General features: G+C 72.1%; 112 protein-coding genes, 3 tRNA genes and 2 pseudogenes (1 of these 117 running past the window's edge). 34 read left to right on the forward strand and 83 right to left on the reverse strand.

Features of this window, described 5'->3' with window-relative positions; all coding sequences use genetic code 11:
• From paaC to FFT21_RS05250, 4 genes are all read right to left on the reverse strand, one after another.
• Positions 1-540: the 5' portion of a 1,2-phenylacetyl-CoA epoxidase subunit PaaC gene (gene paaC / locus FFT21_RS05235; protein ID WP_137812593.1), read on the reverse strand. 390 nt of this gene lie to the left of the window's left edge; 540 of the gene's 930 nt are visible here — the first part of the coding sequence; its start codon is at positions 538-540; its stop codon lies off the left edge, out of view.
• An 8-nt stretch (positions 541-548) separates the two neighbouring features.
• Positions 549-827 carry a 1,2-phenylacetyl-CoA epoxidase subunit PaaB gene (paaB, locus tag FFT21_RS05240; RefSeq protein WP_137812594.1) on the reverse strand — a complete coding sequence of 93 codons (279 nt, stop codon included), beginning with the start codon at positions 825-827 and terminating at the stop codon, positions 549-551.
• Positions 824-1,783 (reverse strand): 1,2-phenylacetyl-CoA epoxidase subunit PaaA, encoded by a 960-nt coding sequence (gene paaA / locus FFT21_RS05245; RefSeq protein WP_137812595.1) that lies wholly within the window; start codon positions 1,781-1,783, stop codon positions 824-826. Before paaA ends, paaB begins: the two co-directional genes overlap by 4 nt.
• Before the next feature lie 70 nt (positions 1,784-1,853).
• Positions 1,854-2,432, reverse strand: a complete 579-nt coding sequence (locus FFT21_RS05250) for a DUF3592 domain-containing protein (RefSeq protein WP_307722899.1) — start codon at positions 2,430-2,432, stop codon at positions 1,854-1,856.
• A gap of 63 nt (positions 2,433-2,495) precedes the next feature.
• On the opposite strand from FFT21_RS05250, the gene FFT21_RS05255 reads away from it, so the two are divergent.
• Complete coding sequence (locus FFT21_RS05255) at positions 2,496-3,764, forward strand: isochorismate synthase (RefSeq protein WP_137812596.1); 1,269 nt, start codon at positions 2,496-2,498, stop codon at positions 3,762-3,764.
• Between the two features lie 15 nt (positions 3,765-3,779).
• On the opposite strand, the pseudogene FFT21_RS05260 reads toward FFT21_RS05255, so the two are convergent.
• Together FFT21_RS05260 and menD are read right to left on the reverse strand one after the other, a co-directional pair.
• A pseudogene (locus tag FFT21_RS05260) lies at positions 3,780-5,271 on the reverse strand (M1 family metallopeptidase).
• Positions 5,272-5,494: 223 nt separating this feature from the next.
• Positions 5,495-7,162 carry a 2-succinyl-5-enolpyruvyl-6-hydroxy-3-cyclohexene-1-carboxylic-acid synthase gene (gene menD, locus FFT21_RS05265; RefSeq protein WP_137812597.1) on the reverse strand — a complete coding sequence of 556 codons (1,668 nt, stop codon included), beginning with the start codon at positions 7,160-7,162 and terminating at the stop codon, positions 5,495-5,497.
• A 55-nt stretch (positions 7,163-7,217) separates the two neighbouring features.
• On the opposite strand from menD, the gene FFT21_RS05270 reads away from it, so the two are divergent.
• The 3 genes from FFT21_RS05270 (at position 7,218) to FFT21_RS05280 (ending at position 10,270) form a co-directional block, all read left to right on the forward strand.
• Entirely contained in the window at positions 7,218-8,129 is a 912-nt protein-coding gene (locus tag FFT21_RS05270; RefSeq protein WP_137812598.1) for a 1,4-dihydroxy-2-naphthoyl-CoA synthase, read from the forward strand.
• A 2-nt stretch (positions 8,130-8,131) separates the two neighbouring features.
• Complete coding sequence (gene menE, locus FFT21_RS05275) at positions 8,132-9,328, forward strand: o-succinylbenzoate--CoA ligase (protein WP_137812599.1); 1,197 nt, start codon at positions 8,132-8,134, stop codon at positions 9,326-9,328.
• Positions 9,329-9,400: 72 nt separating this feature from the next.
• Positions 9,401-10,270: a 1,4-dihydroxy-2-naphthoate polyprenyltransferase gene (locus tag FFT21_RS05280; protein ID WP_137812600.1), complete on the forward strand. Its 870-nt coding sequence runs from the start codon at positions 9,401-9,403 to the stop codon at positions 10,268-10,270.
• 4 nt (positions 10,271-10,274) lie between these two features.
• On the opposite strand, the gene cds1 is transcribed toward FFT21_RS05280, so the two are convergent.
• From cds1 to FFT21_RS05295, 3 genes are read right to left on the reverse strand one after another with little or no spacing between them, the layout of a single operon-like run.
• Entirely contained in the window at positions 10,275-11,372 is a 1,098-nt protein-coding gene (gene cds1, locus FFT21_RS05285) for an L-cysteine desulfhydrase Cds1 (RefSeq protein ID WP_137812601.1), read from the reverse strand.
• A gap of 19 nt (positions 11,373-11,391) precedes the next feature.
• A complete protein-coding gene (locus tag FFT21_RS05290; protein WP_371856715.1) occupies positions 11,392-11,721 on the reverse strand; it encodes a DUF4229 domain-containing protein in 330 nt (109 codons plus the stop codon).
• A 42-nt stretch (positions 11,722-11,763) separates the two neighbouring features.
• Positions 11,764-12,222, reverse strand: a complete 459-nt coding sequence (locus tag FFT21_RS05295; protein ID WP_137812602.1) for an Lrp/AsnC family transcriptional regulator — start codon at positions 12,220-12,222, stop codon at positions 11,764-11,766.
• A gap of 174 nt (positions 12,223-12,396) precedes the next feature.
• Here FFT21_RS05295 and FFT21_RS05300 point away from each other — a divergent pair, with 174 nt between their 5' ends.
• From FFT21_RS05300 to FFT21_RS05330, 7 genes are all read left to right on the forward strand, one after another.
• On the forward strand, positions 12,397-12,630 hold the full coding sequence (locus FFT21_RS05300; RefSeq protein ID WP_137812603.1) for a BldC family transcriptional regulator: 234 nt from the start codon (positions 12,397-12,399) through the stop codon (positions 12,628-12,630).
• Positions 12,631-12,836: 206 nt separating this feature from the next.
• A complete protein-coding gene (locus tag FFT21_RS05305; RefSeq protein WP_137812711.1) occupies positions 12,837-13,028 on the forward strand; it encodes a hypothetical protein in 192 nt (63 codons plus the stop codon).
• Positions 13,029-13,464: 436 nt separating this feature from the next.
• Positions 13,465-14,421, forward strand: a complete 957-nt coding sequence (locus FFT21_RS05310; protein WP_137812604.1) for a hypothetical protein — start codon at positions 13,465-13,467, stop codon at positions 14,419-14,421.
• A 378-nt stretch (positions 14,422-14,799) separates the two neighbouring features.
• On the forward strand, positions 14,800-15,015 hold the full coding sequence (locus tag FFT21_RS05315) for a hypothetical protein (RefSeq protein ID WP_137812605.1): 216 nt from the start codon (positions 14,800-14,802) through the stop codon (positions 15,013-15,015).
• Between the two features lie 59 nt (positions 15,016-15,074).
• The gene (locus FFT21_RS05320) at positions 15,075-15,524 is read left to right on the forward strand and encodes a hypothetical protein (RefSeq protein ID WP_137812606.1); all 450 of its coding nucleotides are present in this window, start codon (positions 15,075-15,077) and stop codon (positions 15,522-15,524) included.
• Entirely contained in the window at positions 15,521-15,784 is a 264-nt protein-coding gene (locus tag FFT21_RS05325) for a hypothetical protein (protein WP_137812607.1), read from the forward strand. Before FFT21_RS05320 ends, FFT21_RS05325 begins: the two co-directional genes overlap by 4 nt.
• A 234-nt stretch (positions 15,785-16,018) precedes the next feature.
• Positions 16,019-16,852: an SAM-dependent methyltransferase gene (locus FFT21_RS05330; protein WP_137812608.1), complete on the forward strand. Its 834-nt coding sequence runs from the start codon at positions 16,019-16,021 to the stop codon at positions 16,850-16,852.
• Between the two features lie 19 nt (positions 16,853-16,871).
• Here the strand turns inward: FFT21_RS05330 and FFT21_RS05335 are convergent, their stop codons facing one another.
• From FFT21_RS05335 to hemL, 7 genes are all read right to left on the reverse strand, one after another.
• Positions 16,872-18,299, reverse strand: a complete 1,428-nt coding sequence (locus tag FFT21_RS05335) for a MinD/ParA family ATP-binding protein (protein ID WP_225978099.1) — start codon at positions 18,297-18,299, stop codon at positions 16,872-16,874.
• A 134-nt stretch (positions 18,300-18,433) separates the two neighbouring features.
• The gene (gene ccsB, locus FFT21_RS05340) at positions 18,434-19,411 is read right to left on the reverse strand and encodes a c-type cytochrome biogenesis protein CcsB (RefSeq protein WP_137812609.1); all 978 of its coding nucleotides are present in this window, start codon (positions 19,409-19,411) and stop codon (positions 18,434-18,436) included.
• A gap of 82 nt (positions 19,412-19,493) precedes the next feature.
• Positions 19,494-21,017 carry a cytochrome c biogenesis protein ResB gene (resB, locus tag FFT21_RS05345; protein ID WP_137812713.1) on the reverse strand — a complete coding sequence of 508 codons (1,524 nt, stop codon included), beginning with the start codon at positions 21,015-21,017 and terminating at the stop codon, positions 19,494-19,496.
• A 62-nt stretch (positions 21,018-21,079) separates the two neighbouring features.
• On the reverse strand, positions 21,080-21,856 hold the full coding sequence (locus FFT21_RS05350; RefSeq protein WP_137812610.1) for a cytochrome c biogenesis CcdA family protein: 777 nt from the start codon (positions 21,854-21,856) through the stop codon (positions 21,080-21,082).
• A gap of 81 nt (positions 21,857-21,937) precedes the next feature.
• Entirely contained in the window at positions 21,938-22,519 is a 582-nt protein-coding gene (locus FFT21_RS05355; RefSeq protein WP_137812714.1) for a TlpA disulfide reductase family protein, read from the reverse strand.
• A gap of 50 nt (positions 22,520-22,569) precedes the next feature.
• Positions 22,570-23,199, reverse strand: a complete 630-nt coding sequence (locus FFT21_RS05360) for a histidine phosphatase family protein (protein WP_137812611.1) — start codon at positions 23,197-23,199, stop codon at positions 22,570-22,572.
• 28 nt (positions 23,200-23,227) lie between these two features.
• The gene (gene hemL, locus FFT21_RS05365) at positions 23,228-24,556 is read right to left on the reverse strand and encodes a glutamate-1-semialdehyde 2,1-aminomutase (RefSeq protein WP_225978100.1); all 1,329 of its coding nucleotides are present in this window, start codon (positions 24,554-24,556) and stop codon (positions 23,228-23,230) included.
• A gap of 52 nt (positions 24,557-24,608) precedes the next feature.
• Here hemL and FFT21_RS05370 point away from each other — a divergent pair, with 52 nt between their 5' ends.
• Positions 24,609-25,364 (forward strand): DUF72 domain-containing protein, encoded by a 756-nt coding sequence (locus tag FFT21_RS05370; RefSeq protein WP_137812612.1) that lies wholly within the window; start codon positions 24,609-24,611, stop codon positions 25,362-25,364.
• A gap of 15 nt (positions 25,365-25,379) precedes the next feature.
• On the opposite strand, the gene FFT21_RS05375 is transcribed toward FFT21_RS05370, so the two are convergent.
• The 12 genes from FFT21_RS05375 to FFT21_RS05430 form a co-directional block, all read right to left on the reverse strand.
• Complete coding sequence (locus tag FFT21_RS05375; protein WP_137812613.1) at positions 25,380-25,781, reverse strand: hypothetical protein; 402 nt, start codon at positions 25,779-25,781, stop codon at positions 25,380-25,382.
• Between the two features lie 188 nt (positions 25,782-25,969).
• A complete protein-coding gene (locus FFT21_RS05380; RefSeq protein ID WP_137812614.1) occupies positions 25,970-26,344 on the reverse strand; it encodes a hypothetical protein in 375 nt (124 codons plus the stop codon).
• A 14-nt stretch (positions 26,345-26,358) separates the two neighbouring features.
• Entirely contained in the window at positions 26,359-26,814 is a 456-nt protein-coding gene (gene mce1N, locus FFT21_RS05385) for a transport-regulating membrane protein Mce1N (protein ID WP_137812615.1), read from the reverse strand.
• A gap of 89 nt (positions 26,815-26,903) precedes the next feature.
• Positions 26,904-27,398 carry a hypothetical protein gene (locus FFT21_RS05390; protein ID WP_137812616.1) on the reverse strand — a complete coding sequence of 165 codons (495 nt, stop codon included), beginning with the start codon at positions 27,396-27,398 and terminating at the stop codon, positions 26,904-26,906.
• A gap of 51 nt (positions 27,399-27,449) precedes the next feature.
• Positions 27,450-27,962, reverse strand: a complete 513-nt coding sequence (locus FFT21_RS05395; RefSeq protein WP_137812617.1) for a hypothetical protein — start codon at positions 27,960-27,962, stop codon at positions 27,450-27,452.
• A gap of 29 nt (positions 27,963-27,991) precedes the next feature.
• A complete protein-coding gene (gene hemB, locus FFT21_RS05400) occupies positions 27,992-28,969 on the reverse strand; it encodes a porphobilinogen synthase (protein ID WP_137812618.1) in 978 nt (325 codons plus the stop codon).
• Positions 28,970-29,089: 120 nt separating this feature from the next.
• Positions 29,090-30,622 carry a bifunctional uroporphyrinogen-III C-methyltransferase/uroporphyrinogen-III synthase gene (locus FFT21_RS05405; RefSeq protein WP_137812619.1) on the reverse strand — a complete coding sequence of 511 codons (1,533 nt, stop codon included), beginning with the start codon at positions 30,620-30,622 and terminating at the stop codon, positions 29,090-29,092.
• 19 nt (positions 30,623-30,641) lie between these two features.
• The gene (hemC, locus tag FFT21_RS05410; RefSeq protein ID WP_137812620.1) at positions 30,642-31,610 is read right to left on the reverse strand and encodes a hydroxymethylbilane synthase; all 969 of its coding nucleotides are present in this window, start codon (positions 31,608-31,610) and stop codon (positions 30,642-30,644) included.
• Positions 31,607-32,980: a glutamyl-tRNA reductase gene (locus tag FFT21_RS05415; protein ID WP_137812621.1), complete on the reverse strand. Its 1,374-nt coding sequence runs from the start codon at positions 32,978-32,980 to the stop codon at positions 31,607-31,609. Before FFT21_RS05415 ends, hemC begins: the two co-directional genes overlap by 4 nt.
• Positions 32,981-33,080: 100 nt before the next feature.
• On the reverse strand, positions 33,081-33,896 hold the full coding sequence (locus FFT21_RS05420; RefSeq protein ID WP_137812622.1) for a redox-sensing transcriptional repressor Rex: 816 nt from the start codon (positions 33,894-33,896) through the stop codon (positions 33,081-33,083).
• Positions 33,897-34,096: 200 nt separating this feature from the next.
• Positions 34,097-34,339, reverse strand: coding sequence for a glutaredoxin family protein (locus FFT21_RS05425; RefSeq protein ID WP_137812623.1), 243 nt, complete (start codon positions 34,337-34,339; stop codon positions 34,097-34,099).
• Positions 34,340-34,378: 39 nt separating this feature from the next.
• Complete coding sequence (locus FFT21_RS05430) at positions 34,379-35,902, reverse strand: AMP-binding protein (RefSeq protein WP_137812624.1); 1,524 nt, start codon at positions 35,900-35,902, stop codon at positions 34,379-34,381.
• A 328-nt stretch (positions 35,903-36,230) separates the two neighbouring features.
• Between FFT21_RS05430 and FFT21_RS05435 the strand changes: the two genes are divergently transcribed.
• The 3 genes from FFT21_RS05435 to FFT21_RS05445 all read left to right on the forward strand — a co-directional run bounded on the left by FFT21_RS05435 (position 36,231) and on the right by FFT21_RS05445 (position 39,440).
• Entirely contained in the window at positions 36,231-36,872 is a 642-nt protein-coding gene (locus FFT21_RS05435) for a sigma-70 family RNA polymerase sigma factor (RefSeq protein WP_371856723.1), read from the forward strand.
• 231 nt (positions 36,873-37,103) lie between these two features.
• Positions 37,104-38,342: a DUF5667 domain-containing protein gene (locus tag FFT21_RS05440; protein WP_137812626.1), complete on the forward strand. Its 1,239-nt coding sequence runs from the start codon at positions 37,104-37,106 to the stop codon at positions 38,340-38,342.
• A 144-nt stretch (positions 38,343-38,486) separates the two neighbouring features.
• Positions 38,487-39,440, forward strand: a complete 954-nt coding sequence (locus FFT21_RS05445; protein WP_137812627.1) for an HAD family hydrolase — start codon at positions 38,487-38,489, stop codon at positions 39,438-39,440.
• Positions 39,441-39,446: 6 nt separating this feature from the next.
• Here FFT21_RS05445 and FFT21_RS05450 read toward each other — a convergent pair whose 3' ends face one another.
• The 17 genes from FFT21_RS05450 to FFT21_RS05530 all read right to left on the reverse strand — a co-directional run bounded on the left by FFT21_RS05450 (position 39,447) and on the right by FFT21_RS05530 (position 56,019).
• Positions 39,447-40,436, reverse strand: a complete 990-nt coding sequence (locus FFT21_RS05450; protein ID WP_137812628.1) for a lysophospholipid acyltransferase family protein — start codon at positions 40,434-40,436, stop codon at positions 39,447-39,449.
• Between the two features lie 22 nt (positions 40,437-40,458).
• Positions 40,459-41,496, reverse strand: coding sequence for an NAD-dependent epimerase/dehydratase family protein (locus FFT21_RS05455; protein ID WP_137812629.1), 1,038 nt, complete (start codon positions 41,494-41,496; stop codon positions 40,459-40,461).
• Positions 41,497-41,778: 282 nt separating this feature from the next.
• Positions 41,779-41,880, reverse strand: coding sequence for a 30S ribosomal protein bS22 (locus FFT21_RS05460; RefSeq protein ID WP_018684825.1), 102 nt, complete (start codon positions 41,878-41,880; stop codon positions 41,779-41,781).
• A 191-nt stretch (positions 41,881-42,071) separates the two neighbouring features.
• The gene (locus tag FFT21_RS05465; protein WP_137812630.1) at positions 42,072-42,290 is read right to left on the reverse strand and encodes a helix-turn-helix domain-containing protein; all 219 of its coding nucleotides are present in this window, start codon (positions 42,288-42,290) and stop codon (positions 42,072-42,074) included.
• A gap of 250 nt (positions 42,291-42,540) precedes the next feature.
• On the reverse strand, positions 42,541-43,353 hold the full coding sequence (gene proC, locus FFT21_RS05470; RefSeq protein ID WP_137812631.1) for a pyrroline-5-carboxylate reductase: 813 nt from the start codon (positions 43,351-43,353) through the stop codon (positions 42,541-42,543).
• 121 nt (positions 43,354-43,474) lie between these two features.
• Positions 43,475-44,326, reverse strand: a complete 852-nt coding sequence (locus FFT21_RS05475) for a thioesterase family protein (RefSeq protein WP_225978101.1) — start codon at positions 44,324-44,326, stop codon at positions 43,475-43,477.
• Positions 44,323-45,249: a proline dehydrogenase family protein gene (locus FFT21_RS05480; protein WP_137812632.1), complete on the reverse strand. Its 927-nt coding sequence runs from the start codon at positions 45,247-45,249 to the stop codon at positions 44,323-44,325. Before FFT21_RS05480 ends, FFT21_RS05475 begins: the two co-directional genes overlap by 4 nt.
• A gap of 18 nt (positions 45,250-45,267) precedes the next feature.
• Positions 45,268-46,044, reverse strand: a complete 777-nt coding sequence (locus FFT21_RS05485) for a sugar phosphate isomerase/epimerase family protein (RefSeq protein WP_371856716.1) — start codon at positions 46,042-46,044, stop codon at positions 45,268-45,270.
• Between the two features lie 20 nt (positions 46,045-46,064).
• Positions 46,065-47,117, reverse strand: a complete 1,053-nt coding sequence (locus FFT21_RS05490) for an Rv0497 family membrane protein (RefSeq protein WP_137812634.1) — start codon at positions 47,115-47,117, stop codon at positions 46,065-46,067.
• Entirely contained in the window at positions 47,117-48,112 is a 996-nt protein-coding gene (locus tag FFT21_RS05495; protein ID WP_137812635.1) for a Ppx/GppA family phosphatase, read from the reverse strand. Before FFT21_RS05495 ends, FFT21_RS05490 begins: the two co-directional genes overlap by 1 nt.
• A 129-nt stretch (positions 48,113-48,241) precedes the next feature.
• Positions 48,242-48,922 carry a response regulator gene (locus FFT21_RS05500; RefSeq protein WP_137812636.1) on the reverse strand — a complete coding sequence of 227 codons (681 nt, stop codon included), beginning with the start codon at positions 48,920-48,922 and terminating at the stop codon, positions 48,242-48,244.
• Positions 48,919-50,208 carry a sensor histidine kinase gene (locus FFT21_RS05505; RefSeq protein WP_225978102.1) on the reverse strand — a complete coding sequence of 430 codons (1,290 nt, stop codon included), beginning with the start codon at positions 50,206-50,208 and terminating at the stop codon, positions 48,919-48,921. Before FFT21_RS05505 ends, FFT21_RS05500 begins: the two co-directional genes overlap by 4 nt.
• A gap of 168 nt (positions 50,209-50,376) precedes the next feature.
• Positions 50,377-51,123 carry a phosphoglyceromutase gene (locus tag FFT21_RS05510; protein ID WP_137812637.1) on the reverse strand — a complete coding sequence of 249 codons (747 nt, stop codon included), beginning with the start codon at positions 51,121-51,123 and terminating at the stop codon, positions 50,377-50,379.
• Positions 51,124-51,244: 121 nt separating this feature from the next.
• Entirely contained in the window at positions 51,245-52,819 is a 1,575-nt protein-coding gene (locus FFT21_RS05515; RefSeq protein WP_137812638.1) for a 4-coumarate--CoA ligase family protein, read from the reverse strand.
• A 443-nt stretch (positions 52,820-53,262) separates the two neighbouring features.
• On the reverse strand, positions 53,263-53,796 hold the full coding sequence (locus FFT21_RS05520) for a type III secretion system chaperone family protein (protein ID WP_137812639.1): 534 nt from the start codon (positions 53,794-53,796) through the stop codon (positions 53,263-53,265).
• Between the two features lie 55 nt (positions 53,797-53,851).
• A complete protein-coding gene (mshA, locus tag FFT21_RS05525) occupies positions 53,852-55,177 on the reverse strand; it encodes a D-inositol-3-phosphate glycosyltransferase (protein WP_137812640.1) in 1,326 nt (441 codons plus the stop codon).
• Positions 55,144-56,019 carry an alpha/beta fold hydrolase gene (locus FFT21_RS05530; protein ID WP_137812718.1) on the reverse strand — a complete coding sequence of 292 codons (876 nt, stop codon included), beginning with the start codon at positions 56,017-56,019 and terminating at the stop codon, positions 55,144-55,146. Before FFT21_RS05530 ends, mshA begins: the two co-directional genes overlap by 34 nt.
• A 111-nt stretch (positions 56,020-56,130) precedes the next feature.
• Here FFT21_RS05530 and FFT21_RS05535 point away from each other — a divergent pair, with 111 nt between their 5' ends.
• Positions 56,131-56,871, forward strand: a complete 741-nt coding sequence (locus FFT21_RS05535) for an SDR family NAD(P)-dependent oxidoreductase (protein ID WP_137812641.1) — start codon at positions 56,131-56,133, stop codon at positions 56,869-56,871.
• Here the strand turns inward: FFT21_RS05535 and FFT21_RS05540 are convergent, their stop codons facing one another.
• Complete coding sequence (locus tag FFT21_RS05540; RefSeq protein WP_137812642.1) at positions 56,872-57,876, reverse strand: hypothetical protein; 1,005 nt, start codon at positions 57,874-57,876, stop codon at positions 56,872-56,874. It lies immediately after the preceding gene.
• 313 nt (positions 57,877-58,189) lie between these two features.
• Positions 58,190-59,281: a UDP-N-acetylmuramate dehydrogenase gene (locus FFT21_RS05545; RefSeq protein ID WP_137812643.1), complete on the reverse strand. Its 1,092-nt coding sequence runs from the start codon at positions 59,279-59,281 to the stop codon at positions 58,190-58,192.
• A gap of 25 nt (positions 59,282-59,306) precedes the next feature.
• Here FFT21_RS05545 and FFT21_RS05550 point away from each other — a divergent pair, with 25 nt between their 5' ends.
• From FFT21_RS05550 to purU, 4 genes are all read left to right on the forward strand, one after another.
• Positions 59,307-59,816 carry a DUF2505 domain-containing protein gene (locus FFT21_RS05550; protein ID WP_137812644.1) on the forward strand — a complete coding sequence of 170 codons (510 nt, stop codon included), beginning with the start codon at positions 59,307-59,309 and terminating at the stop codon, positions 59,814-59,816.
• Positions 59,816-60,631: a class I SAM-dependent methyltransferase gene (locus tag FFT21_RS05555; protein WP_137812645.1), complete on the forward strand. Its 816-nt coding sequence runs from the start codon at positions 59,816-59,818 to the stop codon at positions 60,629-60,631. The genes FFT21_RS05550 and FFT21_RS05555 overlap by 1 nt, the downstream gene beginning before the upstream one ends.
• Before the next feature lie 52 nt (positions 60,632-60,683).
• Complete coding sequence (locus tag FFT21_RS05560) at positions 60,684-61,436, forward strand: maleylpyruvate isomerase family mycothiol-dependent enzyme (RefSeq protein ID WP_192909392.1); 753 nt, start codon at positions 60,684-60,686, stop codon at positions 61,434-61,436.
• A 116-nt stretch (positions 61,437-61,552) separates the two neighbouring features.
• A complete protein-coding gene (gene purU / locus FFT21_RS05565; protein WP_137812646.1) occupies positions 61,553-62,419 on the forward strand; it encodes a formyltetrahydrofolate deformylase in 867 nt (288 codons plus the stop codon).
• Positions 62,420-62,734: 315 nt separating this feature from the next.
• Here the strand turns inward: purU and FFT21_RS05570 are convergent, their stop codons facing one another.
• The 7 genes from FFT21_RS05570 to FFT21_RS05600 all read right to left on the reverse strand — a co-directional run bounded on the left by FFT21_RS05570 (position 62,735) and on the right by FFT21_RS05600 (position 66,503).
• Positions 62,735-63,295, reverse strand: coding sequence for a YbaK/EbsC family protein (locus FFT21_RS05570; protein WP_137812647.1), 561 nt, complete (start codon positions 63,293-63,295; stop codon positions 62,735-62,737).
• A gap of 74 nt (positions 63,296-63,369) precedes the next feature.
• A complete protein-coding gene (locus FFT21_RS05575; RefSeq protein ID WP_137812648.1) occupies positions 63,370-63,783 on the reverse strand; it encodes a VOC family protein in 414 nt (137 codons plus the stop codon).
• 5 nt (positions 63,784-63,788) lie between these two features.
• Entirely contained in the window at positions 63,789-64,214 is a 426-nt protein-coding gene (locus FFT21_RS05580) for a helix-turn-helix transcriptional regulator (protein WP_137812649.1), read from the reverse strand.
• Positions 64,215-64,245: 31 nt separating this feature from the next.
• Positions 64,246-65,019, reverse strand: a complete 774-nt coding sequence (locus FFT21_RS05585; RefSeq protein ID WP_225978104.1) for an alpha/beta fold hydrolase — start codon at positions 65,017-65,019, stop codon at positions 64,246-64,248.
• Positions 65,013-65,306: a DUF2516 family protein gene (locus tag FFT21_RS05590; protein WP_192909393.1), complete on the reverse strand. Its 294-nt coding sequence runs from the start codon at positions 65,304-65,306 to the stop codon at positions 65,013-65,015. The genes FFT21_RS05585 and FFT21_RS05590 overlap by 7 nt, the downstream gene beginning before the upstream one ends.
• Before the next feature lie 93 nt (positions 65,307-65,399).
• Positions 65,400-66,029, reverse strand: a complete 630-nt coding sequence (locus FFT21_RS05595; RefSeq protein ID WP_137812650.1) for a hypothetical protein — start codon at positions 66,027-66,029, stop codon at positions 65,400-65,402.
• Between the two features lie 6 nt (positions 66,030-66,035).
• A complete protein-coding gene (locus tag FFT21_RS05600) occupies positions 66,036-66,503 on the reverse strand; it encodes a helix-turn-helix domain-containing protein (protein WP_137812651.1) in 468 nt (155 codons plus the stop codon).
• Positions 66,504-66,694: 191 nt separating this feature from the next.
• On the opposite strand from FFT21_RS05600, the gene FFT21_RS05605 reads away from it, so the two are divergent.
• The gene (locus FFT21_RS05605; RefSeq protein WP_225978105.1) at positions 66,695-68,749 is read left to right on the forward strand and encodes an NACHT domain-containing protein; all 2,055 of its coding nucleotides are present in this window, start codon (positions 66,695-66,697) and stop codon (positions 68,747-68,749) included.
• On the opposite strand, the gene FFT21_RS05610 is transcribed toward FFT21_RS05605, so the two are convergent.
• Complete coding sequence (locus FFT21_RS05610) at positions 68,746-69,258, reverse strand: hypothetical protein (protein ID WP_137812652.1); 513 nt, start codon at positions 69,256-69,258, stop codon at positions 68,746-68,748. The two genes, FFT21_RS05605 and FFT21_RS05610, sit on opposite strands and share 4 nt — an antisense overlap.
• Before the next feature lie 133 nt (positions 69,259-69,391).
• Here FFT21_RS05610 and FFT21_RS05615 point away from each other — a divergent pair, with 133 nt between their 5' ends.
• Positions 69,392-69,937, forward strand: a complete 546-nt coding sequence (locus FFT21_RS05615; RefSeq protein WP_371856719.1) for a CGNR zinc finger domain-containing protein — start codon at positions 69,392-69,394, stop codon at positions 69,935-69,937.
• Here FFT21_RS05615 and FFT21_RS05620 read toward each other — a convergent pair.
• On the reverse strand, positions 69,934-71,142 hold the full coding sequence (locus tag FFT21_RS05620; RefSeq protein ID WP_137812724.1) for a DUF445 domain-containing protein: 1,209 nt from the start codon (positions 71,140-71,142) through the stop codon (positions 69,934-69,936). The genes FFT21_RS05615 and FFT21_RS05620 overlap by 4 nt on opposite strands.
• 137 nt (positions 71,143-71,279) lie before the next feature.
• Between FFT21_RS05620 and FFT21_RS05625 the strand changes: the two genes are divergently transcribed.
• The 4 genes and pseudogenes from FFT21_RS05625 to ligD all read left to right on the forward strand — a co-directional run.
• Positions 71,280-72,455: a pyridoxal phosphate-dependent aminotransferase gene (locus FFT21_RS05625; RefSeq protein ID WP_137812653.1), complete on the forward strand. Its 1,176-nt coding sequence runs from the start codon at positions 71,280-71,282 to the stop codon at positions 72,453-72,455.
• Between the two features lie 488 nt (positions 72,456-72,943).
• Entirely contained in the window at positions 72,944-73,780 is an 837-nt protein-coding gene (locus FFT21_RS29085; protein ID WP_192909394.1) for a hypothetical protein, read from the forward strand.
• A 378-nt stretch (positions 73,781-74,158) separates the two neighbouring features.
• Positions 74,159-74,989 carry a hypothetical protein gene (locus tag FFT21_RS05635; RefSeq protein ID WP_137812654.1) on the forward strand — a complete coding sequence of 277 codons (831 nt, stop codon included), beginning with the start codon at positions 74,159-74,161 and terminating at the stop codon, positions 74,987-74,989.
• A gap of 118 nt (positions 74,990-75,107) precedes the next feature.
• Positions 75,108-76,028: pseudogene (gene ligD / locus FFT21_RS05640) on the forward strand (non-homologous end-joining DNA ligase); the annotation flags it as partial.
• Positions 76,029-76,076: 48 nt separating this feature from the next.
• Here the strand turns inward: ligD and FFT21_RS05645 are convergent.
• Positions 76,077-76,652 carry a class I SAM-dependent methyltransferase gene (locus FFT21_RS05645; protein WP_137812655.1) on the reverse strand — a complete coding sequence of 192 codons (576 nt, stop codon included), beginning with the start codon at positions 76,650-76,652 and terminating at the stop codon, positions 76,077-76,079.
• 443 nt (positions 76,653-77,095) lie between these two features.
• Between FFT21_RS05645 and FFT21_RS05650 the strand changes: the two genes are divergently transcribed.
• Positions 77,096-79,366 (forward strand): transglycosylase domain-containing protein, encoded by a 2,271-nt coding sequence (locus FFT21_RS05650; RefSeq protein ID WP_137812656.1) that lies wholly within the window; start codon positions 77,096-77,098, stop codon positions 79,364-79,366.
• 591 nt (positions 79,367-79,957) lie between these two features.
• Here the strand turns inward: FFT21_RS05650 and FFT21_RS05655 are convergent.
• From FFT21_RS05655 to FFT21_RS05665, 3 genes are all read right to left on the reverse strand, one after another.
• The gene (locus tag FFT21_RS05655) at positions 79,958-80,281 is read right to left on the reverse strand and encodes a hypothetical protein (RefSeq protein WP_137812657.1); all 324 of its coding nucleotides are present in this window, start codon (positions 80,279-80,281) and stop codon (positions 79,958-79,960) included.
• Positions 80,282-80,330: 49 nt separating this feature from the next.
• The gene (locus tag FFT21_RS29550) at positions 80,331-80,822 is read right to left on the reverse strand and encodes a hypothetical protein (protein ID WP_225978106.1); all 492 of its coding nucleotides are present in this window, start codon (positions 80,820-80,822) and stop codon (positions 80,331-80,333) included.
• 844 nt (positions 80,823-81,666) lie between these two features.
• Entirely contained in the window at positions 81,667-82,422 is a 756-nt protein-coding gene (locus FFT21_RS05665) for an HdeD family acid-resistance protein (protein WP_137812658.1), read from the reverse strand.
• A gap of 183 nt (positions 82,423-82,605) precedes the next feature.
• On the opposite strand from FFT21_RS05665, the gene FFT21_RS05670 reads away from it, so the two are divergent.
• A complete protein-coding gene (locus FFT21_RS05670; RefSeq protein ID WP_503826164.1) occupies positions 82,606-82,896 on the forward strand; it encodes a hypothetical protein in 291 nt (96 codons plus the stop codon).
• A gap of 253 nt (positions 82,897-83,149) precedes the next feature.
• Here the strand turns inward: FFT21_RS05670 and FFT21_RS05675 are convergent, their stop codons facing one another.
• The 13 genes from FFT21_RS05675 to FFT21_RS05735 all read right to left on the reverse strand — a co-directional run bounded on the left by FFT21_RS05675 (position 83,150) and on the right by FFT21_RS05735 (position 91,329).
• Complete coding sequence (locus FFT21_RS05675) at positions 83,150-84,307, reverse strand: tyrosine-type recombinase/integrase (RefSeq protein WP_225978107.1); 1,158 nt, start codon at positions 84,305-84,307, stop codon at positions 83,150-83,152.
• Positions 84,280-84,504: a helix-turn-helix domain-containing protein gene (locus FFT21_RS05680; protein ID WP_137812660.1), complete on the reverse strand. Its 225-nt coding sequence runs from the start codon at positions 84,502-84,504 to the stop codon at positions 84,280-84,282. The genes FFT21_RS05675 and FFT21_RS05680 overlap by 28 nt, the downstream gene beginning before the upstream one ends.
• A complete protein-coding gene (locus FFT21_RS28755; RefSeq protein WP_153816534.1) occupies positions 84,504-84,779 on the reverse strand; it encodes a hypothetical protein in 276 nt (91 codons plus the stop codon). Before FFT21_RS28755 ends, FFT21_RS05680 begins: the two co-directional genes overlap by 1 nt.
• Positions 84,772-86,127 carry a replication initiator gene (locus FFT21_RS05690; protein ID WP_137812661.1) on the reverse strand — a complete coding sequence of 452 codons (1,356 nt, stop codon included), beginning with the start codon at positions 86,125-86,127 and terminating at the stop codon, positions 84,772-84,774. Before FFT21_RS05690 ends, FFT21_RS28755 begins: the two co-directional genes overlap by 8 nt.
• On the reverse strand, positions 86,124-86,528 hold the full coding sequence (locus FFT21_RS05695) for a hypothetical protein (protein ID WP_137812662.1): 405 nt from the start codon (positions 86,526-86,528) through the stop codon (positions 86,124-86,126). Before FFT21_RS05695 ends, FFT21_RS05690 begins: the two co-directional genes overlap by 4 nt.
• Before the next feature lie 5 nt (positions 86,529-86,533).
• Positions 86,534-86,869 carry an HAD family acid phosphatase gene (locus tag FFT21_RS05700; protein WP_225978108.1) on the reverse strand — a complete coding sequence of 112 codons (336 nt, stop codon included), beginning with the start codon at positions 86,867-86,869 and terminating at the stop codon, positions 86,534-86,536.
• 314 nt (positions 86,870-87,183) lie between these two features.
• On the reverse strand, positions 87,184-88,395 hold the full coding sequence (locus tag FFT21_RS05705) for a helix-turn-helix domain-containing protein (RefSeq protein ID WP_137812663.1): 1,212 nt from the start codon (positions 88,393-88,395) through the stop codon (positions 87,184-87,186).
• Positions 88,388-88,702, reverse strand: coding sequence for a putative quinol monooxygenase (locus FFT21_RS05710; RefSeq protein ID WP_137812664.1), 315 nt, complete (start codon positions 88,700-88,702; stop codon positions 88,388-88,390). Before FFT21_RS05710 ends, FFT21_RS05705 begins: the two co-directional genes overlap by 8 nt.
• Positions 88,703-89,627: 925 nt before the next feature.
• Positions 89,628-89,701: transfer RNA gene (locus FFT21_RS05715), tRNA-Phe, on the reverse strand.
• Positions 89,702-89,735: 34 nt separating this feature from the next.
• Positions 89,736-89,809: transfer RNA gene (locus tag FFT21_RS05720), tRNA-Asp, on the reverse strand.
• A gap of 17 nt (positions 89,810-89,826) precedes the next feature.
• A tRNA-Glu gene (locus FFT21_RS05725) sits at positions 89,827-89,899 on the reverse strand.
• A 158-nt stretch (positions 89,900-90,057) separates the two neighbouring features.
• On the reverse strand, positions 90,058-90,675 hold the full coding sequence (locus tag FFT21_RS05730) for a ScbR family autoregulator-binding transcription factor (RefSeq protein WP_137812665.1): 618 nt from the start codon (positions 90,673-90,675) through the stop codon (positions 90,058-90,060).
• 414 nt (positions 90,676-91,089) lie between these two features.
• Positions 91,090-91,329 carry a hypothetical protein gene (locus FFT21_RS05735; protein ID WP_137812666.1) on the reverse strand — a complete coding sequence of 80 codons (240 nt, stop codon included), beginning with the start codon at positions 91,327-91,329 and terminating at the stop codon, positions 91,090-91,092.
• Positions 91,330-91,902: 573 nt separating this feature from the next.
• On the opposite strand from FFT21_RS05735, the gene FFT21_RS05740 reads away from it, so the two are divergent.
• Both FFT21_RS05740 and FFT21_RS28760 read left to right on the forward strand, forming a co-directional pair.
• Positions 91,903-92,175 (forward strand): hypothetical protein, encoded by a 273-nt coding sequence (locus FFT21_RS05740; protein ID WP_225978109.1) that lies wholly within the window; start codon positions 91,903-91,905, stop codon positions 92,173-92,175.
• 188 nt (positions 92,176-92,363) lie between these two features.
• Positions 92,364-92,534: a hypothetical protein gene (locus tag FFT21_RS28760; protein WP_153816535.1), complete on the forward strand. Its 171-nt coding sequence runs from the start codon at positions 92,364-92,366 to the stop codon at positions 92,532-92,534.
• Between the two features lie 144 nt (positions 92,535-92,678).
• Here the strand turns inward: FFT21_RS28760 and FFT21_RS05745 are convergent, their stop codons facing one another.
• A complete protein-coding gene (locus FFT21_RS05745) occupies positions 92,679-92,882 on the reverse strand; it encodes a cold-shock protein (protein WP_137812668.1) in 204 nt (67 codons plus the stop codon).
• Between the two features lie 557 nt (positions 92,883-93,439).
• Here FFT21_RS05745 and FFT21_RS05750 point away from each other — a divergent pair.
• On the forward strand, positions 93,440-94,636 hold the full coding sequence (locus tag FFT21_RS05750) for a L,D-transpeptidase (protein ID WP_225978110.1): 1,197 nt from the start codon (positions 93,440-93,442) through the stop codon (positions 94,634-94,636).
• 74 nt (positions 94,637-94,710) lie between these two features.
• On the opposite strand, the gene FFT21_RS05755 is transcribed toward FFT21_RS05750, so the two are convergent.
• Positions 94,711-95,544, reverse strand: coding sequence for a glutamate ABC transporter substrate-binding protein (locus FFT21_RS05755; protein ID WP_137812670.1), 834 nt, complete (start codon positions 95,542-95,544; stop codon positions 94,711-94,713).
• 566 nt (positions 95,545-96,110) lie between these two features.
• Between FFT21_RS05755 and wecB the strand changes: the two genes are divergently transcribed.
• Both wecB and FFT21_RS05765 read left to right on the forward strand, forming a co-directional pair.
• Complete coding sequence (wecB, locus tag FFT21_RS05760) at positions 96,111-97,334, forward strand: non-hydrolyzing UDP-N-acetylglucosamine 2-epimerase (RefSeq protein WP_137812671.1); 1,224 nt, start codon at positions 96,111-96,113, stop codon at positions 97,332-97,334.
• Positions 97,335-97,653: 319 nt separating this feature from the next.
• Positions 97,654-98,997, forward strand: coding sequence for an MFS transporter (locus FFT21_RS05765; protein ID WP_225978111.1), 1,344 nt, complete (start codon positions 97,654-97,656; stop codon positions 98,995-98,997).
• Positions 98,998-99,063: 66 nt separating this feature from the next.
• Here FFT21_RS05765 and FFT21_RS05770 read toward each other — a convergent pair whose 3' ends face one another.
• The 5 genes from FFT21_RS05770 to FFT21_RS05790 all read right to left on the reverse strand — a co-directional run bounded on the left by FFT21_RS05770 (position 99,064) and on the right by FFT21_RS05790 (position 102,831).
• Positions 99,064-99,747 (reverse strand): hypothetical protein, encoded by a 684-nt coding sequence (locus FFT21_RS05770; protein ID WP_137812672.1) that lies wholly within the window; start codon positions 99,745-99,747, stop codon positions 99,064-99,066.
• Between the two features lie 186 nt (positions 99,748-99,933).
• Complete coding sequence (locus FFT21_RS05775; RefSeq protein ID WP_137812673.1) at positions 99,934-100,212, reverse strand: hypothetical protein; 279 nt, start codon at positions 100,210-100,212, stop codon at positions 99,934-99,936.
• 142 nt (positions 100,213-100,354) lie between these two features.
• Entirely contained in the window at positions 100,355-101,185 is an 831-nt protein-coding gene (locus FFT21_RS05780; protein WP_137812674.1) for an aldo/keto reductase, read from the reverse strand.
• 104 nt (positions 101,186-101,289) lie between these two features.
• Positions 101,290-101,733, reverse strand: coding sequence for an SRPBCC family protein (locus tag FFT21_RS05785; RefSeq protein ID WP_137812675.1), 444 nt, complete (start codon positions 101,731-101,733; stop codon positions 101,290-101,292).
• A gap of 111 nt (positions 101,734-101,844) precedes the next feature.
• On the reverse strand, positions 101,845-102,831 hold the full coding sequence (locus FFT21_RS05790) for a C40 family peptidase (RefSeq protein WP_225978112.1): 987 nt from the start codon (positions 102,829-102,831) through the stop codon (positions 101,845-101,847).
• 483 nt (positions 102,832-103,314) lie between these two features.
• On the opposite strand from FFT21_RS05790, the gene FFT21_RS05795 reads away from it, so the two are divergent.
• Positions 103,315-105,276 carry an aconitate hydratase gene (locus tag FFT21_RS05795; RefSeq protein WP_137812677.1) on the forward strand — a complete coding sequence of 654 codons (1,962 nt, stop codon included), beginning with the start codon at positions 103,315-103,317 and terminating at the stop codon, positions 105,274-105,276.
• A gap of 151 nt (positions 105,277-105,427) precedes the next feature.
• Here the strand turns inward: FFT21_RS05795 and FFT21_RS05800 are convergent, their stop codons facing one another.
• The 3 genes from FFT21_RS05800 to FFT21_RS05810 form a co-directional block, all read right to left on the reverse strand.
• Positions 105,428-106,543 (reverse strand): class I SAM-dependent methyltransferase, encoded by a 1,116-nt coding sequence (locus tag FFT21_RS05800; protein ID WP_137812678.1) that lies wholly within the window; start codon positions 106,541-106,543, stop codon positions 105,428-105,430.
• Between the two features lie 78 nt (positions 106,544-106,621).
• Complete coding sequence (locus tag FFT21_RS05805) at positions 106,622-108,217, reverse strand: monocarboxylic acid transporter (RefSeq protein ID WP_137812679.1); 1,596 nt, start codon at positions 108,215-108,217, stop codon at positions 106,622-106,624.
• Positions 108,214-108,561: a DUF485 domain-containing protein gene (locus FFT21_RS05810; protein ID WP_225978113.1), complete on the reverse strand. Its 348-nt coding sequence runs from the start codon at positions 108,559-108,561 to the stop codon at positions 108,214-108,216. The genes FFT21_RS05805 and FFT21_RS05810 overlap by 4 nt, the downstream gene beginning before the upstream one ends.
• Between the last annotated feature and the right edge of the window lie 482 nt (positions 108,562-109,043).

The following is a 109,043-nucleotide window of genomic DNA, read 5'->3' on the forward strand; positions in this document are numbered from 1 at the left end:
GGCCACCGCGGCCAGCACCGGGTCGGTCGAGGAGGTCAGTCGGGACAGCAGCGCCAGCCGCCAGGAGGAGAACACCAGCAGCCGGGCGATGGTGGCGGCGAAGTCCCCGCCGGGCCCGGGGCCGCAGTCGATCTCCACCAGCCGCACGTTGCGGAAGGCGTGCTCGTCCCGGAAATAGGCCAGCGCGTCCTCGTCCGGCACGTGGCGGGGCACCCCGGCCGGCCGGCCCGCCGGGTACACCTCGCCCGCCCTGGTGTAAAGCGGTCGGGCCTGGCCGAGCAGGTCGAGCCCGATGTTGGCCAGCGCGACGTCCTCCTCCAGTTCGGGCGCGCGCGAGCACCACTCGGCCAGCCGCTGGGCCAGCACCAGCGCGTCGTCGCCGAGCATCAGGCAGTACGCGAAGAGGTCGGCCGGGTCGGCGCCGGCGGGCAGCGCGTGGGCGACCCCGGCCATGGTGTCGGCGAAGCCCGTGCCGTACGCCCAGCGAGTCTCCTCGCCGTGCTCCTCGGTCAGCGACTCGTACGCGTTGTCGAACGCCATGGCAGGTCTCACAGGTGCGGTACGTCGTCGGGGATGACGTAGAAGGTGGGGTGCCGGTACACCTTGTCCCCGCTGGGCGCGAAGAACGGGTCCTTCTCGTCCGGGCTGGACGCGGTGATGGCGCCGGCGGGCACCACCCAGATGCTCACGCCCTCGTTGCGCCGGGTGTAGACGTCCCGGGCGTGGCGCAGTGCCAGTTCGGCGTCCGGCGCGTGCAGCGAGCCCACGTGCACGTGGTTCAGCCCGCGCTTGCCGCGCACGAACACCTCCCACAGCGGCCAGCTCATGCCGCCCCCTTCCGCTCGGCGGACCGCCTGGCGGCGTAGGCGGCGGCTGCCTCGCGCACCCAGGCGCCGTCCTCGTGGGCCTTGCGGCGGTGCGCCAGCCGCTGCGCGTTGCACGGGCCGTCGCCGGAGACCACCCGCTTGAACTCGGCCCAGTCAGGCGTGCCGAAGTCGTAGTGGCCGCGTTCGGGGTTCCAGCGCAGCTCGGGATCGGGCAGGGTGACGCCGAGCCGCTCGGCCTGCGGCACGGTCATGTCCACGAACTTCTGCCGCAGCTCGTCGTTGGTGTGCCGCTTGATCCGCCAGGCCATGGACTGCCGGGTGTTCGGCGAGTCGCCGTCCGGCGGTCCGAACATCATCAGCGACGGCCACCACCAGCGGTTGGTCGCGTCCTGCACCATCCGCCGCTGCTCCTCGGTGCCGCGCATCATGGTCATCAGCAGCTCGTAGCCCTGCCGCTGGTGGAACGACTCCTCCTTGCAGATGCGGATCATCGCGCGCGCGTACGGGCCGTACGAGGTACGGCACAGCGGCACCTGGTTACAGATCGCCGCACCGTCCACCAACCAACCGATGACACCCACGTCGGCGAAGGTCAGCGTGGGGTAGTTGAAGATCGACGAGTACTTCTGCCGGCCCTCGATCAGGTTCCGGGTGAGTTCCTCGCGGTCGGCGCCGAGGGTCTCGGTGGCCGAGTACAGGTACAGCCCGTGCCCTGCCTCGTCCTGCACCTTGGCCAGCAGGATCGCCTTGCGGCGGAGCGAGGGGGCCCGGGTGATCCAGTTGCCCTCCGGCTGCATGCCGATGATCTCGGAGTGCGCGTGCTGGGCGATCTGCCGGATCAGCGTGCGGCGGTAGCCGTCCGGCATCCAGTCCCGCGGCTCGATCCGCGCCTCCGCGGCGACCGTCCGCTCGAACTGCCGCTCCAGCTCACCCTCGGGTGTGGTCCGCTCTGACACACCACCCACCTCCCGACGCAGATGTTACACCTTCTCCTCGAATCCGAGGAGAAGTGTCACACCTGGCCGCTCACGAGGCGCGGGACGGGCGGCGCAGCCACCACAGCCCGGGCAGCACCACGGCCCACACCCCGAGCAGCGTCGACCCGGCGGGCAGGTAGGTGAGGTAGGCGCCACGGCCGGCGACCCGGACGAGGTCGGGGTTGTTCGTGTCGTACTCGACCCGGACGAGTTGGCCCTGCTCCAGGCCCTCCGGGTAGAGCACGCCGTCGGGCGGGATGCGCACCGCGCCGTCCGGGGTGTCGAAGCGCACCACCGTGCGGTTGAACGCCACGGAGACCACCTCGGCGGTGGCCCGGCCGGTGCGCGCGTTGATCGACGCGTCCTCCAGCCAGGCGGAGACCACCAGCAGCACGCACAGCAGCGAGACCAGCGCGGCGAGGCCGATCAGCACGAGCGCGGCGATCCGCCGGGCGCGGCCCAACCCGTGCCAGCCGAACCGCGCGCGGCGCCCGCCGCCGGGCGTGCCGGCTGGGCCGTTGCCGTCCATCTCGGCGGCCGGCGCGGTGGCGACCCCCGTGGCGGCCTCGACGCCGGCCGGTCTCGGGTCCGCTGCTGCCGCGTTCGCCACGGCTGAGTTCTCCGCCACGTCGCCCGAGTCTAGAGCCGGGGCGGGAGCGCGGCCTGCGCCTTTGCGACATACCCTCAGCGGGTGACCTCACCTGCATCTTCGCGAAGTAGCCGCTGGCTGCGTGTGCGTACCCGCGAGGTCTCCTGCCCGGTCGAACTACTCGACCTGCTGCCGGGGCCGGATGACGCCCTGGCGTGGGTGAGCGGCGGCGAGGGCCTGGTCGGCTGGGGAGAGGCCGCCAGGGTCGAAGCCTCCGGACCCGACCGGTTCGCCGAACTCGACCGCTGGTGGCGGAGATTCGCCAGCGAGTTCGACGTGCAGGACGACGTCAGACGCCCGGGCACCGGCCCGGTGGCGTTCACCAGCATCGCCTTCGCCGACGAACCCGGCCGGTCGGTGCTGGTCGTGCCCAGGGTCGTGGTCGGCCAGCGGGACGGCGTGACATGGATCACCGAAATCGGCGGTCCGGGGGATGGCGCCGCCCAGGTCCCCATGCAGCGGGTGCGCCCGGTGCGGCGGCCCACCGTGGACCGCTACACCGCCGGCCAGCTCCCGGTGGTGGGGTACCGCGACGCCGTGCACAAGGCAGTGCACCGGATGCGCACCGGCGAGCTGGACAAGGTGGTCCTCGCGCACGACCTGCTCGCCGTCACCGACGGCCCGGTGGACGCCCGGTTCCTGCTGCGCCGGCTGGCCGACCGGTACCCGAACTGCTGGGCGTACGCGGTGGACGGCCTGGTCGGCGCCACCCCGGAGCTGCTGCTCCGGCGCACCGGCCGGCGGGTGTCGTCCCGTGTGCTGGCCGGGACCACCTGGCCCCGCCCGGGCGTGGACGCCGACGAGCTGGCCGCCGGGCTGCTCGGCTCGGCCAAGGACCGCGAGGAGCACCGGTTCGCGGTGCGGTCGCTGGCCGCGACGCTGTCGCCGTACTGCGCCGAACTGCGGGTGCCGGAGGCGCCCACCGTGATGCGGCTGCCCAACGTGTTGCACCTGGCCAGCGAGGTGCACGGGCGGCTGCTCGACGGCACCCCGTTACTGCGGCTGGCCGAGGCGGTGCACCCGACGGCGGCGGTCGGTGGTTTTCCGACCGCCGCCGCCGTGCGGTTGATCGCCGAACTGGAGCCGATGGACCGCGGCCGCTACACCGGTCCAGTCGGCTGGCTGGACGCCGAGGGCGGCGGTGAGCTGGGCATCGCCCTGCGCTGCGCCGAGCTGGGGGACGGCGCGGTGCGGCTGTTCGCCGGCTGCGGCATCGTCGCCGACTCCGATCCGGACAGCGAGGTGCGCGAGGCCGCGGCCAAGCTCGTCCCGATGCGCGAGGCGTTGGAGGACGGCACCACCCTCGGCTGACCCGGCGGGCGCCGGTCAGCCACCCGAGCGCGCGAGCAGCTCGTGCGTGCGCCGGAGCACCGGGTAGGACGCCGGCTCCGGAGCGGGCCGCACCGCGCCGAACGACAGCCCGGTGGCCGGGCCGAGCGCCGGCTTACCTCGGGTAAACAGCCAGGTTTCGAAGAGCGGATCAAGGCGCTTACCAGAGACGCGGTCCGCCAGGGCGATGAAATCCGCGATCGTGCCGTTGCCGTACCGGTGCTCGGCCACCCACGCGCGCAGCAGGCGGAACATCGCGTCGTCGCCGATGACGTTGCGCAGCGCCTGCAGGGTCATCGCGCCCCGGTCGTAGACGGCGACGTCGAACTGCTTCTCCGGCCCGGGCGCCCGGCAACACCTGCCAGAACGGGTCCTCCGCCGGGTGCTGGGCGTAGGTGTGGTCGAAAAGCTGCTGGGCGGTGCCCTCGTGCTCGTGCTCGGACCACAGCCACTCGGCGAAGGTGGCGAAGCCCTCGTTCAGCCAGATGTCCCGCCAGTGCGCGACGGACACCGCGTCGCCGAACCACTGGTGCGCGTTCTCGTGCACCACCACGTACGTGTTCGCGCCCCTGGCGAAGAACTTCGGGCTGTACACCGGCCGGGTCTGGTTCTCGAGCGCGAAGCCCAACCCCTCCGAAGCCACCACGCCGCCCTGCGCCTCGAACGGGTACGGGCCGAACAGGCCGGACAGGAACTCCAGCGCCTCCGGGGTGCGCTCCACGCTGGCCCTGGCCGCGTCCGCGCTGTCGCCGAGGCCGGTGCCGTACGCGGTGACCAGTGGTTGCCCGGCGAGCCCGGTGGCCCGCCGGACATCGAAGTGGCCGATTGCCAGGAACGCCAGGTAGCTGGCCTGCGGCCGGCTGCTGCGCCAGTTCCACCTGGTCCAGCCCAGCCGGCTGGTGGTGCCGGTGAGCACCCCGTTGGAGATCACCTGGGTGCCGTCCGGCACCGCGACCGACACGTCGTAGCTGGCCTTATCCAGCGGATGGTCGTCGCTCGGGAACCACCAGCGGGCGATGTGCGGCTCGTCGACCGCGAGCGCGCCGTCCGCGGTGCGCTTCCACGCCTGCTCGCCGCCCACGGTCACCTCGGACGGGACGCCGTCGTAGCGCACCACCACGGTGGCCGGGCGGCCCTGGGCGAGCGGCGCCGCCGGGGTGATCACGAGTTCGCCGTCACCCTCGGTGAACCGTGCCGGCACGTTGTCCACCAGCACCGAATGCACGGTGAGCGCGAAGTCCAGGTTGAACCGGCTGAGGTCCTGGGTTGGGGTGAGCAGCACGGTGGTGCTGCCGTCGAGGTGGTCGGTGCCGGGCTGGTAGGTGAGCCGGATGTCGTAGTGGGTGGCGTCGTAGCCGGTGTTGCCATCACCCGGGTAATAGCTGTCGCCGATGCTCGGCCCACCCGGTAGGGGGGTCGCGCTCGCGGCGCCGGCCGGGGCGCCGATCAGGGTGGCGGCGCACAGCGCGGCAGCCGTGCAGAGGCGCAGACTGGATCTTCCCGACACGTCTCGACCTCCTGTCGATCGGGAGAACAGTGCGCCGAGCGTAAGTAGGCAGCCACTCTGCGTACTACCGACGACGGTCGGGTCTCACCGGGCCGGGCTTCACCCGGTCGAGCGGCACCGATTCCCGCATTCAGCGGGCTGAACGGCGGTTTCGGGCGCCGCGGAACTGCCGTTGCGCCCGCTGAACGCGGGGAGAGGGAGGCGATCAGGCGAGCGCGGCGGCGACGGCGGAGCGCAGCCTGGCATGCAGGGCGCGCAGGCCGTCGCGGCGGCCGCGCACCTCGACCACCCGCAGCCCGGGGGCGGGGCGCAGCGCCGCGCGCAGCGTGTCGGGGTCGCCGGCCAGCGTGTGCGGCACCCGGTGCGCGGCGCACAGCGCGGCCAGGTCGACGTCGTGCGGGGTGCCGAAGACCCGTTCGAAGGCCGCCTCGTGCTCGGCCGCGCCCTGCTCCAGCAGCGAGAAGATGCCGCCGCCCGAGTCGTTGAACACCACGACGGCGAGGTCCGGCCGGGGCTCGCCGGGCGGGATCAGTAACCCGTTCCCGTCGTGCAGGAAGGTCAGGTCGCCAAGCAGTGCGTAACCGGGGCCGCCGTGCGCCAGGGTCGCGCCGACCGCGGTGGACACCGTGCCGTCGATGCCGGCCACGCCGCGGTTGCGCAGCACCCGCACGTCCGGCCGGGCGCGGGCGGCCAGCGCGACGTCCCTGGTCGGGTTGGACGAGCCGATCACGAGCAGCGCATCCGGGGGCAGCGCGTCCACCAGCGCGCGGGCCAGGTGCGGCCCGGTGGGCCAGTTCTCGGCGTCCAGCGCGGCGTGCACCGCGACCGCGGCCTGCTTGCCGGCCTGCTGCCAGGCGGCCAGCCACGCCGGGTCACCCGGCTCGGTGGGCTCGCCCAGCGACGCGCCGACCTGGGCGACCCGGTGCGCGGGGTTCGGCCACCCGGCGGTGTCGCGGTGCACCAGCAGCACCTCCACACCCTCGTCCGCGAGCAGCCGCGCCACCTGCCGGAACACCGTCGGCCTGCCAAGGCAGACCACCTGATCGGGACGGTGCCTGCGGAGGAACTCGTCGACGCCGAGCAGCCACATGCCGGCGCTGATCGCGTTCGGGCCGCCGAACCCGGCGCCGCCGGTCTCCGCCAGCAGCGGCCAGCCGTGCCGCTCCGCCCATGCCGCCGCCGCGCGCGCGTCACCCTCTGCGGCCAGCAGCAGGCCGCGCCGCGCGGTCGGGCGCAGCACGCGCGCTGCCCCGCCGGGCGCGACGACCTCCGTCCACCGCGCGCCGCCTGGCCGGCCGTCCAGCGGTTCCGGCCAGTCCGCGTCGCCGCCGGGCACCAGCGGCTCCCGGAACGGCAGGTTCAGGTGCACCGGGCCGGCCCAGCCCTGGCCGAGCGCTGCCTGCCAGGCCCGGCACGCCTGAGCGCGCCAGTACGCGACCTGGCCGGCACGCCGCTCGGCCACGCTCAACTCGTCGTACAGCCGCACCGCCGGCCCGTACAACCGGTCCTGGTCGATCACCTGGCTGGCGCCGGCCGCGCGCAGCTCGGGCGGCCGGTCCGCGGTGAGCACGACCAGCGGCACGCCCGCCCGGTCCGCCTCGACCACCGCCGGGTGCAGGTTCGCCGCGGCCGTGCCGGAGGTGCAGGTCACCAGGGTGGGCACGGCGGAGCGGGCGGCCAGGCCGAGCGCCAGGAAACCGCCGGAACGCTCGTCCACCCGCACGTGCAGGGTCAGCCGGCCCGCCTCGGCGGCCTCATGCAGCGCGAAAGACAGCGGGGCGTTGCGCGAGCCGGGGCACACCACGGCGTGCCGCAGCCCGTTGCGGACCAGCTCGTCGACCAGCACGCGGGCCTGCGCGGTGGACGGGTTCATGGCGTAGGCCTCACGGGGTGGGGGTGGGCGGGGCTGCTGCGCATATCCTCGCAGCGTGCCAGACCAGCGGATCTCCGAGCTGTTCGACCCCAAGGCGTGGCGTGAGGTCGAGGGCTTCGACTTCACCGACATCACCTACCACCGCGCGGTGGACCAGGGCACCGTGCGCATCGCGTTCAACCGGCCCGAGGTGCGCAACGCCTTCCGCCCGCACACCGTGGACGAGCTGTTCCGGGCGCTGGACCACGCGCGGATGACCTCGGACGTCGGCTGCGTGCTGATCACCGGCAACGGACCGTCCCCGAGGGACGGCGGCTGGGCGTTCTGCTCCGGCGGCGACCAGCGCATCCGCGGCCGGGACGGCTACCGGTACGCCTCCGGGGACACCGCGGAGACCGTGGACCCGGCCCGGGCCGGCCGGCTGCACATCCTGGAATGCCAGCGGCTGATCCGGTTCATGCCCAAGGTGGTGATCGCCGTGGTACCCGGCTGGGCCGCCGGCGGCGGGCACAGCCTGCACGTGGTGTGCGACCTCACCCTGGCCAGCGCCGAGCACGCCCGGTTCAAGCAGACCGACGCGGACGTCGGCAGCTTCGACGGCGGCTACGGCTCCGCCTACCTGGCCAGGCAGGTGGGCCAGAAGTTCGCCAGGGAGATCTTCTTCCTGGGCCGGCCGTACACCGCCGAGCAGGCACACCGGATGGGCATGGTCAACGCGGTCGTACCGCACGCCGAACTGGAGGCCACCGCGCTGGAGTGGGCGCGGGAGATCAACGGCAAGTCGCCGACCGCGCAGCGCATGCTCAAGTACGCCTTCAACCTGATCGACGACGGGCTGGTGGGCCAGCAGGTGTTCGCCGGTGAGGCCACCCGGCTGGCGTACATGACCGACGAGGCGGTCGAGGGCCGGGACGCCTTCCTGCAGAAGCGGGAACCGGACTGGAGCCGGTTCCCCTGGTACTTCTAGCCATGCGCGAACTGCTGCCGCTGCCGGTGCCGGCCGGGGCGGGCGTGCTGGACCTGCTCGACCCGCTGCGCCGGGCGCTGGCCGGCGAGGGACCGGCATGGCTGCCGGTGCCGGTGGACGAACCCGGCCGGGCGGCCCGGCTGACCGAGGCGCTGGCCGGGCCGCTGGACGACGGCGAGGACGACGCCGGCGACCCGACCGCGCTGGTGATCGCCACCTCCGGCTCGACCGGCGAACCGCGCGGCGTGCTGCTGGCGTCGGGTGCGCTGCGCGCCTCGGGCACGGCCACCCACGCCCGGCTCGGCGGGCCCGGCCGGTGGCTGCTCGCGCTGCCGGCCACGCACATCGCCGGCATGCAGGTGCTGCTGCGGTCGCTGCTCGCCGGCACGGTGCCCGCGGTGCTCTCGGGTGCCTTCCGGCCGGACGCCTTCGCGGCGGCGGCCGCACCGGTGCTCGCCGGGGACGGCCCCCGGTACACCGCGCTGGTGCCGACCCAGTTGGTGCGCCTGGTGGCGGACGGCGGGGCGGGCCTGGCCGCGCTGCGCGCCTTCGACGGCGTGCTGCTCGGCGGCGCGGCCACCCCGCCGGCGTTGCTCGGCCGCGCCCGGGACGCCGGGGTGCGGGTGGTCACCACCTACGGGATGAGCGAGACCGCCGGCGGCTGCGTGTACGACGGGACACCGCTTGACGGTGTGCGGGTGTCGGTGACCGGCGGTGATCCGGGGCGGATCGAGTTGGCCGGGCCGGTGCTGGCACGCGGCTACCGGCGGCGGCCGGCGGACACCGCGGCGGCGTTCGTCTCCGGCCGGTTCCGCACCGGCGACCTCGGCCGGCTACACCCGGACGGGCGGCTGGAGGTGCTCGGCCGGGTCGACGACCTGATCAACACCGGCGGCGCCAAGGTGGCCCCCGCCGAGGTGGAGCGGGTACTCGCCGCGCAGGCCGGGGTGCTGGAGGCGTGCGTGGTCGGGGTGCCGGACCGGGAGTGGGGCGAGGTCGTGGTCGCCGCGCTGGTCCCCGCCGACCCGGCCACACCGCCGGGTGAGGACGCGCTGCGCGCCGCGGTGCGTGACCGGCTCGGCCGGGCCGCGGCACCGAAGTCGCTGCGCTTCGTGGCGGAACTGCCGCTGCGTGGCCCCGGCAAGATCGACCGCCGGGCGGTGCGCTCGCTGTTCGACTCCTCGTCGGTGGACGCGTAGGTCGGCTACGTGACGTGTGTGTTCGTCACACCGATGAGCGAAAGGGGCCTCCCGTACCGGAGTATTGGACGCATGGCCACAGTCGCGCAGTGGGTCGAGGGAGCGCGGCCGCGCACGCTGCCCAACGCGATCGCCCCGGTGCTGGTCGGTTCCGGGGCGGCCGCGGAGATCGGCGGGTTCGTCTGGTGGCAGGCCGGGCTGACGCTGGTCATGACGATCGCGCTGATCATCGGGGTGAACTTCGCCAACGACTACTCGGACGGCATCCGGGGCACCGACGAGCACCGGGTCGGCCCGCTGCGCCTGGTCGGCTCCGGCATCGTGCGGCCGGTCGTGGTACGCAACGCCGCGTTCGCCGCCCTCACCGTGGCCGGGCTCACCGGGCTGCTGCTGGTCACCGCCACCGGCCGGTGGTGGCTGCTGGTCGCAGGTGGGATGTCCATCGTGGCGGCCTGGTACTACACCGGCGGCAAGCGGCCGTACGGCTACGCGGGCCTCGGCGAGATCGCGGTGTTCGTGTTCTTCGGGCTGGTGGCCGTACTGGGCACCACGTACCTGCAGGCGGGCACGGTGACCGCGACCGCGCTCGGCTGCGCGGTGGCGGTCGGGGCGTTCTCCTCGGCCGTGCTGGTGGCCAACAACCTGCGGGACATCCCCACCGACGCGCAGACCGGCAAGCGCACGCTCGCGGTGATGCTCGGCGAGGCACGTACCCGGCGGCTCTACCGGGTGCTGGTGATTACGCCGTTCGTGGTCAGCGTGGTACTCGCGGTCGCCAGGATCCCGCTGGCCGCGGGCCTGCTCGCGCTGCCGCCGGCGGTGCTCTCCGCCCGCCGGGTGTCCTCCGGCGCCGCGGGGCTGTCGCTGGTGCCGGTGCTGCGGGACACCGGGATCGCCATGCTGCTGTGGGCCGTGCTGACCGGGGTGGCGCTCGCCGTCTGACCGGTCACGGCTCGGCCGGCCACTCGCCGGTGCTCAGGAACTTCTCCAGGATGTCGTGGTACGGCGCGAGGTCCAGGCCCTCGGCGGCCACCCAGGCGTCGTCGTAGTAGGTGTGCGCGTACCGCTCGCCGCCGTCGCAGAGCAGCGTCACCACGCTGGCCCGGCGGCCGGCCCGGCGCAGTGCGGCGACGACCTGGAAGGCACCCCACAGGTTCGTCCCGGTCGACCCGCCGACCCGCCGACCGAGCAGCGGTTCCACCGCCCGGATCGCGGCGATCGAGGCGGCGTCCGGCACGTTGACCATCCGGTCGATCACCTGGCCGACGAAGGACGGTTCCACGCGTGGCCGGCCGATGCCCTCGATCCGGGAGCCGAGGCACCCGGTGCGGGCCGGGTCCCCGTCGCGCCACGCCTCGAAGAACACCGAGCGCTCCGGGTCCACCACGGCCAGCCGGGTGCGCAGCCGCCGGTACCGGATGTACCGGCCGATGGTCGCGCTGGTACCGCCGGTGCCGGCGCCGACCACGATCCACTCCGGCTCCGGGTGCGGCTCGAAGGCCATCTGCTCGAAGATCGACTCGGCGATGTTGTTGTTGCCCCGCCAGTCGGTGGCCCGCTCGGCGTGGGTGAACTGGTCCATGAAGTGGCCGCCCAGTTCCGCGGCGAGCCGCCGGGACTCGGCGTAGATCGCACCGGGTGCGTCGACGAAGTGGCAGCGCCCGCCCTGCCGCTCGATCAGCGCGATCTTCTCCCGGCTGGTGGACGACGGCATCACCGCGATGAAGGGCAACCCGAGCAGACCGGCGAAGTACGCCTCGGACACCGCGGTCGACCCGGAGGACGCCTCGATCACCGGGGTGCCCTCGCACACCCAGCCGTTGCAGATCGCGTACAGGAACAGGGATCGGGCCAGCCGGTGCTTGAGCGAGCCGGTCGGATGGGTGGACTCGTCCTTGAGGTAGAGGTCCACGCCCCATTCGGCGGGCAGCGGGAAGCGCAGCAGGTGCGTGTCGGCGCTGCGGTTGGCGTCCGCCTCGATGATCCGCACCGCCTCGCACACCCAGTCCCGGGTGGACTCACTACACCTGTCGACCACGGCCACGGTCGACCAGCCTACGAGGTCAGGGGCTGTCCGGCGGATCCTCACCGCGCAGTTGGGCGCGCAGCCGCTCGCGTTCCGCCCGGCGCCGCGCGGCACGCTCGGCCATGCCGGCGGCCACCCGGGTGCGCAGCCCGCGGAAGACGAACAGGGACAGCGGCATGGCCACCACCACGGCCACCGCGAGCGCGACCAGCAGCGGCACGTGCGCGACAACCAGCACGGCGGCGATCGCGGCCAGCAGGCCCAGCCTGGCCACCGTGTACAGCGCGAGGTCGCGGGCCAGGGCACCGCCGGGCGGCGGGGTGCGCACCGGCTCGCCCGCGTCGACGTCGTTCCGGTCGACCTGCACGGACCCGAGGGTACGCGGCCGGCCGGGCACCTTCTGCGCGGCCTACCCGGGTGCCACCTCGGCGTTGTTCGGGCGGCCCTCGAACCGGGTGGACAGCACGACCGTGGTGCGGGTCCTGGCCACCCCGTCGATCCGGCGCAGCCGGCCGAGGGTGCGTTCCAGCTCGTCCACCGTGGGCACCCGCACCTTCACCACGAAGGCCTCGTCGCCGGCGACCGCGTAGCACGACTCGACCTCGGGCAACTCGGCCAGCGCCTCGGCGATCTCCTCGTTGTCGCCGGTGTCCGTGGGCACGATGCCGACCAGCGCGGTGACGCCCAGGCCGACCGCGGTCGGCTCGACCACGGCGTGGTAGCCGGTGATCACACCGGTCGACTCCAACTTGCCCACCCGCTCGTGCACAGCGGACGCGGACAGGCCCACCTGCCGGCCGAGATCGGCATACGTTGCCCTTCCGTTGACTCTCAGCGCGGCGATGATCTGCCGGTCGACAGCGTCCACGGCGCCAAGCGTAGGACCACGCCTTTCGGGGTCCCGACGGTGTCCGAACCGCGGCTTTTGCCCCTTACTCCCCCTTTACTATCACCCAAGTGTTCGAGTACCCACCGGGTGAGATGCAACGATGCGGCCGGTACGCCGGACCCCCGCTGGCATAACTCAGCAAGGAGGACGAGAGTGACCGCGTCCGTTCACCAACCCCGACAGCATGTGAGCGAGCGGCTCCTCACCCCGGGTGAGGTCGCGTCCCTGTTCCGTGTCGACCCCAAGACGGTAACCCGCTGGGCCACCGCCGGCCGGATCGGCTCGATCCGGACTCCGGGCGGGCACCGCCGGTTCCGCGAGTCCGAAGTCAAGGCCCTGCTGGCCGAGTTGACAACAGAGGCGACCGAGCCGGTCCGCAATCTCTGACATATCCGCTCCGCGGCCGGCTGGCCGGTCATCCGAGACCCCCTGACGCGCCGCCACGGGCCGCGCGAGAAACACCCCGGCCAACGCCTCTTCCGCACCCGCCGGCCCCGTGGTGACCTGCGGCTCCGGCACAATCGTCGAAGATCCGGCATGCTGGTGTCCGTCTGGCCCCGCCAGCGGCGATCTTGGAGGAGGTGGCGGCCATGCTGCTGTACCTGCTCGCGACCATCGGCGCGGTGACGGTTGCCGTGCTGCTGTGGCGCGCGTTCGGTTCCGAGCACGTCGGCGTGGGTTCGCGCCGCAGCGTCGCCCCCGACGACGACCCGGAGTTCCTCCGCAAGCTCGGCGAGCAGGCCCGCCGCCCACGCAAGCCGGGTGACTCCGACTCGAACGAATAACGCTCTCCCGCGAGTGCGTGGTGGCGCCCCTGGCGCCGGCTACGCACTCGCGGTGTATCCGGCCCACGTCGCCCGGCGCTCCGCCACCAACCCGCCCGCTTCGAACGCCGTCGGCACAGCGAGCGCCACCACCAGGTAGGGCCGTCCTCACCATCCCGAGCGCTTTCATCTCGTGCCCCAGCACAGTGGTGAGCTGCGGAGGGGTGAAGACGGACACCAGGTCGAAGGAGTTCCGGAGCGGTCACCCGCTGCTCGTCGTCCTCGTCCACCAGGGGCGAACAGCTCCTTCAACTCCTGCATTCCAACGTCTCGTCTTCCGATACTCCCGGTCCGGCTGGGAGCTTGCCGCCGGCCAAGATTTCCCTGCTGGACGGGAAACGCCTGTGTGGTGATGGAGGGGCGCTACGGTCTGGCCCACCGCTGAGAGGAGCCTTCGATGCCGACCGCACTCCGAAGCCTGCGGCAGGAGCAACGGCAACTGTCCGCAGAGTTGCGCACACAGCACAAGACGTGGGGAGAGATCGCTGCCGTCTTCCGTCAGCGCTACAACGTCAACGCTAGAGTTGCGCTTCGGCTAGCGCATAGCTGGAGCCAACGGGAGGCGGCCGATCGCTGGAACGATCGTTGGCCAGCCGACCCGAAGACGTTCAAGAACTCCTCCTATTGGGAGCTGTGGCCAAGCGCGACTGGCCATGCTCCCTCACTCGCCGTGCTCACCAAACTAGCCGAGCTGTACGAGTGCAGTATTTCGGACCTGGTGGCAGACTGTGCGGACTTCCGTGACCGTGACGCGCAGTGTCACGGAGGTGCCGACGGTATACCGATGTTGGCTGAGACTCCCGGCTTACTGGGGCTCGGCAGCCCCAATGTGCCCGAACCACGCAACGGCGGTCTCGCCGAGTTCGTGGGCAAGTTGCAGGACCTCGATGTGCATGAACTGGCCCGCCTCGCAGCTACGTGGGCAGACCGTGTCGGGGTTGGTGTCGATCGGCGGTCGTTGTTGCTCAAGCTTAGCGCGAGCCTGTCATTGGCGGCGGCATCGCCGTTGCTCGGCATTGAGGCAGAAGCCGCACCAGTTCGTAGGACGGAGTCGCCCAACAATATCTTTTCCGGAATATGGCACAGCCGTTATGTCTATCCCAGCACAGGTCGCGACGCGGAACTGGTCGGCGAGCACTATGTTGTCATTCGTCAGCAAGGCGACCGTCTGATTGGCGAAAGCGTTCCCGCATCGAACGGGTCCATACTCAGACTAGATCTCGCGCTCAGTGGTCCGGTTGCCACAGGCACTTGGTCAGAGCGCACTTCGCCTGCGGGATACTACCGTGGCTCCATCTACCACGGCGCCATCCAACTTGTCATCGACCCACCAGGCAAGACCACGAGGGGCTGATGGGTGGGTTTTGATCGTGAATTCAAGGTGAACAGCGATATCTGGGAACTCGCCTGGGTCGAGGATTCCTCAACGAAAACGGTCCAGCGAAGCTATCACTTCAAAGCTTAGCAAGCTTCCGCCGCTAAACAGATTGCGCGCACACCGCGCTCGTTGTCGCCAGACACGCGGCGTGGTGCGAACGGTGGCGCGCACCGTTCGCCCGTTCCAGTTCTCCTTGCTGATCCGGGAAATCATGCAACACAAGATCACAGCAGCACGGGGTGGTTCGCGATCCCGACCTACGATTCCCTTGCCGAAGAGCAGGCCAGATCGGGCTTGTAGACAGGCAAGAAATCAGCACAGGGAGATGAGTTGTGAATGAATCCTCCTGTGGGAGTGGCCGGACACGACAGCCGGGATCGGGAGTTGCTGGCGGCTCTTGCTTCTTTGAACAAGCAACTTGTGCGCTACATGTGCGCCGAACTCGACGCCGACTCCGGCCTGACGGGGTACCGCTGGCCGGCCGAGGATCAGCGGAGGCTCGGTGCGCGGATGGTCGAACTCGGCCGAGCGGTGCGGGAGCGTGCCGCGCTTTCCCTCTCCACGGACTGACGAGGGCGACATGCTACCGAACATCACGGTCACCTGTGGTGACTGCAAGGGCAAGGGCTGTGGCAACTGCGATGGCACTGGAACCATCACCATTGTGGAGGATTAGCGCCAGCACGGAGATTGGCGGCGGAATACGGATACCCGACGGTGGCACGGCTTCCATCGAAAAACTCCGGGACGGTACCACGTACGAGCGGATCACCGTTCCATTCCCCGAGTACGGCCCCGCGTTCGAAACGGTCGACTCGGGGATCGCTGCCATCGTCTACGGTTACGGTGGTTTCTCCTTCACATGGCGGAAGAGTGCGGTATCCGTGGTCATCACCCATGGGCGCGATCTGCTCATATCCCAGGTGACCGTGCCGGACGGTACGCGCTGGGAACCGGACTCCATGGTGACCTTCGCCCGCACCTGGGTGCATCAGCGCCTGGACTGGGCCGCGGAGCAGTCGCGGGCTTACTACCGCCGCCGCCACCGATCCGACGACCAGCAGGAGACGGCCGAATGACAGCAGCGGAGGGATTCGCGGTGGGTGCCCAACACATGTTCCGGGAGGGCAACCAGTGGGGCGTGACGGTGCGGGAACTGATCTCGCGGATGCGCCGGGAGGGGTTGGCCGTCTGCCTGGCGTGGCCGGCGGACGAGGCGGCCGGACGGCTGGCGCCGGACGACTACCCGACCGCCGTGCTGCCGCCCGTGCGACTCCCGGACGAGCCGAGACATGCCCTGAGAACTCCTTTCACTCCGGGTGTCCCGACCCCGGAGTGAAAGGACGCGCGGCGGGGGCCGTCGCCTTCCCCAGGGATCACCCAGGCCCTCGCCGCGCACCCACCATTCAGCGATGACTGGCGCGGAAACGCAGCGCCGGGCGCAGGCTCGTTCCCGCCCCGATCGGCCACAGCCGAGTTCGGCAGCGGCCCGAGGTCCGCAGGTACCTTGCGAATCCGATCGCCTACGCTGGGCGGCAGCGAACCCTTCCGCTACGACGCGAGCGAGGACCGGATGTCCGTTGTCGGCGAATCGGACGGCGTGCTACCCACGGAGATCGACACCAGCCAGCCCAGCATCGCCCGCGTCTATGACGCCTTCCTGGGCGGCAAGGACAACTACGAGGTCGATCGGGCGGTGTACCGGCAACTGCTGGAGATCGCTCCGGAGACCCCGCAGGTCGCGCGGCAATGCCGGGCGTGGCTGACCAGGGTGGTCCGGTTCCTGGCGGGGCACGCCGGCGTCGACCAGTTCCTGGACTGCGGCTCCGGGCTGCCCACCGCGGAGAACACCCACCAGGTCGCGCAGCGGTACAACCCGGAGGCGCGCGTGGTGTACGTGGACAACGACCCGGTGGTCGCCGCGCACGGCCGCGCACTCCTGGAGGAGAACGAGTTCACCCACTTCGTCGCGGCGGACCTGCGGCACCCGGCGGAACTACTGCGCAGCCCCGCGGTGGCCGAGCGCCTGGACTTCGAGCGGCCGATCGCGCTGATCCACTCGAACACGCTGCACCACGTCGCCGACGCCGAACGGCCGCGCGACATCATATCGTCCTATGTGGACGGTCTGCCGAGCGGCTCCTACGTGGCCATCAGCCACCTGTACGACCCGGCCGACGGAAGCCCGCGCAGCGAACTCGCAAGGGAGGCGCAGCAGCGGTTCATCAACCTGATGGGCACCTGCTTCTTCCGCACCCGCGACGAAATCACCGCGTTCTTCGACGGCCTGGAGTTCGTCGAGCCCGGCCTGACCTACCTGTTCGAGTGGTGGCCCGAGGGGCCGCGCCTGACGCCGCCGGCCGACGGGGAACACCTGCTGCTCGGCGGCGTGGCACGCAAGCCGTGAACCGGCACCAGCCGCCGCTCTAGCGGCGACGGCCGGTGTCGTTGGGGAAGTCGTCGGCGACGGTGGCGGCGAGTTCCAGCAGGGCAAGCCTGGTTGCCGGAGCCAGCCGGTCCAGTTCGATCTCCGCACCCTCCTCCAGATGCGGGTCGAACGGGACGCGGCAGACCGCCCGGCAGCGCGCGGCGAAGTGCTCGGCAAGCCGGTCCAGGTTGACCTTGCCGGACCGTGGCCGCACCGAGTTGATCACGGCGACCGAGCGGGACACCAGGTCGCGGTAGCCGTGCGCGTCCAGCCAGTCGACGGTGGCCGACGCGCTGCGGGCGCCGTCCACCGAGCCGGACGACACGATGATCAAAGAGTCGGCCAGGTCGAGCACGCCCTTCATGGCCGAGTGCATCAGTCCGGTGCCGCAGTCGGTGAGCACGATGTTGTAGAAGTGCTCCAGCAGGGCGACGGTGCGCCGGTAGTCGTCCTCGCTGAACGCCTCGGACACGGCCGGGTCCTGCTCGCTGGCCAGCACCTCGAGCCGGCTCGGCCCCTGCGAGGTGTACGCCCGGACGTCGCTGTACCGGGTGATCCGCTTGGCGTCGCGCAGCAGGTGCCGCACCGTGGCGGTGGTCTCCAGCGGGATCTTCTGGGCCAACGTGCCCCGGTCCGGGTTGGCGTCCACGGCGATCACCCGGTCACCGCGCAGCGAGGCGAACGTGGCGCCCAGGCTGGCCGTGGTCGTGGTCTTGCCGACGCCGCCCTTGAGGCTGAGCATCGCGATCCGGTAGCAGCCCCGCAGCGGCTGGTTGATCCGCGCGATCAGGTCACGGCGGCGCAGGTCGGCCGGGCTCTCGCCGAGGTTCACCAGGTGGCCGGTGGCCACGTAGACGGCGCGGCGCCAGCCGGACTGCGGCGGTCGCTTCTGCTGCCGGAGCAACTGCGCCGAGGACAGTTCCTGGTTGCCCTGCCGACCCTGCTGCGGCGCCTGATGCGGGTACGGCTGCGCCTGCTGCGGCCCGGACGGGCCGGACTCCACGTACTGCGACCCGTCCACCCGGTGCGGGCCGGAGGCACCGCCGGCGACCTGGTAGGGGCCGGACGGGCCACCACCGACGGAATGCGGCCCGGACGGGCCACCGGAAACCTGGTGCGGCCCGGAGTAGCCGCCACCGACCTGGTACGGACCGGAGGACCCGCCGGACACCTGGTACGGACCCGAAGTGCCGCCACCGACCTGGTACGGGCCGGACGGGCCACCGCCGAGCTGGTATGGCCCGGACACCGAGGGATCGACGTACAGCGGCGCGGGCGCGGCGGGGTCGGCCTGCTGCTCCGCATGGCTGGCATGCCCACCCGGGCCGGCCGTCCCGTTCGGCTGCTGGGCGTTGCCGCCCGCCCCCACCGTCGACTGCCATGTCGCGTCATGGCGCGGCTCAGGCTCTTCGTAGCGACCAGTCACCGCACGATCCTCCCCGGCAAGCGGTTGGAAAGCTCCCCGATCTCCGGGAGCGACGGTAGCCGCCGAATCACCGCGGGTCGACACCAGGTGCCGTGTCGTAATCGACGTTCCCCCAGGTGAAGCACAGCACCCGATCAGCCGTTGACGCCGGCGTACGAATGCAGGCCGGAGACCACGAGGTTGATGAAGAAGAGGTTGAACACCATCACCGCGAAGCCCAGCACGTTGATCACGGCGGCGCGGTTGCCCCGCCAGCCCGCGGTCGCCCTGGCGTGCAGGTAGGAGGCGTAGACCACCCAGGCGACCAGCGCGGTGGTCTCCTTGGGATCCCAGCCCCAGAACCGGCCCCACGCGGACTCCGCCCAGATGGCGCCGCACACGATGCCGAAGGTGAACAGCGGGAAGGCGAAGATCGTGGTCCGGTACGCCAGCCGGTCCAGCATGTCCGCCCCGGGAAGCCGGGGAGCCAGCCGGGCGAACCGCCGCGGGTTGTGCTCGTTGGCGGTGCGCACCAGGTAGAGCAGGCTGGCCACGCCGGGCAGCAGCAGGATGCCGCTGGAGGTGGCCGCGGCGGAGACGTGGATCACCAGCCAGTAGGACTGCAACGCCGGCTGCAGCGGGGCGGCGTTCGCGTAGAGCACCGTGCCGCCGAGGAACAGCAACACCACGATCGGCAGCAGCACGAAGCCGGTGAGCCGGCGGATCGGGAACCGGCGCATCAGCACCAGCCAGGTGACCATGGCCGCCAGGCACACCGCCGAGCCGTACTCGTACATGTTGCCCCACGGCACCCGGTGCACGGCCAGCCCGCGCGTCAGCACCGCGGAGGCGTGCAGCGCCACGCCGAGCACGGTGAGCGCCACGCCCATCCGGCCCAGCCGCTCCGGTAGCGGCCGCCCGGCCGGGGTCACCCGGGGCGGCGCCGGCCGGTCCAGCACGGCGGTACCGCCACCAGAGCCACCCACGGTGGCCGCCTCGACCCGCTCGGAGCGCCGCGCGAACCGGCCGAACGCCTGCTCGGCCAGGTAGAACAGCATGGACAGGACATAGATCGCGATGGCGGTGGCGTAGGTCCAGTCGCTGTACGTCGCCAGCGTCGTGTTGACCGTCATGTGCTGTCCCTCTTCTCCGCGGCTTCGCGCGGCCGGCCCCGGCACGCGCCGTGGTCGGTACGGGTGCCGCGGCTCGCCGGGATCATTCGGGGTCCTGCTCCGCCCGCTGCCGAGGCGCCGCGAGCAACTCGCCGGAGAGCCTGGTGAACTCCTCGCCGTAACCCGCCTGGTCGGTGCGTGCCAGCCCGCCGACCTCGACAACGGTACGACCGCCGCCCTCGGCACCGCTCTCCGGGGTGGCGCGCACCCACACCCGGCGCCGCTTCACGGTCAGCGAGGTGACCAGCCCGCCGATGATCAGGATGGCGAACACCAGCACCAGGTCCTGCGTCGGATCGTGGGAGACCTGGAGGTTGACCCACGGCACCACGCCGTCGAAGCGCACCGTGGTGCCGTCGTCCAGCCGCAGTTGCTGGCCCAGCCCGAGGTTCTGCGAGGCGACCTTCTTCAGCCGGCCGTCCGCGATCATCTGGTGGTCGACGGAGAAGATCGACTGCCCGCGGCCGGAGTCGGTGCCCAGGTCGCCGCGGTACACCTGGACCGCGACGGCCGGGCTGGTCAGCGCCGGGAACCCGGAGGAGAGGACCTTCCCGTCGTAGACGGCGGTCGGCGCGAACAGGCCGGTGACCGCGATCTGCTGCTGGCGGCGCAGCACCGGGTCGGTGACGTCCGGCGGGTCGAACTTGGTGGCGCCCTGGGACAGCTTGGTCTGCTGGTCCACCGGCTCCCACTGCACGTGGCCAGTGCGCTGCTGCCCGTTCGGGAAGGTCACGGTGAACACCGGAGAGTAGCCGTTGCCCAGCAGGTAGACCCGGTCGCCGGCGGTGCGCAGCGGCGAGTTGACCCTCAGGTCGTACGGCTTCCAGGTGTTCGTCTCCAGGTCCGCGCCGGACTGGTACTGCACGTCGGCCTGGTACGACTCGGCCTGGCCGTCCGGCAGGTACCGGGCCGTGAAGCCGTTCACCTTGACGCAGAACGGGTCCAGTTGGGTGCCGTCCACCCGCAGGCCGGGCCGGAACGAGTCGTAGTTGAGCACCCCGGAGTTGCAGAACTGGGAGCCGTCGGCCTGCACGATGACCTGGCCCTCGTAGCCGTACATCTTGCCCACCGCGTACGCGACCAGCAGGCCGAGCAGGGCGAAGTGGAACAGCAGGTTGCCGGTCTCGCGGAGGAAGCCGCGTTCGGCGCTGATGCTGCGCGCCCCACCGTCCTCCTCGCGCTCCACCGCCCGCCAGCCGCGCAGCTTCGGCCGCACCGCGGCCAGCACGTCCGCCGGCGAGGCGTCCACTGTGGACGTCGCGTAGTGCGGCATGCGGCCGAGGTTGCGCGGCGTGAGCACTGGCTTGGCCACGGACTGCCTGGCGTACTCGACGCTGCGCGGCACCAGGCAGCCGACCAGCGAGACGAACAGCAGCACGTAGATCGCGGCGAACCAGACGCTGCCGTACACGTCGTAGAACTGCAGCTTGTCCAGCACCCGGCCCCACCAGCCGTGCTCGGTGATGTACTGGCCGACCTTGGGGGCGTTGAGGGAGCGCTGCGGCAGCAGGGCCCCGGGCAGCGCGCCGAGGGCGAGCAGGAACAGCAGGGCCAGCGCGGTGCGCATGGACGTGAGGCCGCGCCAGGTGTTGCGCAGCAGCGCGAGCACGGCACCGATCCGCGAGCCGGTCAAAGCGGCAACCTCGTGTCGTCCACCACCGCGCTCTGCAGGAGCGCCACCATCTCCCCCCACAGGCCGGTGACCAGCAGCACGCCCACCACGACCAGCAGCGCACCGCCGGTGAGCTGCACCGCGCGGACGTGCCCGCGCAGCCAGCCGACCGCCCGCAGCGCCCACCGAGCGCCGAGCGCGAGCAGCACGAACGGCAGGCCCAGGCCGAGGCAGTAGGCCAGCACCAGGAGCACCCCGCGCAGCGTGCTCGAGCCGACCTGGGTGCCGCTGGCCACCGCGACCACGCCGACCAGCGTGGGCCCCAGGCACGGCGTCCAGCCCAGGCCGAACACCGCGCCGAGCAGCGGGGCGCCGAGCAGCCCGGCGCGGGGCACCCGGTGCAGCCGCACATCCCGCTGCAGCACCGGCACCAGGCCGACGAACACCAGGCCCATGACGATGGTGACCACGCCGCCGACCCGCTGCAGCAGCGTCTCGTTGGTGAACACCACGTCGGAGACGCCGAGGACACCGATCACCCCGGCCGCGAAGACGACGGTGAAACCGAGCACGAACAGCAGGGCGGCGCTGGCCACCCGCCACCGGCCCCGCCGGGCCGGCTCGCGCTCGCCGACCGCCGGCGCCTCGGCGCCCACCAGCCCGGCCAGGTAGGCCAGGTAGCCGGGGACCAGCGGCACGCAGCACGGGGACGCGAAGGACACCGCACCGGCGAGCAACGCGACCCCGGCGGCCAGCACCAGCGGCCCCGACGTGGCGAGCTCGGTGGGATTCACGCCACCGAGCGTAGGTAACCCCGGTGCGGAGCCAGGCACCGGTATCCCCTCCCGGCGGGCTGGGTCACAGGGGCCCGCCGGTCAGGCGCGTTCCGCGGTGAGCCGCTGCACCTCGGGCAGAATGTCCGAGGCCAGGATCGACTCCAGGTAGATGGCGGCCACCCGGTGCTGGCGGTCCAGCACGATGGTGGACGGCACCACGGACCGGGGGTAGCCCTTCAGTGCGAACAGCGACCGGCCGGGCGGGTCGTAGACGGACGGGTAGCTGAGCCCGCGGTCCCGGACGAAGTCGGTGGGCGCGCTGCGGTCCGCGTCCCGCAGGTCGATGCCGATCAGCTGCACCCCGGACGCCTTCGTCTGGTCGTACACCTGCTGGAGCTGGGGCATCTCGGTGCGGCACGGCCCGCACCAGGATCCCCACAGGTTGAGCACGATCACCTGGTTCGGGTAGTCGGACAGCTTGATCTGCCTGCCCGGCTCCAGCAGGCTCTCCCCGCCGATATCGGGGGCCCTGCCGCGCTTGTCCGGCGGGTAGAAGATCCGGGTCTGCCCGCCGGGCGAGACGAACTGGAAGTCGCCGCCCTGGGACACCGCGTCCTTGCCGGTCGAGCAGCCGGCCAGGGCGAGCACCGCGACCAACGCGACCAGCGCGCCCCGCACCATCCTGGTCGTCGTCGTCCGGCGGGTGCGCGTGGGACCGCGGTCGTGGCCGGTCATGCTCCCGTCACCGTGGGGTCGCTGGAACCGGCGGGCTCCCGGTAGGTGATCCGGACCAGTTCCTCGTCGGCGAACTCCAAGCTGGTCAGCGAGGCCAGCGAGCACTGCCGGCGGCGCGGGTCGTGCCACAGCCGCCGGCCCTCCAGGAACCGGCGCACCGTCCAGATCGGCAACTGGTGCGACACGCACACCACCTCGTGCCCGGCGGCCTCCTCCCGGGCCCGGTGCACCGCGGCCAGCATCCGGTGCGCGATCTCCAGAAAGGGCTCGCCCCAGGACGGGCGGAACGGGTTGCGCAGCTTGATCCAGTGCTTCGGCGAGCGCAGCGCCCCGTCGCCGACCGAGACCCGCTGACCCTCGAAGAGGTTGTCCGCCTCGATCAACCGGTCGTCCACGACGACCTCGAGCCCATGCGCCTCGGCCACCGGGGCCGCCGTCTGCCTGGCCCGCTCCAGCGGCGAGGACAGCACCCGGACGATGTCGTGGTCGGCCAGATCCTCGGCCACGGTGAGCGCCTGCTTCTCGCCGACGGTGGACAGCCGGAACCCGGCCATCCGGCCGTAGAGGATCCCGTCCGGGTTGTGCACCTCACCGTGCCGCAGCAGGTGGACGACCGTCCGGGTCACCGTTCCTCCCTCCGCCGGGTTGCTTCGGTCACTGGCGCCCCTCCTCGGTCGCCGCCGCGGCGGCCGCCGCCGCGTGCGGCAGCGCCTCGGCGATCACCGCGAACGCGGCGTCGTCCATGGCCGCGTTGACGAACATGCACTCGAACCCGCTGGGCGGCGGGTAGACCCCGCGGGCCAGCAGCGCGTGGAAGAACACCGGGAACCGCCAGGTCTGGGAGGCCTGCGCGGCGGCGTAGTCGCGCACCGGCTCGTCGGTGAAGAACACGCTGAGCATGTTGCCGGCGTACTGCACCTGGTGCGGCACACCCTCGGCGGTGAGCGCGTCGCCGATCAGCTCGCCCAGCCGCCGGGCGTTGCGGTCCAGCAGCCGGTACACCTCGTCGTCGGCGGCGCGCAGGGTGGCCAGTCCGGCGGCCACCGCGACCGGATTCCCGGCCAGCGTGCCGGCCTGGTAGACGGGCCCGGACGGGGCGAGGCGGGCCATCACGTCGGCCCGGCCGCCGAACGCCGCCGCGGGCAGCCCGCCGGACATCACCTTGCCGAACGTGTAGAGGTCGCCGGCCACCCCCTCCAGGCCGTACCAGCCGGAGCCCGACACCCGGAAGCCGGTCATCACCTCGTCCATCACCAGCAGCGCGCCGGAGGCGTGGCACAGCTCGCGCAGTTCGGCGTTGAACCCGGGCTCGGGGGGCACCGCGCCCATGTTGCCGGCGGCCGCCTCGGTGATCACGCAGGCGATGTCCGCGCCGTGCTCGGCGAACGCCGCGCGCACCGCCTCGACGTCGTTGTACGGCAGCACCATGGTGTCCCCGGTCTGCGCGCCGGTCACCCCGGGTGTGCCGGGCAGCGCCAGGGTGGCCACCCCAGAGCCGGCCTCGGCCAGCAGCGCGTCCACGTGACCGTGGTAGCAGCCGGCGAACTTGACCACCTTGCTGCGGCCGGTGAACCCGCGGGCCAGCCGGATCGCGCTCATCGTGGCCTCGGTGCCGGAGTTGACCAGCCGGACCTGCTCCACCGGCGGCACCCGGCGGATGATCTCCTCGGCCAGCTCCACCTCGCCCTCGGTGGGGGTGCCGAACGACAGCCCGGCCCCGCTGGCCCGCCGCACGGCGGAGACGACGTCCGGGTGGGCATGGCCGAGGATCATCGGCCCCCAGGAGGACACCAGGTCGACGTACCGGTTGCCGTCGGCGTCCCAGAGGTAGGGGCCCTCGCCGCGGGCCATGAACCGGGGGGTGCCGCCGACCGCGCGGAACGCCCGCACCGGCGAGTTGACCCCGCCGGGGGTGGCGGTGGAGGCGCGGGCGAAGAGCGCCCGCGAGCGGGTGACTGCTGCGTGCTCCACGTTGGCTGTCACGTCCCCAAGTCTCGCAGGTGCGTCCGAGCGGTTCTCGGCCGACACTAACGGCGTGGCGGTGTACGTGGGGACCTCCGGCTGGCAGTACCCGCACTGGCGGGGTGTCTGCTACCCGGCCGGGCTGCCGCAGCGGCTGTGGCTGGAGGAGTACACCCGGCTCTTCCCCACCGTCGAGCTGAACAACGCCTTCTACCGGCTGCCGACCCGGGAGGCGTTCGAGGCGTGGCGGCAGCGCACCCCGCCGGGGTTCGTCATCGCGGTCAAGGGCAGCCGCTACCTCACCCACATCAAGCGGCTGCGTGAGCCGGCGGAGCCGGTGGAGCGGCTGATGGGCCGCGCGGCCGGGCTGGGCGACCGGCTCGGCCCGGTGCTGCTGCAGCTGCCGCCGACGCTGCGGGCCGACGCCGCGCTGCTGGACGACTGCCTCACCCGGTTCCCGGCCGGGGTGCGGGTGGCCGTCGAGCCGCGGCATACGAGCTGGTGGACCGAGGAGGTGCGGCGGGTGCTCCAGGCCCGCGGCGCCGCGCTGTGCTGGGCGGACCGCGCCGGCCCGATCACCCCGCTGTGGCGCACCGCCGACTGGGGCTACCTGCGCTTCCACGAGGGCCGGGCGCGGCCGTTCCCCCGCTACGGCCGGCAGGCCCTGCGGTCCTGGGCGGCGCGGACCGCCGAGGCCTGGCCGGCCGACTCCGACGTGTACGCGTACTTCAACAACGACACGGGCGGCGCGGCGGTGGCCGACGCGGAGGCGTTCACCCGCGAAGCCGAGTCGCTCGGCCTCTCAGTCGTCCACCCCGTCGCCGCCTGACTCGTTCTCGGCGGATTACGCCGGGGAGCAGAGCCGGTGCGTGCGGAGGCGACCGATCTGCGCGGCGGTGCCGGAGATCGGGCTGGTCAGCGTGGCTGTGGCCAGGTTCTGCCGCGCGGCGAGCAGTTCCGCGTTGGCCGCGTCCACGGCCGCCTGGTCGGCGGCGATGCTGGCGGCCGTCGCGGGCTGGCCGCTGCCGCCATGGGACGCCGAGCCGGCGCCGCCGACCGTCGGCGGGGTGCCGCCGCGGCCGACCGAGGACGAGCCCGCCGACCCGGACGACGATCCCGCCGGCGCCGACGCGGCGCCTGCCTGCTGCACCACCTGGTTGAGCACGGCGGTCAACGAGCTTTCGGCCTTGGTCAGCGTCTGGACGTCGCTCGCCGTCGGGTTCTGGTCGTCCGCGACCTGGTCCACCGCCGGCTGGCAGCTGGGCCCGTCCGCGTAGCTGGACGGCGAGGTCGTCTCGGACGGGTGGGCGGCGGGGGCGTGCTCGACGGCGTCGACGAGCTTGACCCCGCGGACGGATCCGGCGCGGGAGACGGCGGCATTCGGACAAAAACGGGCAGCGGCTCGCCGAAGAGATCGCCGGAAGGGACCGCGGGTCAGCCGGGAAACCGGTCGGGGCCGATGCGCACCGCGAGCACGAGTTGGCGCACCGCGTCCACGACCAGCAGTGCGGCGAGCGTGCCGAGGGCGACCGCCCCGGTCATCCAGTTGCCGAGGTAGCGGGTCGAGTCCTCGGCGGGCAGCCCGTCCGCGGCCGGATAGTGGATCGTCACCACGCCCTGCCGCCAGCACCACACCGCGGCCGCCACGGCCAGCACCGCGAGCACGGCGTCGCCGAGCACCCGGAACATCCGCCACGGGTGGTGCAGCGTGATGCGGCGCGACCCGACGCGCACCGACCTGGGCGCGGGCCGTTCGTCCACGCTGGCGGTGCTCGCCGGTGGATCAGCCGGATAATGCGGACCGGTCACGGCCGTTCAGCCTCTCACGTCCGGACCAGCGGGCGCAGCGCCTCGCGCAGCGCGTCCACATCCCTGGCCCAGGCGAGCACCACGCTGCCGTCGTCCAGCCGCACCGGCAGCGCGGTGGTGCCGCGCGGCGGCGCCCAGCCACCGCCGAGCACCCTGGCGCCCACCGGCGCGCCGACGTCGTCCACCTCGGCCACTCGGGCCACCGGCAACTCCTCCCGACCCTGCCGCAGGGCGACCGGGGTGAGCCGGACCGCGTACACCTTGGACCGGGCATTCACCCAGACCGCGGCGGCCACCGCGAGCGCCAGGCCGACGAGCAGCCAGCCGGCCACGTGCGGCGCCCCGGCCACCACCTCGGCACCCAGGCCGATCAGTGCGAACGCCGGCCCCCACAGCACCGGCCACCAGGTGGATCCGCGCTCGGTGTACAGCGTGGGCTGCGGCTCGTCGGATGCGGTCGGGGTACTCATCCTGGTCCTTCCTCGGCTGACTGGGTTCGTCGCGCGCGGCCCGGCCCAGTCCATCACCCGAGCCGGCGCGGTTTCCACTCCCGCCGCCGTCAGCCGGCCCGCCGCTCGGCCAGCCAGCGCGAGGTGGTGCCCCGCCAGGTGAGCAGCAGGCCGGCCAGGATCAGCACGGCGACCAGCACGTTCTGCACGGTCCGGCCGCCGGCGACCAGGGTGAGCGCGAGGTGCAGGCCGGCCACCGCGGTGAGGCCGAGCCGGGCCCAGGACCGCCCGGTGCGCAGCAGCACGGCCAACGCGGCGTAGACCACGGCGAGCAGCACCGCGGTGACGGTGTTGTCCACCAGGAGTTGGTGGGTCAGCCCCGGCGCGTCGTCCGGCCGCACATGCTGCTGCTCGATCAGCAGCCGGCGCACGCTGTCCCGCAGCAGCCACAGGTAGCCGGCGTTGGCCAGGCCGAAGATGGCCAGGGCCAGCCAAACGCCGACGGCGCCGCGCAGCGCCAGGGGGGCGTCCTCGGCGGGTTCCGCGTCCCCAGTGCCCTCCGGCTCGTCGGGCGCCGCGTTGTCCGGGTCGACCGTGTCGCTCATCGGCTCATCCTGCCCACAACCGCGCGGCCGGGCGCGGGTGCGGCTTCCGGGTCAGCGGAGCGGGCCCGGGCGGCGCTGGAAGTACCCAGCGGCCGCCGGCACGAACATCAGGGTCAGCGCGGCGGCGTCGAGCAGCAGGCCGGCCACGCCCACCACGACGTCCAGCGCGCCGAACTGGAAGCCGAGGTCGGTGGTCACGCCCGCGCCGAAGGCGGCCAGGCCGACCGCGCCGAACAGCACGCTGGCGCCGCCGAACACGCCGAGCACGATCCGCGCCCAGTTCGCCCCGCGCGCCATCCGGTTGGCCAGCAGCACGTACCCGCCGAGCACAAGCGCGCAGAGCAGCAGGCCGAGCAGCACCGTGCCGGACACGGCGGCGTCCACCTCGTCCTGGCCGAGTTGGGGCACGGCCTGCGTCAGGTCGTCCACCAGCGCGCGACGGTCGGCGAGCCGGACCACCGAGCGGCCGGCGGACAGCACCGCGCCGCCGATCCACAGCCACCGCGACACCACCACCGGGCGGGGCGGCGCGGCGACCCCCGGTCGATCCTCCGGCCGGTTCATCACATCCATCGGCGCGCGTTTCCCGTGGCTCAGCCGGAGGCCAGCCAGCGGGCGGCGTCCACCGCCCAGTAGGTGAGGATCACGTCGGCACCGGCGCGGCGCAGCGAGGTCAGCGACTCCAGCACGGTGAGCCGGCGGTCCAGCCAGCCGTTCGCGACCGCCGCCTCGATCATCGCGTACTCGCCGGACACCTGGTAGCTGGCCACCGGGACCGGCGACATCTCGGCCACCGCGCGCAGCACGTCCAGGTAGGGCAGGCCGGGCTTGACCATCACCAGGTCGGCGCCCTCGGCGAGGTCCAGTTCGGTCTCCCGGAGCGCCTCCCTGGCGTTGGCCGGGTCCTGCTGGTAGGTGCGGCGGTCGCCCTTGAGCTGGGAGTCCACCGCCTCGCGGAACGGGCCGAAGAACGCCGAGGCGTACTTGGCCGAGTAGGCCAGCAGCCCGGCGCCGGTGTGCCCGGCGGCGTCCAGCGCCTCGCGGATCGCGCCGATCTGGCCGTCCATCATCCCGCTCGGCCCGATCAGGTGGGCGCCCGACTCGGCCTGGGCCACCGCCATGTCCCCGTAGCGGGCCAGGGTGGCGTCGTTGTCCACGGTGCCGTCCGGGGCGAGCACGCCGCAGTGGCCGTGGTCGGTGAACTCGTCCAGGCAGCAGTCGGACATCAGCACGGTGGCGTCGCCCAGTTCCTCGCGCAGGTCGCGCAGGGCCACGTTGAGCACGCCGTCCGGGTCGGTGGCGCCGCTGCCCACGGCGTCCCGGTGGGCGGGCACGCCGAACAGCATCAGCCCGCCGACGCCGGCGTCCACCGCCTCCACGGCGGCCTTGCGCAGCGAGTCCCTGGTGTGCTGCACCACGCCGGGCATCGACGAGATCGGCGCCGGCTCGGTCGCGCCCTCCCGGACGAACATCGGCAGCACAAGCTGCCTCGGCGCCACGGTGGTCTCGCTGACCAGCCGGCGCAGCGCCGGGGTGCGGCGTAGCCGGCGTGGCCGGTGGGTGGGGAACACGGTGCTCCCTCCCTTCGGGAAAGCCTTCGCGAAAGCGTCAGCGTCGGGAAAGCACCCGTGCGCCCGCCACCGGCGGGCGCACGGGTCTCATCGTTGTCAACGCGCGCCGCGGTCGGAACGTCACGAGCGGCGGGCCCGCTTCGTCTTCCTTGGCGGCGGCAGGGCGCCCTCGGCGCGCAGCCGGGCGGCGTGCTCGGCAAGCGCGTCCACCAGCGCGGGCACCTGCGCCAGGTCCGGCTGCACGTCCACCCGCAGGCCGAACTCGCGCGCGGTCTCCGCGGTCTTCGGGCCGATGCAGGCGACCAGCGTGCGGGCGTGCGGCTTGCCGGCGATGCCGACCAGGTTGCGCACCGTGGAGGACGAGGTGAAGCACACCGCGTCGAACCCGCCGGTCTTGATCATCTCGCGGGTCTCGGCGGGCGGCGGCGCGGCGCGCACCGTGCGGTACGCGGTCACGTCGTCGATCTCCCAGCCGCGCTCGCGCAGACCGGCGGCCAGCGTCTCGGTGGCGATGTCCGCGCGCGGCAGCAGCACCCGGTCCACCGGGTCGAGCACGTCGTCGTGCGGCGGGAAGTCGGCGAGCAGGCCCTCGCTGGACTGCTCGCCGGAGGGCACCAGCTCCGGGTTGATGCCGAAGGAGCGCACCTTCTCCGCGGTGGACTCGCCCACGCAGGCGATCTTCACGCCGGAGAAGGCCCTGGCGTCCAGGCCGAACTCCTTGAACTTCTCCCATACCGCGCGGACCGCGTTGGTGGAGGTGAACACCACCCACTGGTAGCGGCCGTCGACCAGGCCCTTGACCGCCCGCTCCATCTGCGCCGGGCTGCGCGGCGGCTCGACGGAGATGGTCGGCACCTCGACCGGGATGGCCCCGTGCGCGCGCAGCCGCTCGCTCATCGCGCCGGCCTGCTCCTTGGTGCGCGGCACCAGCACCTTCCACCCGTACAGCGCGCGGGACTCCCACCACGACAGCTTCTGCCGCCCGGCGACCGTGGCGCCGACGGTGACCACCAGCGGACCGGACAGCTCGCCGGCGTCCGCGGCCAGCGACGCCAGCTTGGTGTCGATGGTGCGCTGGTTGGCGCCGGTGCCCTCGACCGTGACCGCGACCGGGGTCTGCGCCGCGACCCCGTGCTCGACCAGCGCGGACGCCGCCTCGGCGAGGTGGCTGCCGGTGGCGTGTAGCACCAGGGTGCCGGACGCCGCGGCCAGGCCGGCCCAGTCCACTCCAGCCCGCACGTCGGCCTCGGTGTGCACCGCGCCGAGCGCCACGCCCGCGTAGGCGGGCACGGCGGTGCCGGCGGGCACCCCCGGCACCACGTCGAAGGCCACCGCGAGGGTGGACACCGCCTCGGCCTCGCGGACCACCGCGTCCTGGGTCAGCGGGTCGCCGGCGACCAGCCGGACCACCTCGCGCCCGGACTTGGCCTCACCGGCCAGGTCCCTGGCCACGTCGGCGGGGTCGCCGACCGCGGGACGAACCTCGACACCCTCCGGGACGAGCGCGACCACGTCGGCCGGCACGTCCGGGTCGGTCACCACCAGCTCGGCCCTGGTGAGCAACTCGCGGGCCCGGACGGTGAGCAGCCCGGCGTCGCCGGGGCCGGAGCCCACGAAGGCGACGCGTCCTGGCGTCTTCGCTGCACGGGTCATCAGGGCACTCCCCATCCATCTAGGCCCCGGGGCCGGGCACCGCCGCGGCCCCGAGGTCGAGCAGTTCGGCCGCCACCTGCCGGCCGAGCCGCTCCGCTGCGGTCAAGTCACCGGTGGCCGACGCGCGGAGAAGCGCCACGTCGCCCCCGGCCGCGTCGCGCGTTTCGGTCGCGTAGGTCGCGGCGACCCCTCGCAACGACAGCCGGATGACCACGCCGGAGCCGTCGTCCGCGAGGTCTTCCACCACATCGGCCAGCGCGCCGACGGGTGCGCTGCAACCCGCCTCGAGCGCCGCCAGCAGGGCGCGCTCGGCGGCAACCGCCGCTCGGCTGGCCTGATCATCCAAAGTGGACCGGAGCAGATGTTCGGTGTCAACATCGTCGATCCGGCACTCCACGGCGAGCGCGCCCTGCGCGGGCGCGGGAAGCATCTGGAGCGGGTCGAGCACCTCGGTGGCATCGGCGAGCCGGCCGGTGCGGGCCAGGCCGGCGCGGGCCAGCACCACGGCGTCCAGCTCGCCCTCGGCGACCCTGCGGATCCGGGTGTCGATGTTGCCGCGTACGCCGACCACCGAAAGGCCGAGGCCGAGGGCGTCGAGCTGGGCCTTGCGCCGGGGCGAGCCGGTGCCCACCCGGGAGCCGGCGGGCAGCTCGCCCAGGGTGAGCCCGTCCCGGGCGACCAGCACGTCCCTCGGGTCCTCCCGGGGCGGCACCGCGGCGATGACCAGTCGCCGGTCCGGCGCGGTGGGCAGGTCCTTATAGGAGTGCACCGCGACGTCCACCCGGCCGTCGGCCAGCGCGTCGCGCAGCGCCGAGGTGAACACGCCGACGCCGATCTCGGTGATCGGCTTGGTGGAGCGGTCGCCGGGAGTGGAGACCGTGACGATCTCCACGTCGACACCGGCGCGCTCCAGCGCGTCGGCCACGGTGCCGGTCTGCGCGAGCGCGAGTGCGCTTCCCCGGGTGCCGATCCGCAGGGTGCGGTTCACCGGTCGTCATCCTCCACGGGTGTCTCGTCGTCCCGCACGGTGCGGGGCGTGCTCACCGCCGCGGGCGCCTGCGGGTCGAGGCCGAACAGCTCGCGCAGCGCGTCCGCGTAGCTGGCCCCGCCCGGCGCCGAGGCAAGCTCCTTGACCCGCACGGTCGGGGTGTGCAGCAGCTTGTCCACCACCCGGCGCACCGTCCTGGCCAGCTCCTCGCGGACCTTGGGGTCCACCTCGGGCAGCCGGGACGAAAGGCGCAGCAGTTCGGCGTCGACCACCTCGGCGGCCCGCTTGCGCAGCGCGGTCACCGTCGGCGTGACCTCGGCCGAGCGCTGGCCGGCGAGGAAGGCGCGGACCTCCTCGGCGACGATCGCGGTGGCCCGCTCGATCGCCGGCCGGGTGGCCAGCTCAGCGCCGCCGCCGTCCGGCTCGCCGCGCAGCCGCTGCTGCAGGGTACGCAGGTCGATCAGGGTGACACCGGGCAGTTCGGCGACGCTCTCGTCGACGTCCCGGGGCAGCCCGAGGTCGCAGACCGCCAGCGGGCGGTCCGCGGCTCGGCCGGCGAGGGCCCGCTCCACCACGTCCGCGCCGACCACGGTTTCGGCCGCGCCGGTGCAGCAGAACAGCAGGTCGGCGGCGCCGATGTGGCCGGAGAGGTCGGCCAGGTCCACCGCGCTGGCCGGCACGCCCTCGGCGCGCAGTGACTCGGCCAGCCGCTCGCCGTTGGCCGCGGTCCGGTTGGCGATCAACACCTCGCCGATACCGGCGCGGCGCAGGTGCGCCACGGCCAGGCCGCCCATCGAACCGGCGCCGACGATCAGCGCCCGCCGGCCGGTCAGGCCGCCGAGCACGCCGTCGGCGTCGGCGAGCGCCTCGGCGACCACCGATGTCCCCGCGTGGTCGATGTCGGTCTCGCTGTGCACCCGCTTGCCCACCCGGAGCGCGTGCCGGGCCAGGTCGTGCATGGCGCGGCCGACCGTGCCGGCGGCGTCGGCGTCGGTGTAGGCGGCGCGAAGCTGGCCGAGGATCTGCGGCTCGCCGACCACCATCGAGTCCAGCCCGGCGGCCACCGAGAACAGGTGCTCCACCGCGGCCGCCGCGTAGTGCACGGAGAAATACTCGGCGAGATCCATCACATCCGCGCCGGCATGCCGGGCCAGCACGTCGGAGACGTCACCGAGACCGCCGTGGAACGCCTCGACGACGGCGTAGACCTCGACGCGGTTGCAGGTGGACAGCAGCATCGCCTCGGAGATGTTGTCGCAGGCGAGCAACTCGTCCAGAACCTTGGGAAGATCCGCTCCGGACACCGCGACCCGCTCCAGCACGCGTACCGGTGCCGTGCGGTGGGAGATGCCGACGACCAGCAGGTTCACGCGGCCGCCCCCCTGTCCGCGAGCGGTTCCACGCTGTGGTCTCCTTGCCAGCCGCGGCCGGACCGACGCATTGGCTCCAGGGACCGCACGCCCCGCTGGCTCACGGGCGCATCACCATCCCGTCCACTTCCGACATGCCGGTCCCGTTCACCGCGCCGTCCGGCCCGGCCGCTGTCGACTCCGTCGACCCCTCGTCGGCCCGGCGGGCAACGTGGAAGGACAGGATCTGCATCTCCACTGCCAGGTCCACCTTGCGCACCTCGACGTGGTCCGGAACCTGGAGCACGACGGGTGCGAAGTTCAGGATGCATTGCACGCCGGCCGAGACCAAACGGTCGCAGACCTCCTGCGCGGCCGACGGCGGCGTGGCGATCACGCCGATGGTGATGTCCCGATCGGCGACGACCTGCGGGATGTCGTCGATGTGGTCCACCGGGATGCCGCCGACCGGTACCCCGATCAGGTCAGGGTCCACGTCGAACAGCGCCGTCACCGGAAAGCCGCGGCCGGGGAAACCGTTGTAGTTCGCCAGCGCATGTCCCAGGTTACCGATTCCGACCACCGCGACGCTGTGGTTGCGGGTGAGCCCGAGGATCCGCTCCACCTGGCCGATCAGCACGCCGACGTCGTAGCCCACGCCGCGGGTGCCGTAGGACCCGATGTAGGACAGGTCCTTGCGCAGCTTGGCGGAGTTCACCCCGGCCGCGATGGACAGTTCCTCGCTGGACACCGTGCCGACACCCTGCTCGGACAGCTCGGTCAGGGCCCGCAGGTAGATCGCCAGGCGGGCGACGGCGGCCTCCGGGATCGCCCTCGCCCGCTCGCGCACGGCGGGCTCATCGGCCGGGTGCGGCACGGCGGGGGGCTCGGCCGGGGTGGTCACGACCTCGTCACCCTGGCCTGGCTCTGCCACCACGCTTGTTCTCCTCGTCGACACCGACTCGCATCGAATCCGCCCGCGCGCGGCGGAGTCGGATAGGCTCCACGAGTGCCCCGGGCGGTGTGATGGGAACACGGTAGCCGCTTGTGAACGCAGGCACAAAGTCGCACGACGGCCGCGTAACGAGCGGCACAGTCCCGGGTGTACCTGGCGAAACTGATCAGCCTCGGTGCGCGTCACTCGGCGAGGGCCCGGCGCAGCCGGCCCTCCTCGACCGACCAGTAGCCGTGCTCGACGCCGTCGACCAAGATCACCGGGACCCGGTCGCCGTACTCGGCGCGCAGTTCAGGGTCGGCGTCCACGTCCTCGGTGGACCACGGCACGCCCAACTCCCCGCAGATCCGCCGCAGGTCGGCCGCGGCCTGCTCGCAGGAGTGGCACTCCGCCCGGGTGATCAGCGTGACGTGGTGTGACGACACCGCGCTCCCTCCTCAGTCGGCCAACCCACCATCCTGCCGCTACGCGGTGCGCAGCCGGCGGCGGGCCAGCTTGCCGGTGGGGGTGTGCGGCAGCGCCGAGGCGAACTCCACCGCGGTGGGCACCTTGAACTTGGCCAGCCGCTCGGCGCAGTGCGCGACCACCGCCTCCTCGGTCAGCGAGGCGCCGTCCCGCAGCACGATCACCGCCTTGACCGACTCCCCGGTGCGCTCGTCCGGCACGGCGACCGCGGCGGCCTCGGCCACCTCGGGCAGTTCGCACAGCACCTGCTCCACCTCGCGCGGGTAGACGTTGAACCCGCTGACGATGATCAGGTCGTTGAGCCGGTCGACGAGGTGCAGGTCGCCGTCGGCGTCGAGGTAGCCAACGTCGCCGGTGCTGAACCAGCCGTCCGCGTCCGGACCGCCGTGACCGTCCGGCCAGTACCCGCTGAACAGGTTCCGGCCGCGCACCGAGACCAGCCCGGTACCGCCCGGTTCCTCGCCGAGTTCGTCCTCGTCGACCAGTTCCGCCAGGTCCTCCAGCGGCTCGCCGGCGGCGTCCACCAGGCGCAGCTCCACGCCCGGCACGGGCCGGCCCACCGAACCCGGCTTGGGTTGGCCGCCGGCCAGCGTGGTGGTCAGCACCGGACCGGTCTCGGACAGCCCGTAACCCTCGTACACGCCCAGGCCGGTGACCTCGCGGATGCCGTCCAGCACCTCCGGCGGCAACGGCGCCGCCCCGGAGGTGAACAGCCGCACCGTGGCCAGCCCGGCGTGCAGCCGCTCGGTCGGCAGTTGCAGCAGTGCCCGGTACATGGTCGGCACGCCGATCACGGTGGTGACCAGGTGCCGCTCGATCGCGGCGAGCGCGGCGGCCGGCTCGAACCGGTCCAGCAGCACCGCGCACGCCCCGGCGTGGCAGACCTGCAGCAGCCCTGGGCCGAGGCCGTAGGCGTGGAACAGCGGCAGCGCGAGCAGCACCCGGTCGGCCGCGGTCACCGGGGCGGGACGCAGCGCGGCGCACTGCTCCAGGTTGGCCAGCAGCGCCCGGTGGGACAGCATCACGCCGCGCGGCACGCCGGACGCCCCGGACGTGTAGACCAGCACGGCGAGGTCCTCACCGCCGGTCCCGGCGGCGACCTCGGGTTGCTCGCCGACATCCAGTGCGGGCGGGTCGAGCACCGTCACCCCGGCCGCGCCGGTGGCCGGGTCGGTCTCGCCGACCAGCAGCCGGGCGCCGCTCTCCGTGAGGATCCGCCCGGTCTCCCGCGCGGTCATGCCCGGGCCGATCGGCATGGCCACGCAGCCGGCGCGCAGCGCGCCGAGCGCGGCCACGCAGAACTCGGGCCGGTTGGGCAGCCGGACGGCCACCCGGTCGCCCGGTTGGGCGCCGCGCACGGCCAGCCGGCGGGCCTCGGCATCGACCGCCCGGTCCACCTCGCTCCAGGAGTAACCGCGCCCGCTGGTCGCCTCGATCAGCGCCGGCTGATCGGGCGAGCGCCGGGCGGCCGACCGGACCAGGTCGGCGACGTTGCGGGCGGCGGCGCTGCCGGCATCGGTCATCCGGAAACCTCCTGGTCGACGGGGGCGGCCCGGCACAGCAATGCAGGTTGCGGCTCGCCGCGAGTGTGGCACGCGGCACCCTCGAGGCGCACCGAATCCGTGCTCTTCGCCCCGTCAAACCACGGGCAGCTACCTACTACGTAGTAACAACCCGTATGCTGCACCACGCCCCCGGCTGGAGGCGCGACCGCCAGGCGCGAAGGACGAGGGAGTGGCGCATGCCCCGACCAGTGGGTTCGTCCTGGTCACCAGGCTGCGTACGGTACGGGTACCGCGGGGCCCTGCTGGGCGCCCGGTGGACGCGCACGGATCGGGGAGGTGTCGCAGCCTGATGACCACCCCGGCACACCCGAACGCAGCCGAGCACGCCCACCGTTCGAACGACGACCGGGTCACCCCGCCGGTCGAGGTGACCGATCCGGCCCACGACGAGGCGTGGCGGCTGGTCACCGCCGCGCAGGACGGCGACACCGACGCGTTCGGGCTGCTCTACGACCGGTACGTGGACTCGGTCTACCGGTACGTGCTGTTCCGCGTCGGCGACCGCAACCTCGCCGAGGACGTCACCAGCGAGACCTTCCTCCGCGCGCTGCGCCGCATCACCTCGGTCAGCTACCAGGGCCGGGACGTGGGCGCGTGGTTCATCACCATCGCCCGCAACATCGTGCTCGACCACGTGAAGTCCTCCCGCTACCGGCTGGAGGTCACCACCTCCGAACTGGACGACAACAGCGAGGTGACCGCGGGCCCGGAGCAGGAGGTGCTGAATGAGGCGACGTACTCGGAGTTGCTGCGCTGCGTCACCATGCTCAACAATGACCAGCGAGAATGCATCGTGCTGCGTTTCCTGCAGGGACTCTCCGTGGCCGAGACGGCGAGCCTGATGGGGCGCAACGAGGGAGCGATCAAGGCGTTGCAGCATCGGGCGGTTCGCCGGCTGGCCCAGCTGCTACCGGCGGAGCTGCGCTGACGACCGCTCCACCGGGCTACGGGCCGACATCGTGGTCGGTCCGTAGCCAGACGCGCCCATCACGGCGCGCCACGGGGGTCGGCGCCTGAGGCGGCGCCGGGAGGCGGCGTGGCGAGCGCTGACAACCGGCAGTGACGCTCGTGACAACACACTGCCGGGTGACGGTGCTGTGCGTAACCAGGTACGAAACGGCTCGTTGCTCGGTGCAGGATCGATGAGGCGGTGCGGGAGTTGACGGGATTCAGGAGGCGCCTCGGGCGAAGCGAACAGTTCGCCCGCGCGGTCGAGGCCCTGCCGGAGGACGGCGGGTCGCTCGACCGTCATCCGGTTACCCCACCGCCCGGCCCGGTCGACGAGGTGCTCGCCGGCGAACTCGCCCTGGTCGGGCTGCTGCGAAGAGCCGCCGCCACCGCGGGACCGGACCCGGAGGCGCGCGGCCGCATCCGCCAGCGGGTGCTCGACGGGCTGGCCGAGCGCCCGCCGTCCCGGGCACCGCTTCCGCCGACCACCGCCTGCCGCCAGGGCCGGGCCGGCCGGGCCAGCCACGGCAAGCATTCCTCCCGGCGCCGGCCGCCGAGCAGGGACGACGCTTACGCAAGAACGCGGGGCCGGCTGCTCGTCGCCCTCGCCGCGGCGCTCTGCCTGGTGCTCTCCCTCGGCGCCACCAGCCTGCTGCTCTCCCGCGACGCGCTGCCCGGTGACTCCCTGTACTGGGTCAAGCGCACCGCCGAAACCGCCTCGCTCGGCCTGAGCTTCGGCGACGCGGCGAAGGGACGCCGGCACCTCGGCTTCGCCTCATCCCGGCTCGACGAGATCCAGACCATGGTGACCAGGGACAACGCCTCGGGCGCCGAGCAGGCCAACCGCTACCTGGGGGTGCTGGCCGACTTCGAGGCGGACAGCGCGGCCGGGGCCAGGGAACTGGCCGCCTCCGGCACCAACGGCGACGACACCGTGCTCGCCTCCCTGCGGGACTGGGCGAACGCGCAGGCCCAGCGGCTGGACGCGGTGCGCGCCGAACTGCCGGCCCTGGCGGCGACCAGGTCGGCGAACTCGCTGGCGCTGCTGGACCGGATCCGCGACCGGGTCGCCGTGCTGCTCGCCCGCACGCGCTGCCTGACCGTCACCTCGGGGACCAGCGACGACCTCGGCCCGCTGCCGGCCGCCGACCCGTGCACCCCCCGGCCCACCACCGCCGGCGTCACCTCGTCGGCCGGGCCGGGTGGCGCCAGGAGCGGCGCTCCGGCGGGTTCGGCCGGGGCACCGGCCGCCATCCCGCCGGCGCCGGCACCGGCGCCCTCGGGTGGCGAGCACCCGCCCGGCAACCTGCTCCCGCTGCCCGGACTCTCCGTGCCGCAGCCGACGGCCGGCGGCCCGGCCACGGCCACGCCGTCCACCGCGCCGGCACCGTCGGTGCCGATCCGCGTCCCGCCGCTGCCCTCGCTGCTTCCCGGACTGCTCGGCGGCTGATCGTGGGTCGGACGGCGGGGCCGGCGGGCAGGCCGGCGGCGCTGCGTACCGCTGTGCCGGGCGGGCGGCCGCTGGCCACCAACCCGGTCACATCAACCGCTCGGCGTCCTGGCCAGGAGCTCTTCGGTCGCTACGCTGTGGCGGATGGCAGCGGCAGCTACCGGACCGGGAGGCGCGGCCGTGTTGCGACGGCAGAGCGAAGGTAACGGCGTGGAGCGGGAGCGGCTCGCCGAACTGGCCGGCGAGGCTTCGGCGCAGGCCGCGGTAGCCTCGACGGCGCTCGCCGCGCTGCCCGACCTGGACGCCTCGCTGGCCGTGCCCACCGACCTCACCGCGGCCGCCTTCTTCGACGTGGACAACACGATGATGATGGGCGCGTCGATCTTCCACTTCGCCCGCGGGCTGGCCGCGCGCAAGTACTTCACCACCTCCGACCTGGCCGCCTTCGCCTGGCAGCAGGTCAAGTTCCGGGTGGCCGGCAAGGAGAGCCACGACAGCATCCGGTCCAGCCGGGAGCAGGCACTGTCCTTCGTGGCCGGCCGCAGCGTCGAGCAACTGGTCCAGCTCGGCGAGGAGATCTACGACGAGCTGATGGCCGACCGGATCTGGTCCGGCACCCGCGCGCTGGCCCAGATGCACCTGGACGCCGGCCAGCGGGTGTGGCTGGTCACCGCGACGCCGGTGGAACTGGCCCAGATCATCGCCCGCCGGCTGGGGCTCACCGGGGCGCTGGGCACGGTCGCGGAGAGCGTCGACGGCGTCTACACCGGACGGCTGGTCGGCGACATGCTGCACGGCAGAGCGAAGGCGCACGCGGTGCGCGCACTCGCCGCCCGGGAGGGGCTGGACCTGCGCCGCTGCACCGCGTACTCGGACTCGATCAACGACGTGCCCATGCTGTCCGTGGTGGGCACCGCGGTCGCGGTCAACCCGGACGCCGGGCTGCGCGACGAGGCCAGGGCACGCGGCTGGGAGATCCGCGACTTCCGCACCGGGCGCAAGGCCGCCCGGATCGGCGTGCCGTCGGTGCTCGGCGCCGGCGCGCTGGCCGGCGCGGTCGCGGCGGGCATGGCCTACCGCCGCCGCGACCGCAGCTAGCCCGGGTCAGCCCAGGAACACGTTGCGGCGCTGGGTGAGCAGCCGGTACAGGGTCTGCTGGATTGTCTCGCGCACCTGGTCAGTCAGGTTGAACACCAGCATCGGGTCGTCCGCCGCGCCCGCTTCGAAGGTGTCGGTGCGGATCGGCTCGCCGAACTCGATGTACCACTTGGACGGCAGCGGCACCATGCCGATCAGGCCGAACCACGGGAACAGCGGCGTCACCGGGAAGTACGGGAAGCCGAACAGCCGGGCCAGCGGCTTGATGTCACCGATCTTCGGATAGATCTCCTCGGCGCCGACGATGGCGCACGGGATGATCGGCGCGCCGGTGCGCAGCGCCGCGGAGACGAACCCGCCGCGGCCGAAGCGCTGCAGCTTGTACCGGTCCCGGTACGGCTTGCCGATGCCCTTGAACCCCTCCGGCCACACCCCGGCGAGTTCGCCGGAGCGCAGCAGCCGCTCGGCGTCCGGGTTGCACGCCAGGGTGTGCCCGGCCTTGCGGGCCAGCGGGCCGAGCACGGGCAGCCGGAAAACCAGGTCCGCGCCGAGCATGCGCAGGTGCCGGTGCCCCGGATGGTGCTCGTGCACGGCGTACCCGGTGATCAGCGCGTCCAGCGGGATGGTGCCGGAGTGGTTGGCCACCAGCAGCGCACCGCCGTCGGCGGGCACGTTGTGCATGCCGATGGTCTCCACCCGGAACCACTTGTCGTACAGCGGGGCCAGCAGCGGCAGCAGTACGTTGTCGTTGAGTTCGACGTCGAAGCCGAACTCGTCCACCTCGTAGTCGCCGCTGATCCGCCGGCGCAGGAACGCGAGCAGGTCGGCGAGTTGCTTCTCCCAGTCCGGGATGCCCTCGCCCAGCTCGGCGAACTCGTCGCCGGGTGCCCGCCCCCGGTGGGCGGCCGGCTCGGCGCCCCGGTCGCCGGGGCGTCCCGCGACGGGTGGGAGCGAGTGCTCCGGCCCATGCAACGGGATGACGCGTGCGTCGGGCATGGCAGCCACCTCCCTCACCTCCTCATCGCAGCTTCGCGGCCATGTCGAGGATTTCCCGCTCGACCGCGGCCACCCGGTCCGGATCGATGAACGGGCACAACCCGCGACCGTTCACGAAGTCGTCGAACGCCTCCCGGGTCGTCCACCGCGGCGTCAGACCGAACTCCTGCTTGAGCCGCGTGGTGTCAACGACCCGACCGAAGTTGAGGAAACGCATCTGGTCCGGGGAGAAGTCCACCAGCCGGGCACTGCGGATCACCGTGCCCACCGTGGGCACCATCAGGCTGGGCACCGGCAGCGGGATGCGGCCGGCGCGGCGGATCGCCTGGGAGAGCATGAGAACGCCGTCGCCGCCGGCGTTGAACACGCCGGGCAGGTCGTGCAGGGTGGCCCGCTCCAGGATGGCCAGCGCGTCCTCGGCGTGCAGCAACTGCACCCTGGCGTCGTAGCCGAGCACGGTCGGCACGATCGGCAGGGAGAAGTAGCGGGTCATCACCGTGTCGATGCGCGGGCCGATGAAGTTGGCGAAGCGCAGCGTGGTGATCTGCACGTCGGGCCGGCGCCGGCCGAAGCCGCGCACGTAGCCCTCCACCTCGACGGCGTCCTTGGCGTACCCGCTGGACGGCAGGTCCTTCGGGCCCATCTCCTCGGAGAACACCGCGGGATCGCGCGGGCTGGCCCCGTACACCGCGGTGGTCGACTTGACCACGAGCTTGCGCACCAGCGGCGACTTCTGGCACGCGGCCAGCAGCTGCATGGTGCCGATGACGTTCATCTCTTTCAGCGTGGTGCGCCCACTCGGCCCGGCGGGGTTGGCCGTGACCGAGGCGTGCACCACGGTGTCCACCCTGGCGGTGGAGATGACCTTGGCGATCAGCGGGTTGCGGATGTCGGCCCGGACGAACTCCGCCCGTCCCATCCTGCGCAGCAGGTCCCGGGACGGCGGCACGGTGTCCACGCCGAGTACCCGCTCGACGTCCGGGTTGCCAGCCAGCCGAGCGGCGAGGTAGCCGCCGAGGAACCTGCTGACCCCGGTGACGAGAACGACCCTGGGCGCCATGCGACCCCCTGTGCACGTTGGGTGACGCCCGATGCTACCCGCGGAACGTCCCTTTCGTTGCCCGGCCACACGAGCTGTTAACCCCTGTCACGAAGGTTTAGCGGGGTGGTCACCCGGAATTGTCACCCGATCGGAGTGGACGGATCCAATCACGTGGATCGTTTCCCACGTGGTGGCCAGTCCCCACGGGTGCCCGTTCCGGGCGACCCACGCCGGACGGGACTCTCCCAACACGCGAGACGCCCGCAGCCCCGGACGGTGGTGCGGGCGTCGTTGCGGCGCCTACTTCTTCAGCTTGCGGCGCTGGACGCGGGTCTTCCGCAGCAGCTTGCGGTGCTTCTTCTTGGACATGCGCTTGCGGCGCTTCTTGATGACAGAGCCCATGCGGGATCCTTAGCTGTCGTGGTTGGTGCTTCAGGCTTGGCGCGCCGGGCTGCCAATCATCCGATCGGGCAGCGGCACGGAACGGCCCCTCACCTTACCTGGACGGCGTGGGCCCTCGGCCGGCCCGTCCGGACCGGCCGAGGGCCGGCTCGCGCCAGGGCGAGTCGGTACTCGTCGGAACCATCCCGTCCCTACCCCGCGTCGAAGTAGGCGTTCCGCAGGTACTCGTGAACCGCCTTCTCCGGCACCCGAAAGGACTTGCCCACCCGGACGGCGGGCAGTTCCCCCGAGTGCACCAGGCGGTACACGGTCATCTTGGACACGCGCATCAGCGCGGCCACCTCGGCGACCGTGAGGAACTGCACCTGGGGCAGATCTGGGTGGTCCGTCTCCCTCTTTTCCGCCGGCATGTATCACCGCGTCCTTCGACACGTGTCGCGCCGCCGGCTTCCCCTCCGGCGGAACGGACACGCACGTGCTTTCTCGAGCGTAGCGGGACTCCCGAGGCCCCTGCGACACTCAGCTACCCTTCCGGCGCCGTAGCTCTACCCGGACAGACGCGCCGGTCACCGCCGTTCGGGTGCCGGTCACCGACCGGTCCGGAGGAGCCGCGGCCCGGGCGTGGTGGCACGCGCCAGGATGACGGTGGTCGGGACCGGTTCACTCCGGCTGGTGCGCGCGACCCAGTTCCACCGAGCGGTCCCGGGCCGCCTCGATGGCGGACAGCAACGCGGCCCGCACGCCGTGCTTCTCCAGTTCCTTGATCGCCGAGATGGTGGTGCCGCCCGGCGAGGTCACCGCCTCGCGCAGGGTGACGGGGTGCTCGCCCGACTCGGCCAGCATGGTGGCCGCGCCCACCGCCGACTGGATGATCAACTGCGCCGCCACCGCGCGCGGCAGGCCGAGCAGGATGCCCGCGTCGATCATGGCCTCGACCAGGTAAAAGAAGTACGCCGGGCCGGAGCCGGACAGCGCGGTGACCGCGTCCTGCTGCGATTCGGGCACCCGCACCACCTTGCCGACGTGCGACATCAACTCCTCGACGAAGGCCAGGTCGGCGGGCACCGCGTGCTGGCCGGGCGAGATCGCGCTCATCGCCTGGCCGACCAGCATCGGCGTGTTCGGCATCACCCGCACCACCGAGGTGCCCTCGGGCAGCCGCCGCTCGAACAGCGCGGTGGGCAGGCCGGCGCACAGCGTGACGACCAGCGTGTGGTGGCTGATCGCGGGCGCCAGCTCGTCCAGCAGTGGTTCGATGTCCTGCGGCTTGACCGCGACCACGAGCACGTCCGCCCACTCGGCCGCGGTGCGCACGTCCACCGCCCGCACCCCGTAGCGCTTGGTCAGCTCGGCCGCCCGCTCCGGGTACCGCTCGGTGAACACCAGGTCGTCCGGGCTGTAGCCGCCGTGAAGCAGCCCGGACAGCAACGCCTCGCCGATCTTGCCAGCACCCAGCACACCGATGGTCTTCATGGCTCCCAAGCCTGCCAGACCGCCGAGGTACGTACTCCCGCCGAGGCGGCAGAGGGTACCGCCGAGGTACGTACTCCCGCCGAGGCGGCAGAGGGTACCGCCGAGGCACGTACCCCAGCGGTCAGGAGCGTTCGCGGGGGCGGTTGAACGGGGCGACGGCGCTCAGCGCGAGCTGCCGGCACTGGCAGACCAGCCGGCCGGTCGAGTCGATCACCGTGGCGTCCTCGTCGAACCACTGGCCGTGCACCGCGCGTGACTCCACCTGCACGCGTAGCCAGCCGGGCGCCGGGCGGCCGCGCAGCAGCGCGGTGAGCTGCACGGTGGGCGACCAGCCGAACCGGCCGAGGTTGAACGTCACCGGCATCGACACGTCCCCGGCGACCAGCGAGAACAGCGTGTCCGGCTGGTCGTCGCGGGGCCGCACCCACAGCCGCAGCCGCAGCGGGTCGCCGACCCGGCCCTCCAGGAACCCGGCGCCGCTCGGGTCCAGCCGGACCTCGCACGGGCCGGAGAGCCGGAACACGTCCGCGCTGGGCAGCGTGGCCAGGTCGACCGCGTGCACCGGCGGCTCGGCCGGCATGTCGGGCAGGTCGGCCCAGGCCGGGCGGTCGGCGGGCAGCCGGCTGAGCGTGACCATCGCCTCCACGCAGCTCCGGCCGCGCTGCTCGAGCTGGGCGAACACCACCGTGGTGGTGCGGCCGGCCTTGCGCACCTCGGTGTGCACCAGCGCCGGGCCCACCGCGGGCGCGTTGAGGAACTGCGCGCTCACCGCGACCGGGTCGGTGGCCGTGCCCTCACCGCCGGCCGCCTGCAGGCCGGCCCGGGTGAGCAGGGCGATCAGGTAGCCGCCGTGCGGCTTGCTGCCGACCGTCCAGTCAACCGGCAGGTCGCTCGCGAAGCTGCCGTCGCCGAGCGGGCGCACCGCGCAGGCGACCGGGAAGGGGTGGACGACGGTGGAGGTTCGCTCGGTCACGAGCGCCCCGCCACCGCGCGCAGGAAAAAGGCCATGTTGGCTGGTCGTTCCGCGAGCCGCCGCATGAGATAGCCATACCACTGCACGCCGTATGGCACGTAGACGCGCACCGTGTGGCCGGACAGCGACAGCCGGCGTTGCTCCTCCGGCCGCACGCCGTAGAGCATCTGGTACTCGAAGCTGCCGGGCCTGCGGTCGTACCAGCGGGCCCGCTCGGCGATGATCCGGATCAACACCGGGTCGTGCGTGGCGAACATCGGGTAGCCCGCTCCGGCCAGCAGCACGTTGGCGCAGCGCACGAAGTTCCGGTCGACCTCGTGCCGCCCGAAGTAGGCCACCGCCTCGGGTTCGGCGTAGGCGCCCTTGCACAGCCGCACCCGGGAGCCGGCGGTGGCCAGCTCCCGGCAGTCGTCCAGGGTGCGGCGCAGGTAGGCCTGCAGCGCCACGCCCACCGACGGCCAGGTGCGCCGCAGCTCGGCGAGCACCCGCAGGGTGGACTCGGTGGTGTTGTGGTCCTCCATGTCCAGGGTGACCGTGGTGCCGCACTGCTCCGCCGCCGCACACACCCGGGAGGCGTTGTCCAGCGCCAGCTTCTCGTCGAACTCCTGACCGACGGCGGAGAGCTTGAGGCTCACCTCGGCGCGGTCGGAGAGGGCTGCCGCGTGCAGCGCGTCCAGCAGCTGGAGGTAGGACCGCACCGTCTCTTCGGCCAGTGCCCGGTCGGTGGTGTGCTCGCCGAGGTAGTCGAGGGTCACCGCGAGACCTTCACCGACCAGCTCGCCGGTCGCCCGCACCGCGTCCGGGGTGGTCTCCCCGGCGACGAACCGGCGAACCACCGCGCGGCTCACCGGCGCGGTGGCGAGCACCTGCTTCACCGTGGCGTTGTCCGCGGCGGCGAGGATCAACGTGCGCAGCGGGTTCACGGCGGGAACTGTACGGCTTCAGGCGAGATCAAGGTGCAGCCGGGCGAACAGCAGCGCCTCGGCGAGCATGCTGGCCCGCTCGTCGGTCTGCCGGGCACGCCGGGTGTTCACCTCCAGCACCACCTGCCCGCGGAAGGAGTTTCGGGCGAGTTGCTGGCACACCTCGGCGCACGGCTGGCTGCCCCGGCCGGGCACCAGGTGCTCGTCCTTCGAGGCGCCGTTGCCGTCGGCGAGGTGGATGTGGGTCAGCCCGTCGCCCATCCGTTTGGCCATCTCCAGGGCGTCCATGTGCGCGGCCGCGGTGTGCGAGAGGTCCAGGGTGTAGTGCGGCAGTCCGATGTCGGTCGGGTCGATGGACGGCCGGAACGCGGACACCTGCACCTGCCGGCCGCGGCCCAGCGGGCGCACCGGGAACATGTTCTCCACCGCGATGGCCAGGCCGCTGCTCGCCTCCAGGGCGCGCACCAGCGCGGCGAACCGCTCGGCGTAGCGGCGCTGCCAGCGGAACGGGGGATGCAGCACCACGGTGCGGGCACCCAGTGCCTTGGCCGCGGACACGCTGCGGCGCAACCGCACCACCGGGTCCGGCGACCAGACCCGCTGGGTGATCAGCAGGCAGGGCGCGTGCACCGCGAGCACCGGCACGTGGTAGCGGTGCGACAGCCGGCGCAGCGCCGGCACGTCCTGGCTGACCGGGTCGGCCCAGACCATCACCTCGACGCCGTCGTAGCCGAGCTCGGCGGCCAGCGCGAAGGCCGCCTCGGCCGGCTGCGGCCACACGGAGGCGGTGGACAACCCGACGGGGATGCGCGCGTTCACTGGCCCACGAGCAGCAACGCGGCCGGTGACACGGTGACGACCAGGCCGACCAGCACGGCGAGCACCGTGGTCTGCAGGTCGTCGGCCCTGCGGATGCGGCGGACGATCAGCACCAGCCCCACGGTCACGGCGACCGCGACGCCCAGGGCGGCGGCCGGCAGGGTACGCCACAGCCACTCGAAGACCAGCCACAGCACCGCGCCGCCGACCACGCCCGCGGCCAGCTGGCCCACCATGACCAGCCACTCCTTGCCCGGTGACCGCTCCGCCTCCGGTTCGGCGCCGGTCTCGGCGTCGGCGGAGTCCTCGGCCGCGGCGATGGGCTCCTCGTCGGCGAACCGGTCGATCTCGCCGGAGGGCGGCCCGCCGGGGTAACGCGGCTCGTCGTAGCGGTCGTAGTCGTCGTCCAGGTACGGGCCGGGATGGCCCTGGGTGTCCTCCAGTACGGGATGCGCCTGGGTCTCCTCCAGTGCTCCCGTGGCGGGCGGGATGGCCTGGGTGTGGTCCATCGACCCGGCCGGCGGAATGGCCTGGGTGTGGTCGAGCGCACCGGCCGGTGGGATCGACTGGGTGCGCTCCAGGCCCGGTGGGGCGGCGACCCTCGGGATCTGCTCGGTGACGGGTTCCCTGGTGGGGCCAGCCAGGGACCCGGTACCGCGCTCGCCACGGGCGGGGGTGGGCGGCAGGTACCGCGTCTCGGCGGCGGGATCGGCCTCATCCGGTGGCGCCGCGGGGCGGTGGTACCCGGTGCCTGGTTCGGTGTAGCCGCTGGGCGGGTCCTGGTAGCGGGCTGGCGGGCGGGGTTGCTCCGAGCGGCGGCGGTGCGGGCTGTGCGCGCCTCTGCGGTGCTCCTCCTCGTTGACCGGGAGCAGCCGGCCGCTGTCCGAGAGGACCCGGTTGATGATGGTTTGCGGGGCGGTGTCCGGGTTGTCGCCCTCGGCGCGGCGGCGCCGGCGGCGCTGCCCTCCCGCGCTGGGCTTCCCGCCGTACTGGGCGAGCAACTCCGCGACGGTGCGCTGGGTGCGCTCCGAACCGCTCTCTCCACTCATCATTTCCACCGTGCCCCGTGCTGGCCAGTCCGTCCAGTGCTGCCGTCCGACCGGGGGGTCCCGGCCAATCCGTCAGTCTGGTCCAGACGCCGCAGGATTACACCTTCCCGCAGCGCCCACGGGCAGATTTCCACCTGGCTCAATGACAACGCCCGCATCGTGGCCTCCGCCACGAGCGCCCCGGCGACAAGCTGGTGCGCCCGGCTCGCGCTGACCCCCTCCAGTTCGGCCAGGTCCGCCGCGGACATCCGGCTGATGAACGCGGTGATCTGGCGCAGCCCGGCGTCGGTGAGCGTCCTGGGCACCCTCGGCCCGGCGGAGGACGGCGCCGCGCCGGTGAGCCGGGCCAGCGAGCGGAACGTCTTCGAGGTGGCCACCACGCGATCCGGCGCGCCGGCCTCGCGCACCGCTAATGCCGTGCCGGCCAACTGCTCGTCGAGCCACTCGGTGGTCTCGGCGACCTCCTTGCGGCTCGGCGGGTCGTTGCGGAACCGGGTGCGCCGCAGCCGGCCGGCGCCGAGCGGCAGCGAGATCGCGAGGTCCGGATCCTCGTCGATGCCGATGGCCAGCTCCAGCGAGCCGCCGCCGATGTCCACGACCAGCAGCCGGCCGGCCGACCAGCCGAACCAGCGGCGGGCGGCGAGGAAGGTGTAGCGCGCCTCGTCCTCGCCGGAGAGCACCTGCAGGTCGACCCCGGTCTCGTCGCGGACCCGGTCGAGCACCGCGCCGGCGTTGCTGGCTTCGCGGATCGCCGAGGTGGCGAACGCCATCAGGTCCTCGCAACCCATGTCGGCCGCGGACTCCCGGAACTCGGCCACCGTGCGGACCAGCCGGTCGGCACCCGCCTTTGTCAGCTTGCCGGAGCGGTTGATCTGCTCGGCCAGCCGCAGCACGGTCTTCTCCGAGCTCATCGGCGTCGGGTGGGCACCCCGGTGCGCGTCCACCACCAGCAGGTGGACGGTGTTGGAACCCACGTCGAGCACGCCGAGCCGCACGTCAAGCACGTTACCGGGCCAGCGGCCCCCGGTGGTCGCCGACGCCCGCCGCCGCGGGCCTCGGCGGGGTGGCCCGGCCCCGCTTCGGTCCCCCGGCCATGACTGCCGCCGGCCGGGACTGCGGAGGGCTCAGGTCTCGAACTTGTAGCCGAGACCGCGCACGGTGACCAGGTGCTGCGGGTTGGACGGGTCCGGCTCGATCTTCGACCGCAGCCGCTTCACGTGAACGTCCAGCGTCTTGGTGTCGCCGACGTAGTCCGCGCCCCACACGCGGTCGATGAGCTGGCCACGGGTGAGCACCCGGCCGACGTTGCGCAGCAGGTACTCCAGCAGGTCGAACTCCTTCAGCGGCAGGTTGACCTCGGCGCCCTCCACGGTGACCACGTGCCGCTCCACGTCCATCCGCACCGGCCCGGCCTCGAGCACCTGCGGCAGCAGTTCCTCGGACTCGCCGCCGCGGCGCAGCACCGCGCGCACCCGGGCGATCAGCTCGCGTGCCGAGTAGGGCTTGGTGACGTAGTCGTCCGCGCCCAGTTCCAGGCCGACCACCTTGTCGATCTCGCTGTCCCGGGCGGTTACCATGATCACCGGCACGGAGGACCGCTGGCGCAGCGCGCGGCACACGTCCGTGCCGCTCATCCCCGGCAGCATGAGGTCGAGCAGGACGATGTCGGCGCCGTTGCGGTCGAACTCGTCCAGCGCCTCCTGCCCGTTGGCCGCCACCGCCGCGGTGAACCCCTCCTTGCGCAGCAGAAAGGCCAGCGGGTCCGCGAAGGACTCCTCGTCCTCGACGATCAGCACCCTGGTCACAACACTCCTCCGTGGTCGGCGCGCACGGCGCCGTTCGAGCCGGGCAGCGCGTTCGGGCGGGATGCCGCCCGGCCCGACTGCCCGTCCGTCCCAGTCGGGACGGGCTTGCTGGCACGGCCACGGTCGGCCGGCCCGGCCTGCTCCGGCACGCTCGTCCCGTTCACGCCCGCGCCCGAGGTCCGGGCCGGTAGCCGCAGGGTGAACGTGGAGCCCGTGCCCGGCTGGCTCCACAGCCGCACCTCCCCGCCGTGGTTGGCGGCCACGTGCTTGACGATGGCGAGGCCGAGGCCGGTGCCCCCGGTGACCCGGGAGCGCGCCGGGTCGACCCGGAAGAACCGCTCGAACACCCGCTGCTGGTGCTCCGGGGCGATGCCGATGCCCCGGTCGGTCACCGCGATCTCGACGAACCCGTCCACCAGCCGCCGGCTGATGGACACCGGGCTGCCGTCCGGGGAGTAGGCGATCGCGTTGTCGATGAGGTTGCTCAGCGCGGTGATCAGCAGCATCTGGTCGCCGTCCACCTGCAGCCCGCTCGGGGCGTCGGTGGCGATCTCGATGCCGGTGCGCTCGGCGACCAGCCGGCAGCGGCCCAGCGCCTCGCTGACCACCTCGTCCACGTCCACCGTGGTCAGCTCGGGCAGCCGCTCCGCGCCCTGCAGCCGGGACAGCGCGATCAGTTCGGTGACCAGCGTCCCCAGCCGGGTGGCCTCGTGCAGGATCTTGCCGCTGAACCGGCGGACCTCCTCCGGGTCGTCGGCGGCGTCCAGGATCGCCTCGGCGAGCAGCGCCAGCGCGCCGACCGGGGTCTTCAGCTCGTGGCTGACGTTGGCCACGAAGTCCCGCCGGGTCGCCTCCAGCCGCACCGCGTCCGACTCATCCGAGGCGTCCACCACGGTGAACCCGTCGCCGAGCGGCCGGACGTCGCCGAGCACCGCCTCCGGGCCGCGGCCGCCGAGGCGCTCCAGCGGGGAGAGGTCGACGCGGACCACCTCGCCGGTTTCCCGCACCTGCTCCGCGGCCTTGGCGGCCCGCTCGTCGACCCGCTGGTTGCGCACGATGCCCAGGGCCACCGCCCGCGGGTTGTGTAGCACCACGTCGCCGAATTGGTTCAACACGGCCACGCCGTTGTGCGAGGAGTCGATGATCCGTCCGACGAGGTCGGCGATGGTGAGACCGGCCGAGGAATGACGTTCCCGCCGCACGGCCGAACGGCCGAGCAGGAAACCGAGGGCCACGCCAATCAGCGCCGCGCCGACTGACAGGGCGATGTGTCCTGCAACGGTCACGGCCGCATGGTAAGCAGGTAAAGGCCGTGATGGCCTAGCCCGCACGGGTCAACCGTGATGGCGCTGACATCAACCCCGTTCATCGTTTCCACGCGGCTCGGCGAGTGTTCACTCTCCGGTCAGCCGGTCGTGACCGGACCACGACCCGCCGCCGCGGCGGTGGGTGGGTCAGCGGCCCTGGTTGGCCACCGCCTGGATGGCCTCGGCGGCCGCCTCCGGGTCGAGGTAGGTGCCGCCCGGGTTGGTCGGCCGGAAGTTCTCGTCCAGGTCGTAGCGCAGCGGGATGCCGGTGGGAATGTTCAGCTTGGCGATGGCCTCGTCGGAGACGCCGTCGAGGTGCTTGACCAGCGCCCGCAGCGAGTTGCCGTGCGCGGCGACCAGCACGGTCCGCCCAGCGGCCAGGTCGGGCACGATCGCCGCGTCCCAGTACGGCAGCAGCCGGGCCACCACGTCCTTGAGGCATTCGGTGCGGGGCAGGTCGGCGCCGAGGTCGGCGTAGCGCGGGTCGCCGTCCTGGCTGAACTCGCTGCCGTCCTCGATGGGCGGCGGCGGGACGTCGTAGGAGCGGCGCCAGAGCATGAACTGCTCTTCGCCGTAGGTTTCCAGGGTCTGCTTCTTGTTCTTGCCCTGCAGCGCACCGTAGTGCCGCTCGTTGAGCCGCCAGTCCCGGCGCACCGGGATCCAGTGCCGGTCCGCGGTGTCCAGCGCGATGTTCGCGGTGGAGATGGCCCGGCGCAGCACGGAGGTGTGCACCACGTCGGGCAGCAACCGCGCGTCACGGAGCAGCTCGCCGCTCCGCCTGGCCTCGACCTCCCCCTTCGCCGACAGCGGCACGTCCACCCAGCCGGTGAACAGGTTCTCGGCGTTCCACACGCTCTCGCCGTGCCGAAGCAACACCAGGGTTCGCTCGCTCATGGATCTTCCTCCGCGAGTTCTCGCGGGCCCTGCCGGCCCGGGGCTACTCGCGGCCAAGCCTGCCAGACGCGGCCAGGCCGGCGAGCCGCGCCTGCCGGCCCGGGTGGCGCGGGCGGCCCGGCTACCGGCCGGGCACCGGCTGCCGGGCGCGCAGTTCCTTGCGCAGGATCTTGCCCGAGGCCGACTTGGGGATGGCGTCGACGAACTCCACCTGCCGCACCTTCTTGTACGGCGCGACCCGCCCGGCCACGAACGCCATCACCTCGTCGGCGGTGAGCGCGGCCTGCGGCTGGCGAACCACGAACGCCTTGGGCACCTCCTCGCCGTCGGCATCCCGCACGCCCACCACCGCGACGTCCGCGATGCCCGGGTGGGTCAGCAGCAGCGCCTCCAGTTCGGCCGGCGGCACCTGGTACCCCTTGTACTTGATCAGTTCCTTGACCCGGTCCACGATCGTGTAGTAGCCGTGCTCGTCGACCCTGGCGAGGTCGCCGGTGTGCAGGAAGCCGTCGGCGTCCACGGTGGCCGCGGTGGCTTCGGGGTTGTTCAGGTAGCCCTTCATCACGTTCGGCCCGCGGCACCACAGCTCGCCGGTGGCGCCCACGCCGAGTTCCTCGCCGGTCGCCGGGTCGACGATCTTGCACTCCATGTTCGGGATGGCCACCCCGACGGTGCCGACCGGGATGTCCTCACGGTCGTCCGGGATGGTGTGGCTGACCGGGCTCAGCTCGGTCATCCCGTAGCCCTGGCGGACCCGGCAGCCCAGCCGCCCGGCGACCGCGTGCGCCAGTTCCTCGTCCAGCGGGGCGGCGCCGGAGAAGACGATGTCCACCGCGGACATGTCGTAGGAGTCGATGATCGGGTGCTTGGCCAGCGCGACCGCGATCGGCGGGGCGATGTAGACCCGGTTGGTCCGGTATTCCGCGATCACCCGGCAGAACTGCTCCAGGTCGAACCGGGGCATGGTGACCACGGTGCCGCCGATGGCCAGCACGTGGTTCATGATCACGGTCATGCCGTAGATGTGGAAGAACGGCAGCACGCCCAGCACCCTGGTGTCCTCGCCGCGCAGGTCGAAGATCGCGTTGCACTGGACGATGTTGGCGACCAGGTTGCGGTGGGTGAGCATGACGCCCTTGGACCGGCCGGTGGTGCCGGAGGAGTAGGGCAGTGCGGCCAGGTCCTCGGCGGGGTCGATGGGCACCTCGGGCGCGGGCGCCGTGGTGGCCAGCAGCTCGGCCAGGCTGGTGTGGCCCTCCATAGGGTCGAAGGTGACCACCTCGCCGATGCCGGCGGCCGCCGCGGCCGCGTCCGCCCGCTCGGCCAGGGCGCCGACGGTGAACAGCAGCTTCGCCCCCGCGTCGGTGAGCTGCGCGGCCACCTCGTCGGCGGTGTAGAGGGTGTTGATCGTGGTGGCCACCGCGCCGGCACGCAGGATGCCGTGGAAGGCCACCGCGTAGTACGGCGTGTTCGGCGCCAGGATGCCGACCGTGTCGCCCTTGCCGACGCCGCGCTCGGCCAGCGCCGCGGCCAGCCGGTCCACCGCCCCGGCCAGCTCGGCGTAGCTCAGCGACTGCCCGGTGACGCCGTCGACCAGCGCCGCGCGGTCAGCGTGCGGGCCGAGGTCGGTGAACAGCAGGTCGGTCAGCGAGACGGCAGGAATCGACACATCCGGGTAAGGACTGCGGAAGACCATCGGTAAGCCTCGATTCACCCGATCCGGCCCCCAACCCAACACGTCATCGTGATCAGCCGCACATCACAGGGTCAAGCACGAACGTGTTGCAACCAAGGCGTTACTTCGATCGCGGAAGTTCACACAAATGGAGTAGTGAGCCGGCCTTGTGGCCGGAAGGCGCGGTCTGCCAAGTTGACATCGCGTTCGCGGATCGGCTCCCACGCACTCCCCGGTCCGCGTAAGGCGCGCAACGCGGTTCGCTTCCCCCCGTCGGACCGCGGCCCGCTCGGTTTCCCGGGTCCCCCCGCCCGGGAGGTCCGCTGCAGCGGGGACCTGACGCGGGGCGGCTCGAGCTCGCGACTCCCCCTCTCTCCCGAGCCGCCCCGCGCTGGGCTGTGGTGATAGAGCTGCGCTGACAAGCAGGCGCGCACGACGAACGGGATCGCCGGCGGCAGGCCGGGTCAGGTGTCGTCGCCGGTGGTCAGTGGGCGGTCGGTGGTCGGCGGGCGGACCAGGTGCTCGAACGGCCGCAGGTTGGCCAGCGACTCGCCGCGGGACACCCGCCAGTCCCACTCCCGGCGGATGGCACTGGCGAAACCGATCTCCAGCAGGACGTTGAAGTCCCCGTCCGCGGCCTCCACCACCTGGCCGAGCAGCCGGTCCAGCTCGTCCGGGGTGACGGCGTGGTGCGCGACCCGGCCGACCAGGTAGATGTCGCCGCTGCCGTCGATCGTGTAGTGCACCCCGTACAGCCGGGCGTTGCGCCTGAGCAGGTAGCGGTAGACCTCCTCGTGCGCCTCGTCCGGCCGGCGGCAGACGAACGCCTCCACCACCAGGGCGTGCCGGCCCACGATCAGCCAGCAGTTGGTCTGCAGCTTCCTGGTGCCCGGCAGGGTGACGAAGAACCGCCCCGGGGCCCTGCGGTCGTAGCCGATCTCGCGCTCGTCCAGGGCGGCCGAGATGACCTTGTCCAACTCCTCGAGGGGCACGCTCATTCGACAGTCCCTTCTCGTCCGCCACCCGCGCGCGACCGCCGGGCCGCGACACCACTCATACCGCGATCTCCTGCCGGTCGAGTGCCCGGTCGAGCGCGGTGCGGAACGCGGCGGCCGCCTCGGTGTAAGCGCCCAGCAGGGCGTCGGTGGTGCGGTCCCAGGAGAACCGCCGGGCATGCCCCACCGCGCCGGTGGCGAGCTGCTCCCGGTACGCCGGCCGCAGCGCGACCTCGGCGAGCACCGCCGCCCAGTGCGCCGGATCGTGGTCCGGCACCAGCATGCCGGACACGCCGTCAGCCACCGCCACCGGCAGGCCCCCGACCGCGGCGGCCACCACCGGAGTGCCGCAGGCCTGCGCCTCCAGCGCGACCAGGCCGAACGACTCGTTGTGGCTGGGCACCGCGACCACGTCGGCGGCGCGGTAGACGTCGGCCAGCGCCGGGCCGCCCTGCGGCGGCAGGAACCGCACCACGTCGGCGATGCCCAGCGACGCGGCCAGGTTGTGCAACACCCTGGGCTGTTCCAGGCCGGTTCCGGACGGTCCGCCGACCACCAGCACGACCAGCCGGGCGCGCAGCGCGGGGTCGCGGGCCAGCAGTTCGGCGGCGGCGCGCAGCAGCACGTCCGGCGCCTTCAGCGGCTGCACCCGGCCGACGAAGGCGAGCACCACCGCGTCGCGCGGCAGGCCCAGCACGGCGCGCGCGGCGGAGGCGTCGCCGGGGGTGAACCGCTCGAGGTCAACCCCGGGCGGCACGGTGAGCACCTTGTCCGGGTCGGCGCCGTACAGGCCGACGAGCTGGCCGGCCTCCACCGCGGTGTTGGCCACCAGCCGGTCGGCCTCGGCCACCACCTGATCCTCGCCGATCACCCGGCTGCGCGGTTCGGGCACGTCACCGTCGGCCAGCGCGGCGTTCTTCACCTTGGCAAGGGTGTGCGCGGTGTGCACCAGCGGCACCCCCCACCGCTCCCTGGCCAGCCAGCCGACCTGCCCGGACAGCCAGTAGTGCGAGTGCACCACGTCGTAGTGGCCCGGCTCCTGGCGGGCCTCGGCGCGCAGCACCCCGGCGGTGAACGCGCAGAGCTGGGCGGGCAACTCGCTCTTGTCCAGGCCCTCGAACGGCCCGGCCACCACATGCCGCACCAGCACTCCCGGCGCCAGCTCGACCACCGGAGGCAGTTCGGAGGAGGTGGCCCGGGTGAACACCTCGACGGCCACGCCGCGGCGGGCCATCCGGGTCGCGGTCTGCACGATGTAGACGTTCATCCCACCCGCGTCCCCGGTGCCCGGCTGCTCCAGCGGCGAGGTGTGCACGGACAGCACGGCGACCCGGCGCGGCAGGCGGGCACTCACCGAACCACCTCTCTCGTCTCGGCCCGGCATTTCTCCAGGAACGCGGCCAGCTCGGCGGTGAACTCCTCGGGGCGCTCCAGGAACGGGGCGTGGCCGGCGTCGTCGAACCAGCGCAGCGTCGCGCCGGGGATGGTCGCGGCCGCGTACTCGCCCGCGGCGGGGTCCACCACGGCGTCCCGCCGGCCGTGCATGACCAGCGTCGGTACGTCCACCGCGGCGAGGACATCGGCGCTGGCCACGTCCCGGCGAAACAGCGCGGCGCGGACCCGGGGCGGCACCCGGAGCGCGGCACCCAGCAGCCGCTGCACCAGCTCGCCGGGCAGCCGGCCCGCGCCGAGGCCGGCGGTGAACTCCAGCAGCGCCGGGACCGCGACGGCCGGGTCCTCGTCCAGCGCGGCGGGCAGTGCGGCGCGCATCACCGGGCCGATCCGTCCACCTGGGTGGTCCCGGCCGATCTCGGTGATCGCGCCGACCAGCACGATCCCGGCCAGCCCCGCGGTGCCGTGCCGGCGCAGGTAGTCGGTGACCACCAGGCCGCCGTAGGACCAGCCGAGGAGCACCGCGCCCGGGCCGGCGTGCGCGAGCAGCGCGGCCACGTCCCCGGCCCACGCGTCCGGGTCGGCGTAGCCGCCCGCCGAGGCACTCTCTCCCGCCGAGGCGGCAGACGGCCCGTCCGGCGCGTCGGAGTCCCCGTGGCCGCGCAGGTCCGCCGCGACCAGCCGGAACCCGTCAGTCATGGCCGGGGTGTCGAGCAGCCCGCTCCACACCGCCGAGGACTGCGCCCAGCCGTGCAGCAGCACCGCCGGAAGTGCGCCGCGCCGGCCGGCCTCCCGGACCGCCAGCCGGATGCCTCCGGCGCCGGTCACCGCCATGCTTCTCACCGGACCTCCCCACCTCGTCTCGGGCAGCGCCCCGTCAAGACCCCTCGCAAGGAGCCAACAGCCCACCATCGTCCCTTCTTCCGGGTGGGAGAGGATCGGGGCATGAGCAGCGAACGTCCCATCGCCGTCGTCACCGGAGCCAGCTCGGGCATCGGCGAGGCCACCGCCCGGCGGCTGGCCGCCGAGGGTTTCCACGTCGTGCTGGGCGCCCGCCGCATGGAACGGCTGAAGGCCGTCGCGGACGAGATCGGCGGCACCGCCCGTCACCTGGATGTCACCGACGCCGACTCGGTCGCCGCGTTCACCGAGGCGCTGCCCGGCTGCCGGGTGCTGGTGAACAACGCCGGCGGCGCGCTCGGGCTGGAGCGGGTGGACGCCGCCGACGAGGAGCACTGGCGGTGGATGTGGGAGGCCAACGTGCTGGGCACGCTGCGGCTGACCAGGGCGCTGCTGCCCACGCTGGTCGAGTCCGGCGACGGCCACGTGGTCACCGTGACCTCGATCGCCGCGCGGGAGATCTACGACGGTGGCGCCGGCTACACCTCGGCCAAGCACGCGCAGTCGGCGCTGCACCGCACGCTGCGCGGCGAGTTGCTCGGCCAGCCGGTGCGGTTCACCGAGGTGCTGCCCGGCATGGTGGAGACGGAGTTCTCCCTGGTGCGCTTCGCCGGTGACGAGGAGCGGGCGGCCCAGGTGTACGCCGGGCTGATCCCGCTGACCGCGGACGACGTGGCCGACGCCATTACCTTCGCGGTGACCAGGCCGTCGCACGTGAACATCGACGAGATCGTGCTCAAGCCCCGCGACCAGGCGTCAGCCACCCGGGCGCACCGCCGCGGCTGATCAGCAGGTGAGCACGTCGACGTCGAGCTGGTCGAGCACCTTGCCGATCGGGTTGGCGTAGCCGGCGCTGCCGGAGCCGTTGCCGGCGAAGTACAGGCCGACGATCCGGTTGTCCGCGTCCACCAGGACCGCGCCGGAGTCGCCGTAGTCGCCGAACCGGCCACCGGCGCTCTCCACCCGCACCTGGTCGCGCAGCGTGCGCACGCCCAGCCCGTCGCCGTAGTCCACGGACAGGGTGGCGTCCAGCGAGGCCACCCGGGCCACAGTGAGCCCGGTGGCCCGGCCGCGCTTGCGCACCAGGGTGCCCAGCGTCGGGTTCGCGGTACCGGCCACCGGGCCGACCTCGGTGATCACCGGCCGGTACGGCCGGCCCGGGCGGAGCAGCACCGCCGCCGCGTCCACCGAGCCGGACAGCGCGGCCCTGGCCAGGGTGGCCACCACGTCCCGGGCGCAGCGGCCGCCGTCCACCCGGGACGGGTGCAGCATCTCGTCGCCGACCTGCCACGCGTCGTCCACGCAGGCCACGTGGAAGGTGGTCAGCGCGAGCACGTCTCCGGCTCCGGCGCGGTCGGTGACCAGCGCGCCCAGCGTGCCGACGATGACGTACTCGCCCTGGCGCGGCGCCTGCGGCGGGACCAGCAGCACCGACCGGGCCGGGCCGGCGCTGATGCCGCCGATCACCACGTCGTGCCGCTCCGCGCCCTGCGCGGCCGGCGGCGGGAACCCCTCGGTGAGCAGCGCGCGGTGCAGCACCACGGCGTCCTCGACCACGTCCACGGGAACGCCGGCCACCTCGCGGGGGATCAGGTGCTCGGTGGGCACGTCCAGTTCGTGCCGCTTGCGCAGGACGGTCACCACGATGGCCGCGCGCCCGGTACGCGCGCCGCCGGTCACCTGCTCGCCGATGTCCACGGCGACCACTCCGGGCAGCGCCAGCAGCTCGTCCTCGACGCGCTTCTTCACCGGCCGGATCGCCGCTCGAACGGTCTCGTCAGGGCTGGTCATGACGCCCTCCTTGATCCGGCGAACTGTTCTCCTCGCCCGTTCCGGAACCGGCTGGACGCACCGCGGTGGGCGTACGACGTGCCCGGGGCGGGGGCGATCGTGGCGGCGGAACTCGCGGGGACGGCCCGGCGACGCGATCGTGGTACGCGTTCAGGAACGGCACTGACCATGAAACACGCGTCGTGAGACGCTCGTCACATGCCGTCACCCGTTCAGTCGTTCAGCCGATCGGCGCAATTCGATCAGGCGTAGTCGCGAGGGCGCAGGCGCGCGCAGCGTCGACGCCACGCGATCGGGTCGTGTCCCGAAAGATCTAGAGCGCGCAGCCGACGAGCACCGGTTCGGGGGACAGCTCGACGCCGAACGCGTCCCGTACCCCGTCCCGCACCTCGCGGGCCAGCGCGAGCAGGTCGGCGGTGCGGGCCCCGCCGCGGTTGGTGAGCGCGAGGGTGTGCCGGTTGGACAGCGCCACCCGGCCGCCGGGCCCGTGGTGGCCCCTGCGGAAGCCGGCGCGCTCGATCAGCCAGGCGGCGGACAGCTTCACCAGGCCATCACCGGCGGGATAGATGGGCACCGGCACGTCCGCGCCGAGCCGCTCCGCCACCCGGCCGCGCACCACGTCGAACTCGTCCTCGCCGATCACCGGGTTGGTGAAGAACGACCCGGCGCTCCACGTGTCGTGGTCGGCCGGGTCGAGCACCATGCCCTTGCCGCGGCGCAACTCGAGCACGGCCCCCCTGGCGGCCTCGGCGGGCACCCGCTCGCCCGGCTCGACGCCGAGCACCCTGGCCAGTTCGGCGTACCGGATGGGCGCGGACATGCCCCCGTCGGCCAGCGCGAACCGGACCCGCAGCACCACCGCCGAGTCGGTGCCCTTGAGCACGCTGGTCCGGTAGCCGAGGCCGAGTTCGGCGGCGGCCGCGGTAGTCACCCGGCCGGTGCGCCGGTCCAGCAGGTCCACCGAGACCAGCAGGTCGGACACCTCGACGCCGTAGGCGCCGACGTTCTGCACCGGGGTGGCGCCGACCAGCCCGGGGATGCCGGAGAGGCATTCCAGCCCGCCCAGCCCGTGATGCACGGCGTCGGCCACCACGGCATCCCAGTCCTCGCCGGCCTCCACGGTGAGCTGCACCACACCGTCACCCAGCCGGTCGAACCGGCGGCCGGCGGTGGCGATCCGCACCACCGTGCCCGCGAAGCCCTCGTCCGCGATCACCAGGTTGGAGCCGCCGCCGAGGACGAGCAGCGACTCGCCGGCCGCGTCCGCGCCGCGGACCGCGTCGACCAGGTCGCCGGCCGTGGTGACGGAGGCCAGCCGGGCGGCGGGACCGCCGAGGCGGAGGGTGGTGAACCCGGCGAGCGGGACGGACGCCCGCACCTCGGCGCTGGACAGCGGGGTGGACACGGTCGCTCACGGTAGCCTGCCCGGTGTGGCACGCCGTATCGAGCACCGCACCAGCACCCCATGGGACGCCGACCGGGTGCACGCCGCCCTGGTCGATCCGGCGTTCCTGCGCGACCGGCTGGCCGCGCTCGGCGGCCCCGGCGCCGAACTGGTCGAGCACCGGGTCGACGACGGCGCGGTGACCGTCCGGCTGCGGCACGGCATCCCGCCGGAAGAGGTGCCCGCGGCGGTGCGGCCGTTTCTCGGCAGCGGCCTGAAGCTGGAGCGGATCGAGACCTGGCACGGGGACGGGCCCGGCCGGTACTCGGGCACGGTCCGCCTGGACACCAGCGGGTTGCCCGGTGAGATCGCCGGCGCCACCGCGGTGCAGAACCTGCCGGCGGGCGGCAGCGAACTGTCCGTGGACGGCGAGGTCAAGGTGAGCATCCCGCTGGTCGGCGGCAAGATCGAGGACATCGTCGCGGAGCAGGTGCGGAAGTTGCTGGCCAGGGAGGCCGACTTCGCCCTGGAGTGGATCGCCGAGCACGCCGGCTGATGGCTCGGGGTGCGCCGCGACTCGCCGCGGGGCGGGCCCGCGCGCTGGGCCTGCCCACCCGGGGCACCACCAACCCGAACCGGTTACGGCGGGTGGACCGCTGGCTGGTCGGCACGCCGTGGGTGGTCGCCGCGCTGGCCGGCGCGGACGATCCGCTGGTGGTCGACCTCGGCTACGGCGCCTCCCCGGTGACCACGGTGGAACTCGCCGACCGGCTGCGCGGGGCGCGCCGGGACGTGCGGGTGCTCGGGCTGGAACTGGATCCGGAGCGGGTGGCCGCGGCCGAACCGCACGCGGACCCGCCGCGCCTGGCCTTCCGCCGCGGCGGGTTCGAACTGGCCGGCGCACGCCCGGCGCTGCTGCGCGCGTTCAACGTGCTGCGCCAGTACACCGAGGCGGACGCGGCGCGGTCGTGGACGACGATGGTGGACCGGCTGGCGCCCGGCGGGCTGCTGGTCGAGGGCACCTGCGACGAGATCGGCCGGCGGTGCTGCTGGGTCACCCTGTCCGCGGCCGGCCCGCTCACCTTCACCCTGGCCTGCCGGCCGTCCGACCTGGACCGGCCGTCCGACCTCGCCGAGCGGCTGCCCAAGGCGCTGATCCACCGCAACGTGCCCGGCGAGCGGGTGCACGACCTGCTGGCCGACCTGGACGCCTGCTGGGCGAAGGCCGCCCCGTTCGCCCCGTTCGGTCCGCGGGCGCGCTGGGCGGAGGCGGTGCGGCTGTTCGCCGGCCGCGGCTGGCCAGTGTGCGACCGCTGGCGCCGCTGGCGCCTCGGCGAACTCACCGTCGCCTGGTCCGCCGTCGCCCCGTGACGGTCGGGTGGTAGATGCGGCCGGACGTCCGGAAGGGCTAGCGTGCGCGAGCGTGGAGTACGCAGTATTCGTCGAGCAGATCCGTGTCCAGTCCGAGGCGCTACGCGCCGCGGCTGTGAAGGTCGGCCCGGATGCCCGGGTGCCCACCTGTCCGGAGTGGACGGTGAAGGACCTGGTCGCGCACATCGCCAGGGTCCACGTGCTGGCGGCGGCCGGGGTGCGCACCGCGCCGGACGCCGAGCGCCCGTCCCCTGCCCCAGGGCCAGAGGATTGGGACGAGTTGCTCGCCTGGTGGGCTGACCGGGAGCGCGAGCTGACCGACCTGCTGGACGCCACCGACCCGGACGCCCCGGCCTGGGTGTTCGCCACGACCGTGCCGCGGGTGGCCGGGTTCTGGGCGCGCCGGCAGGCGCACGAGACCGCGATCCACCGGTTGGACGCCGAGCACGCGCTGGCCGGCAGCGCTGCGCCGTCCGCGGTGCCCACGCTCGTGTTCACGCCCGAGTTCGCCGCGGACGGGATCGACGAGTTCCTCGTCATGCAGCGGGTCATGGGCGAGCGGCGCGGCTGGTCCCAGCACGACGGCCGGCTGCTCATCCACGCCGCGGACGCCGGCCGGGCCTGGCACGTGGTGCTGCGCCCAGGTCAGCCGATCGAGGTCGGCCCGGCGGTGGGCTCCGGCACCCAGGAGGACGCCACCATCGCCGGCACAGCGGACGCCGTCTACCGGGCACTGTGGGGGCGGCCGAGCAGCGCGATCGTCACCGGCCGGAAGGAGCTGCTGGACGCCATCGCCGCGCCCTGATCCCGTGGCGTCCCGGCCCGGACGCTGGTCGGCGACGCGTCCCGCTGCGGCCGTCGCGCCCCGGACAACCCGACTGACCTGCGCGGAGTCTGGTCGACCTGGAAGACTGGTCAGCCGTGTCACTGCCCGAACGCCGCTACGTGATCACCTTCGGCTGCCCGGACCGCACCGGCATCGTGGCCAGGATCGCCTCGTTCCTGGCCGAGGCCGGGGGGTGGATCGTGGAGGCCGCCTACCACACCGACCCGGACACCAACTGGTTCTTCACCCGCCAGGAGGTGCGCGCCGACTCGCTGCCGTTCGACGTGGGCGAGCTGCGCCGGCGGTTCGCCCACGTGCAGCGGGAACTGGACGGCCAGGCCAGGATCATCGACACGGCGGAGCGCCGCCGGGTGGTGATCCTGGTGTCCAGGGAGGCGCACTGCCTCTACGACCTGCTCGGCCGGGTCGCCTCCGGCGAGCTGGACGTGGACGTGCGCGCGGTGATCGGCAACCACCTCGACCTGGCGCCGATCACGCGGGCGCACGGCATCCCGTTCCACCACGTGCCGTTTCCGAAGGACTCGGAGGGCAAGGCCGCCGCGTTCACCGAGCTTCGCAAGATGGTCGACGAGCACGATCCGCACGCCATCGTGCTGGCCCGGTTCATGCAGATCCTGCCGGCCGAGCTGTGCGAGGTCTGGGCGGGTCGGGCGCTGAACATCCACCACAGCTTCCTGCCCTCCTTCGTCGGCGCGCGGCCGTACCACCAGGCGTACACGCGCGGGGTGAAGCTGATCGGCGCCACCTGCCACTACGTCACCGCCGAGCTGGACGCCGGCCCGATCATCGAGCAGGACGTGATCCGGGTGGACCACTCCGACTCGGTGCCGGACATGGTGCGCAAGGGCCGCGACATCGAGAAGGTCGTCCTCGCCCGCGGGCTGCGCTGGCACCTGGAGGACCGCGTCCTCGTGCACGGCAACCGCACCGTCGTGTTCTGATCCGCGCCGCCAGATCGGTCCACCACCGTCAGGTTCAGCTCGCTTCCGCGATGGTTGGCCCACGCGGCGAGGACGTGTAGGAGTCCTACATCGAGAACCGCACCCCGGGCGCATGGCGGTTGTTCTGGGTATATGGGCCCGGGCCGGAAGAGACCACCGTCGTCACCCTCGGGCCACACCCACAACGGGCACGTCGATGGCCGGTCCCAGGTTGCGTGTGCCTTGCGGTTGCCGTCCGTCGGCTCGCATCCGAACGAGTGCGCGGGGAGGGGCCCTGGGTGATCTCGGGAAAGGCGACGACCCTCGAACGGTGCGTCAGGTGACGGGGCGGGCGAGGTCGGGGAGGACCTCGGCATCGGGGAGTTTGGTGAGGACGTCACCGGGGATGAGGATCTTGCTGCGGCGCAGGCCGCTGCCGATGACGAGTTCTCCGGCGGCAGCGACGGCGGGGTCGATCAGCAGCGGCCAGCCGTCGGGCAGGCCGAGCGGGGTGATGCCGCCGTACTCCATGCGGGTCTGGCTGACCGCGTCGTCCATCGGCGCGAAGGACGCCTTGCGCACGTCCAGGCGGCGGCGCACGACGTTGTTCACGTCCGCGCGGGTGGTGGCCAGCACCAGGCAGGCGGCGTAGCGCTGCTCGCCGGCGCGCCTGCCGCTGACCACGACGCAGTTCGCGGACGCCTCCAGCGGGGAGCCGTACTCGGCGCAGAACGCGGCGGTGTCGGCCAGGTCCGGGTCGATCTCCACTACGCCGAGGCGGGCGGCAGCGTCCGCGGGCAGGGCACGCAGCGCGGCGGCCACCGGCTCGGCGAGCAGGTCCGGCCGCTCGGTGGCCGGCGCGACCCGCAGGGTGCCAGCGATGGTCCACTCGGTCATGGGCCCAGGCTAGACGCGCGCTCGGCCGCTGGTCGCCGGGGACAACGGCCCGGAGACCGGCGGACCGGCCGCGCCTATTTCCGGGCCTGGTTGAAGCGGAGCATGTTGCCGGCGGGGTCGCGGAAGGCGCAGTCGCGGACGCCGTACGGCTGGTCGATCGGTTCCTGCAGCACTTCGGCGCCGGAGGCCCGGATACGTTCGAACGTGGCGTCGCAGTCGTCGGTGGTGAAGATCACGGCGCGTAGCAGGCCCTTGGCCAGCAGTTCGGTGAGCGCCTGCCGGTCGGCCGGTGAGGCGTTCGGGTCCGCGCACGCCGGTTCCAGGACGATCTCCACGTCTGGCTGGGACGGTGAGACCACGCTCACCCAGCGCATGCCCTCGAACGAGACGTCGTTGCGGACCTCGAGGCCGAGCACGTCACGGTAGAAGGCGAGCGCCTTGTCGTGGTCGTCGACGGCGATGAAGCAGTGCGAAACCTTGATGTCCATGCAGGTCACGCTAGGGGTTCCGGCCCGGCTTTGGCTTCTTGGATCCTGACCGGCCGGGTCAGGATCTTGGCGAAGCAGGCCGGGATGGCCGCACCGTGGTCGTGCGAGCGTGCCCGGTAGGCGCTCGGGCTCTCGCCGACCAGTTCGCGGAACCGCGTGCTGAACGAGCCCAGCGAGGTACAGCCGACCGCGAAGCAGACCTCGGTCACCGTCAGGTCGCCCCGGCGGAGCAGCGCCTTGGCCCGTTCGATCCGCCGGGTCATCAGGTAGCTGTAGGGCGTCTCCCCGAAGGCGGCGCGGAAGCTGCGCGAGAAGTGGCCCGCCGACATGTACGCGGAGCGCGCCAGCGTGGGCACGTCCAGCGGCCGCGCGTAGTCGCGGTCGATCAGGTCGCGGGCACCGCGCAGCCGGACCAGGTCCTCCGGGGTCACCGGCTCAGCCTGCCATGCCGGGGCACGCCGGTCACGCCGTTCGGCGCAGGAAGCCGACCAGCAGTTCGCGGACCCGGGCGCGGTGGGTGAGCAGCGGCGCGGCGGAGTCGAGCAGTTCCAGCCGGCCGTGGGGGAACGCGGCGGCGGTGGCCTTGGCCGCCGACTCCGGGTGCAGCGGGTCGCCGGTGCCGCCGAGCACCAGCACGGGGGCGGGCACCGCGGCCAGCGCGGCCGGGTCGTCGAGCGGAGCCTGGGTGGGCAGTTCGCGCAGGGCGTCACCGAGCCGCAGCAGCGTGCCGGCCCGCTGGCGCACGTAGTCGCCGACGTCGACGCCGGCCGGGATGTCCGAGGCGACCAGGTCGCTCAGCCGGTCGAGCCGCCCGGCGTGCGCCGCGTCGGCCAGCCGGCGACAGGTGTCGGTGGCCGTGACCGAGCGCCGGTCCAGCGCGGCGGGCAGCAGCAGGGCGAGGCGGTCGAACGCGTCCACGTGCTCGGCGGCCAGCCTGATCAGCGCGCCGGCGCCGAGGGAGACGCCGACCGCGCGGGTGGCGCCGGTCGCCTCGGCCACCCGAAGCAGGTCGGCGGCCACGGTCGGATAACGCCAGTAGCCGGGCGGGGCGTCCGGCGCTTCGCCGTGGCCGGGCAGGGTGATCACCACGCGGGTGCCGGGCAGGCCGGAGGCGGGGATGCGGGCCTCGCCGGGGGTGGCGCCGAGCCCGTGGGCGACGAGGGTCACCGGGTCGCCGGAGCCGTACCCGCGCCAGCGCAGGCCGCTGGGCAACTCGCCGGAGCGGGAGGTCACCACCGCTGGCCGCGCTGCACCTCGATCAGCTTGGGCCGTACGTCCACGATGTAGACCAGCACCGCGACCAGGCCGGCGATCCAGAACATGAACCCGAAGCCGCCCGGGGGGAACAGGGCGAGCGCGGCGGTGCCGCCGCCGGTGATGCCCAGCCAGGCCGGCTTGGTCATCCGTTCCGCCGCGGTGAACGCGTCGGCGCGCTGCAGCAGGGCGTGCACGAACGCGAAGACACCCACCGGCACCGAAGCCCAGTGGATGATCTCCATGACCCAAACGTCGATCGGCGGCACGACCCCAGAGTACGTGTGAATGCGCGAAAGGGGGACACCCGGACAGCCGGCACGGGCGCCCCCTGGGGTTGGGAGCGCCCGTGACCTGCGGTGTTACTTGGTGGTCGACTTGCGGGTGGTGCTGGTGGTCCCGCTGGTCGATTTGCGGGCCGAGGAGGCGGTGGAGGCCGCCTTCGCCGCGGTGGTACGGGTCGTCGACGCGGCCTCGCGGCCAGCCTCGGAGACCTTCTCCGCCGCCTTGTCGCTGGCCCGCTCGGTGGCCTTGGCGGTCTTCTCGCCGGCCGCCCTGGTCCGTCGGGTCACCCGGCCGAGCACGTCGTCGGCCAGCTCGCGGGCCTCGCCAGCGGCCGCCTCGGCCTGCTCCAGAGCCCGCTTGACCTGCGGCTGGGAGCGCAGCCGGTCGATGGTCTCCTCACCGTGCTGGGCCAGGTGCTGGTAGTACTGCAGCGCCGACGCGGTGTAGGAGTCGACCACCTTGCGCAGCTCGGTCGGGCCGAACCTGCTGCGCAGCCCGCTCAGCTCGCCGGGCAGATCGTCCACGGTGGACCGGGCGGCCTCGGCGCGCTCGTTCACTTGCTTGCGCACCTTCTGCACCGTGTCCACAACGGACTTCGCCGCGATGTCACTGGCGCCGACCAGGGCGAGCAGCGGGATGCGCGCCCGCTCCAGGGCGACGGTGACGACGTCGCCGGGCTTGCGCTCCGATTTGGCGGTAGTTGCCATGGAGAATCACTCCTTCGGTGGGGTCCGCGTTTCCGGTCCCGCTCCATCCACATCGGACCCCTCCACTGTGGACTTCGTGACGGATGCTTCGGCGGCGTTCTCCCGCCGGAACGACTCGTAGACGTCGAGCAGCACCTGCTTCTGCCGCTCGGAGAGGTCGGGGTCGGCGAGCACCGCGTCGACCACCGGACCGCCCTGGCGCTGCTCCAGAATCCCGGCCTGCACGTACAGCGCCTCGGCCGAGATCCGCAGCCCCTTGGCGATCTGCTGCAAGATCTCCGCACTCGGCTTGCGCAGCCCCCGCTCGACCTGGCTCAGATACGGGTTGGAGACGCCGGCCAGCTTGGCCAGTTGACGCAGTGAGATCTTCGCGTTGCTGCGCTGCTGGCGGATGTACTCGCCGATGTCCCGGCTGAGGTTGGCGACCGGGTTGCCGTTGCGGGCCGACTGCTCGTCCGGCTCGAGGTTCGTCATGGCCGGCCACCTCCTCTCACCACTGTTGACGGTACGCGCGGGCGCTAGCTCTTGCAAGCGCTCAGCTTGCACGTGTGGCTGTTAGTCGGGTCACCCCTGGATGGAGCACGCCGTGGCGGGGTGGCCCACGAAGTTCGCAACACGCAGCGTGAACCGTGGGTACCCAGGCGCCGCTGCGCGATGATGCGGCCATGTCCCCGAGACGACAGCGAGTGGTCGTGGCGGCCTGCGGAGCCGCCGCGGCGCTCGCCGTCCTCGGCGTGGTGTGGACCGCGCCCGGGGTGTCCACCACCACCTGGCTGACCGGCGTGGCCGTCGCCTTCCTGCTCGTCCTCGCCGCGGCCGACCCGTGGCTGCGCCGCTCCCGGGTCAGCGGGCTCGCCAGCGACGAGCAACTCGACGCCGCGGCCGACGCGCTGGCCACCGCGCTGCGCCGGCAGTGGCAGGCGGAGCGGGACGCCCGCGGGCTGACCGATCCGGAGCCACTGCCACTGCGCTGGGCGCCCGCGGACCCGGCGCTCGCCGACGAGGCGGTCGCCGGCGCGGCCCCGCACGGCCGGCTGGACCAGGTGGTCGGCCAGTTCGAGCGGTTGCCCCGGCGGCGCCTGGTGCTGCTCGGCGCACCCGGCTCGGGCAAGAGCACGGTGGCCCTCCTGCTCCTGCTCGGGCTGCTGGACCGCAGGCGTCCCGGAGATCCGGTGCCGGTGCTGCTGTCACTGGCCTCCTGGGACCCGGCGGCCGAGGATCTGCGCACCTGGCTCGCCCGCCGGCTGCGCGAGGAGCACCCCGCGCTGGCCAACGCCGAGCTGTACGGCAGCTACACCGCCGACCTGCTGGTCGAGCAGCGCCGGGTGCTGCCGATCCTGGACGGCCTGGACGAGCTGCCGGACCGGCTGTGGGCGAAGGCCGTCGAGGGCATCAACCGCGCCGTGCCCCGCACCCGCCCGCTGGTGCTGACCTGCGGGCGCACGGAGTTCCGCCGGGCCGTGGCACGGGCCGGGGTGGTGAACGGGGCCACCGTGGTGGAGCTGGCGCCCCTGGACCCCCAGGACGTCGTCGACTACCTGCGGGCCAGCATGCCGGCGCTGGCCGCCGCCCGGTGGGAGCCGGTCTTCCTGCAGCTCTACGGTTACCGGGACGAGCGGCTGACCGGTGCGCTCGGCACGCCGCTGGCGGTGCGGCTGGCCGAGCTGGCCTACGGTCCGGCGGGCACCAACCCAACCGAGCTGTTCGACCGGGCCCGCTTCCCGGACCCGGCGACCATCGAGCGGCACCTGCTGGACGCGGCACTGCCCGCGGCGTTTCCCCGCGAACCGGTCGACTACCTGCCGGTCACCGCCGAGGGGTGGCCGGCCGGCCGGGCGCTGCGCTGGCTGCGGTTCCTCGCCGGTCACCTGGCCGGCACCGGCCGCCGCGAGCTGGCCTGGTGGGAACTGACCGGCGCGGTGCCCCGGTACGGGCTGGCGTTACTCACCGCGGTCGGCCTGGCGCTGGTCAGCGCGGCCGGAGCGAGCCTGGTGCTGCTGCTCGCCCGGGCTCCGTCGTTGGTGCCGCTGGCCGCGGGCGGGGCGAGCTGCGTGGTGGGCGTGGGCGCGCTGGCGGCCACCGTCTCGCCCCGGCGCGGGCTGCCGAGGACGCGGCGGCCCGGGATCGCCGGCAGCCTGCTGCTGGGCAGCGCGGTGGCCGGCGCGGTCGGCGGCGCGGTGTTCGGGTCGATGTTCGGCACCACCGCGGCGCTGGTCTTCGGCCTCGGTGTGGCGGCGACCACCGCGCTCCGCTACGCGCTGAGCAGCTCGACCGAGCTGACCAGGGCGGCGACGCCGCTGGCGGTGTTCGCCAGGGACCGCGCCGTGGTGGCGATGACCTCCGTGGTGTGCGGGGTGGGTGCCGGAGCGGTGTGCGCGCTGCTGTTCGGGTCCACCACCCCGCACGTGGTGTGGTCCGGGTTCCTCGCCGGGCTGCTCGCCGGCTTTGTGCTGTCCGTGGTGTCGCATGGCTGGTGGCGGTTCGTGGTGGCGCGGGCCTGGCTGGCGCTGCGCGGCCGGCTGCCGTGGCGGCTGATGGCCTTCCTGGCCGACGCGCACCGGCTCGGGCTACTGCGGCAGTCCGGCACCCGGTACGAGTTCGCGCACGCGAGGATGCAGGACCGGCTGGCGGAGTGGCCCACGCCCGGCGGTGCCGAGCCCGCGCGGTCCGCGGAACCCGGATTCCCCACGGACATCCATCCGGCCGCCGAGCAGAGCTAGTCGAGCGCGGGGCGGGCCCACTCCACGACGGCCAGACCACGCCGGGCGCATTCCTGGGCCAGGTGCACGGTCCAGGTCAGGCCGAGGGAGAACAGGTGGATCAGCTCGCGCGCGCCGGCCTCGCGCAGGGCCAGGTCGAGCTGTTCTTCGGCGGCCATCGGGTCACCGTAGCCCGCGGCGAGCATGATCCGGATCATGGTGCGCACCGGGGGTTCCAGGGTGTCGATCGGCACCGGTCGGGACTGCCGGTCCAGCACCTCCACCCGCACCGGCTCGGCCGGCCGAGGGACACCGCTCGGGCCGGTGAACGTGCCCACCATGGCCGCACACTCCTGCACCAGCACGCCGATGAGGGTGCGCAGGTCGGCCTGCCCGTCCGAGGAGTGCTCGAGGAAGTCGGCCAGTTCCGCGAGCAGGCCGTCGTGGTCCTGCCGGCGCACCATGCCGAGGGCGTCGCCGGCCATGCGCAGGATGCGCCGGTGGTGGTCCAGATCACGGTCGAACTCCACAGGGCCACTGTTCCCCACGACCGAACCGGTCCCCACACCGGGTGACGGTTCGGCCAACGCGCGGTAACTACCGACTGGCCAAGTGGGGGTTAGCTATCCACACGGGAATGCCCGGGCACCCTACATTGGTGTGGTGACTGGTCTGGCTGCTGGCGCAGGCGCCGGGCAGGAAACCGGCTGGAACGTCGAACGAGATGTGGAGTTGCTGGTCGCCTTCCTCAACACCGGGTCCGCCGCCGCGGGCACGGACGTGCTGGTCGACCCGGTCGGCTGGCGGATCTGGGCGGCCGAGCGGGGACTGACCACCGAGGCGGATCTCGACCAGGTACGGATGGTCCGCGACGCGCTGCGGGCCGCGGTGGGTGATCCGAACGGCCGCGGCCTCGGCGAGGGGCTGGGCAGCCCGGTGCGGATCGAGCTCCGGGGCGGCGCCCCGGTGCTGGCGGCGACGGACGCGGTCGGCGCGGTACTGGCCGCGGCCGCCCGGATCGCCGTGCTCGATCAGTGGGACCGGGTGAAGATCTGCCCGGCGGAGGACTGCGGGTGGGCGTTCTTCGACCGCTCCCGCAACCGCTCGCGAACCTGGTGCTCGATGCGGGTGTGCGGGAACCGGGAGAAGGCCCGCAACTGGCGGGAGCGCGCCCGCGGCGGCGCCGACCGCCCGCTGGTCCTGCCCTAGAAGAACAGCTGGGTGCAGGTGTAGATCAGCAGGCCGGCGAGCGCGCCGACCACCGTGCCGTTGATCCGGATGAACTGCAGGTCCCTGCCGACCTGCAGCTCGATCTTGCGCGAGGTCTCCTCGGCGTCCCAGCGCTCTACCGTGTCGGTGATCAGGGTGGTGATCTCGGCGCGGTAGGTGTCGACCACGTAGGCGGCCGCACCCTCCAACCAGCCGTCCAGCTTGGCGCGCATCGACGCGTCCGCGACCAGCCGGCTGCCCAGGGACATCAACCCGTCCCGCACCCGCCTGCGCAGCTCGCTGGACGGGTCCTCGGCGGCGTCCAGCAGCATCTGCTTGGCCCGGCTCCAGATCGAGTCCAGCACGTTCTGCACCTCGTGGTGGGCGAGCAGCCGGTGCTTGACCTGCTCGGCGCGCTCCATGGTGGCCGGGTCGTACTGCAGGTCGTGCGCGAACTCGGCGAGAAACCGGTCCACGGCCAGCCGCATCGGGTGCTGCGTGTCGGTCTTCACCGCCCAGGCGAAGCCGAGCACCTCGGTGTAGACCTTGTCCGCGACCAACTCGTCGACGAACCGGGGCGACCAGGCGGGGGACCGCTCGGTGACCACCCGCATCACCGTGGCGTGGTTGTCCCGCACCCAGTCGTAGGCCCGGTCACAGATCAGGTCGACCAGCTTGTGGTGCGCGCCGTCGGCCAGCACCTCGCCGAGCAGCTTGCCCAGCGGCGGACCCCACGGCTGCGCGATGAGCCGCTTGAGCACCGCGTGCTCGATGACCGCCTGCACGTCCTCGTCGCGCAGCACGGCCACCGCGCCGCGCAGCACGGTGGCCAGCTCGGAGGTCACCCGCTCGGCGTTGGCCGGCTTCGCCACCCAGGCGCCCAGCCGGCCGGCGATCTCCGCGCGGCGCAGCTTGTCCCGCACCACGCCCTCGGACAGGAAGTTGGAGCCGACGAAGTCGCCCAGGCTGGCGCCGAGCACGTCCTTGCGGGTGGGGATGATCGCGGTGTGCGGGATGGGCAGGCCGAGCGGCCGGCGGAACAACGCGGTGACCGCGAACCAGTCGGCCAGCGCGCCGACCATGCCGGCCTCGGCGGCGGCCCGGACGTAGCCGGCCCATGCGCCCGCCCCGGCCGACTCCTGCCAGCGCGCCAGCAGGTACACGACCGTGGCCGTGGCCAGGAACGCTGTCGCGACCAGCTTCATCCGCCGCAGGCCGCGCCGCTTCGTCGCCTCGGCGGCCGTGAGGTGCTCCACGGGACCATTGTTACCGCGCGGAAGCACTCGTCCGCTTACCGAGCTGGTTTGCCCCTGCCCGGTGGCGATGGGGCACCATGCCTGTCGTGCAGCAACCAGCCCTCGTCAGCCGACTGCGCCCGTTCACGTCGACGATCTTCGCCGAGATGTCCGCACTGGCGGTGCGCACTTCGGCGGTGAACCTCGGCCAGGGCTTCCCGGACACCGACGGCCCGGCCGGCATGCTCGACGTGGCCCGCAAGGCCATCGCGGACGGCGTCAACCAGTACCCGCCCGGGCCGGGTATCCCGGAACTGCGCCACGCCGTGGCCGGGCACCGGGCGCGCTACGGGACGGAGTACGACCCGGACACCGAGGTACTCATCACCGTGGGCGCCACCGAGGCGATCGCCTCGGCGCTGCTCGGCCTGGTCGAGCCGGGCGACGAGGTGGTGCTCATCGAGCCGTACTACGACTCCTACGCGGCCGCGGTGGCGCTGGCCGGGGCCACCCGCCGGGTGATCAGCCTGGTCGAGGACGGCGACCGGTTCGCCCTGGACGTGGCCGCGCTGCGGGCCGCGATCGGGCGGCGGACCAGGGCGATCCTGGTGAACTCGCCGCACAACCCGACCGGCACCGTGTTCACCCGCGAGGAACTGGACCAGATCGCCGCGGTGTGCCGGGAGCACGACCTGGTGGCGATCACCGACGAGGTGTACGAGCACCTGATCTACGACGGCGGCCGGCACGTGCCGCTGGCCTCGCTGCCCGGCATGGCCGAGCGGACGCTGTCCATCTCCAGCGCCGGCAAGACGTTCAACGTGACCGGCTGGAAGATCGGCTGGGCGTGCGGGCCGGCCGAACTGGTCGCCGCCACCCGGGCCGCCAAGCAGTTCCTCACCTACGTCGGCGGCGCCCCGTTCCAGCCGGCCGTGGCGTACGCGCTGCGGCACGAACTGCCCTGGGTGGGTGGCCTGCGGGAGGACCTGCAGGGCAAGCGCGACCGGCTGAGCAAGGGGCTGGCCGAGGTCGGCTTCTACGTGCGCGCCTCGGCGGGCACCTACTTCGTGTGCGCCGACGTGCGCCCGCTCGGCTTCGCCGACGGCGCGGAGCTGTGCTGGCAACTGCCGGAACGCGTCGGCGTCGCGGCGGTTCCGGTCCAGGTGTTCACCGACAACCCGGAGCGTTGGCGGCACCTGGTGCGGTTCGCGTTCTGCAAGCGCGACGACGTGTTGGACGAGGCGCTACGCCGATTGGCCGAACTGGACGCGATCCTTGGATGAGATCGGCGTGGGAACGGCCGGAGACAATCGGCCGATCGGGTTTCATTTGCAGCCTCGGCCGGGTCCCGGCCGAAATGGTTTCGCCTTCGCCGGAGGATCGCCGGCCCGGACGGCTGCGGCCGAACGGGTGAGTATGTGCCACCGACTGCGACAGTTGTGGCCTCACCAGCCGCGTTAGGCTCACCCTGGGTCCGGATAGAATCCGCTTCGGACGAAGGACCCGAAACCCTGAGTGTCTACAACGGACTGTCCGCGTGGTGGCATTGCCGGGCGACTCGGCCGGAAGGCTATTCGCAACGCACAAGCGAGCACGGATTGCAGTGGCCGTCCGCCTTTCCGGGTGGTTAACGGCGAGTGCGCGCGCGGATGGGCGTGGGAATGCTAGACATGTCCCATCGCCGGCGTCCTGATGGCACATCACGGCATGTTGCGTCGGCGGTGACCGAACGGTGGTGGTAGCCGTGGGCAGCACGAGTACGGAGCCGGGCGTGCGTGCGCGCCTGCGCTCCTTCGCGCTGCGGCTGCTCTTCGTCGGCGGCCTCACCGCGATCAGCTGGTTCGCCGGTTCGGCGATCGCCTCGGCCAGCACGCTCGGCCCGTCCACCGGCGGGCCACTGCTCGACGTGTCCCCCTCGGGCACGGCGCCGGTGGCCGCCACCGTGTACGCCGTCGACGGCGTCACCGGCTGGTGCGGCGGCCTCACCGGCGGCCTCACCGGCACGCCCACCGCCGCGCCGCTGCCGAGTCTCGGCGTCGACCTGGCCGGACCGGACCTGTCCGTCTCCGGTGGACCGGTCGGCGCCTCGATCGGCGTCGGCGCGGCCGCCGCGACGATCGGGGTGGCCGGCTACGACGTGTCGGTCAGCACGCAGCACTCCGGCCCCGTGGCCACGCCGCGGCCCGGCCACCACGGCGAGCGCACCGGGCAGCCCGGCTCCGTACCCGCCGCCCCGGCACCGGCCGTCGCCCCACCCGCCGCACCGCCCCCGGTGGCCGACGTCGCCGCACCCGCCGCACCGGCCGACCTGGCGAGGCCACTCCTCCGGCCGACTCCCGCACCGCCCCTGCCGGCGACCGCGCCCCAGCAGGACGGCCTGGACCCGGCCGCGCCGCTGCCCGGGCCCGCGCCCGCGCCACCCGCCGCACCGGTGGCCCCCTCCGCGTCCATCGGCGGTCACGACCACAGCGGTGGGCTGCGCGGCTGGCACGCCGTGCTGATCCCGCGGCCGCACGTGGCCGCCACCACCACCGCCCTGCTGATTCGCGCGGGCGACCTCCCGGCCCCCGGCCACGACGCCGGGCTGCCCAGCAGCTCACCCGACTGACCCGGCCACGCGACCGCCGACGTCGCAAAACGAGCACCGCGGCCTTGCCCGGCCGTGACCGTGCTGGCGCGCCGCCCCGGCAGGCGCCCCGGTCGCCCCGGCGGGCCGAGCACCGTCCCCCATCGCCCATGGCTCCCCTACCTGGCCACCGCGCCCGGTCAGGTCGGGGTTCGCCCCGGCGCCGTGTTGCCCCCACGGCGCCGGGGCTCTTCCCCGCTGCACCGACCTTCCGGCCCATCGAGGGGCTGCGCCGGAGCAGTGCGGCAGCCGCCGGGTGTTGGGCGGCCACCGCGGGTGTCCCAGCCCGCGGGTGGTGCGTCGCCCAACACCCGGCCGGGGATACCCACCCCTCCCTTCCCGCCCGTACGCTGCGCTGACGTGCCCACCGTGACCGTCGCCGAGCAGCCGGGCGTGGATGTCTCCGGCCGGCCCCGGCCCACCGAGGACCGTGTCGTGGTCCTGCCGCACGCGGTGATCGTGCTGGACGGGGCGACCGCGCTGCGCCCCGAAGCGCGCGGCGGCGGCTGGTATGCCGGCGAGCTGGGCCGGGAGCTGGCCGACCGGCTGACCGAGCGGCCCGGCGCGGACCTCACCGAGACGCTGGCCGAGGCCATCGCCGCGGTGGCCGGCGCGCACCACCTGGTCCCCGGCGCCGCACCCTCCAGCACCGTGGCCCTGCTGCGCTGGGACGACGACGTCGTGGACGGGCTGGTGCTCGCGGACAGCCCGGTGGTGGTGCGCACCGCGTCCGGGGTCGACGTGCTTACCGACGACCGGCTGGCCACGCTGCGCCGACGCGGCGGCGGCTACCGGGGCCGGCTGGCCCGCGGCGGCGGCTTCGGGGCCGACCACGTCGCCGCGTTGCGCGCCTCGGCGCGCGCGGTCGGCGAGTTGCGCAACACCGACGGCGGCTTCTGGGTGGCCGAGGCCGACCCCGCGGCCGCGCACCGGGGGGTGCGGCGGAGCTGGCCGAGAGCCGAGGTGCGCGCCGCGCTGGTGGCCAGCGACGGGGTGTCCTGCGGCGTGGACGACTACCAGCTGTTCGGCTGGTCCGAGGTGTTCCGGCTGGCCGGCGAGCACGGCCCGCGAGCGGTGCTGGACGCGGTGCGCGATGCGGAGCGCGCCGATCCGGACGGCCGGCGCTGGCCGCGGCCGAAGCGGCACGACGACCAGGCGCTCGTCCTGGTCGACCTCACCGGTCCCGGGTGACGAACCGCGCCCGCTGGTCCAGCATGGGGTGCGGAGGGGGCTCGTCCGGGCGGAGACACGGGTGAGCGCACGACGAGCGCAGGAGCTGGCCACCGCGTGGCCCGCGCTGGTGCGACCGATGCTGGCCATCCCGGGTGAGGTGCCCACCGAGCCCGGCTGGGGCTACGAGTTCAAGTGGGACGGCGTCCGGGCGATCGCCTACGTCGCGGACGGCGAGTTGCGCCTGATGTCCCGCAACGACCTGGACGTCACCCGCTGCTACCCCGAGCTCATCGACCTGGCCGAACTGCTGGCCGGGTACCGGGTGGTGCTCGACGGCGAGATCGTCAGCCTGGACCGGGCCGGCCGCCCGGACTTCGGCCTGCTGCAGTCCCGCATGCACGTGCAGCGGCCGGGGCCGGCGCTGCTGCACCGGGTGCCGGTCGCGTACTTCGCCTTCGACCTGCTGCACCACGACGGCGACTCGCTGCTGGCCGAGCCATACCGGGCGCGGCGGGACCGGCTGGCCGGGCTGCCGCTGGAAGGCCGGTCACGGTCGGTCGCGGTGCCGCGATGGTGGCCCGGCTGGCCAGGCGACGGGGAGGCCGTGCTCGCCGCGGCCCGCGAGCACGGCCTGGAGGGCGTGATGGCCAAGCGGCTGGACTCGCGCTACCAGCCCGGCCGCCGGTCCCGCTCCTGGATCAAGACGGCGCTGACGCACACCATGGACGTGGTGGTCGGCGGGTGGAAGCCCGGCGAGGGTCACCGCAGCGGCACCATCGGGTCCCTCCTCGTCGGTGCGTACGGCGGCGAGGGCGAGCTGCGCTACCTCGGCCACGTCGGCACCGGCTTCACCCGCAGGGTGCTGGCCGACCTCTACACCCGGCTGTCCGGGCTGGAGACCGACGCCGACCCGTTCGCCGGCACGGTGCCCCGGGAGCACGCCAGGGACGTCCGCTGGGTGCGGCCGCTGCTGGTCGCCGAGATCAGTTACCGAGGCGTCACCCGGGACGGCCGGCTGCGGGCGGCCTCGTGGCGGGGACTGCGCCCGGACAAGGCGCCGGCCGAGGCGCGCACCGACTTACCGCCGTGCTCGCCCCGGCCTCGCTCAGCCGGCTGGCTTCTCGGCGCGGAACCGGAACGACCGTCCCGCGGCCTGGTCCACCCGGATACCGGTGAAGCCGGCGGCGGCCAGCCGATCCGGCAGCGCGGCCGGATCCACCGGCACCATTGTGTCGGCCAGGTGCAGCAGCCGGAACATCGGCGTGGCGATACTGTCCGAGCCGGCCAGCACGCCGCCGGGCCGCAGCACCCGGTGCGCCTCGGCGAACAGCCCGTCCTGCCGCGCCGGCGAGGGCATGTGGTGCAGCATGGTGAAGCACAGCACCGCGGTGAACGTGGCGTCGGGCAGCGGCATGGCGGCGCCGTCGCCCTCGGCCACCCGCACGGTGCCGGGTAGCCGCGCCCGCAGCCGCGCGGCGAGCGCCTGATCCACCTCCAGCACGGTCAGCTGGTCGACCCGCTCGGCCAGTACCGCCGTGGTGGCCCCGTAGCCCGGCCCGACCTCGAGCACGTCGTCGCCGAGTTCGACCCCGGCGAGCGCCCACGGCAGCAGTTGCTCCCGTGCCCGGCGCGCCCAGCGGGCCGAACCGCAGATCCAGCGGTGCAACACGTTCATCCCCATGCGCCGACGCTACGGCGGGCATGGTGCTTCCGCGACAGGTTTCTCCCCGGTGCAGCGGTAAGGACCGGTTGGACAAGCCATTCCGGCGTTCCGGCACGGGCATTTCGAGTGGATTCGTGCGGTTGGTGACGAATCCGGGCTGGTGGTGAAAAACGTCACCCGGCGACCTCGCTCCCGGCCACTGTGGACGGTAAGGGCAGGGCAACACCGTTGCGGGTAGGGGTTCCTGCAGACCTCGGCTGCGGCGCGCGTACCGTGCGGGGCGGGGTTCCACCCGCGTCGCGCGGCACGGGAAAGGTATTCGGTGGCAGAGCGGATCCGGCCGGACCGCGCGCCGTGAGGGGACGGCCCGGAATGGCCGGACACAACGCGGGAAAACGGAGGGCGCGCGGGGCGTGAGGGTCATCCAGGTGTGGCGGACGGGTGTCCTGACAGGACTGTGCATGCTGGCTGGCGTGCTGCTCGCGGGGCAGGTGCTCCCGTTGGCCGCCGGGCTGGGGCTGCTGTCCGACCGGATCACCACCTCGGTGAGCGGATTGTCCAGCGAGATGGCCCGCATGCCGCCGCCGCAGGTGACCACGGTGACCGACGCCACCGGGGCGCCCATCGCCACGCTGTACGACCAGTACCGGGTGCCGGCGTCGTGGCAGCAGATCTCCACTCCGATGAAGGCCGCGATCGTGTCCATTGAGGACCGCGGCTTCTTCACCGAGCAGGCGCTGGACCCGCGCGGCATCCTGCGCGCCGCGCTGAACAACGCTCGAGGCGGCGCCCGCCAGGGTGGTTCCACGCTCACCCAGCAGTACGTGAAGAACTACCTGATCAACGTGGTGGACCGGAACGACAAGCTGGGCCAGCAGGAGGACCAGGACCCGTCACTGGTCCGGAAGCTGCGCGAGGCCAAACTGGCCGCGACGGTCGCCCGGCGGCAGAGCAAGGAGCAGATCCTCACCGGCTACCTGAACGTCGTCTCGTTCGGCAACCAGACCTACGGCGTCGGGGCCGGCGCGCGCTACTACTTCGGCCTCACCCCGGACCGGCTGAACGTCGAGCAGGCCGCGCTGCTCGCCGGCATCGTGGACAACCCCAACTACTTCAACCCGTACCGCTTCCCGCAGCACGCGCTGCAACGCCGGAACCGGGTGATCGACACCATGGTGGCCACCCGCTCGATCACGCCCGCGCAGGCGGCACAGGCCAAGGCGCAGCCGCTGGGGGTCCGCCTGCCGCAGCCGAACCGGCCGCCGGACAGTTGCTACGGCGCCGCGCCGGACGCCGGGTTCTTCTGCGAGTACGCGGTCACCTACCTGGAACGCGCCGGCCTGACCCACGACCAGATCTTTTCCGGCGGGCTGACCATCCGCACCACCATGGACCCGCGGATCAGCCAGATCGCCAAGGACACCGCCGACCGGCGGGTACCCACCACCCAGCCCGGGGTGGCCAACCCGTTCGTCATCACCAAGCCCGGACCGGCTGGTCACCAGGTGCTGGCCATGGTGTCCAACCGCGACTTCGGCACCGACCCGTCCGCCGGGCAGACCAGCTACAACCAGCCGGCCGATGTCAGCGTGCCATTCGGCGCGGGCTCGGTCTTCAAGATCTTCACCGCGGCCGCGGCGATGGAGCAGGGCAAGGTCGGCCTCGACACGCCGATGCCCAACCCGTACACGCAGTGCTTCATGCCGCCGAACGGCAACCAGTACACCCACTGCGCGCCGATCCACAACGACTATCCCGGCTACCCGGACCCGATCAGCCTGCGCCAGGCGCTGGCCACCTCTCCGAACGTAGCCTTCACCAACCTCGAACTGCAGGCCGGCATGCCCGACGTGCTGGCCATGGCCGCCCGGCTCGGCCTGCGCCAGACCATGCAGAACAACATGCACGGCCAACCCCCCGGCCCGGCACCCCGCGGCGCGGCCAACCCGGCGACCTACACCCAGCCGCAGAGCCTCTACAACCTGAACAACATCGCCTTCACCCTCGGCTTCGCGCCGTTCAGCCCGCTGGAACTGGCCAACGTCGCCGCTACCCTGGCCGACCACGGCCGGTGGTGCCCGCCCACCCCGATCGCCTCGGTCACCGACCCGGCCGGCCACCCCGTACCGGTGCCCCAGCCGCCGTGCGAGCAGGTCGTCGCCCCGACCCTGGCCGACTCGCTGGCGCAGGGCCTCGGGGACGACGTGAAGCAGGGCGGCACGTCGGCGGCCGCCGCCCAGGCCGCCGGCTGGACCCGGCCGACCGCGGCGAAGACCGGCACCACCCAGGACAACGAGTCGGTCGCCTTCCTCGCCATCACCGATGGCTACGCCGCGGTGTCCACCGTCTACGCCGACGGCGACCACCCGGGGACGATCTGCAACACCAACCCGCCAATGATCAGCAGCGGCTGTGAGGGCGCGTTCGGCGGCACCATCGCCGCGCCCACCTTCTTCGACGCGTTCAACCAGATCCTCGCCGGCCAACCCGACCAGCCGCTGCCCGCGGCCGACCCGGCCTACCTGGGCGCGCAGGAGCACGGCCCGATCGTGCCCTCGGTGGTCGGGCGGCCCACCGCGCAGGCACGGCAGGCGCTGGCCCAGGCCGGCTTCCCCGCCCAACTCCAGACCGTGCCGGCCAACGCGCCGGCGGGCACGGTGATCGGCCAGACCCCGCAGGGCACCGTCGCCCGGGGCCAGCCGATCGTGCTCTACGTCTCCGCCGACCGCTGATCCGCCGGGCGCACACGTCGCGATTGCGTCGAACAGTGTTCGTTGGGGGCTGTGCTCCGCGATGCCGGTATGGAGGTGCGCCCTGCCAGACTTCGATCGCCCGGCCTCATGGGCTTACCGCCCTGCCACCACAGCCCGGCATCAGAGGCCCGTTGAGCCAGCACCGCCGCCACGGCATTCACAACAAGCAAATGAGCCAGGGACTGGAGCGAACAGGCCAGCAAATGATCGCCGACCCCGTCTGCGCTGCTCTCATGAGGTGTGACCAGGGGCAGCGTCGAAACGCTGACCGGCACTTTCAGCTCTACGGGCCATTATCGCCTCCGCCCGCACGCATCCGTCCGAATTGATCACGCGACGAATCGATGCCAGGCCGGGTGCACGCGGACAAGCCCGGACAGACGTAGGGGGTGGCAAGTTAAGATCCAAACCGAGACCCGAAACTGGCACCTGAATGCGGCGGGGGGCTGTAACAGCCGACGCTCCTATTGGCGCGGCCCCTGTTACAGCCGTCTCGCCCCAATGGGCAGGTCCCACATTGTTGTCTAGGTCCCCGTCCTCGTCACCCAGCCGGATCGCACGGTTGACCGCTCAGAAATGGAAGTGACAGCCGTGGATGCCGCAGTGGAAGTGATCCTCGTGGTGCGGTAGGGGCACGTAGGGCACATGCGGTGCTGGTCCCGGCTCGTAGGTTCCGGGCGACGGCTGGTACGTGTCAGTCGGCAGCGGTGCCGGCGTGCTGAACGTCAGCAGCGGTAGCAGCGTGGTGGTCGTGGTGGTCGGCACGGTGAAGCTGTACGTCGGCAGTGGTGCCGGCGTGTTGTTCGACGTGTCCACGGCGTTACCGCTGTGCGCCAGTCCATAGATCACCAGCGTTAAGAACAGCACGGCACCGATGATTGCTTTTGCTCGCATGGTCGACTCTTTTCATTTGTTGTGGTGTGACCTACCGGGCCGCTCGGACTCACCCAGAGCCCAACGACAGCGACACCTTGCCGGCCTTGGCCTGGTCCGCCGTGACACTGACCTTCCCACGATGCGTGACCTCGACCTGGTAGAACTGCTGGCCATCCGGGACGTTGGCGACGTCGATCGGGAACGTGCAAACAAAGCTCGCGTAGATGCCTTTACCCAGGCGGCCGACTGCCGCGACCTTGCCGCTGGCGTCGTACACGGTGACCGAGGCACCTTCGTTGATGTCGCTGTAGCCGCCGGTGTCCAAACATCCGACACTCGGTGCCCCGACCGCCTTCATAAGCGTCATCGTGCCGTGCAGCGTGAAGGTCCCCGGCGACGCCGCGGCCGCCGCCGTGATGCTCCAGACAGCACCGACGAGCGCAGCACCCACGGCAGTGCCGCCGAGGAACAACAGCCATCTGCGAAGTTCCGTCAGTAGCGGTGGGACCCCCACAGGCGGCTCCTGCGATGGCGGCTGTTGGATGCCCTGTTCAGTCACGTCGTTGTGCTCCTGTCGGTGGATTCGGACCAACAACGGATCGCGGACAACCGAGCAGTCGTTACACGGTGCACCCGTCGGCGGGCAGTTCGTTGGACCTCGGCTCCGGCCCCGGTGGGTGCCAGGCACACCTCGCATGGCATGCCGGCCGGCCCGGGCACACCTCGGCGGGCCGCAGTAGATCACCGCACCGTACGGCCGGCCCAGGCGCACCAGGCGGGGGCCGTCTGCAGCCAGCACGGCTGCAGGAGGACGGCGGGCCGAATCCGGGGGCCTACTGCGGCAAAAAGATCGACGGGGGTGACAGGACGTGCTTGTACCACTCGCAGGGCGCTCCCGCAGCAAAACCTTTGTGCCTCGCAAGGACCCTTGGCTGGCGTCTCCCCTTCCGCCTGCTTGCGACCCTCTTCCAGGCCCCTCTCATAACCGTCTTGAAAGCCCTGCTCGTAGCGATCGATCAAGTACTGCTCGACAACATCGCCTGGGGCCGGGCTGACCGTGCGATGAGATGTCGCGGACGTCAACGTCATCGGCGCGACGGAACCGAAGGTCGAACCCACAGGCTGTCGTGGTGTCGAATGCCGGCGCAGCCACCCATCCCACGAGCCCACCCACGACCAACACGATCAAAGCACCCAGCCCGAAGAACAGCAGTTGCTTGTACTGCCGGTTTCGTTGCGCATCCGATGATTCGCGCCGATCGGTACTCTCGTCCATGCTCGGTCCTCGCCACCGGGAAACAGGACGTTACGAGTACTGCATGACACCCGGCACGCGGCCGCCGCAGCCCCGCAGGAGCATACGGACTCCGGGCAGGCGGCCTGCCGGTCCATCGCTCTCCGGATCACCGCGGTGCCGGCACCGTCATGCGTCGGCGCTGCCCGCGATGGATGCCCTCGGCGACCAGCAGCGCGCCGTGGAGGACGAGCAGGATGCCGAACATCAGGGTCAGCACGAGTGCGCTGGGCGCCGGGTAGACGAGGATGAGGATTCCGGCCGCGGCGCCCACCACGCCCGCGGCGATGGTCCAGCCTCGGGCGGGCACATCCCCGCGGACGCCGTGCACGATCTGCACCAGCCCGGCGACCGTCCAGTACAGGCCCAACAGCAGGACCAGCGCGGCGATCGTCTGTCCCGGGCGGTCCACAATCAACAGCCCGACAAGGATGCCCAGCACGCCGGTCACGGCGGCCAGGGCGCCGATACCCGGGTCACGGACGGAGAAGGCGGACACGAGCCAGAACACGCCCGCGACGAGCAGTTGGGCGCCCAACACGATCGCCAGCAGCACCAGGGCCGGCCCCGGCCAGGCCAGCACGACCGCACCGGCGGCGACAGTCAGGACCCCGTAGGCGACGGTCCAGCCGGGTGAGGGCCAGCCCCACCCCACCAACCGCCGCGCGGCCTCGAGTCGAGCCTCCATCGCGCGTTGCTGAGCCGTATCGGCCGTTCTCCCCGGCGTGTTCATGGTGACGCCCTCCCTTCGGCGTTCCGAAGCGGACACCTCGCACCATCGGTACGGCCGCAAAACCGTTCCTGGTGCGAACACGGCCGCTATGGCGCGATATTGAACCTCGGGCTGGGTGGCCAGCAGAGGCATACGACGGCCGAAGACAGGGCCGAACGTCCATCCACGGTCTGACACGATTGATTGAGCCGAGCTCGGAAAACTCGCCGCTCATCCCGCAGGCCCGATCCAGAGTTGCCCGAGTGGATCTGACCACCGTTGCCGTGCCCCATAGCCTTTCCCACCTCAGGCCACTGCTGCCTGCGCCTCCGGCTCGTGTCCTCGAGGCCGGTTGCGGCAGAGGCGCCAGAGACGACCGTGGCGGTCGAGGCCGACAACATCCAGCGCGACCGACACGGGTGGACCGTCGTGGTGATCGGCCAGGCCAGCCACATTCCCGACGTGGCCGAGATCTGCGGCCCGAAAGGCATGGCGTTGCGGTCGTGGGCCCCAGATGGACGTCACTGCGTGGTGCGCATCCAGATCGAGCGGGTCAGCGGGCGACGCATTCCAGCGGGCTCAGCCACCGACGACGGTATGCCGCGTGAGTCGTTGGCCGGACTCTGACACCGAGCCTCCAGCGATCACGGCCGTGCACTCCGCGTGCCACCAGCAACGGTCAACCATAGTCAACAGCGGTCTACACCGGAGCATCGCCCCACCCCGGCAAGATCACACAAAAGCCCGCTGACCTGGGAAAAAGCCAGCGGGCTGAGGGTGGCCAGGGGCGGGGTCGAACCGCCGACCTTCCGCTTTTCAGGCCCGCGCGTTTCCGCAGGACACATGGGGTGTGAGGACACCACGTGCGTTCCCCGTGCGACTAGCCCTTGACCACGATCGTTCGCGGCAGCTTGGCCGCGTTCCCGTGCTGCGCCAGGTTGGACAGTGCCGCCGCGACCTCCCGGTCACGACCGGCCACGGCGTGCAGGTACCGGTTGGCCGCCGCCGGCGAGCTGTGCCCGAGGCGCAACATCAGGTCCTTCAGCGTCGCACCGGTCGCCGCCGCCAAGGTCTGCCCGGTGTGCCGCAGGTCATGGAAGGTGAAGCCCTTCATGCCCACCCTGTCCCGAGCGCGGGTGAACGCCTGACGGATGGCATCCCCTCGCATCGGACGACCATCGCGGCCAACGAAGACCCGATCTGTGCCAGCCCACTCGCGCATGTGCTCAGCGAGCACCGGAAGCACGTGCGGCGGGATGCTCACCGTCCGTCGGCCCGCCTCAGACTTCGGGTCACCGTCGAAAGCTACCGGTTGTTCCAACAGCTCAACCCGGTTCTTCCGGACTGTGACAGTCCGGGCCTTGAGGTCGATGTCATCGCGGTGCAACGCGCACACCTCGCCCCGCCGCAGCCCGCACCAGGCGGCCAGCAACACCGCCGCCCGGTAGCGCGGAGTGATCGCGCCCACCAGCTCCGCCACCTGGGCAGGCGTCGCCACCTGCCGTTCCTTCGCCTTGTCCGCAGTAGCGCCTGGGATCTGGCACGGGTTACGGGTGATCGCCCCGTCCCGCACCGCCTGATTCATCACCGCCCGGAGGAACGAGTACGACTGAGCGATGGACCGGCGACCACCCTCCCCGCGCAGTGCCTCACTGTGCCACTGGCGAACCACGGCCGGCGTGATGGCGACGAGTGGCTTGTCAACCAGCGGCGCCAGGTGCAGCCGGAGGTTGCGCAGGCAGGTCTCTTCCCAGCGCCGACCAACCTTCGGGTTGTCCTGCAGGTACGCCCGCGCGTACTCGCCGAACAGTTGCAGGCCAAGCTGTTCGTTGAGCCACACGCCGCGCGAGATGTCCGCCTCAACCTGCACCAACCAACGATCAGCATCCGTCCGCGTCCTGAACGTGTGCGGTGCCGTTTGCCGCTTCCCGTCCGGGCCGATGAACGACGCCTGGTACCGACCCGACGGAAGTCGGCGGATGTAGCCGAAGCGGCGACGATTCTTGGCCATCAGTCCACCACCCGGCCGGCCTGCCAACGGACGGTGACGGCCTCGACCTTGCCGGCCTGGACGAACGCCTCCAGGTCCGCGCGCTTGATCCGCACGTACCGGCCGAGCTTGTAGAAGGTGATGCGCCGCTCGGCGACCAGCCGGCGGACGAAGCGCACCGAGGTGTTGAGGTAGGCCGCCGCCTCTTCCACCGAGTAGTGCTCACCAGCGAGGACAGCCGCCATCACGCACCCCCCTCCGGTGGCAGCCCGTCCAGCCAGGCTTCGAGCTGGCCACGCCAGACCAGCCAGTGCCCGCCGACGAGCAGGCCGCCGCGGATGGTGCCGTCGGCGAGGTAGCCGGCGGTGACCTCGCAGGTCAGGTCGAGCAGGTAGGCCACCTCCCGCAGGGTGTAGAGTGTCGCGGCCGGGTCGATGTCGGGCACCGGACCCCGGTAGGCGTCCTCATCGGACGGGCCGTGGTCGAAGGGCTCACGCGGGAACGGGATCAGCTCACCCATCAGCGCCGACCTCCCCCAGCGGCCGAGGCCGCAGCCGCGCCGACACCGCCTCGGCCAGCTCCCGTTCCGCCTGGCTGCGGTAGCCGACGCCAACCATGCGCCAGTCGTTGACCACCACCAGGTCCTCGTGATCGGCGATCCCGAGGCGCTGCAGCGCTTGGGCCTGGCGGTGCTCGGCCCGCGCCGCTCGGAGCGTGGTGAAGGTGACCGAGTAGCGACGGGACTTGGTCAGAAAGTGGCCCCGGAAGCCGAGCATGTGCGCCCACCGTCGCAGGTTCAGCCCGGCGAACTCGGCCAGCCCGCCCAGCCGCCACGCGGTGGCGATCATCGCCCGGTGGTGCTCGGACACCTCGAGGTTGGCGATCTGGGCTTCGTGGCGGATGCGGCGGTCCACCCCGGAGATGGCCCCGGTGCCCTTGGTGGCGTACTTGGCGATGTAGCCGGCCACCCGCGCCAACCCTGCCGGGTCACCCGGGGAGCCGGCGGTGATCGGCTCGGCGTCCACCTGCCGGCCCCACCGCAGGGTCCGCACCCCGACCGCGTCCGACTCCGGCGTGACCACCGCCACGGCCCCGGCGGCGGAGCGGATCAGCCGGCACAGCAGCTCGACCGTGACCCCGTCCGGTGGGGGTGGGCCGTCCGGGCCGGCGGGTCCGTCGACCCGGATCACCGCGTGGAAGTGGACCAGGCCGCGCCGCTGGTACTCCGCCACCTTGGCATACGACACCCGCAGGAACCCGCCCAGCTTGGTAGCCGAGACGCCCAGCGCGCCGGCGAGCTGTCGGGCCAGGGTGATCGTGAACCGCCGCCACAACTCGGTGGAGTGCGCCTGCCACAGCACCGCGCCCACGTAGTCGTAGCCCGCCGGATCGATCGGCTGACCGAGCGCCGCGTCGTAGTCGGAGTGCACCCGCCCGCACGCGCACGGCCGCGGCCTGCCCGTCCGGGTGGCCGGTTGGGTGTGCACCGGGCCGAACGACGGCGCGGTCAGCGTGGCGAACGCCCGCACGTGCCCAGCCACCGACTCCGGCACGCCCTTGCCCCCGGTCAAACCCGACCGGACGAGGTGGAAGGTGTCCGAGGCGTAGACCTGCGCGCATGAGGGGCAGACGGTCAACCGCCGGTTGTTGCAGGCCACGAACACCCCACCCTGATACTCCGCCAGCGTGTGCCCAGTGCTGGTCTGCGCCGACCACGAGCCGGCCAGCCGGATCGGCTTGGCACAACCGCCGGTCGCGGCGACCTGCCGCCGCCACCGCTTGAGCCCGTCGCGGCCCATGCTGGCCAGGAAGTGCCCGAGCTGTTCGTCCTCGGTGGCCAGCCGGGACACCAACGCCGCCGGCCTCATGCGACCACCGCCACCGTGTCCACGACCGCCCGCCGGGTGACGAGCAGGTCCGATTCGGACACCACCAGATAGGAGCCCTGCCCCCAGCAGCCACCACACGGCGTGCAGGTCCACGGCCGGTGACCCGTGCCCGAGCACTGTTGGCAGGGCTTGCGCACCGGCAACCGGTGCGGGCTGACCGTGAAGGACTCATCCGGGCCGACGAAGTCGTAGACCTCCCCGTCATCGACCAGCACGTCCCACTCCCCCGCGCACAGGTCCAATCGGTCTTCGACTACGTCGGCGGCGTAGCCGGGCAGGTCCCGAAACCGGGACTGCGCATAGGCAACCCCGGTCAACGGGTTGACCTCGGAGAACCGGAACGACTCCGGAACGATCACCACAGACAACGTTGCAGTCACCGGGATCACCGCCCCACCTGCGCCAGCGCGCCCTGAGCGCAGAAGCACAGGAACGGCTCACCGACCGTGCCGGTGATCGAGCCGTCGATGTCGGCGGTGACGCAGGTGCCGAAGCAGTCGCCGCACACATCGGCCGGCGGGTTGTCGTAGTCGCGGGAGTTGACCTCCGCACGCCAGCCGGCCAGCGCGTGCCACCCGCCGATGCCCGGCACCGCCGACGCCCCACCAGCAGCCACCAGGGCGTCCCACTGTTCCGGGCTGAGCCGGGTGCCGCGCACCACGTTGGCCGCGTACGCCGGCAGCTCGGCGAACCGGGACGCCACGTAGGGCGCGCCGGTCATGGGGTTGATGTCCCCGAACCGAAACCAGGTCAGGTCATCGGTGTCGGGACGCTCGTCCTGAACAGGAACCGAAAGGACCGCAGTCACGGTCAAACCTCCGCGAGCCGAGGACTCAGCGGCAGGCTTGGCTACGCAGCGTCGCACGCGATACGCTCAACGAGCGCATGGACCGCAAAGCTTGCGCGCGGACTGCGCGGGATGCCGCCCGCTAAGTCCAACCTCCGGCCCGGATGGGATGCCGCCCGTCCGGGCCGTTTGCTGTCACGGAGGAGTCTAGCCGCACTTTTAGTGCGGGTCTAGCACTCGAAGTACGTTCACCCTGATGGCCTAGCGTAGAGCTGCGCCGCGAGGTCGGCGAACTCTGGATCGTCCGCCGCCGCCGTCTGCCCAAGATCATCCATCAGCGCACGTACGAGCGGGTGGTTACGCACCTGCTCCGGTGCGATCCGGTCTGCAGAGCGCAGCGCCGACACCACGCCGTCAACGTTGCGGCGTTGCGCATGCGCCCTGGCGAGGTCGATCAGTAGTCGGCCCTGCCGCTCCGCCGACAGGTTCGACGCGTTCACAGCCTCACCGACCCGCAGCGCGCGACCCGCGTCGCCCAGCTCCAACGCAACCGCCACCTCATGAAGCTTGACGTTGGTCGGTCCGAATTCAGTGTCATAATCATTCCGATCAGCGCCAAGTTCATCCGCGAATCGCGCAGCCTTTTCTAGACGAGCGTATGCCTCGTTCGCGTCGTCAGACCGGGCGGCAATGACCGCAAGCTGCAAATTCAGCGCACCCCGCAAGGAATAGACAGCAGGGTCAGCCGAACCGTCCAGTGTAGACAGTGTTTCCTCGGCCGTCTCAGCCGTTGTCCGCGCGAGATCCAACCAGCGAGCACCCTGAAAGACCAGGGTGAGTCGAAACGCTCCCTCAGCCATCAGCAACGGATCATCTGAACGCTCAGCAGCGTTAATCGCGCGATCAGCGGCTACCCACGCAGCGGCGAATTCCCCAACTTTGGAAAGCACTGCGGCAGCGGCGTGGTAGGTCTTGGCGAGCGCACCGAAAAGGTTCTTCTTATCGTCACCAGCCGCCGCGCGTGCGCCAGTTTCAAGCTGAGGGATCAGCTCAAGTAGCATTTCGCCAAGTTTTTCGTAGGACGAGCCGTGCGCGTACTCCCACGCGAGGACCGCACCACTCTCCAAATCTGCCGAATTCACTTCACGCGGACGAGTAAGAACGGCCCGCAAGGCGTTGCTTGACGTAAGTACAAGTGCCAAGTCGCTAACTACGCGAGGCTTGTCCGTAGCGGCGGCGACCACAGGAGCAGTGGGCGCAAGCTCGGACAACGGCACCTCAAGCACGTCGGCAATGCGTTCCAACACCGACATGCGGTCAATCTTCCGGACGCCTCGCTCTACCTGGCTTACCCAAGTTTCCGACCGGTCAAGAAGCGCACCGAGTTCCTTCTGAGAAAGCCCGCGCTTCCTTCGCTCGGTGGCGATCTTTCGCCCGAGGACCTTCTCATCGTCACTCACTTTCGATCAATCCCTTACCCGAAGTAGGCTCGACAAACTCGACACGATATGTGTCAAGGTACTGCTCTCGCTCGGCAAGGAAGCGCTTCACGTGCGGCTGCGATTCATGGTCCTCGAAAGCTTGCCGGTCACGGTAGACCTCGTAGAACACGCGCGACAGTGGAGAATCCGCCACGGTGTGCACGATGTAGATGAGCGTCCCCGGTTCCTCAGATTGGATCTTCGGGGCCGTCTCTGCGACCAAGGCGTCAAAGCCGGCGGCCGACTCCTCGTCTTTCAACTCGAACCGGACCACGAGCCCGAACATCGAAACCTCCCAATTCTGTGAGACGCACTCAGTGTACGGCATAGCATCGCAAGTGCGCACCTAGCACAAATAGTGCGGGTTTCTCGGGACATTGTTGCCATGTTCACAGAGAGCCGCAGACCGATCACACGCCGCGCGACGCCGGGATGCCCAGGGCCACGGTGAGGACTTTCTCTACTGGATCAAGGCGGCCCTGACGGGCCGCACGGCGCGCTCGAACAGGCGCGCGATCCTCGGCTCTCGCTCCGCTACCGCCGAGCCCGCGCCGGAACGCCGCCGAGCGCGCCGGCACTTCAGGGCGTGATCCACAGGAGACACCAACACCGTGACGGCGACGGACGAGGCTCTGAGGTTCCCGAGCTGGCCAGTGCTCGCGGGTCCGCTCGGCCGGCAGCGCCCACGCCCGCACCGCGAGCCCGCTCGGCCCGCTGTAGCCGTGCCGGCCCGGCAAGCGGGCGTGCGGCCTGGCGGCCGGTCCCGCGCCGGGCCGGCGGACAGGGCCGGCGGGCCGCGGGCGGGCCGAGGTCGGCCGGCGAGCACGCCAAGAGAAGAAGAGATGTCCTCGCCGGACGGGCAGGTCTCCGGGATAGCCCGAATGCCGCAACGCTGCGGTTCGCGGGTGGCCCCGGGGCGTGCCATCCCGCCGACCTCCCGGAGGGCTATCACGCCGCAGCAAGGGGGACAAGCTTGGCACCGACCGTCCAGTATGGACAGAGGTTGTCCCCCTTGCCACGGCGTGATCGGGCACAGCCAGGTCGACGGGATGGCACGAAGGCCCCCCGCTTGAGGGAGTCAGGCCGTGCGATCCACGTGCGACTAGCAGCGGTCAACCACGGTCAACACCGGCGAGTAGAGGATCAACGACCGTGCTGGACAAGATCACGCACAAACCCGCTGACCTGGGGAAAGGCCAGCGGGTTGAGGGTGGCCAGGGGCGGGGTCGAACCGCCGACCTTCCGCTTTTCAGGCGGACGCTCGTACCAACTGAGCTACCTGGCCATAGGCGTCCGGCCTTCTGGCCGTTCGCTCTCGGCGACCCAGACGGGACTCGAACCCGCGACCTCCGCCGTGACAGGGCGGCGCGCTAACCAACTGCGCCACTGGGCCTGGTGGCTTCTTCGCCGTGCCCCCAACGGGATTCGAACCCGCGCTGCCGCCTTGAAAGGGCGGAGTCCTAGGCCGCTAGACGATGGGGGCTCGGTCCGCACGGCTCGCCGATCGGACCAGCGCCCTCCAACGGCTGCCCCGTTGGAAGCATGGAAAGCATAGGACACGATCGCCGTGTCCTCCAAAGCGGGGGGTAGGGCGTGCGTCACGTGCCGCCACCACCTGCACGGACGGTGACCGCCGCCCGATCACGGCTGCTCCGCGCGCCAGCCGGCCAGCCACTCGTCGGTGGCCACGCCGGGAAGCAGGCAGCGCACCACCTCGCCTATCCGTTGCGGATACGCCCCGGTGCCCTGTCGCGGTCCGTCCACCAGCCAGGCGCCGATCACCGCGGCGTGCAGCACCCGGGCCGCGGCCTCCGGATCCACCCCGGGGCGGAGCAGGCCACGCTCCGCGGCGGCACCGAGCAGCAGGGCGAAGGTGCGCTCCCAGGCGCGGAAGGGGGAGGGGCGGGAGGCCGCGGGCTGACCCTCCTCGGCCAGCCGGACCGCGGCGCGGGCCACCACGTCGCCGCACAGCCGCCTGGCGACCTCGTCGAGCAGCCCGATCAGGGTGCGCAACGGGTCCAGGCCGCGGTCCCGCCACCGGCGATGCGCGGCCGGCCACACCGCGCGCATGTGCCGCACCACTGCCTCAGCCACTGCCTCCTTGGAGGGGAAGTGGAAGTAGAAGGCGCCCTTGGTGACGCCGCCGCGGCGCAGGATGGCGCTGAGCGGGGCCGCGGCGTAGCCAACGCGGTCGAACTCCTCTGCCGCGGCGGTGAGGATGGCCTCCCGTGTGGCGCGCGCCCGGCGCTGCTGAGGCATGTGGGCTCCGGCTCGTCGGTTCCGCCCCGGACGGGCACACCACCCGTGCGGGACGCACCAAGGCATCCGAAAGTCGATCAGGAACCGACCTGACGTTACCGCTTCACCCGATCTGGTGCACTCTTTCGCTGAATGGCCGCCGGCCGGCGATGACCAGGGGCAATGCCGGGGAAAGGGCGTCGCGCTCGCGTTGCCGGAAAAGAGACCGCTCGGTATGTTTTCCAGTGGGCTCCCGGCAGGCGCGTTACGGGGGGTGCGCGTCTCAGGGGAGCCCGCACCGGGCGGGACGGGTGACGTCAGGGGCCGTCCCGCGTTCGGAGCGAGGTGGGGAACGCAGCCACCACCACTGCGCCACCCACCTCCTCCGACCGGTCGCCGGGCCGGCGGGAGGCGGCCGCCGACGGGTCGGACGGCCTACCTGCTGACCGGCGGAACCCCGTCCTCCCCGGGCGCCAGCCCGAGCATCTCCAGTAGCAACCGGCAGTCCTCTGTGTCCGTGGCACCGCGCGCCACGGCGAGCCGGGCACGGTGCACCTGCTCTTCGGAAATCCGCGACGGCTCCCCGCTGCGCTGAGCGGGCACACCGGACGAGTGCCTGGCAACCACGTCGTCGTGCTGCCACAAGTACTTCCGCAGTTCCAGGGACTCGCTCATAATGCCTCCCCACCTTGGGTTTCGGCGGCCGAGGCTAAGCGACGGTGTGTCACACCCGCAGCCCCCCGCCGTGTGATTCGGAAACCACGCACGGTCACCCGTCGGGGCCGTGCGTTGCGCCTCGCGCGCAGAAGTTACGGCCAACCGGGCGAGAGTCACCGCCCGCCAGCGGTGGAAGGACCACCCCGACGATCCCCGCCGGCCCGGCCCGCCCTCCGGGTGGCGGCAGAGTGGGCCGGCTGGCCGCGTCCGGCCGCACCCCCGCCCGGGGCAGCTACCTGCGGTCTGAATGCATTCAATCCACCGGAACCACTCCCGCGAAGAGCGTGAGCGTGCAACAATCCCCCTGCTGACACACCCCCGGTCAGCGCCTGTGGAGATCCCCTCCGGCCCCCGCGTTCCTCCCCCTGGCGCGGGGGCCCTCCATGTCCGGCCCTTTCGCCGCTGTGGCAAGTCCCACTACCTCCCGTCGCAATCGAACCGTTATGGTTGCGTGCCGTGGCTCTCCCCATCGGATCACTAGGCAGATCGAAGGCCGGACGTCACCGCCCACCCGCACAGCCGGAGGACACGGTGCCCGACCACGAACTCGAGTCGTATCTCGCGGCCCTCGCCCCGGAACAGGACGTCGAGACCACCGGAACCGGCCGCCGTTTCGGTAACTCACAGGTCTACCAGCTCCGCCTGGACCTGGCCGCCAACGAGCAGCTTCGTCAGCTCGCCGCGGAGCTGCAGACATCCCCCCTCAGCCTGGCCAGGGACTGGATCCTGGAGCGGCTGCGCTGGGAGGCCGAGCGCAGGCAGCGCTTCCAGCGTCCCCCACAGCCCCACTGGCCGCAGGCCTGATCCGGTCCCGATTCCTCGGTACTGACCTCCCGTACCCGCACTGACCCGGTGGTATGCGGCTCACCCCGAGCCTTCCCGAGACGCCGTCCGCCGGGCCGGGCCCCACTCGCATGTGGCCGGCGCTCGCGGCACCATGGTGCGTGGCTGCTCGCCAGCCGCGTCAAGCCCGGAGAACTCGGGAGGTCATGGTGCTCGAACCGGATATTCACCCGCCTGCGGCCGCCGAGGCGCCTGAGGAACTCGCCGACGACGGCAACCGCGCGGCCGTCCAGGGCGAGCCGGAAGGGTTCGACCCCGCCGAGTTGGCCGACGACGGAAACAGGCTGGTCCCCGGTGTGGATCCGGAGGACCCGGACTAGCGCGCGTCCCGCCGGCCGCGAGCCGGACGTCCCGGGGGGTGAGGCGGCGAGCCCGGCGGTTCGGCGACACGACGCCAGACACGGACAGAACGAAACGAGCCCCCGCCCGGTACCGGGCGGGGGCTCGTTCGCGCTGGGCTACGTTCAGATCGTCCGCACGTTCTGGGCCTGCGGCCCCTTGGTGCCCTGGCCGACCTCGAACTCGACACGCTGGTTCTCCTCCAGGGTGCGGAACCCGCTGCCCTGGATCTCCGAGTAGTGCACGAAGACGTCCGGCCCACCGCCGTCGGTGGCGATGAAGCCGAAGCCCTTCTCGGAGTTGAACCACTTGACAGTGCCTTGCGCCACGCCTGCCTCCTCGCAGGATCCGTTTGGGACTGCACCCTGCAGCCCCGGCCGTACTGGGGCGGTCCCGTTCTCCTCACGAGAAGACAGAACGCCCGCGCTAGTTCCGCGAGCGTGTTGAGCACGAACACAGAAACCACGGCCTGCACCGGTCACCCTAGTGCCTGCCGCCCACCGCGACTACCGACCGAGCGCGACCTCACCCGACCGCTCGGTGGAGCGATGATCTCGGTGTGGCAACAGGTTTGCGGATCGGCCGCTCCGTGGATGAAGCTCTGCGACACTTGAGGCGACGCGAGGAGTCTCAATGATCGTGTCATGCCGCGGCACGGAAGCGACCACAGAGCGCGCTGTGCTTCTGGAGGAACCGCGCTCGGCCGGATGGGGCGGCGCCCACCCGCGGACCGGGCCGCTCGACCGGGTCGCGAGCCGCGCCCGCGAAAGGGAATGTGACCACAGTCACATCGTGGCCAACCAACGATCAATCATCCTCGGGCGTCGATATGTGGCGTGGGTGGTGCTTGAGGAAGGGGGCGGTAGTGAAGCATGACGGGGGATCGGTGCGGACACTCCGGCGGTGGGGTACCGCCGCGCTGTTAGTGGTGGCCCTCGCCGCGACGCCCGCGCTCGCCGCATGCGGTACCAGTGAGCACAGCAGCAACGCGACGCAGTCGCAGGCGGAGCGGAAGGTCACGCCGGCCGCGGTGCAGACTCCGGTGAAGATCACCACCGAGCCGGCGGACGGCGCCTCGGACGTCAGCCCGACCGGCCCGATCACGGTGACCGCGGCCGAGGGCACGCTGGACGAGGTTCGACTGTCCAACCCGGAGGGCGCGCCGGTCGCCGGCCGGCTCGCCGCGGACCGGCACAGCTGGACCACGACCGAGCCGCTCGGTTACGACCGGACCTACACCTGGTCGGGCACGGCGCGCGGGACGGACGGCAAGCCGGTCCCGATCTCGGGGTCGTTCCATACACTCAGGCCGGCCAGGCAGATCCAGGGCAGCCTGAACGTCGGTGACAACGAGACATACGGCGTGGCCATGCCGATCGTGGTGAGCTTCAGCTCGCCGGTCGCGGACAAGGCCGCCGCGGAGCGGGCACTGTCCGTGCAGACCTCGGTGCCGGTCGAGGGTGGCTGGGCCTGGTTGGACAGCCAGCACGTGCACTGGCGGCCGAAGGCCTACTACCCGCCGGGCACCAGGGTCACCGTGACGGCGAAGCTCTACGGCGTGCCCCTCGGCAACGGCGCGTACGGCCGGGAGGACGTCACCTCGACGTTCACCATCGGCCACGCACAGGTGGTCAGGGCGAACACGCAGACCCATCGGGTGGTGGTGTACCGGGACGGCCAGGAGATCGCCAACTACCCGGCGAGCTTCGGGCTGGACTCGGACCCGGGTCGGGTGACGCACAGCGGCATCCATGTGGTGATGTCGAAGAGTCCGACCTACTCGATGAGCAACCCGCGGTACCACTACGAGAACGTGGTCGTGCCGTGGGCGGTGCGGATCTCGAACAACGGCGAGTTCATCCACGGTCTCGCCGAGTCGATGTGGGCGCAGGGCAAGCGCAACGTCTCGCATGGCTGCGCGAACCTGTCGCCGGCCAACGCGAAGGCGTACTACGACATCGCGGTGATCGGCGACCCGGTGGAGGTCACCGGCTCGAGCGTGCCGCTGGGTCCGGCGGACGGCGACTTCTACGACTGGACCATCGACTGGAACACCTGGTCGTCCATGTCCGCCCTGCGCTGACCGACGACGAACGTGAGGGGCCGCCGGTTCTCCGGCGGCCCCTCACCCGTCTTGGGGCTCCGGGCGCCTTGTCACTACTGGGCGACAGCGGGCGCCTGCGGAATCGGGTAGCCGGATGGCCCCACGTTCCGCTGCAGCGAGTCCTTCCAGGCGCCGGTCTGGATCATCTTCTGGACCGCCTCGTCGATCCGCCTGACCGCCTCGCTGTCGCCCTTGCGCACGCCGATGCCGTACTGCTCCTTGGTGAACGGCTTGCCGACCACCCGTAGCAGTTCCGGGTCCTGCGCCGCGTAGCCGGCGAGGATCACGTCGTCCGTGGTGACCGCGTCGACGATGCCGGCGAGCAGCGCGGTCACGCAGTCCGAGTACCGGTTGTACTGCACCAGTTGGGTGCCCTTGGCGTACTTGTCCTGCACCTGCTGCGCCGAGGTGGAGCCGGCCACCGAGCACAGCTTCCTGCCGTTGAGGTCCTGCGGGCCGTTGATGGTGTGGTCGGTCAGCCGGACCAGCAGGTCCTGGCCGACGGTGAAGTACGGGCCGGCGAAGTCGACCAGTTGCTTCCGCTTCTCGGTGATCGTGTAGGCGGCAACCACCATGTCGACCTGACCGTTCTGCAGCATCTTCTCCCGGTCCGCCGGCTGGGTCTCCTTCCAGGTGATGGCGCCGTCAGCGACGCCGAGTTCGTGCGCCACGTAACGGGCCACGTCCACGTCGAAGCCCTCGAACCTGCCGTCCAGCCGCCGGTACCCCAGGCCGGGCTGGTCGAACCGGATACCGATGGTCAGCCTGCCGCGGGTGTCCGCCCTGCCGACCACCGAGTTCTGGTCCCCCGAGCCGATCCCGCATCCGCCGAGTAAGGCCGCCACCACGACGATCGCGGGCAGACGCCACGCTCGAATGACCCTCATCACGGTTCCTTCCCACTCCTCGCCGCCGAGCCCAACACGGCGGCCCGGGCATCTCCTCCCCCGACAAGGACGACGTCAGCCGCGCCCGGCCAAACGGGCCGTACGCAGCGCAGAAGCTAAGTCCCCGGCGCGGCGCAGTCCAGCGCCAACGGGAGCAACCGGTGGTGGAAGCGGTCGAGGAATTCACAGTTCGCGACGGAGAAGTGAGCGATTCCCGCCGCCGGGGATCGCTGAACGGCTGTCTGGCCGAATGTCTGCGACCACTCGGGGCACGGCAGGCGGCCGCTACGATGACGACTGCGGTCCGTCGCCCATCATTCCGTCTAATGTGTGATACATATCACTTGATCGGCGGTAGAGGCCGGCGTCGACGCGGCAGCGAGACACACCGTGCGAGACCGTAAGGGCCACGGAGCCGGTAACGAACCGGGTCGATCGCGCGAGGACAGGGGTAGAGGCACCACGCGGTGCGCACCGGCCGGGGGCCACACCGAGCGGTGACGTGCGGCGGCTCGGGCTTCCCGGGCGCGGGGAGCCGGCGGCCCGTTGGGGGAGGAGGGCGCGCCATGCATCGGCACACGCTCGTGCCCGGCGTCAACGGGGTGGTGGCGACCAGCCCGGACGTCCTCCTCATGGTTGGTTGCGCGGCGGAGGCCGCCAAGATCGTTCCGGTGGCCAGCGTGATGCGGCGGAGGCGGCGCATGCGACCGGTCCTGGTCGCCGGTGGCCGGCGACCGGAACTGGTCCGCCACGCGCTCGAGGGATCTGGCCTGTGCCCGGAGGTCGCTCTCGTCTCCGCCAGGGACTCGGTCGGTGAGGCCGAGCTGGCCAGCCGGCTCGTGGCCGAGATGGACCGCGTGCTCCGCGCCCGGCGACCCGCAGCCGTGCTGGTGTACGGCGACACCACCACCACTCTGGCCGCCGCCCTGGCCTCGTTCTGGCGCCGAGTGCCCGTGGTGCACCTGGCCGCCGGGCTGCGCTCGTTCGACCTCACCGCGCCGTTCCCGGAGGAGGCCAACCGCCGGATGGTGGCCCAGCTCGCCTCGCTGCACCTGCCGGCCACCCCGTCCGCCGCGCGCAACCTGGCCGAGGAGTCGCTGATCGGGCCCAACGTCGTGGTGGTCGGCGACACCGCGGTGGACGCGGCACTCGCGGCGGCCGAGCGCACAGTGCCGTTCACCGATCCCCGGCTGGAGGACCTCGTCATCCGGGTGCGGTCCGGCGCCGCCCGCCTGGTGCTCGCGGTGGTGCACCACCGGGACACCCGCGACGACGCCCTGCACCGCGTGCTGCGCGCCCTCGGCGACGTGGTGCTCGGCAACCCTGGCGTCGAGCTGGTGCTGTCCACCCACCCGCACCCGGCCGTGCGGGCCGCGGTGTACCAGGCGCTCGGCCGACTGGTCCGGGTCATCGCCATCGAGCCACCGCCGTCCGCGGAGCTGGCGCGGCTGCTCCCGCTGGCCAGCCTCGCCGTGACCGACACGGTGGAGCTGCAGCAGGAAGCGCCCAGTTTCGGTGTGCCGGTGCTCGTGCTTCGGGAGGCGACCGAGCACCCCGAGGCGGTGGAGGCCGGCTGCGCCCAGCTGGTGGGTACCGACCGGCTCCGCATCACCCGTGCCGCGGGCGAGTTGCTGCGCGACCGGCACGTCCGCGCGGATCTGGCCGCGCGCGGCAACCCCTTCGGCGACGGTCACGCCGCGGAGCGGGTGGAGCAGGCGCTGGCCTGGATGCTCGGCCTGCAGGACGAGCGGCCGGCCGAGTTCACCCCGCGCGCTCCGGTAGCGGCATAACCGGCCGCCGGAGCCGGCCGGGCTCGGCACGGGGCGGTGACGCCGGCGCGAACCGCCGGGGGCGGCCGTGGCGCGCCGTTCGGCCGCGCGGCTTCACCTGGATGGCGGCCTCGACGCTACTCGCCGATGTCCATAGTGGACTGCTGCCCGGTGGCGAACCCAAGGTGTCTCAGGCAAACTTCGTGCAATCGCACCCTGACCTGGCCTAACGCTCCGCTGAAAGCCTTGTGCCAGCGCGGTTTGGCTGGACATCTCCGCGATGACAGCTAGGGTCGGCGACTATTGGCGAAAGCAACAATGTCGGGAGGTCGGGGCAAATATGCCGACAGCGGAGCGAGACCGCCAGGAGCCGGATCTGCCCACCGTGCGTAAAGCGGTGGCGGCCGGTGCCATGGGTAACTGCATCGAATGGTTCGACTACGGCGTCTACAGCTACGTGGCCGCCACCATCGGCAAGGTGTTCTTCCCCTCGCACTCGTCCACCGCCGCGCTGCTGTCGTCGTTCGGCGTACTCGCGGTGTCGTTCGTGGTGCGGCCGTTCGGCGGGTTCTTCTTCGGCCCGCTCGGCGACAAGTTCGGCCGGCGCAGGGTACTGGCCACCACGATCATCCTCATGTCGGCGGCGACGTTCGTCATCGGCGTGCTGCCCACCTACGAGAAGGTCGGCGTGCTGGCGCCGGCACTGCTCGTGCTGGCCCGCCTGGTACAGGGCTTCTCCACCGGCGGCGAGTACGGCGGCGCGGCCACGTTCATCGCCGAGTACGCGCCGGACCGCCGGCGCGGATTCATGGGTAGCTGGCTGGAGTTCGGCACGCTGACCGGTTTCAGCCTGGGCGCCGGGATCGCCGCGGTGTGCACGGTGGCCCTGCCGCAGGATTCGATGCTCGCCTGGGGCTGGCGCATCCCGTTCCTGATCGCCGGCCCGCTCGGGCTGATCGGGTTGTACCTGCGTACCCGTCTGGAGGACACGCCGGCGTTCGAGGCGATGCTGCACGAGAACGAGGTGGCCCGCTCCCCACTGCGCGAGACGATCACCCAGAACTGGCGGCAGATCCTGAACCTCATCGGCATCGTCGTGCTGATCAACGTCGCCGACTACACGCTGCTCACCTACATGCCCAGCTACCTGACCGAGACGCTGAAGATCGGGGAGACCACCTCGCTGCTGGTCACCATCGGCGTCATGCTGGCGATGATGGTGGTGATCGCGCCGCTGGGTGCGCTATCCGACCGGATCGGCCGCAAGCCGGTGCTGATGACCGCGTGCGTCGGCTACCTGCTGCTCAGCTACCCGGCGTTCGTGCTGATGTCGCACGGCAGCGTGGTGCAGACCGCGCTGGGCATGGGCCTGATGGCGCTGCTGCTGGTGCTGCTGCTGAGCGTGATCGGCTCGACGCTGCCGGCGATGTTCCCGTGCCGGGTGCGGTACGGCTCCTTCGCCATCGGCTACAACCTGTCCACCTCGGCGTTCGGCGGCACGGCGCCGTTCGTCATCACCGCACTGATCAAGGCGACCGGCAGCACCATGGTGCCGGCGTACTACCTGATGGCGGCCGCGCTGATCGCCGCGGTGCCGATCCTGATCATCCCGGAGACGGCCGGCGCCTCGCTGCGGATCAAGGCGACAGAGGCCCCTGGCCTGGTCGCCACGCCGACGAAGTAACCGCAGGGCCGTCCCGGCGCCCGTGGGAACCGGAGCAGTTCCGGTCCCGACGGGCGCCGCGGCGGTTCAGCCGCGCCGGCGGGCGGCCCGGCGGCGGGCCAGGGTGAGCGCGGTGCCGCCGCCGAGCAGCAGCGCCGCGGCCAGGCCGAGCGGAAGCGCGGAGTCGAAGCCGGTGTTGGCGAGCCTGCCGTTCTCGCTCGCCGCGGCCACCGCGGACGCGCTGGTCGTGGTCCTGCCGGTGGCCGCCGCACCGCCGGCCGGGGTGCTCGACCGCGCGGTCGACGAGCCGCTGGCCGGTGGCTTGGACGTGCTCGGCGGCTTCGGGGTGGAGGACTTCGTCCCGGTGCCGCAGGCGAACCAGTGGCTGATCGTCGCCGGCTGGCCACTCTTGCCGGCCAGCGGCGCGTGCAGCCGGGACCAGTCGGTCAGCCCGGTGTAGACGTTGTAGGCAGGGCTGCCCTTGACCACCACGCCGGTCAGGGTGACACCGTCGGGCACGCCGGTGATGGTGATGTAGGTGTTGCCGTCGATGTTCGCCTCGACGTCGACCGCCTGGCCGGGCAGCCCGGCGCCGGCGCACTCGCCGTCGTGCACGTTGCCCGGCTTGGCGACGGCGCGGACATCACCGCTCTGCGGCGGCGTCGACGGGGTGGCGTGCGCCGCCGCGGCGGCACCGAGCACGGTGAGCAACGCGAGCGGGGCGGCGAGGAGAACTCGTCTGACACCCGCGGACAGGGAGGAACCCACCATGGACCGTCCTTAGGGGAATGCGGGGTGGTTCGGGTGCCCGCATCCTGCCCGTCCAAATGGGTGAAATCCACGCTGTGACCAGGCTCTTCGCCGGTTCGTGAGCAGTCCGTTAACCGGCGCGGCCGGCGACCCACCGATGGTGCGCGCCAGCCCGCCGAAGCTACTCCGAACGGGTGATCGCGGTGGTCAGGCTGGTCGCGCGGTCCACACCGGCGCCTCGCCGCCCGGGTCGCCGTGCTCGGCCGCCGGCGGGAAGACGCGGACCTGCCTGGCGTCGCAGTCGGTGCAGCCCTCGCAGGTGCACAGGTACCGGCGCAGGGTGAGTTGCGGGAAGTGTTCCTCGGACACGACACCGTAGCTGTGCGTCCCCTCCACGCACGGGCATCGCCCGCCGAGCACGAACGGCCGAGTCGGCGCGTCGTGGTGCGCGAGGGACCACAGGAACCTGCTGAAGATGGTGGTCACCGGGGCCTCCATGCGGCCACGAGCCGCACCGTGCCCTCCCGCCGGGCGGCTCGACACCAGCCTACCGCGTCCACTGTGGACGCCCCGGTGGCTCTTCGAGCCCGGTGGGCCCGGCACGACGGCCGGGCCCACCACGGGATCCTCAGGCGCCGAAACGGTCCGGGTGAGGACCGATCCGGGTGCCGTCGTCCAGCGTCGCGATCCGTTCCAGGTCCGCCTGGTCCAACTCGAAGTCGAACACGTCGATGTTCTCCTTGATCCGGGCCGGGGTGGCGGACTTGGGGATCACCACGTTCCCCAGTTGCAGGTGCCAGCGCAGCACGATCTGCGCCGGCGTCTTGCCATGCTTCTCGGCCAGCGCGGTGATCTCCGGGTGCCGCAGCAGATCCCCGCCCCTGGCGAGCGGGCTCCACGCCTCGGTGGCGATGCCGTGCTCGGCGTGGAAGGCGCGCAGCGCCTCCTGCGGCAGCCGCGGGTGCAGCTCGATCTGGTTGACCACCGGCACCGTGTCGGTCTCGTCGAACAGCCGGTGCAGGTGCGGGATCTGGAAGTTGGACACGCCGATCGCCCGTACCCGGCCGTCGGCCTGCAGCTTCTCGAACGCCCGCCAGGTGTCCACGTACCTGTCGGCGCCGGGCACCGGCCAGTGGATCAGGTACAGGTCGAGGTAGTCCAACCCGAGGTTACGCAGGCTGGCCTCGAACGCGCGCATGGTGGCGTCGTAGCCGTGGTCGTCGTTCCACAGCTTGGTGGTGATGAACAGTTCCTCGCGCGGCAGCCCGGACGCGGCGACGGCCCGGCCGACACCGGCCTCGTTGTGGTACATCGCCGCGGTGTCGATGCTGCGGTAGCCCGCCTCCAGGGCGGCGGCCACGGCATCCGGCGTCCGCTCGTCCGGCACCTGCCACACGCCGAAGCCGAGCTGCGGCATCTCCACGCCGTTGTTGAGCCCGATCCGCGGAACCTGCGCCATGCGAAGCCCCTCCGTAAACGATTACGGTCTGTTCACTTCCGCACAACAGGTGCCGTCACCGGAGACTTCCAAGATGAGACTCGTGTCTCACCCGCACGGAGCGGTCAGCTCCGGACGATGGTGTCCAGCTTGCCCAGCACCTCGTCGTAGATGCGGCGCATGCCGAGCGGGGCGAAGGTCCGCTCGAAGAAGCCGCCGATGCCGGACGCCCCGCGCCAGGTGGTCTCCACGTGCACGGTGCTGCGGTTGCCGTCGGCCGGCCGCACCGTCCAGGTGGTCACCATGCTCGAATTGGTGTCCCGCTCGACCAGGCGCCCCGGCTCCGGTTCGCTGACCTCCACCAGACAGTCACGTACCCGCTTCTTGGTGGCCTGAAGCTTCCAGTGCACCCGGGTTCCCGCGCCGCGGCCGCCCTCGCGCACCTCGTACTCGCGGTAGTTGTCGGTCAGCATCCTCGGCCGGGTCTCGGCGTAGTCGGCGAGGGCCGCGAGCACCCGCTCCGGCTCCCCTTCGACCACCCGCTCGGCCGTGACCACCACCTGTGCCATGACAGTCCCTCCAGGGTGTCTTCTCCCGTAGTGCGGGAGCGAACTCCTGCTGGGCTCATCGTGCCGGACCGGCGCCCGCGCGGCGCATCGAGGTCGACGGCGCGCGGAGGGTCACTCGCTGATGCGGCGGATCGCGCTGCGCGGGCCGATCGAGTCGATGCTGGCCACCTTGATCGGTACGCCCTCGGTGGAGGCGTGCACCGCCCGGTAGTGGTCGATGGCGATGGCCACGTGGTGCACCGGGCTGTAGTAGAAGATCAGGTCGCCGGCCCGCACGTCGTCCCGGGACACCGGAATCCCCACGCCGGACTGGGCGGCGGCGGTGCGCGGCAGGACCACTCCGGCGCTGCGGTACGCGGCCCAGGTCAGCCCCGAGCAGTCGTACGCGTTCGGACCCGTGGCGCCGGACACGTACGGCTTGCCGAGCTGGTCGAGGGCGAACATCACCGCCGCGCCTGCCGCGCCCGCCGGCGCGGTGACGACCGGTATGTCGCCCACCGAGATCAGCCCGGCGCGCACCGGTCCGGCCAGCCGGCCCAGCGCCACCCGGACGGCGAGGATCTGGGCCTGCAGGTCCCGCTGGCGCTGCTCGATGCCGGCGATCAGCCGAGCCGCCGCGGCGCTGGCCTGTTCCGCACGGTTCCTGGCGTCCTCGTCCCGGCCGCGGGCGTCGGCGGCCTGGTCGGCGGCGGCCGACAGCCGGTCCATCGCATCCTTGTTGTCCCGCGCTAACAGCGCGATCGCGGCGGAGCGGGCCAGGAAGTCGCGGGCCGAGTCGCTGGTCAGCAGCGCGGAGAGCTGCTGCAGCCGGGCGCCCTCGAAGGACGCCTCGGTCAGCCGGTCGACCTGGCCGCGGAACGCCTCCTGCGCCGCCCTCGCCCGGTCCTCGGCCTGCCGGGCCTGCGCCAGGTCGGTGTTCGCCCGGTCGACCTCGGCCTGCCAGGACTTGAGCTGCTCACGCGCGTCAAGCAACTGCTCGCTGGTCTGTTCCAGCTGATTGCTCAGGTCCTGGTACTGGCGAAGCTGGTCGGTGGCCGGGTCGGCGCCGGCCGGCGGCACCAGGCCGAGGGCCGCGGACACCGCGCCCGGAAGGAGCACCCCCGCCACCACTCGCTGACCGAGGTACCGCCACGGGCGCCGCGACGGCCCTCGCCACGAATGCCGCCATGACTTCCGCCACGAATGCGGCCGCGTCCGGAACGGATGTGACGCCACCAGTGCCCTCTGCCCTTCGCTGCCTCACCCGCCGACCGCGAACCCCCACCCGTCACCGGCGGTGATCCCGCGTCGCCGCCCCCTGGCGACGGACAACCGCGAAACCGCTGGGCACAGTACCCAGAACACGATCGAGTGAGCTGGACCGCCCCCGCGGCAACTACGTTCCGTATTCGCATGTCGCGCCGGCGCCACTCCGGCTCCGCGCCGCCGAGGCCTCCGCGCGGGACGATCGGCGACCTGCGGCCGGCGGTCCGCTGTTCCACCATGGAGACGGGAACCTGCCGGCGAGTCGCAGTGCCCGCGTCGAGCCGCGGCACCCCAAGCGGCCACCGTGCGCCTGGACCGGCGAAGGAAGGTGTACCCATGGGTCGCAACGTCACCCAGCAACTCATCGCCGCCCACCTGGTCAGTGGGGAGATGACGCCGGGCGAGGAGATCGGGCTGACCATCGACCAGACGCTCACCCAGGACGCCACCGGCACGCTGGTCATGCAGGAACTCGAGTCGCTCGGCCTGGACCGGGTGCGGACCGAGCTCAGCGTGCAGTACGTGGACCACAACCTTCTGCAGGCGGACGAGAAGAACGCCGAGGACCACGAGTTCCTCCGCTCGGCCTGCCGGCGCTACGGGCTGTGGTACTCCAAGCCGGGCAACGGCGTCTCCCACCCGACGCACATGCAGCGCTTCGGCGTGCCGGGCAAGACGCTCGCCGGCTCGGACTCGCACACCTGCGCGGCCGGCTCGCTCGGCATGCTGGCGGTCGGGGTCGGCGGGCTGGAGGTCGCGATGGCGCTCGCCGGTCGGCCGCTGTACCTGCGGATGCCGGAGGTGTGGGGTGTTCGCCTGGTCGGCGAACTGCCGCCGTGGGTGTCCGCCAAGGACGTGATCCTGGAGATGCTGCGCCGGCACGGCGTGAAGGGTGGGCTGAACCGGATCATCGAGTACCACGGGCCCGGCCTCGCCGGGCTGTCCGCGATGGACCGGCACGTGATCGCCAACATGGGCGCCGAGTTGGGCGCGACCACCACGGTGTTCCCGTCCGACGACGCGGTGCGCGAGTTCCTGCGCGCCGAGGACCGCGAGAACGACTTCGTGGAGATCACCGCGGACCCGGACGCCGGGTACGACGTCACCGACGAGATCGATCTGTCCGCGTTGGAGCCCCTGATCGCGAGGCCGTCGTCGCCGGACAACGTGGTGCCGGTGCGCGAGGTCGCCGGCGAGGTGGTCAGCCAGGTGGTGATCGGTTCGTCGGCCAACCCGGGGCTGCGCGACTACCTGATCGCGGCGCACATCGTGCGCGGCCGGCAGACCAGCGACGCGGTCAGCTTCGACGTGAACCCGACGTCCCGGGAGATCTTCTCGGACCTGACCAAGATGGGCGCGACGTTCGACCTGATCGCCTCGGGCGCGCGCATCCACCAGTCCGGCTGCCTTGGCTGCATCGGCATGGGCCAGGCGCCCGCGGTGGGCCGCAACTCGCTGCGCACCTTCCCGCGGAACTTCCCGGGCCGCTCCGGCACCAGGGAGGACTCGGTATGGCTGTGCTCCCCGGAGACCGCCGCCGCGGCCGCGCTGACCGGTGTGATCATCGACCCCCGCGACCTGGCGGACAAGCTCGGCATCGACCACCCTGAGCTGCGGCTGCCGGAACGTGCCTCGGTGAACGCCGCGATGCTGGTGCCGCCGCTGCCCAGGGCGGAGGCCCTGCGGGAGCCGCTGAGCAAGGGGCCGAACATCTCCTCGCTCCCGGACTTCCCCCCACTTCCGGACGGCATCGACGCGCCGGTGCTGCTCAAGGTCGGGGACAACGTTTCCACCGACGAGATCTCCCCGGCCGGCGCCAGGGCATTGCCGTTCCGCTCCAACATCCCCAAGCTGGCCGAGTTCACCTTCACCCAGATCGACGAGGACTACCCGCGCCGGGCCGCCGAGGTGAAGGACACCTCCGGTCACGTGGTGGTCGGCGGGGACAACTACGGCCAAGGCTCATCCCGCGAGCACGCCGCGATCACCCCGCGACACCTGGGCCTGCGCGCGGTGATCGCCAAGTCGTTCGCGCGCATCCACTGGCAGAACCTGGCCAACTTCGGCATCCTCGCGCTCGAGTTCGCCGACCCCGCCGACTACGACCGCATCGATGCCGGCGACCGGCTGGTGGTGAACGGCCTGCGCGAGGCGCTCTCCGGCGATCGTGAGCTCGTAGTCCGCAACGCCAGCAAGGACCGGGACATCCCGGTGCGGCACCGGCTGTCCCGCCGCCAACTTGACGCCGTGCTGGCCGGCGGCCAGATCCCGCTCCTCGCGCGCGAAGGCGAAGCCTGACGATCGGCGAGACGCGGCGACCCCAGGCGCACCAACGCAAAACCCCACACCCAAGGCCGAGCCCCACCGAGCCGATCGCCGTGCGCGCAGGAAATCAACACAGCGCGCGAAGGCGAAGCCTGACGATCAGCGAGACGTGACGGTCTGGCCGTCACACCTGGATCAGGTAAGTGAAGCTCTCCCATTCCGGACCGGCCATCTGGTCGGGCTCGGCCAGCATCACCCGGGAGCCGCAGTGGGCGAACAGGGAGCGCACCAGGTCGGTGTGCAGCCCATGCATCTCCATGCCGCCGGTGTCTTCCGCGGTCTCGGACCCGGCAGTTCCGCCCGGCACCGGCACTCCGGCCGCGGTGGCCGCCGCCTCGTTGGTGTCGCTGGGTGGGGCCGCGGTGACCGTCACGCCGGCGCGCGCGGTGCCGCTGCCCACGTCCGCCCACCAGGCCACGAACTCCTGCACCAGGTCGACCTCGAGGTCCACCGGTCCTTCGGCGTCCGGAGCGCTGACGTGCAGGTCGAGCTCCGTGGACTGTCCCGGCGCCAACTCGGCCGGCAGCGGCGAGCGGCCGTCGTCGCGCACCACCATCTCGCCACCCGCCCACCAGTGGTTGCCGAGGTTGATCCTGCGGTCGGCCGGCCAGGCGTGCACGCTCTCGTTGGTGACCTGGACCCGCAGCGTGATCCGCTCGCCCGGTCGCGCGGTCGCGGGCGGGTCGAGCAGGTCGAGCCGGGCCCGGTAGGCGGCGGGATGGAGCGGTTCGGGGCGCCGGGGCCGGCTGGGGATCTGCAGGAGCAGCACGCCGCCCGGCCGCACCACCCGCTGTAACTCCAGCAGGCAGCCGAGTTGCACGGCGGGGCGCGCGTGCTGCAACACCATCAGGCTGGCGGCGCTGTCGAAGTGGTCGTCGGGGAACGGCAAGGCCCGGCCGTCGTAGTGCACGAACTCGATGCGGTCCGGGTGGCGCACCACGCGGCGGGCATGCTCGATCATGGAGTCGGCGATGTCCACGCCGACCACCCGCGGGCCCAGTTCGGCCAGCGCGTTGCTCAGCCGGCCGACGCCGCAACCGAAGTCGAGCACCAGGTCGCCGAGGGAGAGCCCGGCGCCGGCCACCACGCGGCGGATCATCTCGCCGTGTTCCCGCCCGGTGTCCAGGAACTCCTCGAGGTCCCACCGGCCGCCACGACGGGCCGGGTCGGACAGCACCGCCCACAGCGGGTCGTCCCGCCCCAGGGTTTCCCAGGTGGTCCTCAGCCGGTCAAGAGCCACATCGTGCCTTTTCGGTGCGTATCTCGGCGTCGCCCGCCGCCGTGCCGGCGACCGGCACGGCGGCGGCGAGCCGCGACCTCAGGTGCCGACGCCGATCCCGGTCAGCGCCCGCACCTCCATCTCCGCCTGCTTGCCCGAGTCGCCGGACTCGCCGCCGACCAGCGTGCCGACCAAGCCGCACAGGAAGGAGAACGGGATCGACACCAGGCCCGGGTTGTCCAGCGGGAACCAGTGGAAGTCAACCGAGGGGAAAATCGACTTCGAGGTGCCGGACAGCGTCGGCGAGAAGACGATCAGCACCAGGCACGAGCCGAGACCGCCGTAGATACTCCAGAGCGTGCCGGTGGTGTTGAACCGCCTCCAGTACAGCGAGTACAGAATCGTCGGCAGGTTCGCGGACGCGGCGATGGCGAACGCCAGCGACACCAGGAAGGCGATGTTCTGACCGTTCGCGAGGATGCCGCCGAAGATGGCCAGCACACCGATCACGATCGCGGTCATCCGGGCCACCCGGACCTCGGACCGGGTGTCCGCCTGACCGCGCCGCATCACGTTCGCGTACACGTCATGCGCGAAGGAAGCCGACGCGGTGATGGTGAGACCGGCGATCACCGCCAGAATCGTCGCGAACGCCACCGCGGCCACGATTCCGAGCAGCACGGTGCCGCCGATGGTGAAGGCGAGCAGCGGCGCCGCCGAGTTCTCCCCACCGGGCGCGTGCAGGATCGCGCTACTGCCCACCAGCGCGGTGGCGCCATACCCGATCACCAGGGTGGACAGGTAGAAGACGAACATGCACCACGTGGCCCAGACCACCGAGCGGCGCGCCTCCTTGGCGTTGGGCACGGTGTAGAAGCGCATCAGCACGTGCGGCAGGCTGGACGTGCCGAGCACCAGGGCGAGGGCCAGCGAAACGAAGTCGATTTTGGTGAGATTGCTCTTTCCGTAAGAGCCACCCGGACCGAGAAGCCCCTGGCCTAGCGGGCTGTTCTCGGTGGCCCGCTCGAGCAGTGCGGAGAAACTGAAACCGAACTTCCCGAGCATGAAGACGGTCACCATGGTTACGCTGAGCAACAGCAGCGCGGCCTTGATGATCTGCACCCACGTGGTGCCCTTCATGCCGCCGACCAGCACATAGAAGATCATGATCAGGCCGACGATCACGATGACAATCGACTGGCCGACCTTGCTGTTCACGTTGAGTAGCAGCGCGACGAGCCCGCCGGCGCCGGCCGTCTGGGCGAGCATATAGAACAGCGAAATGACCAGCGTGGAAACCGCCGCGGCGGCGCGCACCGGACGCTGGTTCATCCGGAAGCTCATCACGTCGCCCATCGTGAATCGGCCGGTGTTCCGGAGCATTTCGGCCATCAGCATCAGGCTGAGCAGCCAGGCGACGACCCATCCGATCGAGTACAGGAAGCCGTCGTATCCGTGTACCGCGATCGCCCCGGAAATTCCGAGGAAGGATGCCGCGGAAAGGAAGTCACCGGACATCGCGATACCATTCTGGACACCGGTGAAGCCGCCACCCGCCGCGTAGTAGTCCGCGGCCGTCGTGTTGCGGCTGCTGGCCCGGTACACGATGTACAGCGTGATGGCGACGAAAACGACGAAGATTCCGACGTTGAGCGTCGGGTTACCGCTAACCGGAGCCGCGATCTGGACCGTCATTCCTCGACGACTCCCACCTTTGTTCGAATCGCCTCGACGCGCGGGTCGATATTCCTCTTCGCGTACCGAAGATAGGCCAACATGATCAGAATCGTGGATATGAACTGCCCGACGCCGAGAATCAGGCCGAGGTTGACCTGACCGACCACCTTCTGGTTCATCAGGCTGTGGTCGAAGGCGGCGAGTAGCACGTACGTCATGTACCAGCACAGGAACAGGCCGGTCATCGGGAAGACGAACCGGCGCATTCGCCTGCGAAGCTGGGCGAACTCCTCGCTCTGCTGGATCGCCGTGTAGTTCAGCGGGCGCGGTTCACCCCCGTCGAAACCGAGATCGCCGGCCACGCTCCCGAAAGCCGGCGACTCCTCACGGGGGGTTCCCGCGGGAGTTCGCACGGGAGACCGCATCGCTCTCGTCATCGTCCCTCCAGGGATATTTCGACCGCCCGTCCGCGCGCGGCGCTCGGTGCCCGTCCCTGAACGCGCGCCGTGATCGCGGGGGCTTCACACCGGCGCGTTCCCGGGCTCGTCATCGCAGGCCCCTCCAGTCCTGGAACAGGCTCTCATGGGAGGGGGCCAGCGTAGCGAGGACGATCGGCCAGTCAACGACAGGTGTGGGCGCGGTCCGCTGGCCCTGCCGGCCGGCGGCCGTGCCGGCGGCCGGCGTCCGGCCGGCAACGCAGGTCGCAGGCCGCCTCCAGGGCCAATGCGGTTCAGATAAGGCATGTGTGCTGGTCAGCGTGGTGAGCTGACGAGGGTCGTGGTGACCGGTACGGTGCCCAGCCGTGACGTTGTCTGGGGTGGAGTCGCTGCCGCGGCCGCAGGGC

Source organism: Gandjariella thermophila (assembly GCF_005405885.1).
Classification (GTDB): Bacteria; Actinomycetota; Actinomycetes; order Mycobacteriales; family Pseudonocardiaceae; genus Gandjariella; species Gandjariella thermophila.

Coding starts and splice junctions, on each gene's coding strand:
- paaB (WP_137812594.1), bottom strand. CDS start 827: ATGAGCTGGCCGCTGTGGGAGGTGTTCGTGCGCGGCAAGCGCGGGCTG.
- menD (WP_137812597.1), bottom strand. CDS start 7,162: ATGAACCCGTCCACCGCGCAGGCCCGCGTGCTGGTCGACGAGCTGGTC.
- menE (WP_137812599.1), top strand. CDS start 8,132: ATGCGCGAACTGCTGCCGCTGCCGGTGCCGGCCGGGGCGGGCGTGCTG.
- FFT21_RS05280 (WP_137812600.1), top strand. CDS start 9,401: ATGGCCACAGTCGCGCAGTGGGTCGAGGGAGCGCGGCCGCGCACGCTG.
- FFT21_RS05310 (WP_137812604.1), top strand. CDS start 13,465: ATGCCGACCGCACTCCGAAGCCTGCGGCAGGAGCAACGGCAACTGTCC.
- FFT21_RS05325 (WP_137812607.1), top strand. CDS start 15,521: ATGACAGCAGCGGAGGGATTCGCGGTGGGTGCCCAACACATGTTCCGG.
- FFT21_RS05330 (WP_137812608.1), top strand. CDS start 16,019: ATGTCCGTTGTCGGCGAATCGGACGGCGTGCTACCCACGGAGATCGAC.
- ccsB (WP_137812609.1), bottom strand. CDS start 19,411: ATGACGGTCAACACGACGCTGGCGACGTACAGCGACTGGACCTACGCC.
- resB (WP_137812713.1), bottom strand. CDS start 21,017: ATGCGCACCGCGCTGGCCCTGCTGTTCCTGCTCGCCCTCGGCGCGCTG.
- FFT21_RS05355 (WP_137812714.1), bottom strand. CDS start 22,519: ATGGTGCGGGGCGCGCTGGTCGCGTTGGTCGCGGTGCTCGCCCTGGCC.
- mce1N (WP_137812615.1), bottom strand. CDS start 26,814: ATGAGTACCCCGACCGCATCCGACGAGCCGCAGCCCACGCTGTACACC.
- FFT21_RS05390 (WP_137812616.1), bottom strand. CDS start 27,398: ATGAGCGACACGGTCGACCCGGACAACGCGGCGCCCGACGAGCCGGAG.
- FFT21_RS05395 (WP_137812617.1), bottom strand. CDS start 27,962: ATGAACCGGCCGGAGGATCGACCGGGGGTCGCCGCGCCGCCCCGCCCG.
- FFT21_RS05405 (WP_137812619.1), bottom strand. CDS start 30,622: ATGACCCGTGCAGCGAAGACGCCAGGACGCGTCGCCTTCGTGGGCTCC.
- FFT21_RS05430 (WP_137812624.1), bottom strand. CDS start 35,902: ATGACCGATGCCGGCAGCGCCGCCGCCCGCAACGTCGCCGACCTGGTC.
- FFT21_RS05445 (WP_137812627.1), top strand. CDS start 38,487: ATGGCAGCGGCAGCTACCGGACCGGGAGGCGCGGCCGTGTTGCGACGG.
- FFT21_RS05450 (WP_137812628.1), bottom strand. CDS start 40,436: ATGCCCGACGCACGCGTCATCCCGTTGCATGGGCCGGAGCACTCGCTC.
- FFT21_RS05455 (WP_137812629.1), bottom strand. CDS start 41,496: ATGGCGCCCAGGGTCGTTCTCGTCACCGGGGTCAGCAGGTTCCTCGGC.
- FFT21_RS05460 (WP_018684825.1), bottom strand. CDS start 41,880: ATGGGCTCTGTCATCAAGAAGCGCCGCAAGCGCATGTCCAAGAAGAAG.
- FFT21_RS05465 (WP_137812630.1), bottom strand. CDS start 42,290: ATGCCGGCGGAAAAGAGGGAGACGGACCACCCAGATCTGCCCCAGGTG.
- proC (WP_137812631.1), bottom strand. CDS start 43,353: ATGAAGACCATCGGTGTGCTGGGTGCTGGCAAGATCGGCGAGGCGTTG.
- FFT21_RS05490 (WP_137812634.1), bottom strand. CDS start 47,117: ATGAGTGGAGAGAGCGGTTCGGAGCGCACCCAGCGCACCGTCGCGGAG.
- FFT21_RS05510 (WP_137812637.1), bottom strand. CDS start 51,123: ATGAGCGAGCGAACCCTGGTGTTGCTTCGGCACGGCGAGAGCGTGTGG.
- FFT21_RS05515 (WP_137812638.1), bottom strand. CDS start 52,819: ATGGTCTTCCGCAGTCCTTACCCGGATGTGTCGATTCCTGCCGTCTCG.
- FFT21_RS05520 (WP_137812639.1), bottom strand. CDS start 53,796: ATGAGCGTGCCCCTCGAGGAGTTGGACAAGGTCATCTCGGCCGCCCTG.
- mshA (WP_137812640.1), bottom strand. CDS start 55,177: ATGCCGGGCCGAGACGAGAGAGGTGGTTCGGTGAGTGCCCGCCTGCCG.
- FFT21_RS05530 (WP_137812718.1), bottom strand. CDS start 56,019: ATGGCGGTGACCGGCGCCGGAGGCATCCGGCTGGCGGTCCGGGAGGCC.
- FFT21_RS05535 (WP_137812641.1), top strand. CDS start 56,131: ATGAGCAGCGAACGTCCCATCGCCGTCGTCACCGGAGCCAGCTCGGGC.
- FFT21_RS05540 (WP_137812642.1), bottom strand. CDS start 57,876: ATGACCAGCCCTGACGAGACCGTTCGAGCGGCGATCCGGCCGGTGAAG.
- FFT21_RS05555 (WP_137812645.1), top strand. CDS start 59,816: ATGGCTCGGGGTGCGCCGCGACTCGCCGCGGGGCGGGCCCGCGCGCTG.
- FFT21_RS05570 (WP_137812647.1), bottom strand. CDS start 63,295: ATGACCGAGTGGACCATCGCTGGCACCCTGCGGGTCGCGCCGGCCACC.
- FFT21_RS05575 (WP_137812648.1), bottom strand. CDS start 63,783: ATGGACATCAAGGTTTCGCACTGCTTCATCGCCGTCGACGACCACGAC.
- FFT21_RS05595 (WP_137812650.1), bottom strand. CDS start 66,029: ATGGCAACTACCGCCAAATCGGAGCGCAAGCCCGGCGACGTCGTCACC.
- FFT21_RS05600 (WP_137812651.1), bottom strand. CDS start 66,503: ATGACGAACCTCGAGCCGGACGAGCAGTCGGCCCGCAACGGCAACCCG.
- FFT21_RS05605 (WP_225978105.1), top strand. CDS start 66,695: ATGTCCCCGAGACGACAGCGAGTGGTCGTGGCGGCCTGCGGAGCCGCC.
- FFT21_RS05620 (WP_137812724.1), bottom strand. CDS start 71,142: ATGAAGCTGGTCGCGACAGCGTTCCTGGCCACGGCCACGGTCGTGTAC.
- FFT21_RS05645 (WP_137812655.1), bottom strand. CDS start 76,652: ATGGGGATGAACGTGTTGCACCGCTGGATCTGCGGTTCGGCCCGCTGG.
- FFT21_RS05650 (WP_137812656.1), top strand. CDS start 77,096: ATGCTGGCTGGCGTGCTGCTCGCGGGGCAGGTGCTCCCGTTGGCCGCC.
- FFT21_RS05655 (WP_137812657.1), bottom strand. CDS start 80,281: ATGCGAGCAAAAGCAATCATCGGTGCCGTGCTGTTCTTAACGCTGGTG.
- FFT21_RS05665 (WP_137812658.1), bottom strand. CDS start 82,422: ATGCCTCTGCTGGCCACCCAGCCCGAGGTTCAATATCGCGCCATAGCG.
- FFT21_RS05680 (WP_137812660.1), bottom strand. CDS start 84,504: ATGGCGGCTGTCCTCGCTGGTGAGCACTACTCGGTGGAAGAGGCGGCG.
- FFT21_RS28755 (WP_153816534.1), bottom strand. CDS start 84,779: ATGGGTGAGCTGATCCCGTTCCCGCGTGAGCCCTTCGACCACGGCCCG.
- FFT21_RS05690 (WP_137812661.1), bottom strand. CDS start 86,127: ATGAGGCCGGCGGCGTTGGTGTCCCGGCTGGCCACCGAGGACGAACAG.
- FFT21_RS05700 (WP_225978108.1), bottom strand. CDS start 86,869: ATGACCGGCGCGCCCTACGTGGCGTCCCGGTTCGCCGAGCTGCCGGCG.
- FFT21_RS05710 (WP_137812664.1), bottom strand. CDS start 88,702: ATGTTCGGGCTCGTGGTCCGGTTCGAGTTGAAAGACGAGGAGTCGGCC.
- FFT21_RS05730 (WP_137812665.1), bottom strand. CDS start 90,675: ATGCCTCAGCAGCGCCGGGCGCGCGCCACACGGGAGGCCATCCTCACC.
- FFT21_RS05735 (WP_137812666.1), bottom strand. CDS start 91,329: ATGAGCGAGTCCCTGGAACTGCGGAAGTACTTGTGGCAGCACGACGAC.
- FFT21_RS05755 (WP_137812670.1), bottom strand. CDS start 95,544: ATGAGGGTCATTCGAGCGTGGCGTCTGCCCGCGATCGTCGTGGTGGCG.
- wecB (WP_137812671.1), top strand. CDS start 96,111: ATGCATCGGCACACGCTCGTGCCCGGCGTCAACGGGGTGGTGGCGACC.
- FFT21_RS05765 (WP_225978111.1), top strand. CDS start 97,654: ATGCCGACAGCGGAGCGAGACCGCCAGGAGCCGGATCTGCCCACCGTG.
- FFT21_RS05770 (WP_137812672.1), bottom strand. CDS start 99,747: ATGGTGGGTTCCTCCCTGTCCGCGGGTGTCAGACGAGTTCTCCTCGCC.
- FFT21_RS05780 (WP_137812674.1), bottom strand. CDS start 101,185: ATGGCGCAGGTTCCGCGGATCGGGCTCAACAACGGCGTGGAGATGCCG.
- FFT21_RS05785 (WP_137812675.1), bottom strand. CDS start 101,733: ATGGCACAGGTGGTGGTCACGGCCGAGCGGGTGGTCGAAGGGGAGCCG.
- FFT21_RS05795 (WP_137812677.1), top strand. CDS start 103,315: ATGGGTCGCAACGTCACCCAGCAACTCATCGCCGCCCACCTGGTCAGT.
- FFT21_RS05805 (WP_137812679.1), bottom strand. CDS start 108,217: ATGACGGTCCAGATCGCGGCTCCGGTTAGCGGTAACCCGACGCTCAAC.